This is a genomic window from Bradyrhizobium sp. WSM1743 (assembly GCF_000473065.1).
Classification (GTDB): domain Bacteria; phylum Pseudomonadota; class Alphaproteobacteria; order Rhizobiales; family Xanthobacteraceae; genus Bradyrhizobium.
The window spans coordinates 57672-171604 of sequence record NZ_AXAZ01000010.1; the positions used below are offsets into that span (position 1 = coordinate 57672).

Consider the following 113933-nt stretch of genomic DNA (forward strand, 5'->3'; position numbering starts at 1 on the left):
CTCGATCAGCGCGCGGGAGGTGGGGCTGCCGATCTCCTCGTCGGAGGTGAACAGATGCGTGATGCCGAGCGGCGAGCGATCGCCGGTGGCGCAGAGCGCGCGAAAGGCGTGATGGGCGATGTAAGCGCCGCCCTTCATGTCGTAGATGCCGGGACCGAACGCGACGTCGCCTTCGACCTTGAACGGCAGGCGCTCGATGAATCCGATGGGATGAACGGTATCGAGGTGGCTCAGCACCAGGATGCCTGGCCGATCCTGCCCCCAATTCGCGCGCGCCACGAGATGATCGCCGCAGCCATCCACGCCGGCGATGCGCTCAAGCGTGACAGGCAGGTCGCGATATTGCTCCGCGACTACGGAGACCAGCTTGTTGACCTGTTCAGGCGCTTCCGTCGGTGTCTCGATCTCCACCCAGCGGCGGATGCCATCGAGAATAGTTTGCGAATCGAACCAATTGGAGTCAGTCATGGACGTATCTGTGCCTTTGAATCGCATCATCGAAGCGGACGCGCATCAAAGCGCGGTCATAAATGACGACATAGGCCAGATTTGACGCAGTCTCAAATCGCCATGGAGATGGCGCTTCAGCGCTTGTCGGGGCCTTCGCGGGCCGCAATCTGCTCGACGAGATCGACGATCGAACGGCGCATCTTCGAATCGGTGATTCGCGTGAAGGCCTTGGTCAAGGCGAGCCCTTCGGAGGTCGCGAGAAAATCCGAGACGTAAGAGGGCGAGGCGCCTTCGCTGAAGCCTTCCGGTCCCGGCACGCCGCTCGGACCGCCCTCGAACAGGAATGAGACCGGCACCTGCAGAATCTCGGCGATCTGCTGGATGCGGCTCGCGCCGACCCGGTTGGTGCCCTTCTCGTATTTCTGGATCTGCTGGAAAGTCAGGCCCAAAGCTTCACCGAGCTTTTCCTGGCTCATGCCCAACATGATGCGGCGCATGCGCACGCGACTGCCGACATATTTGTCAACAGGGTTGGGCGCTTTCGACATTTCCTCAGCCCTCCAAACATCACCTTCGGCGCAATCATCAGGCATGCCTCGGGTGCAAACGCGTCAAAATCGAACCCTGTTATTGGGAAACATTGCGGAGAAATTTAGCAACGCACCGCTGTCTTTCGCAGCCGGTGCAGAATGGGGAGCCCGCCTGCAGTCTGTCAACTGTGGGACTACGGTTGTCAAAGGATTCTGGCCGCTTCGGCGGCGGCGCGATCAGGGCTAACGCTTGGCGACGCGTCGACGGACCGCCAGGAGCACGGCCACCGCGACGAGCATGGCTGCGGGCGCATCACCCACCCGTGCATAGACGGTCGGTGGGATCGCGGCCGGCAGGTTTGCATCCAAAATGCCTTCGATGCCGAGACCGAGGCTCGCGACCGTGCGCCCGACCGGATCGATCACCGCGGAGATGCCGGTATTGGCGGAGCGGACCAGCGGCAATCCGAGCTCGATCGCGCGCATCCGCGACTGCTCCAGATGCTGATAGGGGCCGGTCGAGATGCCGAACCAGCCGTCATTGGTGAGGTTCACGATCCAGCCCGGACGTTCGTTGCGTCCACCCACTTCGCCGGGAAAGATGGCCTCGTAGCAGATCAGCGGCAGCGCGGGCGGTGCACTGGGTACCGGCAGCGCATGCCGCACGGTGCCGGGAATGAAGCCGCCGCGCACACGCGTCAGTTGCTCGAAGCCGAGCTTCTCCATCAGCGCCTGGTAGGGGAGAAATTCTCCGAACGGTACCAGATGCAGCTTGTCGTACACTGCGAGCACGCTGCCGTCGTGGTCGATCACGTAGATCGAGTTGTAGGCGCGCGTGATCGGCGTGCCCCGCGGCAGGTCGGGCGCACGGACCGACCCCGTGATCAGCACGGTGCCCTTCGGCAGGAGGTCCGCGATTTGCGCCATCGCGTCGGCTTCGCGGGTCAGGAAGAACGGAAAGGCGGATTCCGGCCAGATCAGGATGGTGGCATCGCGCACGCCGGTCGATTGCGGGCCGGAGGAGCGGTCCGACAGCGCGAGATAGGTCTTCATCACCTCCGCCTTGGCGGCGTAGTTGAATTTCGCGTCCTGCTGCAGGTTCGGCTGCATCAAGCGCAGCTTGGCGCCTGATACCATGGTGGTCGGATACAGCGACAGGCGGATTGCGCCGAAGATGTCCATGGCAATCAAGAGCGCGACGGCGGCGGCCGGCGCGCGCCATTGCAGGAGGCGGTCGGGCGTGCGGTCGATCAGCGTCGCGGGGCTTGCGAAGATCGCAACCGTCAGGAACGTCATGCCCCACAGGCCGATCAGCGAGGCCGTCTGCGCCAGCGGCAGTGGCTCGGAGAGCGCATAGCCGAACGCGTTCCAGGGAAAGCCGGTCAGTGCATGACCGCGCAGCCATTCGCTGATGGTGAGGCTCGCCGCGAGCGCCAGCACGCGCGTGGCGTTCTTGGTCCAGAGCAGGCGCGCCAGCGCAAAACCGATCGCCGTGAAGATCGACAAATAGGCCGGCAGGCCCAGCACGGCGAACGGCGTCAGCCAGGCGAACATGTCGGCGTCGACGAAGAAGGCGTAGCCGATCCAGTAGAGGCCGGGGACGAAATAGCCGAGCCCGAACCAGTAGCCGGTCAGTGCCGCGGCAGGAACGCCGCCAAAGCGTCCGCCGCCGGCGCCGTCGATCAGCCAGACCAGCACCGGGAAGGTGACGAACAGCACCGGGAACAGATTGAACGGCGCCAGCGCCAGCACCGACAACGCCCCCGCCGCCATGGCGATAACGGCGCGCTGCCATCCCCAGGTGAGGATGATGGCAAGCGCAATCTGCCGAAGTCGCTGCGATGGACTCACTGCGGGCCGGCCCCGTCGCTCGGCGGCGGCGTGGGCGTGTCGCTGGCCGGCGGTTGTCCGCTCTCCGGCGTGGCCTCGCGGCGCCGGCTCTCGCGCTGGCTGCGCGGCGCCGGACGCTCCTTCCGCGTCGCGATGCGCAGCCGCTTGACGCGGCGCGGATCGGCATCGAGCACCTCGACCTCGTAGGTGCCCGGCCCGGAGATCACCTCGCCGCGCACCGGCAGACGCCCGACGAAGCTGACGAGATAGCCGCCCAGCGTCTCTACCTCCTCGCCGGCCTCGCCGGTGACGAAGTCTTCGCCGATCACCGAGCGGACGTCGTCGAGGCTGGCCCGGGCGTCGGCGATGAAGGCATTGTCGGGCAGGCGCACGATCGAGGGCGGCTCGTCGCTGTCGTGCTCGTCGTCGATCTCGCCGACGATCTGCTCGACGATGTCCTCGATCGAGACCAGCCCGTCGCTGCCGCCATATTCGTCGACCACCAGCGCCAGGTGGATGCGCGAGGCCTGCATCTGCGCGAGCAGGTCGATCGCCCGCATCGACGGCGGCACGTAGAGCAGCTTGCGGATGATGTGCGCGTCATGAAGCGGCAGCGCGAGATCGACCGCGCGCAGGTCGAGCCCGGCCGGCAGCGGCTTCTTGCGCTTGGTCTTGGTGGCTTCCGACACGCGGGCGCGTGAGGTCATGAAAGCGAGCAGGTCGCGGATGTGGACGATGCCGACGGGATCGTCGAGCGTCTCGTTGAAGACCACGAGGCGGGAATGGCCCGCGCTCTCGAAGCGGTCCATCAATTCCCCGAGGGGGATATCGCGTTTCACCGCGACGATGTCGGCGCGATGCACCATGACGTCGGCGATACGGCGCTCGTGCAGGCTGAGGATGTTGCGCAGCATGGTGCGCTCGACCGCCGAGAAGCCGGTGTCGTCGGGTGTCGTCGCATCCAGCACGACCTGCAGGTCGTCGCGGACCGATCCCGCCTTCCAGCCGAACAGCGTCCGGATGGCGCGCAGCAGCCAATTGTCCGCGGTCGGGCGCATCACCTCGCCTTGTGTCACCACGGCCGGCAGATTGGCCGTGCTGCGCGGATTATCTTGGATCGGATCGGAATCCGGCATCTCAATGCGTCCCCGGGCGGTCTGCATAGGGATCGGGTATGCCGAGATGAGCCAGGATCTCACGTTCGAGCGCTTCCATCTCCTCGGCGTCGCCGTCGTTCTCGTGGTCGTAACCGATCAGGTGCAGGAACCCATGCACGGCGAGATGGCTCAAATGGTGGTCGAACGGCTTTTGTTCCTCGTCCGCCTCGCGCCGCATGGTCTCATAGGCGATCGCGATATCCCCGAGCATGCGCGGCGCATCGCCCGGTTTCCATTCGCCTTCCGGCTGCAGCGCGGGGAACGAGAGCACGTTGGTCGGCTTGTCGATACCGCGCCAGTTGTTGTTGAGGGCACGGATGCCGGCGTCATCGGTCAGCATCACAGCCACTTCCGCGTCGGCAACGTCTTCATCGACGCTCTCGGCGGCGGCCGCCACGGCGCGCTGGATCACGGATTCGGAATTCGGCTCGCGCTGCCAGCAATCGGCGACGACGAGGACCTCGGTCATGGGAAGGTTGGGATGGGACATTGTGTTGTCTGGGACGAAGGGCGCCGTGTTCGCGCCCTCTGGGTCCGGTGTTGCCTCGTCAGGATTGACCGGTGGCCGGCCGCTGCGGCGGCCCTTCGTAGGCGGCGACGATCCGCGCCACGAGTTCGTGGCGGATCACGTCCTCGGCCTTGAAATGAACCTGGGCAATGCCCTCGACACCGTTCAAAAGGCGGGTCGCCTCGGCCAAGCCCGAGGTTTGGCCGTGCGGCAGGTCGATCTGCGAGGGATCGCCTGTCACGATCATGCGGCTGTTCTCGCCGAGACGCGTCAGGAACATCTTCATCTGCATCGAGGTGGTGTTCTGGGCTTCGTCCAGGATGATGGCGGCGTTGGTGAGCGTGCGGCCGCGCATGAACGCGAGCGGCGCGATCTCGATCTCGCCGGTCTGGAGCGCACGCTCGACGATGCGCGCATCCATGAGGTCGTAGAGCGCATCATAGATCGGCCGCAGATAAGGATCGACCTTTTCGCGGAGATCGCCGGGCAGGAAGCCGAGCCGCTCGCCGGCTTCCACCGCCGGGCGCGACAGGATGATGCGATCGACCTCCTTGCGCTCGAACAGCTGCGCGGCATGGGCGACGGCGAGCCAGGTCTTGCCGGTGCCGGCGGGGCCGATGCCGAACACCAGCTCGTGCCGCTTCAGCGCGCGGATGTAGGAGTCCTGCGCGGCCGTGCGCGCGCGCACGGGGCGTTTGCGCAAATTGATGCTGTCGAAGGTCGATTTGGCCGTTTTCGCGTCGAACTCGAACAGCGAGCCCTGCGCGATCACGGCGCGGATCGCGCCTTCCACCTCGCCCTGGTCGAGATCCTGGCCCTTCACGGCCTGCGAGTAGAGCATCTCCAGTACGCGGCGCGCGGCGTCGCAGCCGTCGCGGGTGCCGCCGATGGTGATGTGGTTGCCCTTGGAATCGACGACCACGCCGAGCCGCCGTTCGATCTGCGCCAGATGCTGGCCGTACGGGCCGACCAGCGCGGAAGCGGCGCGGTTGTCGTCGAAGTCGATGACGACCTGGGTCTCGGGCGGAACTTGCATGTCGCGGTCAAATTTGCGGCTGGGAGCGAACGAAGACGAATCCGATGCGCTTTTTGGCAAGGGTTCAGGCTCCAGTGGCTTGCGATAAAGCGGGCTCGCGCGCGCCACGCGGCGTCACGAGCTCGCCGAGAAAACTGTAGCGCTCGAGGCTGTCGATGCGGACCGGCAGGATCTGTCCGATGATGTCGGGCGAAGCCATCACATGGGCGGGCTGGAGGTAGGCGGTGCGGCCCACGATCTGGCCCTCCTTGCGCTCCGGACGCTCGAACAGCACGTCGACCGTTGAGCCAATCGCGGCCTGGTTGAAGGCCGATTGCTGGCTGTCGATCAGTTCCTGGAGCCGCTCCAATCGCTGGTCCATCTCGGCGGGGGACACCGTCTCCTGCATGTCCGCGGCCGGCGTTCCCGGCCGGGCGGAGTATTTGAACGAATAGGCCGCAGCGTAGCCGATTTGCGTGACAAGCGCGAGGGTGGCGAGAAAATCTTGCTCGCTTTCGCCGGGGAAGCCGACGATAAAATCTGATGAAAAAGCAATGTCCTGGCGTGCGGTACGGAAACGGTCGATGACACGCCGGTAATCATCGGCGGTATGTTTGCGGTTCATGGCCGCGAGAATCCGGTCCGAGCCCGATTGCACCGGCAGGTGCACGAACGGCATCAGGGCACCGAGATCGCGATGGGCCGCAATCAGGCTGTCATCGACGTCGCGGGGGTGGCTGGTCGAATAGCGCAGCCGCGCGATCCCCGGAATTGTCGCCAGATGTTCGAGCAACCGGCCGAGCGGCCAGATTTTTCCGTCCGGCCCGTCGCCGTGATAGGCGTTGACGTTTTGCCCGATCAGCGTGAGCTCGCGCACGCCGTTGTCGGCAAGCCGCTTCACGTCATCGACGATCTTCGTCACGGGACGCGAGACTTCGGCGCCGCGCGTGTACGGCACCACGCAGAAGGTGCAGAACTTGTCGCAGCCTTCCTGCACCGTGACGAAGGCGGAAATGCCGCGCGCGCGGATCGCAGCGGGCTTCGGCTGGGCCAGGAAGCCGAACTTGTCGGCCGCGGGAAACTCGGTCTCAATCGCACGGCCCTCGTCGCCGGCGCGTTTCAATAGTTCCGGCAGATGATGATAGCTCTGCGGTCCCACCACGACGCCGACCACCGGTGCCCGGCGCACGATCTCCTCGCCCTCGGCCTGCGCCACGCAGCCCGCGACCGCAATTTGCATCGCGCGGCCCGCGCGCGCCGCCTCGTCCTTGGCAAGCCGCAGCCGGCCGAGCTCGGAATAGACCTTCTCGGAGGCCTTCTCGCGGATATGGCAGGTGTTGAGGATGACGAGGTCGGCATCCTCTGCGCTCGCCGTCTCCACGAATCCTTCCGGCGCCAGCGTATCCACCATGCGCTGGGCATCGTAGACGTTCATCTGGCAGCCATATGATTTGATGTGCAGCTTGCGCGGCGGCGTCATGGAACCCGAAATGGAGGTGGAAGACGCCCCTCAGATATAGGCTGGAGGGGCGAAAATCCAGCGAATGGGGTATTTGTAGCCGTCATTCCGGGGGCGACGCGGTCGCGAACCCGGAATCCAGAGGTTTTGGCGCGAGATTCTCAGGTGCGCAAGGGCGCACCAGAATTCGCCTCTTCGAGGCGCCCCGGAATGACGGCAACAATCAGCCCGCCAGGGCGTCCGTCTCGACCCGCCGGACCAGCTCCGGCAGTTGATGCATGTCGGCAAAGAGCAGGTCGGCGCCAGCCTGGCGCAGCGTTTCGGCATAGCCGTCGTGGCAATGGCTGCCGCCGTAAAAGCCGAACACGGTCATGCCGGCGGCGCGGGCGCCGGCAATCCCGGCCAGGCTGTCCTCGACCACGACGCAGCGCTCGGGCGGTACGCCCATTTCGTTCGCGGCGAACAGGAACAGGTCCGGCGCCGGTTTGCCTTTCTTGACCTGCGAGGCCGAGAAGATATTTGGCGCGAGGCGCTCGTAGAGCCCCGTGCTTCCAAGGCTCACGCGCATGCGCTGGTGCGAGCCGCTCGAGGCGACGCAGACGCGCTGGGTGACGACATCGAGCACATCATGGATGCCGCGGATCGCTTCGAGGTCGGCCTCGAACGATCGGAACAGCTCGTCCTGGAGATCGCCGTGATAGGCCTCGGGCAGCTTGCGGCCGAGCTCGGTCTCGATCTCCAGATTGGCCTGCCGCGTCGAGCGGCCGAGGAAGCGCTCGAACACCTGATCCGACGTGATCGGGTAGCCGTGGCGCGTCAGCACATCGGCATGCGCGCGACAGGAGATCACCTCGCTGTCCACGAGCACGCCGTCGCAGTCGAAGATGATGAGATCGATGGGCACTAAATCAATTCGTCGGCTTGTCGTCGTCGAGCGGGACGCAATAGAGCTCGAGCCGGTGATCGACCAGCTTGTAGCCGAGCTTGCGGGCGATCTCCGCCTGGAGCTTCTCGATCTCGTCGGAGGTGAACTCGATCACCTTACCGTCGCGCAGATTGATGAGGTGGTCGTGATGGCTATCGCGCATCTGCTCGTAGCGCGCGCGGCCCTCGCGGAAATCGTGGCGTTCGATGATACCGGCATCCTCGAACAGCTTCACGGTGCGATAGACGGTCGAGATCGAGATCTTGTCGTCGACTGCAACGCAGCGCCGGTACAGTTCCTCGACATCGGGATGATCGATCGCTTCCGCGAGCACGCGAGCGATGACGCGGCGTTGCTCGGTCATGCGCATGCCCGTGGCGGCACAGCGCGACTCGATATCGGACGCCTTGGATGCAGAGGAAGATTTTAGTGTGGTCATAGCGTTGTCTGCCTGGCGGGCGCTTTCTGCCACCAATGTTACGACAAGTCACGTCGCATCAGAAGGGCGTTCAATTGTTCCCCGTCGGGCTGCTTATAGTAGCGATCGCGGCGTCCGACCACCACGAATCCGCTCCCGAGGTAGAGCTGCCGCGCCGGCTGGTTATTTTCCTCCACCTCGAGAAATATCGTGCGCACCCCGCGCCCGGCAAGGTGGCCGAGATGGGTCATCAGCAGCGTGCGGGACAGGCCGCGGCCGCGATAAGCCCCGTCCACCGCAATCGAGAGAATTTCCGCTTCGTCCGCGCCGATCCGCGACACCGCAAAGCCGATCGTCTTGCGGCCGAGACGCAAGCGATGCACCAGCGTGTTGCGCTCGCTCATCATGCTCTCGAACTCGCCTTCGCCCCAGCCGCGCGCAAAGGAGGCGCCGTGCAGCTGCGCCAGCCGTGCGGCGTCGCGCACGGAAGCCGGCTCGACGACGGCCGTGCCGCCGCGCCACCATTCCGACAGCCACTTCATCATGAGGTTGCGGCTTGTGCGAGCGGCGGAGTTGCGGCCGGCTTTGCGTCGGGCGCCTTCAGATAGAACGGCCGCGCTGGGTTCGTTTCGGGATCGGCTGCGGCTCCGAGCCAGGCGACCCAGCCAATGTCGGGCGCGGGCTGCGCGTCGACCGCGACCGGCTGCGGTCCGTCCTTCGGCCAGCGCTCGGCGAGGATGTTAGCGGCATTACCAACCAGATGCGGCGCGCCGAATTGCGAGGCCGCGATCGCCTCGTCGATGGGGGCGACACCCGGCCGCACCAGCTGGCTGCCGTCGCCGGCGACGATCTGGAAATAGACGTGATCATGCCGCGCATCGATCGCAGAGATCACCGGCGCCGTTCCGCTCTGGCCGATGACAGCAGCGGCATAGGCCGACAACGTCGTCAGGCCGACCGCCGGCCGTTTCGCTGCAAGCGCAAGGCCGCGCGCCGCCGAGATGCCGACGCGCAGGCCGGTGAAACTGCCGGGGCCGACGGTGACGGCGATGCGGTCGAGCGAGCTGAAAGCGAGATCGGCGGATTGCATCACGCGCGCGATCATCGGCATCAGCGCCTCGGCATGGCCGCGCTTCATGAGCTGCGATTCCTGGGCAAGAAACTCGCCAGCGTCGGTGTCCAGCACGGCCGCCGCGCAGGCCTCGAGCGCAGTATCGATGGCAAGGATCAGCATGAAAAAGCGAATGGCGAGTGGCGAATAGCGAATAGTCTAGCCGATCGGAATGCCATTCGCCATTCGCTACTCGCCATTCGCGGATCGATCACATCGGCCGGACTTCGACCACATCCGGCACGAAGTGCCTGAGCAGGTTCTGGATACCGTGCTGGAGCGTCGCGGTCGAGGACGGGCAGCCGGAGCAGGCGCCCTTCATGTTGAGATAGACGATGCCGTCCTTGAAGCCGCGGAAGGTGATGTCGCCGCCGTCATTGGCGACCGCCGGCCGCACCCGGGTCTCGATCAGGTCCTTGATCATGTCGACCGTCTCGGCGTCGGCCTCATCGAAGAACTCGTGCTGGTCGTCGAGATCGGCATCGCTGTGCGCTTCGCCTCCGGCAAGCAGCGGCGCGCCGGACATGTAGTGCTCCATGATGGCGCCGAGGATCGCAGGCTTGAGCTGCTGCCATTCACCGCTCGCCTTGGTCACGGTGATGAAGTCCGATCCGTAGAACACGCCGGTGACGCCGGGCACGTCGAACAGCTTTTCGGCGAGCGGCGAACGGCCAGCGGCTTCGCGGCTCGAAAACTCCACCGGGCTGCCGTCGACCACGACGCGGCCGGGAATGAATTTCAGCGTGGCGGGATTGGGGGTGGCTTCGGTTTGAATGAACATGGTTTTCTCCAGACGTCGCCGGTTCAAGGCCGGCGCGTGCGCTCTCCACTAGCAGATGGCGATGGGGAACGCACGGTCAAGGGGAGGTGGCAATTTCGCCTATAAATTTCAGTGAGTTAGGGCGCTGCTTACCCTCCCCTGGAGGGGAGGGTCGGCGCGAAGCGCCAGGGTGGGGTGATCTCTCCACGCGGGCACTGTTGGATGAGGAAATACCGTCACCCCACCCCGCTCGCGCTTCGCGCGATCGACCCTCCCCCTCCAGGGGAGGGTAAGAAACCACCTACGACAGCGAATCCACACTCTGATCGCTGAGCGCGCCCGAGATGATCGTTACCGGCACCGGGAACGTGCCCAGCGCGTGCGCCAGCAGCGTGACCAAGGGCCCAGGACCCTCCGCGCCGGGATTGGCGGCCAGCACCAGCATGGCGATATCAGGGTCCTCGTCGATGACAGCGAGCAGCTGTTCCATTGCAGCGCCTTCGCGGATCACCCGCTCCGGCGTGATCGCGGCGATGCCGTTGGCTCTACCGGCGGCGCGGTCGAGCGCAGCCTCCGCCGCCTCCTGCGCTTCGGCGCGCATGATGTCGGCGACGCCCAACCATTCCTGGGTCTGCTCCTCGGGCTCGATGATGCGCAGCATCACCACGCCACCGCCGGCACGGATCGCCCAGCGGCTGGCGTAATAGACCGCGCGATCCCATTCGGCGGTATCGTCGACGATGACGAGGCATTTGGGCTTGTGACCCGGCTCGAAGCAAAGTCGCTTGCTGGTCATGCATGTCCCGGAATGTGCATGGGAGCATGCTGCCACGCGGCAGCCGCTTTCGACAAGCCGCGTCGCCTAGGTCGAACGATCCCAGGGGATCGGCACCGGCGCCTTCGCGGCTGCAACACTTTCTGCATCGCCGGGCTGCACCGCAATGATGTGCCGGTATTCGAACGGAAGCTCAGTTCCGTGCCAGAACTCATCATTCTCGGCCACGGAATGGGGTTGATTGGCGAGCATGCCGACATAGCCATCCGGCGTGCGCTCGCGGATGATGACCCACATCCGCTCGACAGCCGGATACTCGTCGCCTTCCACGGTGATCTCGAAGATCAGCTTGGCGTAGTCGCCCACCCGGAGCATCTTGCGGAGGGCAAGGTCCGGAATGTGGAAGGTCGCGGGAGCTTCGCGATGACGCTGCTCGCCGTCGTCGAGGCGCCAGCCGTCTTGATGAAGGTCCGGCGCTCTCATCGATGTGTTCCCTCTAGCGCCGGCGGATGAAGCCGACGATGTCCTTGGAGAGCTTCATGGTCTCGTTGGCGATCGCGCGCGCCCGGTCGGACCCCTCGTTCAGGATCGCGTCGATATGGCCGGGGTCCGCGACGAGGCGCTTCATCTCGCCGGCGATCGGCGCGAGCTTGGTGACGCACAGCTCAGCCAGCGCGTTCTTGAAGCTGGAGAACTGGCCGCCGCCGAAATCCCTGAGCACGTCGGCCTTGGAGCGGCCGGACAGCGCGGCGAAGATGCCGACCAGATTGTCGGCTTCGGGGCGCGCTTCCAGGCCTTTCTCTTCGGTCGGCAGCGGCTCCGGATCGGTCTTCGCCTTGCGGATCTTCTGCGCGATGGTGTCGGCGTCGTCGGTGAGATTGATGCGCGAATTGTCGGAGGCGTCCGACTTCGACATCTTCTTGGTGCCGTCGCGCAAGCTCATCACGCGCGTCGCCGGGCCCGTGATCAAGGGTTCCGGCAGCGGGAAGAACAGGCCGTCATTGTGACCCTGCGCGCGGATGGAATCGCCGAAATCGTTGTTGAACTTCTGCGCGATGTCGCGCGAGAGCTCGAGATGCTGCTTCTGGTCCTCGCCGACCGGCACATGCGTGGCGCGGTAGAGCAGGATGTCCGCCGCCATCAGCACGGGATAGTCGAACAGCCCGACGGAGGCATTCTCGCGGTCCTTGCCAGCCTTCTCCTTGAACTGGGTCATGCGGCCGAGCCAGCCCATGCGCGCGACGCAATTGAAGATCCAGGCGAGCTCGGCATGGCCGGAGACCTGGCTCTGGTTGAACACGATGTGCTTCTTGGGGTCGATGCCAGCCGCGATGAACGCGGCGGTCACCTCGCGGGTGTTGCGCGCGAGCTCGACCGGCCCGCCCCAGACGTCCACCCCTTGCGTGATCGCGTGCATGTCGACGACGCAATAGATGCAGTTGTGGGTTTCCTGCATCTTCACGAAGTTGACGATCGCGCCGAGATAATTGCCGAGGTGCAGATTGCCCGTCGGCTGGACGCCCGAAAAGACCCGTTCAACGAATGGCATGGTCAGCTTTCCTGGAAGATACGGCCGTCGTTTCCAACAGCGGCGCTGCCCCGTCAAGGGCAATTCCACCTCTCCCATGGGGAGAGGTGAAGACCGGCCGGCGAGCGTTCTAACGAGCAGGTCGTTTCAGCGCGTTAACCGCCTCACGCCAGGAGGCGGCACCGAGGATTTGCAGCAGCAGGCCGTAGACGGCGATTCCGGCCGCGATCTGCACGCCCAGCGCGACGAATTTGATGAAGCCATGGCTCTCGACAGGCACCAGACCCGTGGTCAGCCAGAGCAGGGCGCCCATGGCGATCGCGGCCAGCACGATCCGCGGCAATCGCGTGCGGGCGGCCACATCGACCGAGAAGCCGAACTCGCTCGTGCCTTTCCGGAGCAGCGCGAGCGCGCTGCTCCAGGCGCCGGCCGCGATGCTCGCCGCGATCCCGCTCGCGCCGAAGAAATGGCCGAGCAGAACCGCGAGCACGACCGCGACCACAAAGCCTTGGGCGGTCGCCAGCAGCGGCGTCATCGTGTCGCTGCGGGCATAGAACGCCGGCGATAGCGCCTTGATCAGCACATGCGCCGGCAGGCCCAGCGCCAGCCACATCAACGCGCGCGCGGTGGCCGTGCTGTCCTCTGCGCCGAACGCGCCATGCTCGAACAACAGCCGCACGATCGGCTCGGCCAATACGATCAGGCCGAGAGTTGCCGGCAGCGCCAGCCCGGTCGCAAGCTCCAGCGCGCGGGATTCGGCATGCGCCACCGCATCGCGATCGCCACTACTCACGGCGCGCGTCAGCTCCGGCACCAGCACCGTGCCCATGGCGACGCCGACGATGCCGAGCGGCAGCTCGATCAGGCGGTTGGCGAAATAGAGCCAGGACACGGCTGATGGCGTCGCCGAGGCGATGATCGCGCCCGCAACCATCAGCCATTGCGGGCCTGAGCTTGCGATCATGCCGGGGATCGCCTTGGCGAAGAAGCCGCGCATCTCCTTGTCGAAACCGGCGCGCAGCGGCGTCGCAAGACGCGCGCTTCGCTGCGACAGCAGCATCAGGAGCTGCAGCAGGCCGGCGAGGCCGACGGTAGCCGCCAAGATCCACGCAGCGGAGCTGGCGTCGGCATGCCAAACCAGCAACACCGCGATCGCGGCGATCAGCGCGATGTTGAACAATAGAGGCGAGAACGCCGTCAGCGCGAAGCGGCCCTGCGCATTGAGCAGTCCCATCAGCACGGTGACGGGACCGGCGAAGGCGAGATAAGGCAGCATCAGCCGCGCGTTCTCAACCGCGCGATCGAGCGTGCCGCTGCCAACGAATCCCGGCGCGATGACCGTGATGATCAGCGGCATCGACACTGCGATCAGGATCGAGATTGCGATCAGGGCCGCGCTGACCGTGCCGAGCACGCGTCCGGCAAATGCTGCCGCGGCCGTCGCCCCGTCGCGGTCCCGGGCGCGCAGCCAGGCCGGGATCAGCGCCGCGTTCAGCGCGCCCTCGCTGAGCAGCCGGCGTACCACGTTGACGAGCTGAAACGCCGCCAGAAACGCGTCCGCCACGGCGCCGGTGCCGAGCAGCGCCGCAATCAGGGAATCGCGGGCAAAACCCAGCAGCCGCGAGGCCAGCGTTCCCGTCGAGACGGTCAGGAAGGAGCGGATCATCGGCCCTTTGTCATACCGTTGCTTGCCCGCGCTGGCCCGGTCGTGATAGGCCGCGAGCTTGGATTTCAGGCCGACAGGAAGCGGATTTTCGCAGGGATCGCAATCCGCCAAACAGGATCAAGGTGAATGGCTGACGTGAAATATGACGTTCTCGGCATCGGCAACGCGTTGTTCGACGTGCTGGTCAGGACCGACGAGGCCTTTCTGGCCAAGCACGGCATGGCCAAGGGCAGCATGTCGCTGATCGACGAGGCGCGCGCGGCGGCCATTTACAAGGACATGGGCCCGGCCACGGAAGTCTCTGGCGGCTCTGCCGCCAACACCATCGTCGGCATCAGCAGCCTGGGGGCACGCGCCGCCTATGTCGGCAAGGTCAAGGACGACCAGATCGGCAAGCTCTACATCCATGACATCCGCGCAGCCGGCGTCGCCTTCAACACGCCTGCGGCCAAGGACGGCCCCGCCACCGGTTGCTCCTACATCCTGGTCACCGGCGACGGCGAGCGCACCATGAACACCTATCTCGGTGCGGCGCAGGACCTGTCGCCCGCCGACATCGATCCGGCCGAGATCGCCGGCGCTGCTATCGTCTATCTCGAAGGCTATCTCTGGGACCCCAAGAACGCCAAGGACGCCTTCGTCAAGGCGGCCAAGAGCGCCCATGATGCTAAGCGCAAGGTGGCGCTGACGCTGTCGGATTCCTTCTGCGTCGACCGCTATCGCGACGAGTTTCTCTCGTTGATGCGCAACGGCACCGTCGACATCGTCTTCGCCAATGAATCCGAGCTGCATTCGCTCTACATGACCTCGGACTTCGACACCGCGCTGAAGCAGCTGCGCAACGACGTCAATCTCGGCGTCGTCACCCGCAGCGAGAAGGGCTGCATGGTGGTCTCGGTGGAAGACGCCGTCGCAGCTCCAGCCTTCCCGGTCGACAAGGTGGTCGACACCACCGGCGCCGGCGATCTGTTCGCAGCAGGCTTCCTCTACGGCCTCGCGCGCAACTTCGGCTACAAGCAGTGCGGCGAGCTCGGCGCGCTCGCGGCCGCCGAAGTGATCCAGCACATCGGCGCCCGTCCGCTTGTGTCGCTGAAGGAGCTGGCGCAGCAGCGCGGGCTGACGGTTTAAGGGTCGTCTCTATTCCCGTCATTGCGAGAAGCATAGAGACTAAGCAATCCAGAGTCCCTCCGCAGAGGCAGACTGGATTGCTTCGCTCCGCTCGCAATGACGATCTTGATAGACGCTCGCGCCTCACTCTCTGCTGTCATCGCCCGGCTTGACCGGGCGATCCAGTACGTCGAGACGTCAGTGGTTCATCGAGAAGCCGCGGCGTACTGGATCCCCCGCTTTCGCGGGGGATGACAGTCGTGTGTGGTGAGAGCCGTGCGCGAAGTCGTCTCTCACGCCGCCTTCTGCCCGCTTCCAGCAGCATCCAGCCCGGCATAGACCCCGCGCTCGAATCCCGCGAACGCCTCCAGGCATTTCGCATCGGCGAACGGCAACAGCTGCATCAGGATCACGCCGGTGACGTCGCGTGCCGGATCGATCCAGTAATAGGTGTTGGCGAGGCCTGCCCAGGCGAGGCTGCCCGCGCTGCGACCTTCGCCCGTCTTGGCGGTGTTGATCATGAAGCTGAGGCCCCACTTCTTCACCTGCTCCGGATAGAGATCGACATCGTTGGTGTACATCGGCGCCGCCGTGGTCATCTTGCCCATGGCGAGGTCGCCGATGTGGTTCTGCCCCATCGTTGCGACCGTCTCGGCCTTCAGCACCTGGTTGCCATTGCCGCGGCCCTTGTTGAGAATCATCTGGGTGAACTTGATGTAGTCGGCCGCGGTCGAATAGAGGCCGCCGCCGCCCATGTGGAATTCCGGATTCTGCTCGAGCTCGAACGGGATCGATGCGAGCTGGCCGTCCTCGCCGCGCGCATGCATGCCAACGAGGCGTTTGCGCATGTCGTCGGTGATCTTGAACGCGGTGTCGCGCATGCCGAGCGGGGTGAACAGATTGTCGTGCAGATAGGTATCGAGCCGCTTGCCGCTGACGGCTTCCACCGCCTTGCCGACGAAATCGATGTTGGTGCCGTATTCCCAGCGCGTGCCGGGGTCGGTCATAATAGGCGTCTTCAGTGCCGCATTCTGGCAGGTGGTGATGGCGGGAATGCCGTTCTTGTCCAGATAGACCGCGAGATCGCCGTTCCACATATTGTAGCAGAAGCCGGCGGTGTGGGTCATGAGCTGGCGCAACGTGATCGGCCCCTTGCCCGGACGTAACTTAGCCTCGCCCTTGGCATCAAAACCTTCGAGCACCTGCGGATTGGCGAGATCGGGCAGCACATCGCCGATCGGCGCATCCAGCGACAGCTTGCCCTGCTCGACCAGCTGCATCGCGCCCGCCGATGTCACCGCCTTCGTCATCGACGCGATCCAGAACACGCTGTCGATTGTCATCGCATCAGGCTTGGACAGGTCGCGCTTGCCGAATGCGCCCTGATACAGCACGTCGTTTCCGCTGGCCGCGATGGCGACGACGCCCGGAATCTCCTTGGTCTCGCTCTTCTGACGCAGAATCTCATCGATCTGTGCTTGGCTTTGCATGGGGTTTCCTCAGGTTTGATTATTGTTGGAAGTGATCGATTGTCCTCCCGCATGCCCGGCGCGGCAAGCGCATCCATGGACCTGCGCTGGTCGCGATGTCGTGACTTGACGGTTTTGGTCCCACGCAGGACGACAACGGGACTGAACGGTGACGCCCTCTCACAATCTGTGGTGGATAGCCGGACTTCGCCCTCACCTGAGACGGGCTCCAGGCGATATGTTTCGTGAGTTTTCGGACACCTGAAACATTTCGTGAGCTGCCACGTTCAGCACCCGGTCCGATCCATGGGCCGATTAAGACTTGATGCAAATGTTGCCGGCCATGGATGGGCGGCGAGGGGGACCTCAGATGATTTCGACCTGGAGCGAATGGAAGCGCTATCCCCGTCCGGGACGCGGCGAGAACCTGGAGGCGCCGATTTCGCCCGGCATTTACGAGGTCCGCGTCGCCGGCACCGGCGCACTCTATTCCTTCGGCGCCGTCGACAATCTGGCGCAGGCGCTGGCGCTGCTGCCGGTCGGCTCAAAATCCTGGTTCGGCCGTCGCGACACCTCTCATGTCCCTGATCTCGAATATCGGACGTGCGCGACATCCACCAAGGCGGACGCCAAGGCCGCGGCCGAGCGTATGATCGGCCGCCGCGAGACCTATATGAGCGGCGCGGCCTGACCAAACTTAAGATCGCGCAGAGCTGCTTCCGCGCTCACGGTGCCGACCTCTCCCTGCTGGGGAGAGGTGAAGAACGGGCCGCTCCCGACCTTGGCTATCAGCAGATGTGCGTTGCGGGGCGGTGCATTGCGCGCCGTCTGTCCCTATATTCCGGCCCGATCCGATCGCCCAGGGAGAAATGCCATGACCCAGACCGCCGCCGCCCGCGCCACGCAAGCCACCGCCACCCTGCGCGACCGGTTGAAGGACCCTTCGCTCTTGAAGGAGGCCTGCTACATCGACGGCGCCTGGGTCGGCACGCCGGTCTTTGCCGTCAACAATCCCGCCACCGGCGTCGAGCTCGCAAAGGTCCCGCAGCTTGGTGCGGATGATACCACCAAGGCGGTTGAAGCCGCCGAGCGCGCCTTTCCGGCCTGGGCCAAGCATACCGCCAAGCAGCGCTCCAACATCTTGCGCAAATGGTTCGAGCTGATCGTCGCCAACCGCGAGGATCTCGCGCTGATCCTCACCTCCGAGCAGGGCAAGCCGCTCACCGAGGCACTCGGCGAGGTCGATATCGGCGCCGCCTATATCGAGTTCTTCGCCGAGGAAGCGAGGCGCGTCTATGGCGAGACCATCCCGACGCAGCGGCCCGATGCGCGCCTGCTCGCGATCAAGCAGCCGATCGGCGTCTGCGGCGCGATCACGCCGTGGAATTTCCCGAACTCGATGATCACGCGAAAGGTTTCGCCGGCACTCGCAGCCGGCTGCACCGTGGTGCTCAAGCCCGCCAACGAGACGCCGCTGTCGGCGCTGGCGCTCGCCGTGCTCGCCGAGAAGGCCGGCATCCCCAAGGGCGTACTCAACATCATCACCGGTGACGCGCCGCCGATCGGCAAGGTGCTGTGCGAGCATCCGGCCGTTCGCTTCGTCGGCTTCACCGGCTCGACCGCCGTCGGCAAGATCCTCTATCAGCAGGCCTCGGTCGGCGTGAAGCGGCTCGGCCTGGAGCTCGGCGGCAACGCACCGTTCATCGTGTTCGACGACGCCGACATCGATGCGGCGGTCGAAGGCGCGATCGTCTCCAAGTATCGCAACATGGGCCAGACCTGCGTCTGCGCCAACCGCATCTATGCCCAGGACAAGATCTACGACGAGTTCGTGCAGAAGCTGTCCAAGAAGGTCGCGGCGATGAAGATCGGCGACGGCACCGAGAGCGGCGTCACGCAAGGGCCCCTGATCAACATGAAGGCGGTCGACAAGGTCGAACGTCACATCGCCGACGCCGTCAAGCGCGGCGCCAAGGTCGTCACCGGCGGCAAGCGCAGCGAGCTCGGCCGCTCGTTCTTCGAGCCGACGGTGCTCGCCGACGTCAAGCCGGACTCGCTGGTGTCGCAAGAAGAAACCTTCGGCCCGCTCGCGCCGGTGATCCGCTTCAAGGACGAGGCTGACGTCATCGCGATGTGCAACGCCTCGCCGTTCGGCCTCGCCTCCTATTTCTATTCCCGCGACCTCGGCCGCGTGTGGCGCGTCGCCGAAGCGCTGGAATCAGGCATGGTCGGCGTCAACACCGGCCTGATCACCACCGAAGTCGCGCCCTTCGGCGGCGTCAAGGAAAGCGGCCTCGGCCGCGAAGGCTCGCATCACGGCATGGAAGAATATGTCGAGATCAAATACGTGATGATGGCGGGGGTGTGAGGGCGCCGCAGGTACCACCGCGAATGTGAGCTAGGCGGGAATGCTGGAGAGGCACACTTGGCCTCTCCACGTCATTGCGAGCGCAGCGAAGCATCCCTCGCGGAAAGACTCTGGATTGCTTCGCTGCGCTCGCAATGGCGGAGCGCGCGGTGGCAGCGAGGCCTAAATCTTCAGCTTTTTCCCCGTCACGCGCCGATACGCTTCCAGATACCGCTTGCTGGTTGCATCGACCACGCTCGCGGGCAGTGGCGGCGGTGGAGCATCGCCGTTCCAGCGGCCGGCGCGGCGTTCGACGTCGAGATAGTCGCGCAAGGGTTGCTTGTCGAAGCTCGCCTGCGGCTGGCCGGGCTTGTAGGCATCCACCGCCCAGAAGCGCGAACTATCAGGCGTCATCACCTCATCGATGAGGATGATGCGGCCGTGCTTGTCGCGGCCGAACTCGAACTTGGTGTCGGCGATGATGATGCCCTGCTCGCGGGCGAGCTCCTCGCCGAGCGTGTAGATCGCGCGCGTCATGCTCTCCAGCGTGTAGGCGACCTCGTCGCCGACCACCTCGCGCATCTTCGCGATCGTGATGTTCTCGTCATGGCCGCTCTCGGCCTTGGTCGCCGGGCTGAAGATGGCGGGCTCCAGCTTCTCGCTCTCGACGAGGCCTGCCTTCAGCTTCTCGCCGGCCAGCGTGCCGCTCGCGGCATATTCCTTCCAGGCGGAGCCCGAGAGATAGCCGCGGATCACGCACTCGATCGGGAACACGGTGGTCCGCTTGCACAGCATGGCGCGGCCGAGGATCTCGGCGCGGTGCGGTTTCAACGCCGGCACGGCCGCAACGATCTCGTCGGTGTCGGCGCTGATCATGTGATGCGGCACCACGCCTTCGAGCTCGTTGAACCAGAACGCGCTGATCTGCGTCAGCACCGCGCCCTTCATCGGGATGGTCTCGCCCATCACGACGTCGAAGGCGCTGATGCGGTCGGTGGTGACGAGCAGCAGGCGGTCATCGTCGACGGCATAGATGTCGCGCACCTTGCCGCGTCCGATCTTGGGCAGGGGCAGGTCGCTGGAGAGCATGGTGGTCATCGGCAGATCTTTCGCAGGACGTCGGGCGGCGCCCGATGGCGCAGCCGGCACCGGATTAGCCTATTCCGGCAGCGGAATGAACTCGTGTTCCTGCGGAACTGCGGCGAAGCGGCCGGTTTTCCAGTCCTGCTTGGCCTGCTCGATCCGCTCCTTGCTGGAGGAGACGAAATTCCACCAGATGTGGCGCGGGCCTTCCAGCGCATCGCCGCCGAGAAACATCATCCGTGTCGCCTTCAGCGCCTTCACGGTGATGCGGTCGCCGGGTCGGAAGATCAGCAGCCGCGGCCCCTCGTAACGTTCGTTCGCGATCTCGACCTCGCCGTCAACCAGGTAAATCGCGCGCTCCTCATGATCGGGATCGAGCGGCACGGTCGCGCCCGCGACCGCCGTGACCTCGGTGTAGAACCAGGGCGACACCATCGACACGGGCGAGGCGATGCCGAAGGACGAGCCCGCGATCACGCGTGCGGTAAAATCGCGCTCGGAGATCATCGGCAAGTCGCCCGCCGCATAATGCTGGAACGACGGCGCGATCTCTTCCGATCCGGCCGGCAGTGCGATCCAGCTTTGCAGTCCCAGCATCTTCTGGCCCGAGGCGCGCTGCGCATCCGGCGTGCGCTCGGAATGGGCGATGCCGCGCCCCGCCGTCATCAGGTTCATCGCGCCCGGCGCGATCTCCTGGACATTGCCCTCGCTGTCGCGATGCATGATCATGCCGTCGAAAAGGTAAGTGACGGTGGCAAGCCCGATATGCGGATGCGGCCGCACGTCCATGCCCTTGCCGGAGACGAACTGCACCGGTCCGAAATGATCGAAGAAGATGAAGGGCCCGACCATCTGCCGCTTGCCATGCGGCAACGCGCGGCGCACCGCGAATCCGTCGCCGAGATCGCGCGTGCGAGGCACGATGACGAGATCGAGCGCATCACAGGACATGGGATCGCCGAGCACGGGATCGTTGGAGGGCTGCCAGCTCATGGGTGGACTCCTTTTTGGCTTTCTTGGACAGGAGCCTAGCAGGATTTGGCGCCGTCGTCGCGGCAAGGGCCGCTCCTCAAACTCCACTGTCATGCCCCGGCCTAACCGGGGCATCTGGTGCGCGACGTGGTGGCCGCCACGCGCGAGAAGGGGAAGCTGGCGGGGGCGAATTGAGCGGAGCGCCGTCCTCTTCTTCCTTCTCCCCTTGTGGGAGAAGGTGGCATAGGCGGCCTTTAGGCCGCCGTTCTTAAGAACGCCGAAGCGTAGCTTCGGCTATGCCGCCGGATGAGGGGCCTCTCTCCGCAAATGCAACTGCGAGATGCTCTGGCCGAGAGAGACCCCTCACCCGGCTGCGCTTCGCGCATCCACCCTCTCCCACAAGGGGAGAGGGTGCAGCATGCGTGTGGCCAGCCTATTGCCTCCCCAATTCCGTCGCCTTGGCCACGCGATCGAACCGCTCCAGCGTCATGATCGCATCGGCAAACTTTTCCGCGCGCGCGTTCAGCACGGGGCGGGCCAGCGTCAGGAACTTCTGCTGCATCGCCTGCGTGTCCGGGAACGAGGTCGGCTCTCCGGACGGATCGGCATAGAGCCGCTCATGCACACCATCGTCCGTGGTGATGCTCACGCGCGCGCCAAAGGGATGGGTGCGGCCGATCTCGAGGCGGTCGTCCTGCACCACGTCGAACTTGTCGGCGAGCGCGTCGATGGCGGCATCGCCGAGGCGGTTGTAATCGTCCCAGCCGAACGAGCCCTGGTCGAGCGCGAGCGCGCCGGTGAAGAACATCGAGAACTGGCCGCCGACGATCGAGCGCGGATGCCGCTTGGTCGCGGCATCGCCGGTCAGCGTGATGCCGTTGCGATGCAGGCCGATCTCGACACGCTTGACCTGGTCGGGCGTCAGATTGTGCTCGCGCCGCATCGCGATCAGCGCGTCGATCGCGGCGTGGGTGTAGCGGCAGCTCGGATAAGGCTTTACGCCGATCTTCATCGTCTCATAGCTCTTGCCGAGCTCGGCGACCGCCTTGTCCGGATGCGCGTCGTCGGTGTAGCCGGCGAGCAGGCCGTGCTTGCCCTCGACCGACTCGGTCGCGCCGACGAAATCGTTGCGCGCCAGCGTCGCGGCGATCACGCCGTTCATCGCGGCGGCACCGACCTGGTAGCGCTTGTTCCAGGCGCCATTGACCAAAAACTGCAGCGAACCCGCGGCCTGGCTGCCGGAGACGCCGAACGCAGCGATCAGCTGCTTCTCGGACAGGCCAAGCAGCTTGCCGGCCGCCGCAGCCGCGCCATAGGTGCCGGCGGTCGCGGTCGGGTGGAAGCCGCGCGCGTAATGCGAGGTCGGATCGAGCGCGTTGCCGAGCCGGCAGCAGACCTCGTAGCCGGCAACGATCGCCGTCAGCACCTCGCGGCCCGATGCGCCGACCATCTCGCCGACCGCGAAGGCGGCCGGAACCACCGGCGCGCTCGGATGCAGCGAGGAATCGGCGTGGGTATCGTCGAAATCGAGGGAATGGCCGAGCGCGCCGTTGAGCAGCGCGGCAATTGCCGGTGTCCAGGTCTTGCTGTCGCCGAACACGGTGGACTCGCCCCTGGTGTCGAGCGCCAGCGCCTCCAGCATCTTCAGCATCGACGGGGTCGATTCCGCCTCGCGCCTCGCTCGGATCGCGCTGCCGAGGAAGTCCAGCGTCAGCACTTTTGCGCGCTCCAGCACCTCCGCCGGAATATCCTGGTATTTCAGGTTGAAGACGTAGGCAGCGAGCGTTGCGGTTTCGTGGGCCATCGTGTTTCCTCGTTTTGGCCGGCAAGTTAGGCGGGCTGATTTGGCCTTTCAAGCGGCCTTGCGGCCGCGGGCATCAGCTATGCTTTTGCCTTCGTATGAGGATCGGACCGGGATAGTCAGGCATGGCATTCGCAGGGAAGGTGTTCGAGCGGATCCGGTCGCGGCGCACGCAACTGGGGCTCGCGATCCGGGTCACGGTGGCCGCGACTGCGGCCTATGCCATCGCCACCGCGCTGCATCTCCTGTTGCCGCTCTGGGCGGTGCTGACCTCGCTGATCGTGACCCAGATGAGCGTTGGCCGCTCGCTGAAGGCGACGCGCGACTACATGCTCGGCACCATCGGCGGCGCTGTGTATGGCGGCGCCATTGCGATCCTGATCCCCTATTCCAGCGAAGCCGGCCTTCTCGGCCTGCTCGTGCTCTCGGTCGCCCCGCTCGCCTTCGTCGCCGCGATCAATCCGAGCCTGAGCGCGGCCACGGTTACCGCCGTGATCGTGCTCCTGGTTCCGACCATGCATCACTCCGATCCCATGACCTCGGCGATCGATCGGGTCAGCGAGGTCGCGGTCGGCGCCGTCACGGGACTGCTGGTCTCGTTCCTGGTGCTGCCCTCGCGCGCGGTGCGACAGATCCGCGCCAGCGCGGCGACGCTGCTCGAGCTAATCGCGGATGCCTTCACCGAGCTGCTCGCGGGTCTCACGCGCGGCCGCGACAACGACGCGCTGCACCGGATCCAGGACGGCATCGGCACGGCCATGGTCAGCCTCAATGCGATCGGCTCCGAAGCCGAGCGCGAGCGCGCCGCGCGCCTGTCGAGCGGACCGGATACCGGCCCGTTGTTGCGAACGATCCTGCGGCTGCGTCATGACGTCGTGATGATCGGCCGGGCGACCGTCGTGCCGCTGCCGATCGAGGTGCAGACGCGACTATCTGGCCCGCTGACGGAGGTCTCGATCGTGATCGCGCGCTTCCTGCGCTCGGCCGCCGCGGCCCTGCGCGAGGGCGCCGGCGCGCCGCCGATCCATCCCGTCCATGTCGCGCTCCAGCATTACGCCGAGGCGGTTGCCGCCGTCCGCCAGGACGGCCTGATCCGCGGCCAGCCCGGCGACACCGCCGAGCGGTTCTTCGCGATTGGCTTCTCTCTGGAGCAGATGCACCAGAACCTCTGCGATCTCGACCGCGTCGTCGGCGAATGGTCGGAAGCAGCGGCCGACAAGTCGGTGCGTGTGGCGGAGTGAGCTAGCGCATGTCCTCGTGCCCGCAGGACAGGTCGACGAACTTGAGATGAGGAAAGGAGAGAGCATGTTAGGCAACGCAACGGTAGCAACCCGGCTTCCGGCCAAAGACCTGAACCGCGCGCGGGCATTCTACTCCGAGAAACTCGGGCTCGAGCCGATTGAAGAGCGTGTGGGCGGGCTCCGCTATGTCTGCGCGGGAGGCGAGTTTGCGATATTCCTCTCCGCTGGAACGCAATCCGGCACGCACACGCAGATGGGCTGGGAAGTTGAGGATATCGAGGCAACCGTACGCGAGCTTCGCGCGCGCGGAGTGGAATTCGAGGAGTACGACCTGCCCGGCCTGAAGACGGTCGATGGCATAGCGGAGATTACCGGGAATTATCCCAGTAAGGGCATCGGCGAGCGGGGCGCATGGTTTCGCGACAGCGAGGGTAACTTGCTGGGGATCGGGCAGCCGGTGCGAACGTGACGGGCTGCGTCGCCTGGGCGTGAACAGACGTCCTACCGCCGCGCCAGCCCCTTGCCCTGCATGCGCCAGACCAAGAGGTCGATGCGGTCCTGGCCGAAGAATGGCTCGTTTTCGAACACGAAGGTCGGCACGCCCCAATGGCCTGACGCGGCATGGTCCTTCTCGTTCTCCGCGATCACCTGCTCGTAGCGATCCGGGTCAGCGGTGATCGCTTCATCCATCGCGGCGAGATCGAAGCCGACTTTCGCCGCCGCGCGCGCGAGATGATCGCCCTCGTTCCACCCCGACACCGAACCGTCCCACAGCATGCGCGCGATCGTATATGTAAATTCGAGCGAGCGTCCCTCGAGCTGCGCCATGGCGCCCAGCCGGGTCAGGCGATGGATGTAGGGCTGCTCGGCCGCGACCTCGAGCGTGGTCAGGTCCTGCACGACCGGATTGGGCCTGGGGAAGCGGAACGGGATGCCCTCGTGCTCCGCCACTCGCGTGCTGTCGAGCACTACATAGCGGATGAATTGCGGATTGGTCTTCTTGAAGAACCCGGGCACGCGGATCGCCAGCGGATAGACCGGTCGCAAATTCACTGCGAGATCATACTTTTCGACCAGCTTCAGCGTCTTGGGCAGCGCCAGATAGCTGTAAGGGCTGCGGAATGAGTAGAAGAGGTCGACGGACAGCGTCATCGGGCCGGCTCCACGATCCGTCCCATCATGCCGCGGACCACGAGCTTGTGGAAGGGCATGATCAGCGCGAGATAGATGCGGCCGAGCAGATTGTGCGTGCGCACCAGCGTGGTCGAGGTCACCCGGCGGCTCGCGCCATCGCCTGCCACGTCGACGACGAGGCGGAAGTCGAGGTGAGCATCATTGAAGCCCGCGACCAGCCGCTCCGGCGTCTCGCTCACCACCGGAAACAGGCCGATCAGGCCGTACGGGGCCCGTGCGCCTTCGCCCGATGTCTTCAGGCCGAACGGCGTCACCAGAATGTTGCGCAGGCGCAGCAGCACGTCGATCCAGCGCGGTCCGTGCAACACCATCCGGACGCAGGCCTCGCGCGCATCGACCGTCACCGCGCCGATCTCCACGCGAAACGCATCGATGAACTGCGCGCCTGCCAGCACCGCGTCGGCGTCGACGTTGGGGGTGACTTCGCGGACCTTTGCGATCATCCCGCCAGTTTGCGCGCCAGCATCCGGAAGCGCAAGATCAACAGGGCGGCATAGACGAACGAGCCGATCGAGAACCCGATCCAGACGCCGACCGCGCCCAGTCCCGCATGGAAGGCAAGCACCCAGGCGACGGGAAAGGCGACGCACCAATAGCCGATCGCCGCGAACACCAGCGTCATTCGGGTGTCATTGATGCCGCGCAGCGCGCCACCCATGATGGTCTGGAGGCCGTCGGCGATGAAGAAGCTGGCGCCGACCAGCAGCAGCGTTGCCGTCAGTTCGACCGTTGCTGCGCTGGCCTCGCTGCGACCGAAGAACAGCCGTCCGATCTCGTACCGGCCGAGAATGATCGCGACGGTCAGGGCGGAGACGAACGCGATCCCCAGCACCGCTGCGACCAGGCCCGCGCGCCTCAACCCGACCATGTCGTTCCGGCCGAAGGCATGACCGACCCGCACCGTCGCCGCCATGCCGATGCCGAGCGGCACCATGAACAGCACGGCGGTGACCTGGAGCGCGATCTGATGCGCGGCAATCGCGGCGGTCGAGATCAAGCCCATCAGCAGCGCCGCCGAGGAGAACAGGCCGTATTCCAGCAACAGGGAAAACGAGATCGGCGCGCCGACCGCGACGAGCTGACGCATCAAGGGCCAGTCGATCCGCCAGAGACGGGCGAGCGGATGATAGTCCGCGAACGGCTTTCGCCATGCGGCAATCGCGAGTGCGGCGATGAAAGTGCCGAGATTGACCAGCGTGGTCGCAAGCCCCGCGCCGAACAGGCCGAGCTCCGGCAGACCGAACAGGCCGTGGATCAGGGCGTAGACCAACGCGGCATTCACCGGGATCGCCACCACTGTGATCCACAGCGGCGCCTGCGGCCGGTTCACCGCGCTCATCATGCCGCGCAGCGCGATGAAGCCGAGCGCCGGCGCGATGCCCCAGGCAAGGCCGTTCAGATAGTGCTGCGCCAGCGCGGCCGATTGCGGCATTTGACCGAGCGCCAGCAGGATCTGCTCGCCATAGAGCGGCGAGGCCATCATCGGCAGCGAGATCAGGAGCGCGGCCCATAGCCCGACGCGCAAGGAGCGGCGGATCAGCCTGACATCGCCGGCGCCGAACGCCTGCGCCGCCAGCGGCGCCACTGCGGACGTCAATCCGAGCCCGAAGGTGAAGCTGACGAAATAGACCGTATGGGCCAGCGCCGCCGCGGCCACCGCATCTTCGCCGAGCCGCCCGATCATCGCGAGATCGGTTGTGATCATCGCGATCTGCCCGAGCTGGGTCAGCATCATCGGCACGGCGAGGCGCAGCGTCTCGACGAACTCTTCGGCAAGATGATTTGGCGGCACGCCGGCTTGCGGCTGCGCATGATGTTGGACGGTGTCGAGCATGGCCGGTCATTAGCACAGCCACACGTCGAAAACATGGCCCGCTTTCTTCCCCTCTCCCCTTGTGGGAGAGGGTGGATCGCCGCATAGCGGCGAGACGGGAGAGGGATCTCTATCCGCGAGTCCAACTCTCAATGAGACGAGCGGATAGAAACCGCTCATCCGGCGCTTCGCGCCACCTTCTCCCACAAGGGGAGAAGGAAAGAACAGTGCGCCGCAGCTTTTCTCCCTCGCGCCGCTCCCGCATCCGCCTTCGCTAAAGCTTCGGCGGACAAGCGCGGGGAGAGGCGAAGATCAGCTCTTCCGCTCCGGCACGCGCTTGATCTTCGCGCCCAGTGCGTTCAGCCGTTCCTCGATGCGCTCATAGCCGCGCTCGATCTGGTCGGCATTGTTGATGGTGGAGGTGCCCTCGGCGCAGACGGCGGCGAGCAGCATCGCCATGCCGGCGCGGATGTCGGGCGAGGTCATCGGCGCGCCGCGCAGGCGGCTGGGGCCGGCGATGATGGCGCGGTGCGGGTCGCACAGCACGATGCGCGCGCCCATCGCGATCAGCTTGTCGACGAAGAACATCCGCGATTCGAACATCTTCTCGAACATCAGGATCACGCCCTCGCATTGCGTGGCCGTGACGATCGCAATCGACATCAGGTCGGCCGGGAAGGCCGGCCAGGGCTGGTCCTCCAGCTTCGGCACATGGCCGCCGAAATCGTCCTGGATCTTCAATGTTTGATTGGAGGGCACGATGAGATCATCGCCCTCGATTCGGCAGACGATGCCGAGCCGCTCGAAACCCATGCGGATCGAGCGCAGATGCTCGACGCCGGCGCGGGTGATGCGCAGCGGCGAGCGCGTCACGGCGGCAAGTCCGATCAGCGAGCCGACCTCGATGTGGTCGGGCTGGATCCGGTAGCTCGCCTCCCCCAGCGTCGCCGCGCCATGGATGACCATGGTGTTGGTGCCGATGCCCTCGATCTTGGCGCCGAGCGCGACAAGGAAATTGGCGAGGTCCTGCACATGCGGTTCCGAGGCTGCGTTGCGCAAGTAAGTGACGCCCTCGGCGGCGACCGCTGCAACGAGAGCGTTCTCGGTCGCGGTGACGCTCGGCTCGTCCAGAAACACGTCGGCCCCGGCGAGCTTTGGCGCGCGGAATTCGAGCCGGTCGGTCGCGGTGACCTTGGCCCCCAGCTGCTCCAGCGCCAGCACATGCGTGTCCAGACGGCGGCGGCCGATGACATCGCCGCCCGGTGGCGGCAGCATCACCTCGCCGCAGCGCGCGAGCAGCGGCCCCGCGAGCAGGATCGAGGCGCGGATGCGCACGCACAATTCAGGATCGAGATCGGCGGCGCGGATGCTCTTGGCATGGATGTGAAGCGTATTGCGGGCAGTCCATTCCGCCGACGCACCGACCGAGCGGATCAGCTCGACCAGCGTTTCGGTGTCGCGGATCCGTGGCACGTTCTCCAGCGTCACCGGATGCTCGGTGAGCAGCGCGGCGGCGATGATCGGCAGCGCCGAGTTCTTGTTGCCGGACGGCTCGATCGAGCCCGAGAGCCGGTGACCGCCCTCGACGATGTATTGGATGGGCGCCAAATGGATTCTCGCTGTCCTGATGGGGTGGGGAGGGCTGTTTCGGGCGGAAACTACAGAGATTTGAGCGCGGGAGCAATTGCGCTGGCAGCCGCTCGGGGGGGGGCCGTCGGTCGTCCTCGGCGGGCTTCAGAACAGCCCGATGATATTCCCGATCACATAGAGGATCGCAATCAGGACCAGCGCCCCGATCATGAAGAAGGAGATTTCGATCGCGATGGCGCCGGTGCCGAGCGTGGCGGCGACGGCAGCAAGCAGCCGTTCCTCCCGGAAGATCAGCGAGAGCACTGAAAGCAGGATGGCAAGCAGGCCGAGAGAGATCGCTGTGACTGACGCGGTTTCGCTCCAGCTTCGCCCCGCGGATTTCTCGACCTTTGGCGCCTGATATTCCACGCCCTTCACCTTCGCGACGATGCGGTCCTTGATGCGATGGCCGGTGTCGACGATTACCTTGTCCGCCGGCGGCGGCGGAAACACGATCGGCACCACCCAATGCGGCAGCACCGCCGTCATCAGCGCCAGCACGCCGACAATGCTGCCGATGATGCCGAGACGGCGTGAGGGCGCGGCGGAACTGGGCGTTGCAGAGGCGATCATGGCGTGAGGCTTCCCGGCCGGAATTGGCCAACGGGTTCATGCCACTTCGTCGCGATCGCCGGGTGTAAGGTTCAGGGCGGTTTCGCCATGACGGTGGTGCGCTCCCTCCCCCGCTTGCGGGGAGGGCGGGGGAGAGGGTATCGCCGCATAGGGACACTCCCCCAGAGGAAAGAGCCCTCACCCGACGCTTCGCGTCGACCTCTCCCGCAAGCGGGAGAGGTTACAGCGAGTGCTTGGCTAGGAGATCAAACCCAAAGCCATTGGGCCTCAGATATCGATCGTCGCGCTCAGCGAATGTTCCTGAATAAAATCGCGGCGCGGCTCGACCACATCGCCCATCAGCTTGGTGAAGATGTCGTCGGCCTCGTCGACCTCCTTGACCTTCACCTGGAGCAGCGAGCGTGCGTCGGTATCGAGCGTGGTCTCCCAGAGCTGCTCGGGGTTCATCTCGCCGAGGCCTTTGTAGCGCTGCAGCGTGATGCCCTTGCGGCCCGCGTCGGTCACGGCCTCGAACAGGTCGACCGGACCGTGGACCACGTGCTCGTTGTCCTTGCGCCGCAGCTTGCCGGAGCGGGCGTAAACGTCCTGAAGCTTGGTTGTGTATTCGTCGAGCTTGCGCGCCTCGGCCGAGCCGAGCAGCGCATCGTCGATCACAGAAGCTTCCTTGACGCCGCGCACGGTGCGCTCGAACAGGAATCCCTGGCCCTCGACGAATTGCCCGATCCAGCCGCGCTCGACCTCCTCGGCCTGGTTGTCGAGCCGGCTCGCGATGTATTGCGCGGCCGCAGCGGCCTTCTCGGGATCGCCGTAGATTTCCTTGTTCAGCACGCCGGTGATGGCGGCCTGCTCGACCACCTTGCGGTTATAGCGGCTGTGCAGATTGCGCAGGATGCTGCGGACGACGCGAGCGTCGTCGACCAGCGCGCGCAAATCGCGTCCGGAGCGGTCGCCGCCGGTGCCGGGGATGTACACGCAGTCATCCAGCCCGGCATCGATCAGATAGTCTTCCAGCGCCCGCTCGTCCTTCAGGTACTGTTCGGACTTGCCGCGTGAGACCTTATAGAGCGGCGGCTGGGCGATATAGAGATAGCCGCCGTCGATGATGTCGCGCATCTGCCGGTAGAAGAAGGTGAGCAGCAGCGTACGGATGTGAGCGCCGTCGACGTCGGCGTCCGTCATCACGATGATCTTGTGGTAGCGCAGCTTCTCGACCGAGAACTCGTCGCTGATGCCGGTGCCGAGTGCGGTGATCAGCGTGCCGATCTGCTCGCTCGACAGCATCTTGTCGGGACGGACGCGTTCGACGTTGAGAATCTTGCCGCGCAGCGGCAGCACCGCCTGGAACTCGCGGTTGCGGCCCTGCTTGGCGCTGCCGCCTGCCGAGTCGCCCTCGACGATGAAGAGCTCGGATTTGGCCGGATCCTTTTCCTGGCAGTCGGCGAGCTTGCCGGGCAGCGAGGAGACCGAGAGCGGGCTCTTGCGCGTCAGCTCGCGCGCCTTTCGCGCAGCTTCACGGGCCGCGGCGGCCTGAATCACCTTGCCGACGATCATCTTGGCCTCAGACGGGTGCTCCTCGAACCAGGCCTGGAGCGCCTCGTTGAGGACGTTCTCGACCACGGGGCGCACTTCCGAGGACACCAGCTTGTCCTTGGTCTGCGACGAGAATTTCGGATCTGGCACTTTCACCGACAAAACGGCGGTGAGGCCCTCGCGGCAGTCGTCGCCGGTCAGCGCGATCTTTTCCTTTTTCGCATTGGCCTCGGCGTAGCCGTTGACCTGGCGCGTCAGCGCGCCGCGGAAGCCGGCGAGATGGGTGCCGCCGTCGCGTTGCGGGATGTTGTTGGTGAAGCACAGCACGTTCTCGTGGTAGCTGTCGTTCCACCACAGCGCGGCCTCGACGCCGATGCCGTTGGCTTCCGAGCGCACCATGATCGGCGCGGGCACCAGCGCCTTCTTGTTGCGGTCGAGATATTTGACGAATTCCTCGACGCCGCCGGAATAATACATCTCCTCGCGCTTCTCGACCGCGTGGCGCATGTCGGAGAGGGCGATGTGAACGCCGGAATTGAGGAAGGCGAGCTCGCGCAGGCGATGCTCGAGGGTCGCGAAGTCGTACTCGATATTCTTGAAGGTCTCGGTCGAGGCGAGGAACGTCACCTCGGTGCCGCGCTTGCCCGGGGCGTCGCCGACCACCTTGAGCGGCGCGACGGCATCGCCGTGGGCGAACTCGATATAGTGCTCCTTGTTGTCGCGCCAGATGCGAAGCATCAGCTTGCTCGACAGCGCGTTGACGACGGAGACGCCGACGCCGTGCAGGCCGCCGGAGACCTTGTAGGAGTTCTGGTCGAACTTTCCGCCGGCGTGCAGCTGGGTCATGATGACCTCGGCCGCCGAGATGCCTTCGCCCTTGTGGATGTCGACGGGAATGCCGCGGCCGTCGTCGCGCACGGTGACGGAATTGTCGGCGTTGAGGATGACGTCGACGCGCGTGGCATGGCCCGCGAGCGCCTCGTCGATCGCGTTGTCGACGACCTCGTAGACCATGTGATGCAGGCCCGAGCCATCGTCGGTGTCGCCGATATACATGCCCGGGCGCTTGCGGACGGCATCGAGACCCTTGAGCACGCGGATCGATTCCGCGCCGTATTCGCTCGCGGTGGAGGGCTCGTTTTCGGCAGCATGCTGCCGAGCAGGTTCTGTCATGAGAGGCCTTCGAGATGTCGCCCGAATCAGCGGCGCAAAAGGCGCTGATTTGCGGGGCTATTTGTGCCACGAAAGACCGCTTGCGCCTAGCGCAAAGTATCTCCCGGCAACCCTTTGAGTAGATGGGGTTTTTTGGCCGATTTTCAAGGCTTTTGGAAGGCGATTTCGGGCGCTGCAAAAAGTGCGATTCGAGGGGCCGTTTTGGGTCTCGAAAGGCGTGGATTTTGCGGGGTCGAGATGGGTGTTCAGGGGCGCGTTCACACAGGTGCCGTCATGCCCGGGCTTGACCCGGGCATCCACGTCTTTGTGCGGAACGCAGAACCTGAAGGGCCGGGACGAGTCCGGCCATGACGATCAACCTCAATACATCTGCAACGGCAGCACGTCGCCGCTCGGGCCCACCATCAGACCCCAGGCCTCGCCGGCGGCAACGGTCAGGGTCTCGGTGCGAGCCGGCCGCCCGGGCAGGCGCAGCGCGTACTGGTACTTGCCGGGCGGCAGGTCGAGCATCGGGCCCTTCGGCGATTGCGGGCCGCCGGCGCCGGCCGCGATCTTCATGGTCTGATTGTTGATCGTGAGCGAGGCTTCCTTCGGGCCGATATTGCCGAGCATGAGCCTCGCCTGTCCTGCCTTCGGCATGATGTCGGCCTTGACCGCGGCATCCGAATTCTTCTGCACCAGATTGACCGTGGTCTCGCCCTTGGCGCGGCCGAGCTTGAGCACGGCGGGGCCTTGTGGCGAGGTAAAGTCGATCTGCGCGCGTTCTGCGGACACAGTCGCGCCGTCGGCCTTTTCCTGCCAGCCGAGCTTGGACAGCTCCGCACGGTAGAAGGCGAGGACCTCGGCGAGCGAAGCGGGGATGCTGGCCTCCAGCTCGCGGCGGAACGGCGTCTCGCTGCCCGGCATCTTTGTGGTGGCGAGCGACTTCGACGAACGCTGCGTCGGCACCGGCAGCTGGGATTCGGGATCGGGCTTGAGCGGCTCGGAGGATTTGGCCTGCACCTCAGGGCTGGCAGCGGGCTTGGCCGCTTCCATCACGAGGCCCGATCCGTCGGCGCGGACATTCACCTTCGGGCCCATTTGCATCACCGTCATCGAGATCGACTTGCCGCCTTTCGAGAACGCCATCACCGCCATGTTGGGCTGGTTGATGACGGAGGGCTGCTCCTTCCAGCCCGCATTCTTCAGTGTGGTGCGGTAGAACGTGCTGAGCGCCTTCACGCTCGACGTGGACGTGAATTCGAGCCTGCCGTCGCCGCCTTCGAAGGTCACGTCTTGCGCGGTCTCGGGCAGTGGCACCGGCGTCTTGCTGTCGGCGAGCGCATTGAGCGGCGCATCGGACAGGGAGGCGGCCTGCGTCTTGCGCCTGGCCTCATCAGCGGCGATGAGCTGCTGAGCCGCGCCTAACGCATCGCCGAGGAATTTCTCGTCGGCCTCCTTCTTCGCCTTGGCGCGGGCGGCGAGCGCTGATTCCTTCACCTGCGCAGTCAGGCTGATCATGGTGAAATCATATTTGCGGCCGAGCCGCAGCACGCCGGTTTCCTCCGCCGAGGAAATCTTGATCGCGACGTCGTCGCCGGGCGCGAGCGGTGCGCTGCCATCCTCCTGCCAGCCGCGCGCGGCGAGCTCGCGATGATAGAAGGCGCGCACGGCAGGCAGCTCGGCCATCGCGGCGGCCGAGATCTCGCGCTTGTTGGAGCTTGCGCTGCCAAGGCTCCGCGCAGATTTGGTCGGCTTGGGCCGCGGCAGGCCGGCCATATCATCGTCGGCCTCGAGCACCTCCGGCAGCGCGAACGGCGCCACCCGGATCTCGACATTGGTGCGGCCGTCGTCACGGCGCGTCAGCGTCAGCATCACCGGCTTCTGCTTGTAGAAGCCGGTCTCCTGGCTGTCAGGGTGCTCGTAATAGGCGCGCAGACCGTTGGGGACGGTCTCGTCCAGGCTGCTGGTCCAGCGCGCGGCGGTCTCCGGTGTGAGCTTTTGCCAGCCGATCGCAGCCATCTCGCGGCCAAAGAAATCCGACGTCGCATCGAGCGCGGTCGGCGCGATGCAGCCGAGATAAGGCCTTGTGCCATCGAACATGATATCGGTCGCGCCGTCAGGGAACGGCACGTTGCCGTAGATCCGGTCGGAGGAGTAGGTGACCACGGATTGATCGGGGCGGCCGAGGCGTTGCGTGAAATGAACCGACAGGCCCTGACGTCCCTTCTTGAAATTCAGCGTGGTGCTCTTTTCGTCCAGCGGCCGCAGATAGGTCACCCAGCCGTCGGCGCCGAGGAGCTTTTTCAGCGCCGGCGCCGTCACGGCTTCCGCCGTCGGCATGCGATATTCGAGACGCCAGGATTCGGGACGCGAAGTGTCCTCCACCGCGCCCTCGAGCTTCGGCAGCGCGTGGACATCGACGACACCCCCGTCGGCGGCCGCCGCGACCGAGCAGCTCGCCACCAGGACAAGGCCGCAGGCCAGCAGCCGCCATCGTGCCGGGACTTGCGCCCCGCGCCGGATCATCGGCATCGTCGAAACTCCCGGATCTTGGCGCGTCGTGATGCCCGCGCAATTGCAGGCTGCGACCCCATCGGCGCGGCCTCAGACGAGAAGTCGCGGCAGGAACCGGCCAGGTTCAACAGGCGGCGCAGTGGACGAACAGCCGACAGGCTCAATACAACTGGAGCGGTGGCCACGCCTCTCCGTCGCGCCCGACCGTGAGCTCCCAGGTATCGCCGGCTGCGACGGTGAGCATGTTCGCGGTGGCCGGACGGCCCGGCACGCTCAGTCCGTAGGCGTATTTGCCGGGCACGAGGTCCAGCGCGACGGCGTTCGCGCCGGCGGGGCGTGGGATGGTCCGCCCGTTGATCGTGAGCACGGCTTCGTTCTCGCCGATATTGCTGAACACCAGCTTGGCCTGGCCCGGCTCAGGCAGGACGTTCGCCCGCCTCGCGACATCCGAATTCTTCTGCACGAGATGCACCGAGGTGCTGCCGCCATTGCGGTCGAGCTCGAGTGCTGCCGGCCCGATCGGCGAGACGAAGGCGAGGCGCGCGTGATCGGCGCTGACCACCGCGTCATCCTGCTGTTCCTGCCAACCGAGCTTTCGAAGCTCAGTACGATAGAACGCGAGGACGTCGCTGAGCGCTGCGGGCACGCGGGCTTCGAGCCTGGTCCGGAGCGGAGCCTCAACGCCGGGCATCACGGTGGTGTGGATCCCTCGATAGCTGTAGCGGGTCGGTGCGGGCAGCTTGGCATCTGGATCCAGCGTCAGCGCGGCCGACAACAGCGGCGGCAGGGTCGACACGAAGGCGCCGGCGCTCGCCGCGAGCAGGCAGCTTGCGAGGAGAGCGAGGCCACACGCAACAAGTTGCCATCGTGCCGGAGCTTGCGCCCCACGCCCTACCGTCGCCATGCTCATGCTCCAAGGATATCGCGAAGGATATCGCGCCTGTCTGAAATCCTGCGCGATGGCCGCTTCTTGCAGCCACAAGCAGCTAGTCGCGACCGCAAACAAGCGGGTTCAACGCGGCGGCCTAGCTTCGGGCCGAGATTCGTCCGCTCTCGACGTCAAAGACTTCGCCCCCTGCGCCGATCTCGGCGAAGGCGGCAGGATCCGCGCCGGTCAGCCACACCTGCGCGCCGAGCTTCTTCAGCTCCTCGAACAGCGCCGCGCGGCGGTTCGGGTCGAGATGCGCAACCACCTCGTCGAGCAGCAGCAGCGGCACGATGCCGGTCATCTCGGCGACCAGCGTCGCATGCGCGAGCACGAGGCCGATCAGAAGCGCCTTCTGCTCGCCGGTCGAGGCATCACGCGCCGGCATGTTCTTGGGCGCATAGACGACCTGCAGGTCGGTGAGATGCGGGCCGTCGGTGGTGCGGCCGGCAATCGCATCGCGCGGGCGATTGTCGCGCAGGATCTGGCGGTAGCGGTCCTCGACCGAGGTTGCGGTCTCCTGGAGCAGCGCGTTCTCCATCCAGCCGTCGAGCGCGATTTGCGCCGAGGGGAAGGCGGATTCTTGCGCGCGGGCGTTGAGCATGCCGGTCAGCCTTGCCGCGGTCTGACCGCGCGTGGCCGCGACCGCGACCGCAAGCTCCGCCGTCTCGCGCTCGATCGCGTCGCACCAATTGTCGTCGTAATTGCGCGTCTCCAGCAGGCGGTTGCGCGAACGCAAGGAGCGCTCGAGTGCGTTGATCCGGCTCGAATGCTCGCTGTCGATGGCGAGCACCAGGCGGTCGAAGAAGCGCCGCCGCTCGGACGCAGCTCCCATGAACAGCCCGTCCATCGCCGGCGTCAGCCACACCATGCGGATGTGGTCGCCGAAGGCGCTGGCCGAACCCACCGGCTCGCGGTCGATGCGGCAGCGCCGGCTGACCGGGCTATCGGCGCGCGGCGCGTCGATGCCGGTGCCGAGCGTGGCGAGCCCCAGCGCGCCCTCGACCTGCGCCGACACCGCCCAGGAGCCGTCGCCCTGGTTATCGGCGACGTCCTCCAGCGTCGCGCGGCGCAGGCCGCGGCCCGGCGACAGGAACGAGATCGCCTCGATGCAATTGGTCTTCCCCGCCCCGTTCGGCCCGACCAGCGCCACCATGTCAGCCGCCGTCTCGAGCCCCGCCGCCCGATAATTGCGAAAATGCGTCAGCGTCAGACGATGAATGCGGGAGGGGGTCATGAGTTGTTCGTCGTGGACGTGGCTCTTCCCCTCCCCCCTTGTGGGGGAGGGTGGCGCCTCACGAAGTGAGGCGACGGGTGAGGGGTATCTTACCGCCCGGCAAGCTTTGCAAGAACGTCTTCCAATACGGCCTCGGATTGCTGCAAAACGTCGTTGTTCCAATAGCGCGCTATAGCAAAGCCCTCAGCGGAGAGAGCCGCGTCGCGCGCTGCGTCGCGTTGCGATTCTGCGTGCTGGCTCCCGTCGATCTCGATCACAAGGCGCTTCTCGAAACAGACGAAATCGAGAATGTAATTCTTGAACGGAACTTGCCGGCGAAACTTGTATGTCGATAGCCGGCGATCCCTCAGCAAGCGCCACATCACAGCTTCAGCATCCGTCGGCTCGTGCCGCATGCTCTTCGCGAATTGGCGGAGATGTTTGGAAACTGGCCGATGGGACGGATCCTGCGGCACTAACCCCTCACCCGACCGAGTCTATATCCTCCAGCGGAGATGCCCTCTCCCACAGGGGGAGAGGGCACAGCAATGCGCACCGCGCGTTTGGCGCAGAACAAAGGCGCTGCTTCACCCTCTCCCCTTGTGGGAGAGGGTGGCTTCGCGGAGCGAAGCCGGGTGAGGGGTTGTCTCCGCATAGGAAGTGCCGAGAGAGCGTCCTCACACCCGCATCGGCATCAGCACGTATAGCGCGCTCTTGTCGTCGCGGTCTTGCACCAGGGTGGGCGAGCCGGGGTCGGCGAGGCGGAGCGTTGCGACGTCGCCTTCGATCTGGGCGGCGATGTCGAGCAAATAGCGGGAGTTGAAGCCGATATCGAGGGCGTCGGAGGCGTATTCGACCTCCAGCTCTTCGGTCGCGCTGCCGGAATCCGGATTGGTCACCGACAGCACCAGCTTGCCCGCCGACAGCGACAGCTTCACCGCCCGCCCGCGCTCGCTCGAAATCGTCGAGACGCGGTCGACCGCGTTCTCGAAATCCTTCTTGTCGACGACGAGCTCCTTGTCGTTGTTCTGCGGGATGACGCGGCCGTAATCGGGGAAGGTGCCGTCGATCAGCTTCGAGGTCAGCACGACGTTGCCGATCGTAAAGCGGATCTTGGCCTGCGACAGCTCGATCGTCATCTCGGCCTCGGTGTCCTCGATCAGGCGCTGCACCTCGCCGACCGTCTTGCGCGGCACGATCACGCCGGGCATGCCCTCGGCGCCCTTGGGCTGGACGAGGTCGAGCTGGGCGAGGCGGTGGCCGTCGGTGGCGACGCCGCGCAGGGTGGCGGTCTTGGCCGTGCCGGCGGCGTGCAGATAGATGCCGTTGAGGTAGTAGCGCGTTTCCTCGGTCGAGATCGCGAACTGGGTGCGGTCGATCAGCCGCTTGACGTCCTTGGCCGCGAGCGAGAACGAGTGCGACATGTCGCCGGCGGCCAGATCCGGAAAATCATTCTCCGGCAGCGTCTGCAGCGTGAAGCGCGAGCGGCCGGCGCGGATTGCGAGCACGGCGCGGTCGCCGTCGGCTTCCAGCACGATCTGCGAGCCATCGGGCAGCTTGCGCACGATGTCGTAGAACATGTGCGCCGGCACGGTGGTGGAGCCCGCGGTCGCGGTTTCCGCCGGCAGCGTCTCCGTCACCTCGAGGTCGAGGTCGGTCGCCTTCAGCGACAATTTGGCGTTCTCGGCGCGGACCAGCACGTTGCCGAGGATCGGGATCGTATTGCGGCGCTCGACCACGCGGTGGACATGGCCCAGCGATTTCAGGAGTTGCGCGCGTTCGACCGTAACCTTCATTGCACTACTCGCCCGATCCCCTAGGAAAACACAGCATTGAGAAGGCCGGGCGGCGGGACGCGCGCCACGGCACCGAAGACCCCGGAAAGCCGGATCATCCAGCCGATATGACCAAAGCCGACAGGGTCGCGCAAGGTGGCGCGGAAAACCATCCGTTTCAAGGGATTGCCGGGCAGTTCCCCACGATTTACCGCCTGAAATGAACGCCGCCGCCCAGGCGTAGGTGCGCTCCCTCGCCCCGTTCTTACGGTGCCGGGACGAGCTTCGCTCGCCCTGAGAGGGGTGGGGTGAGGGGCCTCTCTCCGTGCGTGAGCCTGCCGATGGACCTGTACCCCCTCACCCGGAATCCGCGCTGCGCGCGCATTCCGACCTCTCCCCGCATCCGCCTTCGCCAAGGCTTCGGCGGACATGAGCGGGGAGAGGTGAAGAGAAATAGGCCTTTATTCCTGAAGCTGGCGCTTCAGCGACTCGACTTCCTCGGACAGCGCGGTGTCCTTGGAGACCAGCGCCTCGATCTTGCGCACCGCGTGCAGCACGGTGGTGTGGTCGCGCCCGCCGAAGCGGCGGCCGATCTCGGGCAGCGAGCGCAGGGTCAGGGTCTTGGCGAGGTACATCGCGACCTGGCGCGGGCGGACCACGTTGGCGGTGCGGCGCGAGGACAGCAGGTCTGAGCGGCTGACGTTATACTGCCGCGCCACCACGCGCTGGATGTCCTCGATCTTGATCCGCTTGGGCTCCTGCGGCCGCACCAGGTCGCGCACCTCGTGCTCCGCCATCTCCAGCGTCACCGGCCGGTTGTTGAGCTTGGAATGCGCGAGCAGGCGGTTGATCGCGCCTTCGAGATCGCGGCCGTTATGGGTGATGGTGCGCGCCAGATAATGCAGCACCTCCTCAGGCACCTCGAACGTCGCATGATGGGCGCGGGCCGCGGCGACGCGCGACTTCAGGATGCCGTGGCGCAGCTCCTCGCCGAGCGAGCCCATCTCGACCACGAGCCCGCCGGCGAGCCGCGAGCGCACGCGGTCATCGAGGCTTTCCAGATCGGACGGCGGACGGTCGGCCGCGATCACGACCTGGCGGCCGGCGTCGATCAGCGCGTTCAGCGTGTGACAGAACTCGGCCTGGGTCGACTTGCCCTGCAGGAATTGGAGATCGTCGATCACGAGCACGTCGATGCCGCGCAGCGCTTCCTTGAAGGCCAGCGCCGTCTGCGTCTTCAGCGCAGCGACGAAGCCGTACATGAATTTTTCCGCCGTGAGATACAGCACCTTGCGCTCGTTGCCGGAATTGCCGGCCCAGGTCACCGCCTGCAAGAGATGCGTCTTGCCGAGGCCGACGCCGGCATGGATGTAGAGCGGGTTGAACATGACGGGATCGCCGCGACGCCCTTCCGCGACTTGGCGCGCGGCGGCATGCGCCAGTGTGTTGGAACGGCCGACGACGAAGCTCGCGAAGGTCAGGCGCGGATCCAGCGGCGAGCCGCCGAGCGCGTCGTGATTGGCCGAGACCGGCGCGGTCGCGGTCGAGCGCAGCTCCGGTGTCGGCGCGCGGCGCGCCTCGACCGGCGCGGGCGCTTCCTTCGGCTGCGCCACCGGGCGCACGGCGGAGCGGACCGTGAGATCGATGCGATGCACTTCCGGCATCTCGGCCTGCCAGCACGACAGCACGCGCTCGGCATAATGGGCCTGGATCCAGCTCTTCAGGAACCGCGTCGGCACCGAGAGGCGCACGCTCTCGTCCTGCACGCCTTCCAGATCCATGCGTGCAAACCAGCTCGTGTAGACGTCCTCGCCAACGCTCGAGCGCAGCCGACCCTTCACGCGTGACCAGCGATCCTGTTCCATTGTCATCGTCAGAAAACTTCTCTTGAGAGATATAGTTGCGTTGTGAGCGCCATGCAGGGTTCCTGCCACGGTCCCTGCAGTGGCGCGACCTCAAGCGAGTCCATCGTCAGGCATGGCTCGACCGTCAGGCGCGAACGCCGCAGGTCAGATCAGCGATGTCAGAGATGGAGGGGTCGCGAGGTCAGCGCGTACTCGGCGCTCCGTCACACGCGGGGGCCTGGAGGTCCGACGGAGCAGGAACGGCATCGCTGGAATAGGAAACGTGCTTCAATACCGCGTTGAGTCCGTAAGACATGATACCTCCCCGTCCTGCCGTGATAACTCACGACAAGGTCCTGCGTGTCCTGAAGACAACCGCGCCGTACTCCTGTCGCGGATGCCTGCCCAATGTACTGGTCGTCCGCTCGACTTCGCCCACCTTGCGTGCCGGGGTCGCTCTGCGATGTCTCTCATGCTTGGCGCGAGCGGGAAGATCCCGCTGGAGACATTCAGGCAAAAAGCTACCATTCCCATATTGCTATGGGTTTTGAACCGACATCGCTTGTTGAAGCGTCGCCTACGTGCACATCGCCGCCGATTTGCACGCTCGCCCCGTTTCCTAAACCGCGCTGGTCTGAAGATCGTGGGCGCCGCTGACCACTTAAGGAATACACTAAGCGGAAAGACTCGCAACGAAATTGATTCACACTTGAGGCACCAAAAAACTTGACCTCGGTTAACGCCGCGCGCGACTTGTTCACAGGCTGCGAAGCAAGTTTTTGAATCCGTGCACAGAATCGAGAATGCCGCAGCTCATGTGACAATTCTCAGCCACCGCCAAAATTTTTTAACAAATTCGTCACGCGCTCGACGTGCGGGCGAATTTTCCAAATGCTTGTCGCTGCTATGTTGATAAGTGATTATCGAGTCATCGTTTTTCGAGACTCGTTTTGCAGGGTAACTCCACCGTGACACACATTCCGGTGAATCTTACGGTGTGCTGAACTCGCGTCGGCGCCAATTCAATTCGAACCCGCAGCACAGGGGTTTTTTGCAACGCGGTGAAGTTTCCGCTGTTGCAGAAAACGGCCGGTAGAACTACGGGACGAGGAATAGCGCCGACGATGCAAATCGTCCAAGCGAAGATCGAGCGTCGTCTGACTGCTTGCGCGAATATGACAGTCAACAAAAAAGCCCGGCGCGATGCCGGGCTTTTGACGCGCTGACCGGATCGACCGATCAGATGATGCTGCGAGATGACGTCGCGAGCTTACTTCGCAAGATTACTTGGTGAGCTTACTTGGCGAGCTTGGCGATCTGCGCGGTGAGGCGCGAGACTTTGCGGCTGGCGTTGTTCTTGTGAATGATGTTGCGCTGGGCGGCGCGCATCAAGGCGGGCTCGGCGGTCGCGAGAGCCTTCACGGCTGCGGCGCGGTCGCCGCTCTTGATGGCTTCCTCGACAGTGCGCACGGCGCCGCGCATCTGGGTGCGGCGCGACTTGTTGACGGCGGTGCGGCGGGCGATCTTGCGCGTCGCTTTCTTGGCGGAAGTGGTATTGGCCATGGTCTCAATGTCCTTTGCGGGTACCGGTCGCGTCTTGGTCGGGTAGCGCCGGCTTGCTTGACCGCGTAATCGACGCTCGGATTTAGGGTGTTCGGTTGCTGGGCCGTTCCCGGAACATGAGCGACGGCCTTGCGGCTGTCTCTGAGGCTCCAAGGAGTCTTCAAGCTCAAGAGAGTCTTGAAGCTCAAGGTGCCTGCAACTGCTCAAAGAACAGCGGCGGCGGGATTGCGCCCACCGCCAATTGCCGCCCTTATAGAGAGGGTCTTTAGCACCGTCAACGCTTTCGGAGCTGGAAATCCGGCCTTTGGCGGCCTGGACGGGCACCGTAACGCCCTGAAGAGGTTGAATTTCTGCCGTCGCCCGGCTATTGGCTGGCAACGTTCCAAGAGGTCGTCCGATCAGACGACCATCGCAGGTGAAGCATGATCCGCGGCTTTTTCCGACTGATTGGGCTGTTGCTGCTCGCCGGCGGGTTCATCTTCATGGTCTATGACGGCGCCCGCTGGGTGGCCGATCAGAACCTCAAATTCACCCGGTTCGGCCAGTTCTGGAACGACATCAATCAGGCCAGCCAGTCGGCCTTCCGCACCTGGGTCGAGGCCAAGGCGCCCTGGCTCTGGACCTCGGTGATCCGCCTGGTGCTGGAGCAGCCGGTCTTCGCCGTCCTCGGCATTCTCGGCATCCTCCTGATGATCCTGTTCCGCCCGCGCAAGCCCTTGATCGGCTATTCCCGGGATTGATCTTCAATTCCCGCCGCGACTGAGCCTGGAGCTGCGGCCGCGCAACACGGCTGGGGGCACCGGCATGTCCTGCCCGATCGGGGTTGGTGTGAGCGTTAGTTGTACGTCGCGGAAGCCTGCTCCGGGCTCGCTGCACCTCCCCCGCTTGCGGGGGAGGTCGCATTGCATCGTGAGATGCAATGCGGGAGAGGGCTCTGTCCTCTTGGGGAGTCTCTGCGTGGAGACACCCTCTCCCCAGCCCTCTCCCGCAAGCAAGCGGGAGAGGGAGCGCACCGTCTGAGTAGCAGGCATAGTCGCCTCACCCCCACTCAACGCTTTATTAACCATAACCGGTGCATCACTGGAGCTGTCTCGTTTCGAGGGATGGGTCCGGTGCCGGTTGCACGCGCGTTTCGATGGTCAATCTTGGCAGCGTCCTTGGCAGCGTCCGCCGCGCTCGCCCTGGGTGGCTGCATGCAGACCGCGAGCCCGGTCGCGATGGTGCAGCCCCGTCCCGACCTCGATGCGATGGCCTATGGGCAGCCCTATAGCGCGCCGCAGCCGGTTGTCGTCGCCGACGGCGGCGGCGCCATCGGCGCCCTGCGCAACTCCTTTGCCTCCTCGCCCGCACCGATGCCGGTCGGCTACGCCGCGCCGATGGCGGCGCCGATGCGCAATGGCGCCTCCTACCATCTCGACGCCGGTGACAAGCTTCGCGTGGTGGTCTACGGCCAGGAAGGTCTCACCAACAGCTACGCCATCGACGCCGGCGGCTCCATCACCATGCCGCTGATCGGTGCAGTGCCGGCGCGCGGCCGCACCACGGCGGGCCTTGCCGGTGAGATCGCCGCACGTCTGCGCAATGGCTACATCCGCGAGCCGTCGGTGGCGGTCGAGATCGAAACCTATCGCCCGTTCTTCATCCTCGGCGAGGTCCTCGCGCCCGGCCAATATCCTTACGTGCCGAACATGACGGTCGAGAGCGCGGTCGCCATCGCCGGCGGCTTCTCGCCGCGCGCCAAGCGCGACATGGTCACCGTCACCCACACCGAGAACGGCGGCGCTATGCGCGCCGTGGTGCCGCTCGGCACGCCGCTGGCACCGGGCGACACCGTGTTCGTCGGCGAGCGCTGGTTCTAGCTCCCGTCATTCCGGGGCGATGCGTCAGCATCGAACTCTGGTGCGCAATTGCGCACCTGAGAATCTCGAGATTCCGGGTTCGCGACTTCGTCGCGCCCGGGAATGCGCCTGCGGCGTCACTTCAAATGCTTCGCGAAGAACGCCATGCTGCGCGGCCAGGCGATGTCGGCGCTGGTCTTGTCGTAGCTGGCGCGCTCGTCGCAATGGAAGCCGTGCTGGGCGCCCGGATAGATGAAGACCTCGACATCCGGCCGCTTCGACTTGATGGTCTCGACGTCGGTCAGCGGGATGCCGGCATCCTTCTCGCCGAAATGCAGCTGCGTCGGCACCTTCGGCGTCTCGTCGGCAAAGCGCACCACCGCGCCGCCGTAATAGCCGACCGCAGCCTTCAGCCCCGACAGCCGCGTCGCCGCGACGAAGGCGATGCTGCCGCCTAAGCAAAAGCCGATGATGCCCACGGGCCCGACGCTCTTCACCGCGTCGATCGCCGCCTGAGTGTCGCGCAGCATCGCGGCCCAGTCCGGATTTGCCACGAACTTGCGCGCCTCCGCGATCTCATCGGGCGAATAGCCCGACTGGAAGTTCGGCGAGGTCCGGTCGAAGATCGACGGCGCGATCGCGACATAGCCTTCCTTGGCCAGACGATCGCAGACCGAGCGGATGTGGTGATTGACCCCAAAAATCTCCTGGATCACCACCACCGCGCCCTTCGGCGTGCCCGAGGGATCAGCGCGATAAGCGCCGAGCTGGAAATTGTCGGAGGCCGTCAGCTTGATGTCCTGTCCCACGCGGGTCGTCCTTCTTGGCTGTTACGAACTCAATCTCTCTCCTCATCCTGAGGAGCGCGCCCTTCGCGCGCATCTCGAAGGATGCAAGGCCGAGATACGAGAGCCGGGCCATTCATCCTTCGAGACGCTTGCTGCGCACGCTCCTCAGGATGAGGGCAGCACCTACTCCCACATCCAGTTCTCGCCGTAATCCTCCTTCCATCCTGCCAGCCGTCCGTGGCGGAATTGCAGGAACAGGCGGTGACGGTGGGGGATCAGGCCGCTGCCGCCGATGTTGCGCAAAGCGAGATAGATTTCGTTGCCCGGACGTCCGCGTACATATTGCAGCGGCTGGCCGAGGGCGCGCGCGGTTTCTTCGGCATCCATGCCGAAGGCGAGCGGCGTGTTGTTCGACAAGGTCGCGACGAAGGGCTGGCGCGGCGGCATGGCGCCGAACGGCTCGGCCTGCGCCGATATCGACAGCAACATCGTGCCCGCAGCCAGCATCATGAGCTTCATCGCCTACGTCCTTGCTTGATCGGCCTATGCCGGCAAGTTCTTCAGGAAAGGCGCGACCGCGTCAACAAAAGCCTGGGGTTGATCGATATTGACGGCGTGTCCGGCCGCGGGGATCACGACCTTTTGTGCGCCGGGGATCTTGGCCGCCATGTAGTCGGACGCCGCGAGGAACGGCGTGTCGTCGGCGCCGACCACGATCAGCGATGGCGCCTTGATGTCGGGCAGCAGCTCCATCACGCGCGCATCGCGCTGGGTCAGCATGCCGCGCGCGGCAAGCGCCAGCCCCTGGCGTTACGATGGCTCGCGGTGGCGCGCTCGCGCGTCGCTGATTTCAGCATGTCGAGGCCTTCGCGGTCGAGCCTGTCGGCGGTGGCAAGCGCCCGCGCGTTCCAGGTCTCGCGCGCATCGTCCTTCCTAAAGCCCGGTCCGGTGTCGATGATCAACAGCGCGCGGGCTCGCTCCGGGTGCGTGCGATAGAACGCGAGCGACATGTAGCCGCCGAGTGAGAGACCGCCGATGATCGCGCGCTTCGCGCCGGCGTAGGGCGAGCGCGATTGCCGAATGAGATGATCCGCCGGAGGTCAACCTCCGGCGGATTTGTTTTGGGAGCTCCACACTCTCGCTGTCATGCCCCGGCTTGGCCGGGGCATCCAGTACGCCGCGGCTGCTCGGTTCCAGCCGTGCCGTCTCGGGGTACTGGATCGCCCGGTCAAGCCGGGCGATGACAGCCGGGGGAGGGGAAGACGGAAGCGTCAGAAAAATCCCCATTGTTATCAATGTCATGTCTACTGTGCATGGGGTTGTTTTTCGCCCTTTGATGGGGGAGCCATCGCCACCAGGGAATTCCCTAAAATTGCTTCCAATTCCGCAAAGTTCCATTGAGCACGCCTCTTAAGGCCCGGGGAACCTGATCCGGCTTAGGCTGACGCCAAATCCAGTCCCGTGCTTTGGGGAAGTCATGAACGCCTCAGCCAAACCCGCCGCCAAACGTCGGCTTCTGCTCGCCTCCGACCGGAGCGACGGGAGCACCGAGCTTGCCAGCATCCTGAAGGCGGTCGGCGAGGTCGCGACGGTGTCGACGCAGGACATCCCCGAGCAGCCCTCGCGCGATCTCTCCGGCCTCGTGGTCGACATCAACCTGCGCTCGCCCGATAGCGTGCAGCGGGTGCGCAACAAGCTGCGCGGCGATGCCTATCGTTCGATGCCGCGCCTGTTCGTGCTCGCGGACGCCCTGCACCACGGCACCATGCAGGCCTGGGCGCTAGGGGCCACCGACACCATCTCACGGCCGCTCCAGGCGGACGCCATCCTTCAGCGCATCCGCGCCGCCTTCCCGGACACGGCCGCCTATGATGCGACCGATCGCGGCAAGACGCTCAACCGCGGCGTCGAGGCGGCGCATGCGGTGCTGACCAAGATGTTCGAGAAGCTGCCGCTCGGCGTGCCCCTGACCTTCGACGACGTCATCGCGGCCGAGAGCAAGATCCTGAAGGCGATTAAGCATTCCTCGCTGCGCGAATGGCTCACCACGGTCGGCTGCCATCATGTCGGCAGCTATCGCCACTGCCTGTTCGTCACCGGCTTCGCGGTCGCCTTCGCCCAGCATCTCGGCATGCGCGAGGACGACCAGCGCCGCCTGACCCGCGCCGCGCTGCTGCACGACGTCGGCAAGGCCTTCGTTCCGGCCTGGCTGCTCGATAAGCCCGGTAAGCTCACCGACGAGGAGATGGCCGAGGTCCGCCAGCATCCGCGCCGCGGCTATGACGCGCTCGCCGCCCAAGGCGGCTTCCCGCCGGAGATGCTGGATGTCGTGCTGCATCATCATGAATTCCTCGACGGCTCCGGCTATCCGAACGGCCTGTCGTCAAACCAGATCAGCGATATCGTGCGGCTGACGACGATCGTCGACATCTACGCCGCCCTGGTGGAGAAGCGCGCCTACCGCATGCCCTTCACCCATTCCCGCGCCTTCACGATGATGGAAGGCATGGGCGGCAAGCTGGATCAGCAATTGCTGCAGGCGTTCCGCCCGGTGGCGCTGGGGTCGTTCTAGCAATCTAGCCCGTCATTCCGGGGCAACGCGTAGCATCGAACCCGGAATCTCGAGATTCTCAGGTGCGCAATTGCGCACCATAGTTCGATGCTTCGCATCGCCCCGGAATGACATTCTGTCACCCCACCATCTTCCGCAGCTCAGCCTTCGCCACCTTCTCCAGCGTCGAACGCGGCATGTCATCGACGAGCCTGATCTCGCGCGGCAGCTTGAAGTCGGCGAGGCCCTTGCGGCAGGCTGCCATCACGCGATCATGCAGGTCGGGCGCAGCACCCGCGACGCCGCTCTGCGGGATGATGAAGACGACCGGCACCTCGTCCAGCATCGGATGCTTCTTCGCCACCACCGCGGCCTCGCGCACGCCCTGAACGAGCGCGATCACCTGCTCGATCTCGGAGGCCGCGACGTTCTCGCCGCCGACCTTCAGCATATCCTTGGCGCGGTCGCCGAACTTGATGAAGCCGTTCGCAAGCCGCTCGACGCGGTCGCCGGTGAGGAAGAAGCCGTGCTCGTCAAAGCTCTCGCGCGTCGCCTTCTCGTTGTGCAGGTACTCGGCGAACAGCGACAGGCCCGGGATGCCCTTGATCGCGAGATTGCCGGTGCCGCCGACTTCCGTCGGCCGGCCGTCGTCGTCGGTGATGCGGATCTGATACTCGGGAGCAGCGCGCCCGATCGACATCGGGATGTTGGGCTGATCGACCTCGCCGACGATGCCGTGGGTGATGGTCTCGGTCATGCCCCACCAGCCGATCATCTTGACGCCGAAGGCGGCGAAGGCCGGCGGCTCGTTGATCGCAGTGCCCCACAGGCGGAATTTATGGTCCTTCGGGATCTCCTGCTCGAGCAGCGCCTTCATGCAGAACGGAATCGTCGAGGTCCAGGTCGCGCCGTGCTCGCGCGCGACACCCCAGAACCGGCTTGCGGAGAAGCGCGGCTGGATCACGCAAGTCGCCCCGACCCACAGCGTCGCTAGCATGGAATAGGCCAGCGCGTTGGTGTGGAACAACGGCAGATAGGCCTGGTGCACATCGCCGGCGTGAAGGTCCTCATGTGCGGCGTTGATCTTGGCGCCCCACAGCGCGTTGGAATGGGTCCACAGCACCGCCTTCGGCCGCGATGTCGTGCCAGACGTGTACTGCACGCTGCATGGCGCGAGCGGATCGGTCGCGCGCCTGGGACGATCGGCGCTGTCGGCGAACAGGGATTCAAAACGGTCGCCGCGCGAAACCGCCTGCGCAGGCGCTGCGCCGGCGTCATGCGAGGTCACCGCCATCCAGCGAATGTTGCGGCAGTTCTGCGCGACGATTTCCGCATAGGCCGGCTGCGTGATCGCGGCGACCGCGCCGCAATGATCGGCGAAATATTCGATCTCAGCCGGCGCCGAGCGCGTGTTGGTGGTGACTGCGACGGCTCCCAGCTCGACACAGGCAAACCAGGCCAACATCGCCTCGATGCAATTGTCCAGGTGAATGAGCACATATTCGCCGGGCTTCACGCCGCGCTTGGCGAGCCCGGCCGCCAGCGCGCCGACACGCTCGTTAAACTCGCCGTAGCTCCAGCGCCGCGCCGGCGCGTCGAACGGCGCCCAGATCAGGAACGGATGATCACGCCGGACCTCGGCGCACATCCGCAAGAGCCAGGGCACGTCAAGCCCGTCGAACGGGCCCACGATTCCGGTGCCGGTTTGTTGAAGTGGCATGTGTCCTCCCGTGCAGCCTGCATCTTGCTGGCGGCCGCTTTTCGATTATTGCGTCTTCCTGCCACCGGATGGCGCGGGAAGCAATTCGGAGAGGACGTCTGCTCTCTCCTTCGTCATTGCGAGGAGCCCTTGCGACGAAGCAATCCAGACTGCCGCCGCGGAGGCAGTCTGGATTGCTTCGCTTCGCTCGCAATGACGGTGTCTGGGGCGAGCGGCGAGCCCCTCGTGGCCTCAATCCTCGTACGACGAAATCTCGATCAGGCTGCCGTCCGGATCCCGGCAATAGACCGAGCGCAGCGTGCCGCGGGCGCCTTGCCGCGGGCCCGGGCCTTCCTCGATCGCGACGCCATGCGCCCGCAAATGCGCCACCACCTCGTCCGGCGTGGCGGAGGTGAGAAAGCACAGGTCTTCGCCGCCCGCCGTAGGATGGTCCGCGGTGAACCACTCCACCTTGTCAGCATCGCGTTGCCTGACGTTGATCCTCTGGTTACCGAATTCAAGGAAAGTCCGCGGCGCTTTGCCGCCGCCCGGATCGAACAGCTTGACTTCCATGCCGAGAATTTTGCCGTACCACGCGGCGGACGCCGCGACGTCGCTGACATTGATCACGAGATGATCCAGGGCATGAACCTTGACCGGCATGTCTCATCCTTTCGTCGTGATGCGCCCCGCGCACTTTCCGCCTGCGGCAAGCTTTGTTACAACCGCGCCGCCGCGACTTTCAAGCTATCCGACTTTGAAGAACAACACTGGGAGAACCCTTGAGATGATCACTCGACGTACCGCGCTGGGCCTGCTCGCCGCCAGTCCGCTGGCAGCCACCCCGCTGTCGAAGGCCCTTGCCGCCGATTATCCGGCCCGTCCGGTGAAATGGGTGGTCGGCTATCCGCCGGGCGGAGCCACCGACATCCTGGCGCGGCTGATCGGCCAGCGGCTCTCGGAAAAGCTCGGCCAGCAATTCGTGATCGAGAACAAGCCGGGCGCCGGGAACAATATCGCGACCGAATCGGTCATCAATGCCGAGCCCGACGGCTACACGCTGCAGCTGGTCAATCCGGCCAACTACATCAACGCCTCGCTCTACGCCAATCTGAAGTTCAACTTCGTGCGCGACATGGCGCCGGTCGCTTCCTTCCAGCGCGTGCCGAACGTGATGACCGTCAACAAGGACGTGCCGGCCAAGAACGTCGCCGAGTTCATCGAATATGTGAAGGCCAATCCCGGCAAGGTGAACATGGCCTCGTCCGGCAACGGCACCTCGGTGCATCTGTCCGGCGAGATGTTCATGGCCATGACCGGCTGCAAGATGCAGCACGTGCCCTATCGCGGCGCTGCGCCCGCGATCACCGACATGCTCGGCGGCCAGGTGCAGGTGATCTTCGACAACATGCCCTCGATCATCCAGCACATCCGCTCCGGCTCGCTGCGCGCGATCGGCGTCACCACGACGGAGCGCTCGCCGCAATTGCCGGACGTGCAGGCGATCGCCGAGACCGTCAAGGGCTATGAGGCGAGCGCGCTGTTCGGCATGGGTGCGCCGAAGAACACGCCCAAGGAGATCATCGCCAAGCTCAACAGCGAGATCAACACGCTGATGAAGGAGCCCGACATGACCAAGCGCCTGGTCGAGCTTGGCGGCGAGCCTCGCGTGCAGACGCCCGAGGCGTTCGGCGAGGAGATCAAGGCCGAGACCGAGAAGTGGAAGAAGGTCGTCGAGTTCGCTGGCCTGAAGGTCGAGTAGCGATCTTGTGATGACTGGAAAGGGAGCCCTGCCGTTCGGCAGGGCTTTTTTCTTGGGTGCGTTGTTTCGTTGATCTGGAATAAAACGCCGCGGCGAGACCAGATGATGGATGGCGCGTATCTCGCGCCGCGAGCAAAGGAGTTGGGATCATGCGCAAGACGCAATTGGCACTGCTGACGCTGTGCGCGACGGTCCTTGCAGGCTTCGTCACCATCACGCCGGCGGCGGCGCGCGATTATCCCTGGTGCGCGCAGGGCGGCGAGTACGACTATCCCGGCGAATGCGCCTACAGCACCTATGAGCAATGCCAGGCCAGCGTGTCCGGGCGGCTGCTGTATTGCGATCGCAATCCTCGCTTCGCCTATGGCCAGCAACAAATCCGGCAGCCGCACCGGCGCGCGCGGCCTGTCGCGCCCTACTGATCGCAACCTGATCACGCAGTCGTGCGAACCCGCGTCCGCGGGTTCCGGCTTGACGCTGTCCCGCTTGCTTCTATACTAAACCACATGGTTAAGTATAAGGACGAGGCACTGGACCGGACCTTTGCGGCGCTCTCCGACCCGACGCGGCGTGCATTGCTGGCCCGCCTCGGCGAGCAGGACGGCCTGTCGGTGAGCGAGCTGGCCGCGCCGTTTCCGGTCTCGCTTCCGGCGATCATGAAGCATCTCGACGTGCTCACGGATGCCGGCCTGATCGTGCGGGAGAAGACCGGGCGCACGGTGGCCTGCAGGCTTACTGCACGGCCGATGGAGCAGGCGATGGACTGGCTCAATCGCTATGCGCAGTTCTGGTCCCACAATCTCGATCGCCTCACCGCCTTCGTGGAGCAAGAGACATGGCCAACGCAGCCGCCAACGCCGCCGAACGCCCAGCAGAGCGTCCAAGCCTCACGCTCACGCGCCGGCTCCGCGCGCCGCCCGAAAGGGTCTACGCCGCCTGGACGCAAGCCGCGCAACTAGTGCAGTGGTTCGGGCCGCCGAGCATGAAGCCGGCGACGCTTCAAGCCGAGCTCGACGTTCGCGTCGGCGGCAGCTTTCGCATCAGCTTCACCCGCGACGATGGCGAATATTTCGAGGCTGGCGGCCTTTATCGCGAGGTGGTGCCGAACGAGCTTCTCGTCTTCACCTGGGCCTGGCACTCGACGCCGGAACGTGAATCGCTGGTGACGATCTCGCTGAAGCCGGACGGTGCCGGCAGCTTGATGATCTTCCATCACGCCCAGTTCTTCGACGAGGCCGCACGCGACAACCACCAGCGCGGCTGGAGCTCGTTCCTCGACAAGCTCGATGCCTTCGTCGCTTGAGTTCCAAAGGAGAATGTCATGCAGCAACATCAGATCATTTCGCGCGAGCAATGGATTGCGGCGCGCAAGGCCCTTCTGGCCCATGAGAAGGAGTTGACGCAGGCCCGCGAACGGGTTGCCGAGGAGCGCCGCCAGCTCCCCTGGGTGAAGGTCGACAAGACCTACGTCTTCACCGGGTCGAACGGCAAGGTCACGCTTGCCGACCTGTTCAAGGGTCGCCCGCAGCTCGTCGTCCAGCACGTGATGTTCGCGCCCGATTGGGACGCGGCCTGCAAGAGCTGCTCGTTCTGGGCCGACGGATTCGAGCGCATGGTGCCGCATCTGGCCGCGCGCGACACGTCCATGGTCGCGGTCTCGCTGGCGTCAAGCGCAAAGCTTGAGGCGTTCAAGAAGCGGATGGGCTGGACCTTCGACTGGGTCTCCTCGGGCGACAACGATTTCAACCGCGATTACGGCGTGACGTTCTCGCGGGAAGAGATCGAGACCGGAAAGCCGATGTACAATTTCGGCACCACGCCAATCTACGGCCCCGAGCTGCCCGGCATCAGCGTGTTCTACCGCAACGAGGCCGGCGAGATCTTCCACACCTATTCCTGCTTCGCCCGCGGCCTCGACATGATGAACGCCGCCTATCAATATCTCGATCTCACCCCGCTCGGTCGTCACGAGGAAGGCCTGCCCTATCCGATGGACTGGGTCCGCCTGCGCGACCAGTACGAGCCGCAGCCGGCGAAGGCGGCGTGCTGTCACGGGTGAGGGGAGCGGGCACGCCGGCTCCCCATCAAAGGTGTCATCGCCCGGCTGGACCGGGCGATCCAGTACGCCGAGACGGCAGTGCTTGAACCGATAAGCCGCGGCGTACTGGATTCCCCGCCTTCGCGGGGAATGACAGCGGAGAGTGAAGCGCAGCTCAAACTACCGCTTCGTGTCCGCCTGCTCCGTCGCATTGCACGAGATCAGCATCGTATAGGGCCGGGCGTTGGCCGCGATGTCGGTGGTCTTGAGCTCGCTTTTCGGTTCGGCCGTCTGATAGGACACCACGGAATTGTCGAGGAAGTCGCGCAGCACGCCGGTCTTGATGGCGAAGTTGATGTTCTCGGGAATGTTGCCTGTCGCCACGGCGATGCGCAATGCCGGGATCTTGCTTGTGACCACGCCCACGACCTGACCTGTGCTATCGAACAGTGGCCCGCCGCTATTGCCGGGCTGCACGGGTGCGCTGATCTGCAGGAAACGTGAGTCGTTACGCATGCCGCTGAGCGAGCTCACGATGCCGGTCGTCACGGTAAAGTCCGAGGTCAGGATGCCGTGATAGGGAAAGCCGATCGCGACCACGGAATCGCCGGAGCGGATCGAGCGGTCGCGGATCCGGGCAAAGTCCTTGAATGTCGTCGTCGATGGTGCCTGCAACAGGGCGAGATCGTTGTTGGCATCGCTCGACACGACGCGCAGCGCCATTGCGGCCTCGCCGGTGAGGTTGCCCTTGATGTCGCCAGCGCAGCCGTCGATCACGTGGTGGTTGGTGACGATGTGTCCGCTCGTGCTCACCACGAAGCCGGTACCGCTCTTGGCTCTGGCGGGTTTGCCGCCGGCCGCCGGTGCCGCCTGCTTGTCCGGCGTGGCCTGCGGCTTGGCGGTCATCTTGGTGAAATCGCCGACCTTGTCCAGCCCGTCGGCCTTGACGCGGGTCACACAATTGCTGACGGCTGCAAGCAGAGGGGCAGTCGATGTCAGGCTGAATTGGAAAGGCGTGCCTCTCGCCACTGCCACCATCAGGCTCGCCTTCTGGAAAGCACGAGCGACGTTCGTAGGCAGAACTGCCGAGACCATGACCTCGGAAAAGGCAGTCGCAAAGAGCCTCACCTCGGCCTGACCGTCGAAGGTCACGTCGATCGTCAGGTTCTCGCCCTTCTTGAACCGAAACGCTGGATTGGCAAAACCGAGCAGCCAGGCGTTGTTCGAATCCTGGCCGACAAGCAAAGTCATGCCGTTGGCGTAAGGCGTGCTTGCAGCGCAGTGAGAGAACGCGCCGGTCGAGTCATTGGTGAAAGCGCCACCGTTCCAGTTGCCGACGTGGATGGTGCCGAAAGGCCCCGCAGCATGAACGAGCCCGGCGAGCATCATCTGCAAAACAAACGCAACGACAAACGACCTCAGCCACATACCAGCCCCCGGGAGCGCTTTTGGATCCATCTTATCCGTGAGGGGCGGTGACGTGCAACCGTCAGTTGTCGGTTCGAGCTGCCGCAACATTCGGGCTTGCATTTACTTTGCGCTGCCATATACTTTGCAATACAAAGTAACGGGCCTGCAGTCCCGGAATGCCCGGGTGGAACGAGGTTTTGGCGTTGCCGATGCGCGATCTCGACAAGGCGCTGGCCGACATCGTGGCGATCCGCAGCCAGATCGCGGCAGGCACCGCCTTCCGCGGCTACGGCCCGGCGACCATGGCGGCGACCGGCGCGGTCGCGCTCATCACCGCGGTTCTGCAATTCTGGCTGCTGGGTGATCCCACCGGCGAGCCGCTCGGCTTCTTCATCGGCTGGTTCATTGCCGCCGCCCTCTCGGGGCTGATCATCGGGATCGAGATGCGCGCGCGCTCGCAACGCCATCATTCCGGTCTTGCCGATGCCATGATCCATCAAGCGGTCGAGCAGTTTCTGCCCGCCGGCGTTGCCGGTGTGCTGCTCGCGGTGGTGATGTGGAAGTTCGCGAGCGAGACGCTGTGGCTGCTGCCGGGGCTGTGGCAGATCCTGGTGTCGCTCGGCATCTTCGCCTCGGTCCGCTCGCTGCCGCGCACCGTCGCGCTGGCCGGCGCCTGGTACTTCGTGTCCGGCTTCGCGGTCGTGGTCCTCGCGAGCCGAACCCACACGCTGTCGCCATGGACCATGGGGGTCCCCTTCGTGATCGGGCAATCGGTGATGGCAGCCATTCTGCATTTCGCGTCCGGAGAGAACGATGTCGAAGACTGAGAGCGCGCCCTTCTCTTATGAGGGACTCGACCGCGTGATCCACGAGAAGGCGAGGCTCGGGCTTCTGACCTCGCTGACGGCGCATCCCAAGGGGCTGGCATTCGGCGATCTCAAGCAGCTCTGCGGCCTCACCGACGGCAATCTCAGCCGGCACCTTGCCGTGCTCCAGGAAGCCGGCCTCGTCGAGGTGACCAAGGGCTACGAGGGTAACCGCCCGCACACCACCTGCCGCTTGACCAAGGCCGGCCGCCGCCGTTTCCTCGACTATCTCGCCGTGCTCGAGCGGCTGGTGCGCGACGCAGCGAAAGCCGCCGGCCGCGAGGCGCCGCCGCTCGGCCGCCTCGGTATCGCCTCGACCTGATCCTCCCATTTTTGACCGGAGACTTTGCAATGCAAAGTGAAATCACGTCCCGCAACGAGAAGCTTCATGTCGGCATCATCATGGACGGCAACGGCAGATGGGCGACACGGCGCGGCCTGTCGCGCGTGCGCGGCCACGAGGCCGGCGTCGAGATCATTCGCCGTATCGTCGAGGCCGCGCCCAAGCAGGGCATCGGCACGCTGACGCTTTACGCCTTCTCAACCGACAATTGGCGGCGGCCGAGGGCCGAGGTCGCCGCACTGATGACCTTGTTGCGCTTCTATCTCACGAGCGAGGTGCAGAGCCTGGTCAGGAACGGTGTGCGCCTCTCCGTCATCGGCCGCCGCGATCGCCTGCCCGAAGGCATCGCCACCGCGATCTCGCGCGCCGAAGGGGCCACCGCCGATGGCAGCGCGCTGCATCTGCGCATCGCCGTCGATTATTCCGCGCGCGACGCTATCCTCAATGCTGCGGCGAAGGCGGCCGCGCTGACCAGCCTCACCCGCGAAGCCTTCTCGCAGCTCGTCACCGGCGAGGCTGGCCTCCGCGACGTCGATCTCATCATTCGCACGTCCGGTGAGAAGCGGCTGTCGGACTTCCTGCTCTGGGAGGGCGCCTATGCCGAGCTGCACTTTACGGAGCGGATGTGGCCCGAATTCGATGCGAGCGATCTTGCCGAGGCGCTGGCTGCCTTCCACGGCCGCGAACGACGTTTCGGCGGCCTTCAGGCGATCATGCCCGAGGAGGTGCCGTCACTCTCCCGTGTGTGATCTCGCGACAGCCGCGGCCGCGTTGATTTGCCGCCTGGCACGGATCATGCTCTAGTCTCCTGCGATGGGTGTCCGCAGCGATGGGAGCATTCTGCGATGCGCGCGGTCCTGGACTATTGCACCGGCGGAACCGAGCGGCAGCTTGCCGCCGGCACGACCCTCGTCACCGAGGGTGGCACCACCGGCCATCTCTACGTGCTGATGCAAGGCAAGCTCGAGGTGCTCAAGGGCGATATGGTGGTCGCCACCGTCTCCGAGCCCGGCGCAGTGCTGGGTGAAATGTCCGTGCTGCTGGGCCAGCCGCACACCGCAACCGTGCGGGCCTGCTCCGACGCGGTTGTCTACGAATTCGAGGACGCGGCCTCGTTCCTCGAGAAGGAGCCGGGCGTGGCCTTGCTGATTGCAAAAATGCTGGCGCAGCGGCTCAATGTCGCCAACACTTACCTCGCCGATCTCAAACGGCAATATGCCGGCCACGGCACGCATCTGGCCATGGTCGGCGAGGTGCTCCAGAGCATGATCAACCTGCCGCCGCTTGAGGTCTCGCCAGGCTCGGATCGGCGATCCGATCCAAGAATGTGAGCCAGTCGGGCGCCGCCTCGATGGCAGCGGCGGGGCGCTTCAGCGGTGCATTGAGGTCGATCCACTGGGCCTCGCTGGCCGCAAGCCAGAACGCCTTGCCCGCGTCGAGGTCGAGCACGATGTAGGTCGGGGGACGGCCGGGTTGCAGGCCGGTGTTGAAGACCCAGGTCTGGCCCAGCCGATCGAACCACGATCCATTGGTGATGAAGGGCGATTGATGCACATGGCCCGAGATCACCATCGACGGCTGGTACTGCGTGATCCACTGCACCAGCTCGACGTCGCCGAAGAAACGCTTGCCGCCCCAGCTCGTCGGTGAATCTGCCGGCGGTGCGTGATGGGCCCAGATCCAGCGCTGCGGCCTGCTGGCCGCGGCATCGCGCAACTGGTCGACGAGGCGTTGCTTGACCAGCGGGCCGTCCCACCACGGGCACACCGTGAACATTGTATCGCCGATGCTAAGGCTGTCGCCGTCGCAGACAATGCCGAGCTCGCGCACCTCCGAGATCCAGCGCGAAATCTTCTCGCCCTGCGCATTGCGCTCGTCGAGGTCGTGATTGCCGGAGCAGAGGATCACGCGGGTCTGCGCGGCCAGCAGCGCGAGGTACTTCTTCACCACCACGATCTGGGCGCGAAAATCCACCATCGAGCCGATGTCGAGCGCATCGCCGGCGAAGATCACGAGGTCGAATTGCGGCGCCGCGCTGACCAGCCAGTCGAGCTGAGGCAGCGAGTAGTGCAGGTCGGCCACGACCAGGCAGCGCATTGGAGAACCGTCCGCGAGAGATCGACAATGTCTGGGAATTCCAGGCGTCATGAAGCAAGAAGCGGACCAGCATGGTCGTTCTTTCGCGTCATCATCGCAGGGCTGGACCGGTTCATTGAATTCTGATGTCGTGGCGCACCCTCAATGCGGATGTCAGTATGACCCCGTTCAAGACCATTCGTGCCCGCGCCGAGAAGCGCAAGGGCGGGCCTAAGGCGCTGGAAAAATTGATGCCGGCCAAGCCGGACCTCACGCGGCTGGCCAGGCTCAGCGACGACCGTATTCTCGCCGAAATGACCAAACGGGTGTTCTGCGCCGGCTTTGCCTGGAGCGTGATCGATTCGAAATGGGACGGCTTTGAAGACGCCTTCCTGCATTTCCAGCCCGCCAAGCTCATCTTCCAGCCCGAAGATTATTGGGAGGGCCTGCTGCGCGACGCGCGCATCGTGCGCAACGGCGCCAAGATCATGTCGGTGCGGGACAACGCCGCCTTCGTGCAGGAGATCGCGAAGGAGCACGGCGGCTTCGGCAAGTTTCTGGCGAAATGGCCGTCGTCCGATGAGATCGGCCTGCTCGATCTCCTCGCCAAGCGCGGCAGCCGGTTAGGGGGCAACACCGGCCAGATGCTGCTGCGCTTCGTCGGCTGGGACGGTTTCGTGACGTCCAAGGACGTGGTGACTTGCCTGCGCGGTGCCGGTCTCGACATCGCCGAAGAGGTCAAGTCGAAGGGCGATCTCGCCAAGGTGCAGGCGCAGTTCAACGCCTGGGCCGAGGAAACCGGCCTGCCCTATACCTATCTGTCGCGCATCTGTGCGCTCTCGGTCGGCGAGAACGGCGAATAGCGCGAGAGCGCGGCCCACCGCCAGATCGTGTGCATCCTGTGGCGATCTTGTGCCGCGAGCGCGGCGGACGGCGCGCGCGATCACGAAATACATTTTTGCAGGAACATTTGTCCGCAGCGCCTGTTCGGGACATTGAGCCAGGCGGACAAGGGCGCAGGGAACGCATGCTCCCGCCTGGGTCAAGGAAACCGGATACAGAAACGGAGCAGCTCATGAAGCTCACATCTGAACAGGTGAAGCAGACCGTCAACCAGCTCGGCGCTCAGGTGCTGCCCGACGAACATCCCGCGATGCCGCAGCTCAACAGCATGTTCGGCGAGCACACCTTCTTCGTCGACGAGATGGGCCTGAAGGTCCTCGAGCCCACGGGATCGCTTGGTACCGACCGCCAGAGCGGCGAAGTCGTCAGTCTCGCCGATTGGGGCGATTCCGACCTGACGCGCCTGATGGCGCATGAGCCCGAACCCACCGGCGTGATCGTGGTGTTCGAGCATATGAAGCATTGAGCGGCCCCCGAGCGGGACGTCTTGAGACACGTGCGTCACGGTCGGCGAAGTGCGGATCGCTCCCGTGACGCACAGCGTTACCATGCCTGGTCGCTTCGTTGTCTTCCAACGAGCTTCGTGCCGGTCGTGCTATCCGCCACGGATGCGTGCGTAGCGCCACATTTCTCCGCGACAGGCCGGAAACAGCGCGACGATCGTGAGCGAGGCCGCATATGAAAGGCAGAAGCAGGCTGCCAAATCGGGGATACCTCCGATCGAACGCGCGAGCAGCCAGCGATGCAGCAGATGCACCGTCACGACGGAAGCGAAGGCTCCGGCGAGATGAGGCCCGACCACTTTCATGAGGTCGCGATGACGTACCGGGCCGCGTCGCCCAATCAGCCACCACAGGATGGGCGTGCGCACGCACTCGCTGATCGAATATGCGCTGGCGACGCCGACTGGTCCGAACGGCAGCCCGCATATGAAGGCGAGAATCGATGTTGAAACATTGAACAGGCCCCAGCGCATGTATTCCTTGGTACGGCCCTGGCTGAGGAAGAGCCAGTTGGCGGGGCTGTTGCTGGTCTGCAGCAGACCAGCGATGCTGAGGGCGACGAAGATCGGCGCAGCCTCGCTCCATTGGCCGCCGAGCAGAGTTTCGACAAGCGTGTCGGCGGACGCGATCATGAAGGCGACGCCCGGCAACACGAGAAGGAGCGCCGGCAGCACCGCGCGACGGAACGAATCCCGATAGCGCTCCGGCTCCTTCAGCAGGCCCGACAGCGTCGGCAGCATGATTCGCACCATCGGATTGCTGACTTGCTGAAGCGGAAACAGCAGCAGCCGGTAGGCGCGGTTATACGCGCCAAGCGAGGCAGCCCCCCAGACCTTGCCGATCAGCACCCCGTCGGTGTTGCGGGATAGGAATTCGGCAAGGTTGTAGCCGGTCACGCCGAGCCCGAAGCTCAGCATGTCGCGTGCAGCCCTGATCGAGCCGGGCCTCGACGGCAGCCATCCCGAACTCAGCCACGCGCCGCCCGCGAGCACCAGACCTGATGTCAGGCTGCCGGCGAGGATGGCCCAATAGCTATGATAGACGTACGCGACCATGGCCGAGGTCAGTAACCCAGTCAGCGCGGCCGCGGATTCCAGGCCCGCCAGCGTCCAGAATCTCATCTGGCGCGTCAGCAACGACAGATGCTGAACGTCGGCGCCGCTGAGCAACAACGTGACGCTCATACCGGATGTCAGTGGGGCGAGATTCGGCACGCTGTAGAACCTGGCGACAAGTGGTGACAGCGCCACCTGGGTGACCGCCAGCAGCGCGCCGACCGAGAGGTTCACCCAGAACAACGCACTCAGTTCGTTGTGCGTCAACTCGTCCTTCTGCACGGTCGCGTGTCCAAGACCGAGATCCTGGAATAGCACCGCGAAGGCGAGCACCGGCGAAGCCATCGCATAAGTACCAAAGTCGACTGGCGTCAGCAGCCGTGAGAGCAGGATCACAGATCCGGTCTGTGTCGCAACACGCACGACCTGAGTGACGATCGCAGCGAGCGCACCTTTCCGTACGTTCCGGGACTGTTCGTCCTCGGACAAGCGCATGTTGAATTGAGTCACGATCAGCTCCTCGAGCGGCGAACAACGAAACTTCAGGCGCGGTTCGAAAGCGAGACGGTGAATCAAACGACACTTTATTTTTTCGATTTCATGCGATGCGCGCTTGATTCATGTGCGATCAACCGGACGCCCTCATGCGCGGATCACCGCGCGAGAGGGACATCGAGGCTATCGCGCGTGAGCAGCGTCGCGAAACGCCGACGACTATCCGTCAGTACGTGTCAATTGAATGGCGCGACCAAATTGCGTTCGCAAAAAAACTTTGCGTCGATCGCGCTCGAACGAACAGCAATGGAATGCATCTTGCTCAAAGCAGTGCGTCGAAATTGAAAAGAGGCTGGTCTGTCAGCTTCACGTCAGACAGTGCCTCGAAGATCGACACAGAGCCGCTCGCAATAGTGTCAAACTTCATGACTTCGCGGTTCTCTTGCAACGTGTTCTTCAACGGGAATCTCGATGGCGATTTGAGTTCCCGGACCCGCCTTGCTCTCGAGTCGCAAGCGCCCGTTGAGCGATGAGGCAACCAAGTTGAACGCGATGTGGAGCCCCAGCCCGGCGTTGCCACGCTCCCGACTGGTCGTCACGAACGGATCGAAGATGTGAGCCTGCAATGGCCCGGGGATTCCGACGCCTTCATCGGCGCAGACCAGGCGGACCGATTTCGGGTCCGGTTGGCTCACCGTGATGACAAACCGGCCGCCTCTCTTATTAGGATACGCATGCGCTGCAGTGTTGAGGGCGAGATTGCTGATCACCTGAGCAAGCGCTCCGGGGTAGCTGTTGAGCTCGATTCCCGCCGGGCAGTGGACCTCGACCGTCAGGGCATGATGCGCCAGCAATGGCCCGAGCTTGGACATCAACTCCGACAGCCAATCCCTGAGCTCGAAACTGCGCCGGTCCTCATCGGCTTGATGAACGGCGACCTGCCTGAAGCTGTGCACCATCTCGGATGCGCGGTGCAAATTGTCGAAGGTCAGGCTGAGCCCCTGCTTGAGCCGGTCAATGCTCTTGGTCAGATCGGAGCGCCGCACCGATGCTCCGCCCAATGCGTCAGCCATTGTTTGCAAGTCAGCCTGCATGGCCGTCGAGGTCGTCAAGGCGAGGCCGAGCGGGGTGCTGACCTCGTGAGCGACACCTGCCACCAATTGCCCGAGCGAGGCGAGCTTTTCCGCCTGCACGAGGTGCTCCTGGGTCGCGCGTAGATCGCGCAGCGATTTCTCCGAGCGTTCTTTCTCCCGCTGCAGCGCCTCGGATGTCCGGAATTGTTTTCGCGCCCGGTATTCGCGCGCAGCCACGGCGTAGAGCGATAATGCGTAGGCGTTGCCGACGAGCGAATGGTTGATGAACCTGAGACCCGTCGGCATCGTCGGCGCGAACGACTCGGCGATCAGCAGCGCCACCCACGAGAGCAGGCAGAAGATCGCCAGCGAGCCGATCCGCAACGGCAGCATGGTCGAGACGAACAGGATGATCATCATCATGCCGGGCGCGGCAAAGGTGAAGCCCGACGGCAGCACGAGATAGATGCTCGGCAGGATGCAGCCGGGGATGACGCAATAGACGAGGAAGATCGTCTCCGCCCATGGCTTCATCCAGCGACGTGACAGCAGCGCCGTCAGGGGAAGCAGGATAAACACGGCGGTGCCACCACGGATTGCGAGTGTGGTCGGCAGGACTTCGGGGTAGAGCACCCAGTCCCAGAGCGTGTAGCCGGCATAGGTGGCCGCGCCGAGCAGCATCGCGATCTGCGTCCAGCCGAGACTGCCCCGGACATATTGATCGACAAACCGGCGCTCTTCGATGCGGTCTTCGAAGCGCAGTCCGAGGCGTATCAACAAGGCAAGCATTCCAACTCAATCGCGAAAAACCGTGTCTTGCTGTCTCTACGACAGGTTTGAAGCCGCGTCGCGGATAAAAGATGCCGCGTCAGCTAAAGCGGCCTCCAACCCCGTTCAGATGCCCAACGTCAGCTGCGGCTCCGCATCGTCCCCCACCTGGAGTGACGACAGCGAGACCCCCAGCAGCCGGACGCGCTTGGGCAGCGGCATCTCGGCTTCGAGCAGGCCGCAGGCCAGCCGCTCCAGCTCGTCCCGGCCCGCAACGGCCGCTGCGATGGACCTGCTGCGTGTGATGATCTCAAAGTCGGCGAACTTGATCTTCAGCGTAACGGTGCGGCCTCGGTTGCCGGTCGCCTCGCAATGGCGCCAGACCTTGTCGACGAGAGGTTTGAGCTCGGCGACCAGCGCGTCGAATGCGTCGAGGTCGATCGAGAACGTATTCGCCGCGCCGATCGACTTGCGGATCCGGTTGGCCCGCACCGGCCGCTCGTCCACACCGCGTGATATCCAATAGTAATAGGCGCCCGACTTGCCGAACGTCGCATTCATGAACTCGAGCGTCTGGTTACGGATGTCGCGGCCGGTGAACAGGCCGAGCGCATTCATCTTCGCAGCTGTGGCCGGACCGATGCCATGGAACTTGCCGACGGGCAGCGTCTCGACGAAAGCCGGTCCCATCTCCGGCGAGATTACGAATTGACCATTGGGCTTGCGATGATCGGAAGCGAGCTTGGCCAGAAACTTGTTGTAGGAGATGCCCGCCGACGCGTTGAGGCCCGTTTCTGCCTTGATCTTCTCGCGGATCTTCAGCGCGATGTCCCGCGCCAGCGGAATGCCTTGCAGGTTCTCCGTCACGTCGAGATAGGCCTCGTCGAGTGACAGCGGCTCGATGATCGCCGTGTGCTCGGCGAAGATGTCGCGAATCTGCCTACTGATCGCCTTATAGACCTCGAACCGCGGCTTGACGAAGATCAGATCGGGGCACTGCCGCTTCGCGGTCACGGACGGCATCGCCGAGCGAACGCCGAACTTGCGGGCCTCATAGCTGGCCGCGGCGACGACACCACGTTCCGCGGAGCCTCCGACCGCGACCGGCTTGCCGCGCAGCTCCGGATTGTCGCGTTGCTCCACCGACGCATAGAAGGCATCCATGTCGATATGGATGATCTTGCGCACCGGTCGGGCTGCGTCAGGCACCGTGTCGGATTCGCTCATGGCAAGATGATACAATCGCGCAAGCAGAAGTGCGAGGTGATGGACCGGGCAGTTATCAAAAGCGCAATCTCAGGCTTGTGAGTGGCAAGCAGGGGCCCGCAATCTAATATGAGCCTACGGAGGACAGGCCATGCAATACAGCTCGGAGCTCATTCAGACGATGCGCCAGGCACTGGAGACCGTGATGGCGAGCGTGCCGGCCGATCAGCCGGTGTTCGGTCTGAAAGCGGCCGTCGCCGAATGCATCCTGAAGGCTGCCGCGCACGGCCAGACGTCATATGACGGACTGGTGGCGTCCGCCTCTGATCAGGTCCAGGCGATCATTTCGATGCTGACGTAGACGCCGGTGCGCATACGGCGGAACAACATTGCGAGGCCGCTCGATCCAATGCGACGCCAGGGCTAGGGATGTAAGTGCAGGCGCTTCACATTGGCTGCAGCGAAGCTGATGAACCTTTTGACGCGCGATGCCACGAACTTCTGGGCAGGATAGGCGAAAAAGAGCCCGGTCAGCGGCGAGCGAAGAGCTGGCAGGACGCGCACCAGCCGCAACTGGTCTGCGAAGAAGGCCGGCACAAATCCGATCCCAAGCCCCATGGCGACAAAGGTTCTGACCGTCAGCAGATCGTCGCAAGTCAGGTCGCCAGACAAATCGACGCTGACCTTCCGCGTTCCCATCAGCATGGGTAAAGGATGAGCTCCAAGGCTTGCCGAATCCAATCAGGTCGTGATGCTTTAGATCATCGATGTGAGTGGGGACGCCGCGTCGGTCGAGATAGTGCTGGCTGGCGAACAGTCCCGATGGGCCCGTTACGAAAGACCTCGTCACCAGACTTGAATCTCGTAACGGACCGACGCGGATGGCGAGATCGACGCCTTCTGCAATCATGTCGACAACCCGGTCGGTGACGATCAGTTCTATGCGCACCGTCGGGAATGCCTCGCGAAACCCGCTGATGATAGGCGGCAGCAGGCTTTGCGCGATATCGACGGCCGCCGTGAGCCGAAGCGACCCGGTCAGACCTCCAGCCTCTGCCGAAATCGCAGCTTCGGCGGCCTCGATCTCGAGAAGCCCAACGCGGCACCGTTCAAAATAGGTCTGACCCGCCGGCGTGATGCGGAGCTTGCGGGTTGTACGCCGCACGGCCGGAGCGTCATTCGCCAGGAGAGGCGCTCGTCAGTTCCGTTCCGTCGAGATGGCTTCGGCTCGGCCGCGATTGCTTGGATGAGGCGGAGCCCCTTCTTGGCCGCGGATGAACTCAAGGAGCTGGTTTGAGGCTCCGTCGCCAACTCGCTGCGCACCTGCGACGGTGAGGTGATTGACGTCCCAATAGAGCCAGAGCCCGCCCACAGCGGTCGGACACTCGGCTTCTCCGCATAAATAGTGTTCCGGATAGAGGATAAAGAGCTGGCTCGGATAGCGACTCCGGATGTCCTCGAGCATGGCATAGAACTCGCGATTGTCGCCATGCACGCGATCGAGGGGCACAGAAGGACAGGCCTTGCTTGGTGCATGCCAGAGCGGCCCCGGTGCGAAGCGGGACATCAAGCTGCGGCAGCCCGGCTCGACCCCGGGCGCGATGATCAGGATGCGCCGTCCGTTGCCGCCCAGGTCATGGATCGTGTTCTCGATGCCGGCTCGCCAGATCTGCAGCGCCGGAGCTTTGACGTCCGGCGCGAGCTCGTTATGGATCGACTCACCGTAAGTCATCCAGGATTGACTGAGCACAATCGGGCTCTGGCTCTGCCTGATCGCGGCCAGGTAGGAGTCTCGCTGGCGTTTGCAGTCCTGCGAGCCGTCGAAATCGGTCCGCACGAGGCCGACGAGCAGCGGGCAACCTTCGGCCGTATAGGCCTCTCCCCGGACAGCCGCGCGCTTTGCCACGGGGTCCAGCGCCGCGACATAATGCTCGGCAAATGAGTCGCCGAGCAGTTGCAAGCCGACGGGATCGCTCAAGGAACCGAAAGCACACTTCGATTGTGCGCTCCTGGCGCACGGCCAGAATCCGAACCGCTGCAGCTCGGCGAGCTCGCGAGCCTGTGCGCGAAGCCGCCATGGCCAACCATCCTGACGATTGGCCACAAAAGCAATGGCGGCGAGCGAGATGATCGTCGCGGCCGCAGGGCCGGCAACCCGCAGCAATGACGAGCGGCCCGCGCGATACGGCTTTTCGATCCGCTGATACATGAGCTCGGCAAGTGTCATCGCGAGGGCGACGGTGAGCACTTTCGCCACAGCCGACTTGGCGTCATCGCCCATGATGTAGCTTGCGTAGACGATCAGCGGCCAGTGCACGAGGTAGAGCGAGTAGGAGATTAGCCCAATCCTTGCAGTCAGCGGATTGGCCAGGAGAGGCGAGAGGGCGTGACGGTCGCCCGCCAAAATCACGCAGGCTGCACCCAGGCATGGGAAGAGGGCATTCGCGCCAGGGAAGGGGGTCGCACTATCGAAGCTGATGACCGCGTAACCGATCAGCGCGAGTCCGGCGGCAGCTAGCAGCGAGCGCTCCCCGGCCGAGAGGTTCAGCCTCTGCTCCGCAAAGATGACCAGCGATCCAATCGCAAATTCGAAGGCGCGGCAGGTCGGCAGGTAAAAAGCACCCGAGCTGTCGGTTGCGAGTGTCGCCTGCGCTACGCCAAACGAAAGAACTGCACTGCCAAGAATGAGCAAGGGCAGCGCGCGGCCGAGCAATCTGCGTCCTAGCAGGATGAACACGGGCCATAAGAGATAGAATTGCTCCTCGACGGCCAGCGACCAGAAATGCAGCACGGGGCTCGGGTCGGCCGAGCTCGCAAAATATGCGTGGCTGCCCCGCCAGAAATAGAAGTTCGAGACCGAGCCCAGCGTTGCCACGATGTCTTGCGTCAGGCCCTTGAAAAGCCCGGGAGAGAACCAGAGGGCGCCGATGGCCAGGGTGCCGATGATTGTGGCGATCGCTGCGGGAAAGAGGCGCCGGATGCGGCGCTCGTAAAATCGCTGGATCGAAAATTCGCCGCGGTCAGCCTCGCTGAGAATGATCCGCGAGATCAGATAGCCCGACACGACGAAGAACAGGTCGACCCCGACAAAGCCGCCGCCGAACGGCGGAACGTCCAAGTGGTAGAAGAATACGCTCAAGACGGCGACCGCCCGGAGCCCGTCAATGTCGCGTCGATGGGATAGCTTTGTGACCAAGTGCATGCTGATTCCGTTGGCGCTGGATCGTTCGACGGCAGATCCGCGCGCGCCCCGCTCGCCTTTAGCGTGCCGGGATGCGTTCCTCAACCACAGAACGGGCTGAGCTCTCCCGACGTCCGATTGCGCTCGTCCCTGGTCAGGCCATGCCCGATAAGAAGGGCAACCCATCCGACGCTGCTGCGGCGCCGGCCTTCGATCTTTCGCTACGCTTATCGGCGGAGAATACGGGAGCAGAAGCACGAAACCGCGGTGCTTGTGTTTGACGATCCGCTCCACGCGTCAAGACCGGACCCACACCCGGACGCCGACCGCTGGCACACTATCGGGCTCGTTGGGCCGGTGTTGCTGCTGGTCGTCCATACGTGGCCCGGGGGAAACCGGAGGCGAGCAGGTCGGTCGCATCATCAGTGCGCGCAAGGCCACAGCACACGAAAGGAGAGCCTATGAAGAAAGGAACTTCTAAGCGGTTGACGGCCGAGCAGCGAGCCGAACTGAAGTTGCTCGCGGCACTCCCCGATGATGCCATCGATACATCAGACGCGCCGGAGCTCGGCGACTGGTCCGGGGCCCAAGCGCGGCCTTTCTTATCGACCCGTCAAACAGCAACTAACTCTTCGACTCGATGCCGATGTCGTTGCCTGGTTCAAGAGCCACACGGCATCCAATGAGGGTTATCAGACGCGGATCAATCGAGCGCTGCGCGAATACGTGCAGGGGCAGGCAAGACGAACTCGGCGATCCAGAGCTTAGTTCGCATCGTGAAGCCGCATTCTTGCACGAACGTGTGACGATCGGCCTTGTTCGTATGGTCGACGCCGGCGAAATCGCACTGCATCGTGCAAAATCATAAAATGGCGCACCCGACACGATTCGAACGTGTGACCTTTGCCTTCGGAGGGCAACGCTCTATCCAGCTGAGCTACGGGTGCTAGTCGAGGTTCATTTAGCCGATTGGCGCGGAGCGGGCAACCGCTTCTCGCGGCATCGAGCTTAAGCTGATTTGCGCCGAAAAGGAGCCGGAACCGCTGCGGCTTCCCGGCCAAGGGCGGCGAATTCGGCCAATACGCGCTCGGCACAGATGACGCGATTGCGGCCGAGCCGTTTGGCGACATAGAGCGCCTCGTCGGCCGCACCCAGCAGCCGGTCGGGGCTGCCATCGGCGCCACTGGGAATCTGGCTTGCGACGCCGACGCTGAGGGTGACGTGGTCGCCGGCACCCGTGGCGCCATGGGCGATCTGCAAGGCCATGACGGCGCTACGGATCTCCTCGGCGACGATGCAGGCGGTGTCGCAATCCATGTCCGGCAGGATCAGCGCGAACTCCTCGCCGCCATAGCGGCTGGCGAGGTCGAGTGGGCGCACGGCATGCCGGCTGACGGCGGCAGCGACCGCGCGCAGGCATTCGTCGCCGCTCTGATGGCCGTGGCGGTCGTTGAACAGCTTGAAATGGTCGACGTCGACGAACAGCAGCGCCAGCGGCTTCTGTGTGCGCTGGGCGCGGGCCCATTCGCTCATCAGCATCTGGTCGAAGGCGCGGCGGTTCGACAGGCCGGTCAGACCGTCCTTGGTGGCAAGCTCCTTCAGCGCCATCTCGGCGCGCTTCTGGTCGGTGAGGTCGCGCAGCGTCTCCACCACCGCGATCAGCTGGCCGGCCTCGTCATGGATCGGGCCGGCGTCGATGGCGAGATAGAGCTGGTTGCCGAGCTTCGGCATCACGCACCAGTTCTCTGCGGAAAAACCGAGGCCGTTATGGCCGCGCGCGGCATATTCCGAATAGTATTCCGGCAGTTGCTCCGGCCGGTCGAGCGCGACGAGGTCGGCAAGGCATGGGCGCTTGGTCTCGTAGAAGGCCTGCCAGTGGTTGCTGGTGCCGATCACCTCGGAGGCGGCGACGCCGGTCAGCCGCTCGCAGGCCCTGTTCCAGATCACGACGCGGCGCTTCGGGTCGATCACGAAGGTCGGCACCACCAGGTGCTGCATCAGCCGCACCGCGTAGGAATCCGCGACATCGACGCTCTTGCGCGACTTCGCCATCAGGCCACCGCCGCCACGGGCAAGGTCCCGGGCAAGCCATCGTCGGAACCGAACAGCTTTCGCACTTCGCTGGCCGGCTTCGGCGCGCTGAACAGATAGCCCTGCATCTGCGTGCAGCCGAGCGCGCGCAGCATGTCGCGCTGCGCCTCGGTCTCGACGCCCTCGGCGACCGTGGTCATGTTGCTGGCGGCGGCGATGTTCACCACCGCCTGCACGATGACAGGCGCGCCGCTCGCCTCTGCGATGTCGGCGACAAAGCAGCGGTCGATCTTGATCTTGTCGAACGGGAAGCGCTTCAGATAGCTCAGCGAGGAGTAGCCGGTGCCGAAATCGTCGAGCGCGATGCGCACACCGATCGAGCGCAGCTGATGCAGGATCGAGAGCGCCGCCTCGTCGTCGCGGATCAGCACGGCCTCGGTGATCTCGAGCTCGAGCCGGCGCGGGTCCAGCCCGGAGGCGGCGAGCGCGCCCGCAATCCGCAGCGCCAGCGTGTCGCATTTGAGTTGCACCGGCGAGACGTTGACCGCGACACGGACATGCGCCGGCCAGGTCGCGGCCTCGTTGCAGGCCATGCGCAGCACCCAATCGCCGAGCTCGGTGATCAAGCCGGTGTCCTCGGCGACCGGAATGAACTCCGTCGGCGACACCATGCCGCGCTCGGGATGCCGCCAGCGCAGCAGCGCCTCGCAGCCCGACACTTCACTGGTGCGCAGGTCGACCAGCGGCTGATAGTGAATCTCGAAGCCGCCATTCACCAGGGCCTGCCGCAGATCCAGCTCCATGCTCAGGCGTGCCTTGGCGCTCGCATCCATTTCCGGCTCGAAGAAGCGGTGGGTGCGGCGCCCCTCGGCCTTGGCGCCGTACATCGCGAGGTCGGCGTTCTTGATCAGCTGGTCGAGATCGGTGCCGTCCTGCGGCGCCAGCGCGATCCCGATGCTGGCATCGGTCGAGAGCTGATGGCCGAGGCAATGATAGGGTTGTCGTATCGCCTGGTAGATCCGCGTCACGAAGGACAGCACGTCGGCGGACGATCCGATCCCGGTCTGGATCACCGCAAACTCGTCGCCGCCGAGCCGCGCGATCAGGTCGCCCTGCTTGAGGCAGCCGCGCAAGCGGCCCGCAATCGCTTTCAGCAGCTCGTCGCCGACATGGTGGCCGAGCGAATCGTTGATGCCCTTGAATTCGTCGACGTCGATGTAGAGCAGGGCGAACTGGCAGCCGTCGGCGACCTTCGCCAGCTCGCGTTCGATCTGCTCGCGGAACAGGGTCCGGTTCGGCAGGTCGGTCAGCGCATCGTAATGCGCCATATGCGCGATCTTCTCGTCGGCGCGACGCCGCTCGGTGACGTCGTCGATGACATGGATGAGATAACGCGGCTCGCCGGCTTCATCGCGGATGCCGATCCGGGTCGAGGTGATGTAGCGCAGCCCCATGCCCGGCATGTGCCAGGCGTGCTCGTCCTTGAACAATCCCTTGGCCGATTTCAGCGCGCTGCTGTCGTCCTCGGTGATGTGGGCGGCGGGCCCTTCGGGGAAGATGTCGAAAGCAGTCTTGCCGACGACATCCTGACGAGACTGGCCGAACAGCTGCTCGGCGACGACGTTGAGCAGCAGATATTCCCGCGTACGCGCGTCCTTCACGGTGATCTGCGAGGGGATATGATCGATGATCTCGCGGAGGAAGGTGTGGTTGCGATCGCGCTCCTGCTCCAAGTCGCGGCGCTCAGTGATGTCTTCGATCGTGGCGACCCAGCCGCCCTGCGCCAGCGGGGTGTTGATGACATGGAAGGCGCGACCGTTGGCCAGCTGATGAGTTCTCGTGGAGACCGTGCCCTCGGCGACGATCCGCATGACCTCCGCGCAAAATTCCTCGACGTTGCCGTCGAACGCGCCACGCTCCTTGCGATGGTACATCGCCTCGTGAATGTGGCAGCCGGGCTTGATGACGTCGTGGGACAGACCGAACATGTCGGCGTAGCGGCGATTGCAAATGACGATGTATCCGGCGGCATCGTACAGGATCAGCCCCTGGGACATGTTGTTGAGGGCGGTGTCCAGCCGCTGCCGCTCCAATTCGATTCGCTCCTGGGCCTCGCGGTTCTGCCGGTTGATCTGCCGAATGATGAGATAGAGGATCAGCGCGACCACGGCTGCCGAGAAGCCTGCCGTTGCGACCAGGACGCCGGTCTGCTGCCGCCAGTCCGCGAGCGCAGCCGACATCGTATTGGTCGCGACGATGATCAGGGGAAAATGATTCAGGGACGCGGCCGAGCCCAGCCGGTCCTCGCCGTCGATCGGGCTCTTGACGCGAAGCGTCTGCTGACCGCCCCTGGTCAGCACCTTTTGCATCAGCGGGGCGTGCTTGAAACTGCGTCCGATCAATTCTTCGACGTGCGGATAGCGGGCCAGCATCTTGCCCTCGCGATCGAACAGCGAGATCGCCGTACCCTCGGCAAGCGCGACGGATGCGAAATACTGGCGGTAGCTGTCCGGGTCGATGCGCCGGACCATCGCACCGAGGAAGGTGCCATCGGCGCCGGTCAGCCGGCGTGCGACGATCGTGGTCCATTTGTCGATGATGAAGCTGCGGACCGATTCCAGGATGACCGGCTCGGCCGTTGGATTCGATTTGAACGTCTGGAAATAAGCGCGCGAGGAGACGCTGATCTTGGGCAGGGGTTGGGCCCGCGACCAGTTGATCAGCTCGCCGTCGGCATCATAGATCGCGATGTCACCGAGATAGGACACGGAGCCGATCCTGCTGCGCAGCATCTGGTTCATCGCAGGTCCGGACATGCGTTCGCGGAACATTGCGGGCGAGGTGATGTCAGGCAGGTTCATCTGCCCGATCACATCGGCGGCGACGATGTCGGAATCCTGGAATTGCTGATCGAAGTGCCGCGCGATCAGCTGCACCGTATTTTCCAGCTCGCGTTCGCGGTTGACGAGGGCCCGCTCGCGAAACTCGCCGACGGCCACGGCCGTGACGATGAAAATGCCCGCGACCAGCAACACGCCGCACAGGGTCAGCCACAGCACAGGACCACGCCGCGCTAAGACCTCCCAGCCGTTCCTCGCGGCTAAAGATATTCCGGCTGCAACCGTGGAATAGACCTGGCGCATTCCCCCTCCCTGGTGGAACAGGAATACATCGCAGAAATGGCGCAAACCTTAGGAAAACCAGTTACCTAAGCATTAACCCGGTCGCGTGGTCGCGTCCGTAGGCCGCGAAGCGGGAATCTCGTTGCGGTTGCGCGGCGCGCGCAATCGCTGCTCTGCATCATGAATGCCGGCTTAGTGCGTGCCGCCCGCACTCTTGCCGCCGCCGGCCTTCCGCAGTCGTCCGACCACGCCGGTCGGGAAGAAGTAGACGCTGGCGATGAAGAGCAGCCCGAGCCACAGCAGCCAGCGGTCGGGATGCAACAGCCCCGGCAGCAGCGGCAGGCCGGATTCGCCCGCCGCCTGGGAGGCGACACCCATCAGCGACTGCAAATAGTTCTGGGCGAGGATGAAGATGGTGGCGCCGATGATCGCGCCGTAGATCGTGCCCATGCCGCCGATCACGACCATCAGCAGGATGTCCAGCATGATCGAGAAGCTGAGCGAGGTGTCCGGACCGGCATAGCGCAGCCACAGCGCGTTCAAAATGCCGGCGCTCGCGGCGACGAGCGCAGCAAGGCAGTTGGCGTAGGTCAGGTGGAAAACGGTGCGGAAACCGAGCGCCTCGGCGCGAAACCGGTTCTCGCGGATCGCCTGCAGCACGCGCCCGAACGGCGAGTTCACGACGCGCAGCAAAGCGAGGATCATCAGGGCCGAGATGGCGAGCACCAGGTAGTAGGTGAAGATGCGGCCGTTGACCTCGAAGCCGAACAGGCTCTTGGAGATCAGCACCGTGCCGGGGCGCAGCAGCTCCGGCAGCTGAAAGCTGCGACCGTCCTCGCCGCCGGTCAGCCAGGACAGCTGCGAGGCCAGCACCTGGAACGCTGACGCCACGGCCAGCGTGATCATGGCAAAGAAGATCGCGGCAACCCTCAGCGAGAACAGCCCGATCGCGAGCGCAAGCAGCGCGGCGAGCGGCAGGCCGGTGACGATAGCGGTGGCGACCGCGGCCCAGTTCGGGCCCATCCCGTACAGCGCGATCGCGATGGCGTAGCTGCCGATGCCGTAGAACATGGTGTGGGCGAACGACACCGAGCCGGTGTAGCCGAGCAGCAGGTCGTAGGAGGCGACCAGCGCGGCAAAGACGCAGATCTTGGCCGCGACGTTCAGCGCCTTGGCACCCGGAAACAGGAACGGCGTTGCCGCCAGTGCCAGGATGATGACGACGAGAAGAAGCGTGAGCACGCGGCTCTTCGGCGGATCGCCTGAGAGGATCATCATCGGCTGGTCACCGCATAGAGGCCGCGCGGCCGCCACATCAGAACGGCGACCATCAGCAGGATGTTGGAGACGAGGGCGAGTTTTGGCACCAGGAAGCCGCCGTAATTGGCGACCATGGCGACGAGAATCGCGCCGATGAAGCAGCCGCCGATCGATCCCAGGCCGCCGATGATGACGACGATGAAGATCAGGACGGTGAGGTCGTCGCTCATGGAGGCGTGCACCTGCTCGCGATAGAGCGCCCACATCACGCCGCCGAGGCCGGCCAGCGCCGATCCCGTCATGAACACGCCGAGGAACAGGCGGCGGATGCGGTAGCCGAGCGCTTCCACCATCTCGCGGTTCTCGACACCGGCGCGGATGAGGAGGCCGAGCTTGGTGCGGTTGAGCACGAGCTGGATCGCGATGAAGACGGCGAGCCCGATCAGCATCGCCAGTACGCGGTATTTGGCGATCGCGACGTCGCCGAGAATGAAGGAGCCGCGTAGCGAGGTCGGCAACGGCATCGGGATGATCTGCGGTCCCCACAGCGCATAGAGCGTCTGCTCGGCGACGATCAGGCCGCCGGTCGTCATCAGGATCTGCTTCAGATGCTGGCCGTAGACCGGCAGAATCAGCACCCGCTCGACGACGAGGCCGAGCGCGCCCGAGACCGCCATCGACAGCAGCGCGGCCGGGCCCAGCACGGCGAGGTTCATCCACAGCGAGTCCGCCTGGATGGACGCCGCAAACGGCGCCAGCACCAAGGTGGCGACATAGGCGCCGACGGCGATGAAGGCGCCGTGGCCGAAATTGAGCACGTCCATCAGGCCGAACACCAGCGTGAGGCCCGAGGCCATGATGAAGATCATCATGCCCATGGCAAGGCTCGCGGCGGTCAGCGTCAGCCAGGATGAGGTCGATCCGATCAACGGGATCATCAGAAGGGCGAGGGCGACCGGCAGCAGGATCGGCGCGAGATCGCGCTTCGGCTTCGGCAGCGGATCGGTTGCGGCAAGGTCTGTCACTGATGCGCCTCCAGGCTCAGGCCGAGCAGCCGCTCCTGCAGCGGCACGTCGGCGGCGAGCGCCGCCATCTCGCCGCGATGAACGATGGTGCCGTTGTCCATGACGAGTACGGTGTCGCCGAGCTCGCGGGCGGCAAAGAAGTTCTGTTCGACCAGCAGGATCGTTGCGCCCTTGCGCTTGATCTCCTTCAGGCACTCGATCAGCGCCATCACGATGGCGGGCGCGAGGCCCTTGGTCGGCTCGTCGATCAAGAGCAGCTTGCGCGGCTCGATGATGGCGCGCGCAATCGACAGCATCTGCTTCTGCCCGCCCGACAGGCTTCCCGCGCGCGACAGCCAGAAGCGGCGCAGCGCCGGAAAGAAGCCGAAGATCCAGTCGAGCTGGGTGTCGTCGAGCGGCCCGTCGCGGGCTGCGAGCACCAGGTTTTCCTTGACTGTCAGATCGGAGAACACCGCCATGCTCTCCGGCACGTAACCGACGCCGCGCCTTGCGATGTCGGGCGTCGCAAGGCTCTCGATGCGCTCGCCGGCGAGGGTGATCTCGCCCTTCGAGGCCTGCCATAGGCCCATGATGGTGCGCAGCGTCGTGGTCTTGCCGGCGCCGTTGCGGCCGAGCAGCATCGTCACCTGCCCTTGTGGGACGGCGAGATCGATGCCCTGGAGGATGTGATAGCGCCCGATATGGGTGTGCACGCCGGAGAGTTTCAAGAGATCGGTCATGCGGCACTCTTCGGTGCGACGCCGAGATAGGCTTCCTGCACGATCGGCGAGGCGATCACCTCGGCCGGCGGTCCATCTGCAACAAGTTGTCCGTTGTGCAGCACGATGATGCGGTCGGCGAGCGAGCGCACCACGTCCATCTTGTGCTCGACCAGCAGGATGATCTTGCTCCTGTCCTGCTTGAGCTGCGCGATGAGGTTCAGAACGACCGGCACCTCGTCGATGCTCATGCCGGCGGTGGGCTCGTCGAACATGAAGACTTTTGGCTCCAGCGCGATCATCAGCGCCACCTCGAGCTTGCGCTGGTCGCCATGGGACAGCGCGGTGGCGGCGACGCCGCGGCGATTGCCGAGCGCGACCTGGTCGAGGATGGCGTCGGCGCGCGCGATCAGGTCGCGGCGCACCATCCAGGGCCGCAGCATGTCGTAATGGGTGCCGCTGGCGGCCTGCACCGCGAGGCGGACGTTTTCTTCCACGGTGAGATTCGGGAACAGGTTGGTGAGCTGGAAGGCGCGCCCGAGGCCTGCGCGCGTGCGCAGCGGCGCGGAATGCTGGGTGATGTCGGTGCCGTCAAACAGGATGCTGCCGTGTGAGGCGCGCAGCTGGCCCGAGATCAAATTGAAATAGGTGGTCTTGCCGGCGCCGTTCGGCCCGACGATGGCGGTGAGCTCGCCCGGGCGAAACGTGCAGGAGACGTTGTTGACCGCGATATGACCGCCGAAGCGGATGGTGAGGTCGCGGGTTTCGAGGGTGAGGGGCATGAGAAATTTCGATCGGATTTGGATGAAGATCTATCCACGATCACAGTGGGCTCCCTCCCCCGCTTGCGGGGGAGGGGTGGGGAGAGGGTGTCACCGCAGGCGAGAGCCCCCAAGAGGAAAGAGCCCTCTCCCGGCCTCTCCCGCAAGCGGGGGAGGTGAAGCAAGAAAGATCACCGCTTGTTCTTGACGGGAACGTCCATGTCCTCGATCTTCAGCTCGCGCACCGGCTCGAGCACGGCCCAGGCGACGTTCGGATCGACCTTGACCTTGAAGTGATACATGCTCTGCAGCGCCTGATGGTCTTCTTTCCGGAACACCATCTTGCCCTTCGGCGTGTCGAACTCCAGGCCCTCCATCGCCGTGATCAGCTTCTCGGTGTCGGTCGACTTCGCCTTGGTGACGGCGGCGACGACGGACATCGCGGCGGCAAAGCCGCCCGCGGTGAAGAAGTCCGGCGGCGCGTTGAAGCGCTTCTGATGCTCGGCGACCAGCCAGTCGTTCACCGGGTTCTTCGGGATCTCATAGAAGTAATAGGTCGCGCCTTCCATGCCGGGCAGGCCCTTATAGGCGGCGAGCGCCGGCAGGATGTTGCCGCCGGTGGAGAGCTCGATGCCGTAGCGCTTCGGATCCATGTCCTGGAGCTTGGCCAGCGGATTGCCGGCGCCGGCCCAGATCACCCAGATCACCTTGCGGCCCGGCTTGTCCTTCAGCGCGTCGAACAGGCGCTGGCCGACTGCGGTGAAGTCGGTGGTCGAGGTCGGGGCATATTCTTCGGCCGCGAGCGTCGCGCCGGTCTTGGCGAGTGCCTCCTTGAAGGCGGCGACGCCGTCGCGGCCGAAGGCATAGTCCTGCGCCAGCGTCGCCACGGTGACGCCCTGCTTGCCGATCGCGACCGCGTTGGAGATCGCGTCCTGCGAGGAATTGCGCGCAGTGCGGAAGATGTAGCGATTCCACTTCTCGCCGGTAATCTGGTCCGCGACCGCGGGCTCGACGATCAGGATCTTCTTGTTCTCCTCGGCGACCGGAAGAATGGCGAGCGCAGCGGCCGACGAGGTCGTGCCGATCGCGATATCGGCCTTGTCGTCCTGATAGGCTTCGGCGAGTGCAGCCTTGGCAAGGTCCGGCTTGCCCTGGTCGTCCTTGGTGATGACGACGATCTTGCGGCCATCGAGCGTCATCGTGCCCTTGGTGGCGTATTCAAAACCCATCTTCAGGCCGGTCTCGGTCTGCTTCGCGTAGGCCTCGAGCGGGCCGGTCTTGCCGTAGATCAGCGCGACCTTGAGATCGTCGGCCCGTGCGGAGGTGCTCGCGGCGAGCGCGAGAATGGTTGTTGTTATGATGAGTGATCGACGCACGATGGTCCCTCCTGATTCAAAGTTTCTCGGCAACAGCGATTTGCACAAGCTTGCGAACATTGCAATTGAACCTTCCGCCTGAACATGTCGGCCTTTCGAACATGCATCATTTTTGAGCTGGCCGCGCAGCGCCGGCTCCCTCGGCCTGACGCCGATCCGACTGCGCTTCCTCCGCACTCTCGAAGATGTGCGGCGCGACGCCGCGCTTCTCCAGCGCCTCGCCGAGCTTGATGCGCAGGAAGCCCGACGTGGTGTAGCGCGACACGCCGGAATAGAAGCGGTCGACGAGGCTGCGGACCATCGCGGAATAGTCGTCCATCAGCTCCGGCAGGATGGAAAAATTGTCATAATTGACGATGGCGTAGACCCGGCGTCCGAGCGGCGCGAGCTTCGCCTCGACGATGGCAGCGATGGTGTCGATCTCCGCCTTGCTGCGCAGCGGATAGCGCTCGAGATTGACGAAGAACAGGTTCTGCTGCTCGTCCAGCGTGAAGCGCTGGTCGAGCGGGATGGTGAGCAGGCGCTCGCGCAGCTCCATGAGCCCGTCGCCGAAGATGCGCGCGTCCATCAGGGTGGGGTCGCGCGGGATCAACGGCTTGAAATCCATCAGGCGCAGGATGTCGCGCTCGATGTCGATGCCGGGCGCGATTTCGGTGAGCTCGAGCCCGTCGGGCCGGAGCTCGAACACGCAACGCTCGGTGACGTACAGCGTGCGCTGCTTGCGTGCGGCGGCAAACGGGCCGCTGAAGGTGACGTGCTCGACGCTCTCGACGAATTTGCGCGACTTGGCTTCGTCGAGGATGACGAGTTTCCCGTCGCGCACCGCGACGCGCTGCTTGCCCGCACCGAACGTGCCGACGAACACGACTTCCTTGGCATTCTGGCTGATGTTGATGAAGCCGCCGGCCCCGGCGAGCTTCGGTCCGAACTTGCTGACATTGAGGTTGCCGGCGCGGTCGACCTGGGCGAGGCCGAGGAAGGCGGCGTCCAAACCGCCGCCGTCGTAGAAGTCGAACTGATAGGGCTGGTCGATCACCGCCTGCGTGTTGATCGCAGCGCCAAAGTCGATGCCGCTCGCCGGGATGCCGCCGATCACGCCGGGCTCTGCCGTCAGCGTGATGAGGTCGATGATGCGCTCTTCGTTGGCGACCGAGGCGATGCCCTCCGGCATGCCGATGCCGAGATTGACGACGCTGTTGGCCTTCAGCTCCAGGGCGGCGCGCCGCGCGATGATCTTGCGCTCGCTGATCGGCATCACCGGCAGCGAAGCCGCGCGGACGCGGATCTCGCTCGAGAAAGCCGGATTGTATTGCGTGCCAAAAGTCTGCCAGTGGTTCTCGGGCCTCGCCACGACGACGCAGTCGACGAGAATGCCGGGAATCTTGACCTCGCGCGGATTGAGGCTGCCGGCTTCGGCGACGCGCTCGACCTGGGCGATGACGATGCCGCCGGAATTATGCGCCGCCATGGCGATGGCCAGCGCCTCGAGCGTCAGCGCCTCCTTCTCCATGGTGAGATTGCCGTCGGGATCGCCGGTGGTGGCGCGGATGATCCCGACATCGATCGGGAACGTCTTGTAGAGCAGGCACTCCTCGCCGCGGAGCGTGATCAGCTCCACCATGTCCTCGGTGGTGCGTGCGTTCAGCTTGCCGCCGCCGTGCCGGGGGTCGACGAAGGTGCCCATGCCGACGCGGGTGATGTGGCCGGGCCGGTGCGCGGCGATGTCGCGGAACAGATGCGTGATGACGCCTTGCGGCAGGTTGTAGGCCTCGATCTGGTTCGCGATCGCGAGCTGCTGCAGTTTCGGCGCAAGGCCCCAATGCCCGCCGATCACGCGCCGCACCAGCCCTTCATGCGCGAAATGATTGAGGCCGCGCTGCTTGCCGTCGCCTTGCCCGGCCGCATAGACCAGCGTCAGATTGCGCGGCTTGCCCTGCGTGTAGGGTGCATCGCCCTCGTGGGACAGATAGAGCTCCTCCAACGCGATCGCGATCTCCTCGGCAAAGCCGATGCCGACGAAGCCGCCCGTCGCCACCGTGTCGCCGTCGCGGATCAGCATGACCGCCTCGGCCGCCGAGACGACCTTGCCCTTCTCGGAATTGCGCAAATAGGGCAGAGCTGGATGGTGGCTCACGGCGTTCCTCCCGATCCCTTTCGACCGCATGCCGTTATTGTTTTGCGTTGATCTTATCGCGGGAAGCAGCCCTGGAATAGCTTGCTCCCGCGAGGAAGACAGCAAAGAGCAAGGTCCGCGCCAGATCCCGCTGGTTCGCGGAAAGCGGCCAAAGCTACGGCAATTTCCGCATGTCCCCGGCCGAAGAGTAACCGGGCACCGTGTCCGGAATCCGAGACTCCGGACGGTCCCGTGTCTCGAAACTCAGACGGGCGCCGATCCCGAGGCGAGGCCGAACTTGGCGAGCTTCTTGTAGAAGGTCGCGCGCGAGATCCGCAGCATCCTCGCGGCCTTGGTGATCTGGCCGTTGCTGGCGGCGAGTGCCTGCTCGAGCGTGTGCTTCTCGAACTCGGCCTCGGCTTCGGCATAGGGCACCACCGTTCCGGCCGGGCGCTCGGGCGGTGCAAGCCTGACCTCGGTGCCGACGGGGAGAATGCGGGCGACATCCTCGCCGGTCAGCCGCCCGGAATCGCTGAGGATCAGCGCGCGCTCGAGGATGTTGCGGAGCTCGCGGACATTGCCCGGCCAATCATAGCGGGCGAGCGCGGCGAGCGCGCTCGGCGTGATCTTCGCCTTGACGTAGTCGCCCGACGCGCTGATGTCGTCGAGCAGCCGGGCGCAGATGTCGGGGAGATCGTCGAGGCAGTGACGCAGCGGCGGCAGGTCGACCGAGAGCACGTTGAGACGGTAGTAAAGATCGGCGCGAAATGCGCCGTCGCTGACGCGCTTGCGCAGGTCGACATTGGTCGCGGCGATGACGCGGACGTCGACCCTGGTGATCTTGTCAGACCCGAGCGGCTCGATCTCGCGCTCCTGGAGCACCCGCAGGAGCTTTGCCTGGAGCTGCAGCGGCATCTCGCCGATCTCGTCGAGGAACAGCGTGCCGCCGTCGGCAATGCGGAATTTGCCCTCGCGCCCCCTGCGGTCGGCGCCGGTATAGGCGCCCGGCGCTGTGCCGAAGAACTCCGACTCGATCAGCGTGTCCGGGATCGCAGCGACGTTGACGCTGACGAACGGCTTCTCCGCGCGCGAGGAGGCGTTGTGGATCGCCTGCGCCAGCATCTCCTTGCCCGTTCCGGTCTCGCCGGTGAGCAGCACCGTGACGCTCTGTCGCGCCGCACGGCTTGCCAGCTCCTTGGCCCGCGCGATTCCCGGCGTCGTGCCGACGAAATCGGCGAAGGTGAAACGCGCCGCGCGCGCGTTGGACAGTTGCCGCCGCGCCAGCCGCAGATCGCTCTCGAGCTGGGCGACGCGGGCGAGCAGCGGCTTCAGGCTTTCGAGATGATCATAGAGCACGAAGCCGATCGCACCGATCACCGTCCCGTTCTCGTCCTCGATCGGCATGCGGGTGACGACGAGCTGCTCGCCGCCGAGCTCCATGATGTCGAGCAGGATCGGCTCGCCGGTCTCGGCCACCTTCCGCATCAGGCTGTTCGGGATGACCTCCTCGATCGACCGGCCGATCGCCTCGGTGGTATGGTTGAGACCGAGCGCGGCGAGATATTTCTCGTTGACGTAGACCACGCGTCCGCCGCGATCGATCGCAATCGCACCCTCGCAGAGCTTTTCCAGCCGCTCGAACAGCGTCTCCATCGCGCGCGCACGGAGATAGGCGGGATCGCTGATGGAGGAGGCGGGCATGACGTACCTCGCGGGAAGTCTGGCTGCTTATTAGCAAAAGGCCAGCAATTTCAAAGGGGGAATTGATTGAAGGGCCGCCCGCGCCACTGTCATGCCCCGGCTTGACCGGGGCATCCAGTACGCCGCGGCCCATCGACTTAACCACAATCGTCTCGGCGTACTGGGTCGCCCGGTCAAGCCGGGCGACGACACCGAGATTGCAGCGGCTGCCGTCGGCTTACCTTCGATACCCGCTCGCGCGCGAATAGCCTTGGCGATTCTGTTGCATCGGGCGGCTCGCCACGCTGACCCGCGCCTCGCTGGAGACGGGCGTTGCGAGCTTCAGCTCCTCCAGGAAGATCGGCCGCGAGAAGTAATAGCCCTGTGCGTAGCGGATCTTGGTCGCGGCCTGCAGATAAGCCAGCTCCTCGTAGGATTCGAGGCCTTCGGCAATCACCGTCATGCCGAGCGCCTCGCTCAAGGATTCGATCGCGCGCAGGATGCCCTGGCTGCGCGGGCGCTTATGGATGTCGGTGATGAAGGAGCGGTCGATCTTGATCTCGTCGGCGGTGATGTCAGCGAGCGCCGAGAGCGAGGAATAGCCGGTGCCGAAATCGTCGATGGAGATGCCGACACCGAGCTTGCGGAACATCGGCAGGATCTCGGCCTGGAAGTGATTCTTGGCGACGAAGGCGTCTTCCGTCACCTCGATCATGAAGCGATGGGGAAAGCCGGTGTCGTCCAGCGCCTGCGCAAAGCTGCGCATGAATTCGGGATTGCCGGCCTGCTTGGCGGCGACGTTGATGCTGATCGTCGCGTCCGCGCCGAACGTGTCGTTGATCAGGTCGATCGATTTGACGATCTCGGCGAGCACGAGATGGGTCAGCTCGTCGATCAGGCCGAGCTCGCCGGCGAGGTTGATGAACGAACCCGGCGCCTGGATCACGCCTTCGTCGTCGCGCAGGCGTACCAATGCCTCGATGCCCTTCACGGCCTGTGTGCGGATGTCGACCTTGGACTGGAAGGCGCAGCAGAAGCGCTTTTCCAGGATGGCGAGCCGTAGCGACTGCTCGACCTTCATCCGCGCCTGCGCCTCGCGCTCCATGCTGGAGTCGAAGAAAGCGGCCAGTCCCTTGCCGTTGTTCTTGATGCGGTACATCGCGATGTCGGCGTTCTGCCGCAGCGTCTCGAAGCTGCGTCCGTGGTCGGGATAGAGGCTGATGCCGACCGAGGTCGAGGCGAAGACTTCCGAATGGTCGATGAAGAACGGCGCGGTCAGCCGCTCCAGCGTCGATTGGATGAATTCGGCGACTTCCTCCTGGCTCTGGACCGGGGAGAGCAACAGCAGGAACTCGTCGCCGGAGATGCGCGACAGCATGTCGGAATCGCGTAAGTCGCGCCCGAGTCGCTTCGACAGCTCGACCAGCAGCGCGTCGCCCACGGCGTGGCCGTAATAGTCGTTGATGTGCTTGAAATTGTCGACGTCGAGAAAGGCCAGCGCAAAGCGCTCACTGCTGCGATCGCGCGCGAGCAGGCTGTTGGCGCGATGCTCGATCACGCGCCGCGAGGGCAGCCCGGTCAGCTCGTCGAAATAGGCCGAGCGGAACAGCTGGTCCTCGAAATTCTTCTGCTCGGTGATGTCGGAGGACGCCGAGATCAGGAGGTCGCGTCCGGCGAGGCGAACGGGACGATGGGTCGTGAGCAGCACCTGGCGCGCCGCGCCGTCGTGCAGCGCTTCCTCGGTGACGATGGCCTGGCCGGCGCTCAGCGCCTTCCGGCAGGCTTCACGACGCGGCGCCAGATCGGGCGAGGGACGGCTGCCGTCCATCCCGAGCTGGGCGGCGGCGGCATCGTTAACCAGCAGAAGCTCGCCATGCGCGTCCTGCACGGTGAGGCCGGCAGGCAGCATTCTAACGATTTCCTTGAGAAAACCGAGCTCGGCTTCAGTCGCGCCGGAATATTCATTGTCGTTCATAGAAGTCATGAATCTTGTTGTTTCAGCGCGCCTTTGCAATGGGCGCGATCTTGCGCAGTTCCCTCTTAAGTTTGGTTAAGGGGTCGGGAGAAATACGGGGGTGTTTTGGAGAATACTTGCGGCGATGCGACGCGCGCCGACGATCGTCATTAACAGAGCGTCAACGGCAATGGGAAAGCGCGCGCGACCTTCGCGCTTCTCTTTCGTTTGCTTCAGGTCCAGCGCAGGATTTGGGTTGAATTGATGGCCGCGAGGTCGGTGCACCTCTCCCGCTTGCGGGAGAGGCATAGGCCGCCCTTGGCGGCCGTTCTTAAGAACGCCGAGGCGCAGCCTCGGCTATGCCGAAGGCACGGGTGAGGGCTTTCTCCTCTTGGGGGTTCTCGATTGTGGAGACACCCTCTCCCCAACCCTCCCCGCAAGCGGCCCGCAAGCGGGAGAGGGAGCACACCTCCTACGTTGCGACGTTTGAGCCCAAACGTATCTTGGTCTAACCGCTCTTGGGGATTCGGCATTGCATGATGCAATGCAGCCCGGACTTGAGATACGAGATCTCGGTCCTGCCATCGAAGGCCGACAGTGCCGATTTCAGCAGCTTGGTGCCGAAGCCGGGCTCGGACACCTTGTCCACGCTCGGGCCCTCGGTTTCGTCCCAGATGATGGTCAGGCGGTCGTCGTTGATGGTCCAAGACACCTGCAATAGACCGCGCGGTGCGGAGAATGCGCCGTACTTGCCTGCATTGGTGGCGAGCTCGTGAAACATCAATGACAGCGTGACGGCGAGCTTTGGCGGCAGGAACAGCCGCTCACCATTGAGGGTGAAGCGGACATGGCCATAGGGCCCGAGCTCGGAGATCAAGAGGTCGCGGATATCGCAGCCCCCTTTGTCGATCCGCGAGATCAGATCGTCGGTCGCGGCCAGCGAGCGCAGCCGGGGATCGACCCGGGCCCAAACCTGCGGCTGGTCGTGCAGCACCTGGTGCAGTACGGCATGCACTGTCGACAGCTTGTTCTTCAGCCGGTGCTGGAGCTCGTCGACCAGCAGCTTGCGATAATCTTCTTCCTCGATCAGGCGTTTGGAGATCCGGCGCTGCTCCGCCAGCATGGTGCGATAGTGCTCGACACCCCAGATGGTGATCGCGCAGACGGTCCAGTAAAGCGCCAGCAGCGCAAATCGCGCGCGATCGGCAATAGCATCGCCGAAATTCAGGACGACGCCGAGCACGCCGCCGACCAGCGCCGTCACAATGCCGATCCGGAATCCGCCCAGGGCAGCGGCAAAGAACACGGCCGGGATGTACGGCGTGAAGTAGATGTCGGGGCGAACCTGAGCGAGACCCCAGCGGACCAGGGTCGAACCCAACAGGCAGATCACCGCAAACGAGATGCTCAGACCCAGCGAGGGCGGCGCCGCGCCCTGCCAGCCCTTGCGGAACTCGTCGATCAGCTTCCCCATGCGCAGCCCAGTTGCGACAGGCGTTCGAAACGCGAGCGGCCCGTGAGGATGTTACGCATGCCGCCCGCACCAGCATAGCTTGCCTTGTCGGAAGCGGGCAGGAATAGTGGCCACTGCGGCGACGGCCGACATTCGCCATTTGGCATCAAATCACTCGAAAACAGGAACATTCCATGGGCAGGCTGGACGGCAAGGTTGCGGTGATTACGGGGGCGACGAGCGGGATCGGATTGCGCACTGCGGAAGTCTTCGTTGCCGAAGGTGCCAAAATTGTGATCGCGGGTCGGCGCGTAGCGGAAGGCGAGGCGCTGGCGAAGCAGCTGGGAGAGACTTGCATCTTCCGCCAGACCGACGTGACCGTCGAAGCGCAGATGCAGGCGCTAATCGCGCTCGCGGTCGAGAAATTCGGCAGGATCGATTGCCTGTTCAACAATGCCGGCGGGCCGGCGCAGACCGGCGGCATCGAGGGCCTCGAGGTCGAGCGGTTCGATGCGGCGATGGCGACGCTGGTGCGCAGCGTCATGCTCGGCATGAAGCACGCCGCGCCCTACATGAGGAAGCAGGGGGCGGGCAGCATCATCAACAATGGCAGCATCGCCGGCCGCCTTGCCGGCTTCTCGTCGTCGATGGTCTATAGCGCGGCCAAGGCCGCGGTGATCCATCTCACCAAATGCGTGGCGATGGAGCTCGGCGAATCCAACGTCCGCGTCAACTCGATCTCGCCCGGCGCCATCGCAACCGGCATCTTCGGCAAGGCGCTGGGGCTCTCGACCGATGCAGCGGAGAAGACGCCGGCGGTGATGCGCGAGGTCTACAAGACCGCGCAGCCGATCCCGCGCGCCGGCCTTCCCGATGACATCGCCCATGCCGCGGTGTTCCTGGCCAGCGACGAATCCAGCTTCGTCAACGGCCACGACCTCGTCGTCGACGGCGCCATGACCGGCGGCCGCAACTGGAGCCAGCAGCAGCAGGGCTATGTGGCCTTGCGCAAGGCGTTCGATCAGGGGACGTAGCGACACGGCGAGGTGCCGTAGGGTGGGCAAAGGCGCGCTCTTCGCGCGCCGTGCCCACCATCGACGTTCGAGCGCGGAGAGGCGTGGTGGCCACGCTTCGCTTTGCCCACCCTACGATACTGTGCCCCGGACGCAGCGCAGCGCTTCTTCAGCGCTGCGCTGCAGAGCCGGGGCCCATTCTCCAAACTAAACGTGTCGCAAGATTCTGGGTCCCGGCTCGCGCTTTGCGCGTCCGGGCACGAGACGCTCACACCGCCTTCACCTGCACCCGCAGCCCGTCCCGCGGCTTCGGGATCGGCCACATCTGCCAGTCCGGCTTGTAGCCGGGCTCCAGCCACACCTCGATGTTCTCCAAAAAGTGCCGCGCGAAGCATTTCGCCTGCATATAGGCGAAGTGCAGGCCGATGCACATATGCGCGCCGCCGCCGAACGGCACGAAGGCGAAGCGGTGGCGGCCACGCTGGGCTTCCTCGGTGAAGCGCAGCGGATCGAAGCGATCCGGCTCCGGCCAGATCTCCTTCATGTGGTGCGTATAGAGCGGATTGATGCCGACCGCGGTGCCGGCGGGGATCGCAAAACCCTTGAAGCTGAAATCGCGCATCGCGCGGCGCGGCATCGACGGCACCGGCGGCTTGATCCGCAGCGCTTCCTTGAACGCCATCTCCGATAGCGGCATCCTTTCGAGATCATCGAAGCTGCTCGGCGCGCCGCGGGCAAGTCCGAGCGCGAGAACCTCCGCGCGCAACCTGTCCTGCCAGTCCGGATTGGCGGCGAGCTCGCCGATGAAGGAGGTCAGCGACGAGGTCAGCGTGTCGTGCGCCGCCATCATCAGGAAGCTCATATGGTCGATGATGTCCTGCTCCGAGAGCAGGGCGCCGTCCTCATGGGTGGCGCGGCAGAGCTGCGAGAATAGATCGTCACCGCCATGATTGTCGCGGCGGAGCGGAATCTGCTCCCGGAAATAGGCGACGATGCGCTTGCGCCCCTTCACCCCTCGCGCCATCTGGGTGCCGGGCAGGGGGCGGCGGACCGGCGAAACGGAGGCGGCGACCATGTCGACAAAGGCGCGGTTGATCTCGTCGACCTCAGGTCCGATATCGGCGCCGAGGAAGGACGCGGCCGCAAGGTCGAGCGTGAGCTGCTTCATCGCCGGATAGAGCTGCATCTCGCCCGGCATTGCCTTCCATTGCGCGACGCGGGCAGAAATGCCGCGGTCGAGATCGGCGAGATAGGACTTCATCGGCCCGGACTTGAATGCGACCGAGAGCGCCTTGCGATGCAGCCGGTGCTCGTCGAAATCGAGCAGCATCAGCCCGCGCGGAAACAGCAGGCCCAGAACCTTGTTCCAGCCATGCGTCGAGGAGAACAGCTTTTGCTGGTCGAACAGCACGAGCTCGTTGGCCTCGGGCCCGAGCAGGACGACATTGGTCTCGCCGAAAAAGTGCGTGCGGTAGACCAGGCCGTATTTGGCGCCGTTCGCTTCGATATGGCCCTTGGGATCGGCGAGCACCTGAAAGGTCTTCCCAATGATCGGCCAGCCTTCGTCGCCGGGGATGTGGGTCAGCTCATTGCGCTTCGGCGGAGTAAACTGAAGCGCAGGGGCGGCCACATTCTGCATCGACATGACGATTGCTCCGGTAGGCTGACCCGGACAACATAGCACATCCACACACGATGACTGCGTCCGTCCTTCGAGACGCCCGCCTTCGGCGGGCCCTCAGGATGAGGACCGAGTGCGCGGCAGCAGTTTCAACGGATACCGATGCTGCCTGGCCTCATCCTGAGGAGACCGCTGGAAGCGGTCGTCTCGAAGGACGAGGCGCTCGCTCAGACGCCGCCAAGACGTTCTGTCGAACCGGCGGCCATGCTGCCTACCGCTTCGCCGCTTCCTTCTGCAAATCGGGGGCGTTGACGGCGGGGATGGCGACGCGGCCGGGGCCGGTCACCTTCAGCGCCTCGGCGGCCTTCTCGTTCTCCATGATCTTGGCCATCACGGCCTGACCCGCACGCTCGAAGATCGCGCGGTTCTCAATGACGAATTTTTGCGACTTGCGAAGACCGTCGATATAGCCGTTGATCTCGGGCACGACGTAGCGCGCCACCATGTCCCAGCTCCGGCGGGTGGCTTCCGGATTGGCCCAGTCGTGCACGAAGCCGATGATGGCGCCGACGCCGCCCGACACCTGCATCACGTTCTTGATGGTCTTGACGAGATCGTCGGGCGTGCCGATCGTGGACGCGGCACCCTCGACGAAGGCGGTCTTGTCCACGGCTTCATCGGGCGAGGAGAACGCAGTGAGCCCCGGCCGCTGCAGCGTGCCGACATTATACTCGTTGTGCCAGCGCATCAGGCCCGCGCCGGCCTCGCGGCGGGCTTGTTCACGCGTTTCGGCGATGTGCCAGGTGAGGAGCACGCGCCAATCGGCGCGGTCGACCTTCGTGCCGTGCTTCTTGGCGGCATCCTCCGCGAACTGCCATTGCTGCTGCAGCGACATCAGTCCCTGCGTCGTCATCGAGCCCAGCGAGATGATGCCGATGCCGTATTTGCCGGCGAGCGTCATGCCGGAGGGCGAGATCTGCGAGGCCACCACGAACGGCATCTCCTCCTGCAAGGGGAGGATCTGCAGCGCGGCGTCGTTCATGGTGAACCACTCGCTCTTGGCGGTAACGCGCTCGCCGTTGAAGAGGCGGCGGATGATGCCGATCGCCTCGTCCTGGCGGTCGCGCTGGGTCATCGGATCGATGCCGAGCGTGTGCGCATCGGAGGCCAGCGCGCCCGGACCGGAGCCGAAGATGGCGCGGCCGCCGGTCATGTGGTCGAGCTGCACCATGCGCTGGGCGACGTTGAAGGGATGGTGATAGGGCAGTGACACCACGCCGGTGCCGAGCTTGATCCGCTTGGTGCGCTCGCCGGCGGCGGCCAGGAACATCTCGGGCGATGCGATCATCTCCCAGCCGGAGGAATGATGCTCGCCGCACCAGAACTCGTCATAGCCGAGCGCATCCAGCTGCTCGACCAGGTCGAGATCCCGCCGGAGCTGCAGCATCGGATGCTCCCCGATCGGGTGATGCGGGGCAAGGAAGGCTCCGAATTTCAAGCGCGCCATGGCGTTCTCTCCGGCTTTCATTTTCTGTTTGTTGAGGCGGCGAGGCTACGTGCTCGCGGAAGCGAACGCAATCGCACGATGTCCCGCATGGCGGAATGCAGGCATGCGCGTAGGCGAGATGAGATGTCTCGTCTCCCCCTCCCCATTCTTACGGGGAGAGAGCCGGGTGAGGGGCAGCCGGGTGAGGGGCTGCTTCCGCAAATACGACGATAGAGAGTGCGCGGAGAATCCCCTCACTCGGATTGCATCTCCGATGCAATCCGACCTTTCCCCGCAAGCGGGGCGAGGCGAAGCGCGCCGCCTTCGCCGGAATCCTACCTGGGAGGTAATCGCGACGCTGCATCCGATCTGAGACCATTTGGACTGCCAAGTCCGAAAGAAGCCTCCAATGCACCAGATCGTCACAAAACAAATCGATTCCTCCCGCCGTTGGTGGGTACTAACCATCGTCGTGGCCGCCCAGTTCATGTTCGGCGTCGATGCCTTCGTGGTCAATGTCGCGATTCCCACCATTGCGGTCGAGCTGAAAGCCTCGCCGGCCGAGATCGAATCCATCATCGCGATCTACCTGATCGCCTATGCCACGCTGGTCGTGACCGGCGGCCGACTCGGCGACATCCACGGCACCAAGAATGTCTTCCTCGCCGGCGTGCTCGGCTTCACCCTGACCTCGCTGTGGTGCGGTCTCGCGCAATCCGGCGTCGAGCTGATCATCGCGCGGCTGGCGCAGGGCGCGACTGCGGCGCTGATGGTGCCGCAGGTGCTGGCGACGCTGCACCTTTTGTTCACCGACGCCGAGCGCAACCGCGCATTCGCCATTTACGGCATCGTGCTCGGGCTCGCGGGGGCCGCGGGCTTCCTGCTCGGCGGCCTTCTCGTCACGGTCGATCTCGCCGGCACCGGCTGGCGCGCGGTGTTCTTCGTCAACGTGCCGTTTGGCCTTGCCATCGCGGCTGCGGCCTGGCGCATCATGCCGTCGGCGCCGCGACGGGTTGGCACAAGGCTCGACGTCAAGGGCAGCGTGGTGCTGTTCGCGGGACTGTTGTGCCTGATCGGCCCGATGCTGTTCGGTCACGATGTCGGCTGGGCGCCGTGGCTGTGGGCGGTGATGGGAAGCGGAGCCGTGATTCTCGCCGCCTTCCTGAAGCTGGAGCAGGCGGTCGCACGCGCCGGCGGCATGCCGCTGATCGATCTCACGCTGCTGGCGGACGCCGCCTTCCTGCGTGGCCTCGGCGCGGCGTTCTTCTTCTTCGTCGCCAATCTCTCGTTCTATCTGGTGATGACGCTGTTCATGCAGCGCGGCCTGAATATCCCACCGCTCGTGGCCGGCCTCGCCTTCATTCCGCTTGCGCTCGCCTTCGTCGTGGCATCGCGCCACAGCGGCGTTCGGGCGCGCCAGCGCGGCACCAAGGTGTTGACTGAAGGTTGCGCGATTCAGATTGCTGGCCTCGCTGCGCTCGCGCTTGTTGCGGGCTATGTCGATGCGCCGTCGCCGCTCCTGCTTGCGCTGACCATGATCATCTTCGGCTACGGTCAAGGATTGGTGATGGCGCCGCTCTCTGGCGCGGTGCTCTCGAGCGTGAAGCCGGTAGCCGCAGGCTCGGCCTCCGGCATCTACGGCACGACGGCGCAGATCGGAAATGCGGCCGGAGTGGCCGCAATCGGCGCGGCGTTCTTCGCGATCGAATCGTTGCAATCAGCGCGCGCAGGATTTCTCGCCTCGCTCGTGCTGTTTGTGACGTTAATCATGGCCTGCACCGCATTTCTGACGCGGATGCGCCGCGCATCTGCATGAAGTTGAGGCATTGCGGTTAACACAAGCAGATTTCCGCGGGATTTCCCGCGATTTTCGCGGGATCGACAGCACACGGTCTTTTTATTTCGCAATGCAGCAACTATCTGGTGGTGCTTAACGTTGAAAGTCGCCCACCAGGAAATTGCCGTGTCGTTAGCCCGAAATGTCGATCTGTTGAGACGTCTGCCCAAGCTGGACGGTCTGCGCTTTGCCGAGCTCGGCCGCAGCGCGGATTCATCCAGCCCGCTGGAGGAGGTCACGGGCTTCGGTGACAATCCGGGGGCCTTGCGCATGTTCGCGTTCGTGCCGGCGCAGCTCCAGAAGCCGCGCGCGCTCGTCGTCGTGCTGCATGGCTGCGGCCAGACCGCGGCCGGTTACGATCTCGGCGCGGGCTGGTCGACGCTGGCGAAGCATTACGGCTTTGCGCTGCTGATGCCCGAGCAGCAGCGCATCAACAACGCCAACACCTGCTTCAACTGGTTCAATCCGGAGGACACCGCACGGGACAGCGGCGAAGCGCATTCGATCCGCGAGATGATCGCGCATATGACGGACGCGCACCGCATCGATCCCAGGCGCGTCTTCATCACCGGCCTGTCGGCCGGCGGCGGCATGACGTCGGTGATGCTCGCGACCTATCCGGAGGTCTTCGCGGCCGGTGCGATCATCGCCGGACTGCCCTACGGCATCGCCTCGAATCTGCGCGAGGCGCTGGACGGCATGTTTCATTCCCCAGCGCGTCCCGCGCGCGAGCTCGGCGATCTCGTGCGCAGCGCCTCTGATCATCGTGGCCCCTGGCCAAAGGTCTCCGTGTGGCACGGCAGCGCCGACCGCACCGTCAATCCCGGCAACGCCAACGAAATCGTCAAGCAGTGGCTCGATCTGCACGATCTGCCCGAAGTGCCGATGGCGGAGACCAATGTCGATGGCTATCCGCGCCAGGCCTGGTGGAACAAGGACGGCGAGACGCTGGTCGAGTCCTACGCCATCACCGACATGGCGCATGGCACGCCGCTTGGGCTAGCCGACAATGACCAGCGCTACGGCGTCGAAGGTGCGTTCCTGATCGAGGCCGGCATTTCCTCGTCCTATCACATCGCAAAGTTCTTCGGCCTGACAGGTTGGATTGCAGAGGCGAAGAAAAAGGCTGAGGCAAAGCCGGCCCTGACGCCCGCGCCGCATCTCGCTCGCTCGATCCGCGCCGCGGTTGCCGAGCAACCGGCCGAGCCGCAGCGCGAGCAGGCCCGCGGTTTCGATCTCGGCCAGATCATCACGCGCGCGCTCACGGCCGCGGGGCTCATGAAGTAGCTCCGCTCCCACTGTCGTCCCGGACAAGCGCGCCTTAAAGCGCGCCGATCCGGGACCTATAACCACAGGCGAACGTGGTTGCGGGACTCGCAGTTATCAGGCCGCCCCAAACTCCTCACTTAGTCATGAGTCCCCGATCTGCGCTTGCGCTTGTCCGGGACGACAGTTGAGTTTGGGCGACGCCGTCGCTTCATTACGACGCCGTCTGATCGATCCACTCGATCGGCGTCACCGTCACCTCGCCGCCGGCGACCTTTCGCGTCATCTCCTGATAAGCCCTAAAGAAGTCGCGCGATTGCAGAGTTTTTTGCGCGGCTTCGTCGGTGACGCTGGCAAGGTGGAAATAGCTGCCGTCGTCTCTAGCCTTCAGGACGCGATAGCCGATCTGTCCCTTCAGTTCCGGATCGCCGTCGATCGCCTTGATGAACCGGGCGATCTCCCGGTGCCATTCCTCCGTCGTGCCGTTCTTGAACTGGTATCTGATCATGAAGTGCTTCATGTGACGCTCCTGACTTCGTCTTGTGCGCCATCATCTGCGCCTTGCGCACGATCCTGCAAGTATGGACAAAATTGATAGTATGGACTTTTTCGCCGCCGCTCCTATCCTCCTCGCTTGCTGGATGCTCGTGGAGGAGACGACATGGCCAAGGCACTGGCGAAGGCAAGAGCGACCCCGGCGCGCGCCTGTCCGGTTGCTGCGTTTCAGAAGATGATCAGCGGCAAGTACAAGCTGCGCATCGTCTGGGATCTCAAGGACGGCCCGCGCCGCTATGGCGAGATCAGGAGCGGTCTGCTGCGCGGCACCGAGGGCAGCGCCGAGATTACCCCGCGCGTCCTCAGCCGCGAATTGAAGGCGCTGACCGAGAGCGGCCTGATCGACCGCAAGGATTTCGGCGAGGTGCCGCCGAAGGTCGAGTATCGCCTCACGCGCAAGGGCAAGAGTTTCGTGCCCGTCGTCGCCGCCATTCGTGAATGGGGCGAGCGCAATCTCGGTGAAGCAGCGGCGCTCTTGGACGCCGCCGAATAGAACTTACATCTCGCCCGTAATGAACGGATTGGTCATCCGCTCCTGGCCGATGCTCGAGCCGGCGCCATGGCCGCAGATGAAGCCGACATCGTCGCCGAGCGGCAGCAGTTTTGTCAGAATCGAGTTGATCAGCGTGGCGTGACTGCCGCCGGGCAGATCGGTGCGGCCGACCGAGCCCGCGAACAGGACGTCGCCGACATGGGCAAAACGCAGATCCTTGTTGAAGAACACCACGCTGCCGGGCGAATGACCCGGGCAGTGCAGGATGTCGAACCGCAAACCGCCAATCGACACGCTGTCGCCTTCGTCGAGCCAGCGGTCAGGCGTGAAATCGCGTCCTCCGGTCATGCCGAAGCGCGCGCCGCTTGCGACGACATTGTCGAGCAGGAACTTGTCCGCGACATGCGGGCCCTCGATCGGCACCTTCAGCGCATCGCGCAAGTCCGCCGCGCCGCCGACATGGTCGATATGGCCGTGGGTCAGCCAGATCTTCTCCACGGTGACGCCGGTCTGCTTGATCGCATCCAGGATCTTCGGCACGTCGCCGCCGGGATCGATCACCACCGCCCTCTTGGAAGGCTCGTCCCAGATGATGGTGCAGTTCTGCTCGAACAGCGTCACGGGAACGATGATCGCGCCCGCCTTGGCTTTGGTGTCGTTTTGCTCGCTCATGAGCTCACAATGCCGATTTTTGCCAAGCCGCCAAGCAAAAGATTCGGGCCAGCCGGAACGAGCCCGGGAACAACCGTCACACGGCCGTCCCATTTGGCCTGCCAATTTGAACGGGGGCGTTGCTGTCGCGTTCTCCCGCGCAAGGCGGCAGATTTTGGGTGGTCTTCGGCATGGCTCACGGCAACGAGAATTGGTGGCGCGACGGCATCTTCTATCAGATCTATCCGCGCTCGTTTCAGGACTCGAACGGCGACGGCGTCGGCGATCTCGCCGGCATCGTGCGGCGGCTGCCTTACGTCAAGTCGCTCGGCGTCGACGCGATCTGGCTGTCGCCGATCTTTCCCTCGCCGATGGCCGATTTCGGCTACGACATCTCGGATTATGTCGGCATCGAGCCGCTGTTCGGCACGATGGCGGATTTCGACGCGTTGCTCGCGACCGCCCATGACAGTGGCCTGAAGCTGATCCTCGACCTCGTGCCGAACCACACCTCGGACCAGCATCCCTGGTTCATCGAGAGCCGCGCCTCGCGCGACAATCCCAAGCGCGACTGGTACATCTGGCGCGATCCGGCACCCGGCGGCGGCGTGCCGAACAACTGGCTGTCCGAGTTCGGCGGCAGCGCGTGGCAGTTCGACGAAACCACGGGCCAATATTACTACCACGCCTTCCTCGCCCAGCAGCCGGATCTGAACTGGCGCAATCCGGACGTCCGCGCCGCGATCTACGACGTGATGCGGTTCTGGCTGGACAAGGGCGTCGACGGCTTTCGCGTCGACGTGATCTGGCATCTGATCAAGGACGCCGAATTCCGCCACAACCCATCCAACCCGCATTATGTCGAGGGCCGGCCGCCGAATGAGAAGATCCTGACGCAATACTCGACCGACCAGCCGGAGGTGCATGACGTGATCGCCGAGATGCGGCGCGTCACCGATTCCTATGGTGCGCGCGTCCTGATCGGCGAGATCTATCTGCCGCTGCACCGCCTCATGGCCTATTACGGCAACGATCTCACCGGTGCGCAGATGCCGTTCAATTTCGCGCTGCTTTCAACCTTCTGGAGCGCGCGCTCGATCGAGAAAATTATCGAGGACTACGAGAAGGCGCTGCCGCGCGGTGCCTGGCCGAACTGGGTGCTCGGCAATCATGATCGCCCGCGCGTCGCGAGCCGGGTCGGGCCGGAGCAGGCCCGCGTCGCGGCCATGCTGCTGCTGACGCTGCGCGGCACGCCGACGCTCTATTACGGCGACGAGATCGGCATGCACCAGCTCGCGATCGCGCCGGAGGACGTACAAGATCCCTTCGAGAAGAACGTGCCCGGCATCGGTGTCGGCCGCGACGGCTGCCGCACGCCGATGCAATGGGATTCGTCGAACTTCGCCGGTTTTTCGCAAGTGAGGCCGTGGCTGCCGCTGCCGGAGGATCATATCCGCGAGAATGTCGCCAATCTCGAAGCCGATCCGCGCTCGATCCTCAATCTCTACAAGCGTCTGATCGGCTTGCGGAAGAGCTGTTCCCCGCTGATCGCAGGCGATTATCATCCGATCGCCGCGCAAGGCGATCTCCTGATCTACCGCCGCGAGGCCGGCGGCAAGGCCGTGATCGTGGCGCTCAATCTCGGTCCCGATCCGGTCGCGGTGACCACCAGCGCGATCCGATTCGGCAGCAGGATATTGCTGTCGACGTTTCTGGGCCGCGAAGGTGAGGGCATCGAGGGCGTGCTGGATTTGCGCGGCAATGAGGGCGTGGTGGTGGCGCCGCCGTAAACTGTCGTCCCGGACAAGCGCGCTCCAAGCGCGCACCGATTCGGGACCCATAGCCACAGGGAGCCGTTTTGCGACGATGCGGAGTTGCCAGCTCGCCCCACACTTCATCCTGTGGTTATGGGTCCCGGATCTACGCGCGCTTTAGGCGCGCTTGTCCGGGACGACAGCGGTGAGTGTGGGGACAGCGTGGTGCGGCTCACCCCGGATGCTTCTTCCCCCGCCTCGTAGCGTCGTCGATGTCGCTCCGCTTCAACAGATAATCCAGTCCGCCGACGCGGTACCAGCGATATCCGTACGGCTCGAGCACGACCCGGTGCTGGCCGCGCTTGTCGGCCTGACTGTGGTCCTCCGCGAGCAGGTTGATCAGCAGCTTTCCGGCATCGCCGCGCAGCCCGGCCGAGAACGCGATCTCGCGCGGCTTCTCGTCGAGATTGTGCACGAACAGCACCGAATTGTTGCGCCAATCATAGCGCATGATGAACACCGCAGGATCGCGCACAGGAATGATCGCGAAATCGCCCCAGCCGACCTCCGGCACCTCCTTGCGCATGCGCACGATGCGTTCGGTCCAGTTCAGCATGGAGTTCGGATCGCGCCGCTGTTTTGCGACGTTGACGTGCGGAAAGCCGTAAGGCCCCGCGTCGATGACGGGACAGGCCGGCTTGTCGCTCTTGGTGAAGCCGCCATGCGGCTCGGTCGACCATTGCATCGGCGTGCGCGCGCAATCGCGTTCGGGCAGCGAGAGATCGTCGCCCATCGCGATCTCGTCGCCATAGCGGATGACGGGCGTCCCCGGCAGCGTGCACATCAGGCTGTAGGCGAGCTCGAGCCGCCTGCGGTCGCCGCCCAGCATCGGCGCGAGGCGCCGGCGGATGCCGCGGTCGTAGAGCTGCATGTCCTTGTCGGGCCCGAAGCATTTGAAAACGGTGTCGCGCTGCGCCTCGGTCAACCGCCCGAGATCGAGCTCGTCGTGATTGCGCAGGAACAGGCCCCATTGCGCCGTTGCCGGTCGCGGCTTGGTCGCCTTCAGCGCCTTCGCCAGGGGACGCGAGTCGGCCGAGGCCAGCGCGTAGAACAGATGCTGGTTGACCTGGAAGTTGAACATCATGTGCATGCGGTCGGCGTCGCGACCGAAATACTCCATGTCCGTCTTCGGCAGCACATTGGCCTCCGCGAGGATGATGGCATCGCCCTGGCGCCATTGCAGGAATTCGCGGAACGCGCGCAGCATGTCGTACTGCTCGACTGGCTTCTTCACCTTCGCGCCCTTGGTCGCGATCACGAACGGCACCGCGTCCATGCGGAAGCCGGAGACGCCGAGCTGGATCCAGAAGCCCATGATCTTGAGGATCTCGGCCTGCACGTGCGGGTTCGACGTGTTGAGGTCCGGCTGGAAATCGTAGAAGCGGTGGAAGTACCACGCACCGGCCTCCTTATCGCGCGTCCAGGTCGATTTCTGCACGCCGGGAAACACCATGCCCTTGTCGGCGCCGGCCGGCTTCTTGTCGGACCACACATACCAATCGCGATACGGCGAGTCCTTGTTGCGCCGCGCTTCCTTGAACCAATGATGCTGGTCCGAAGTGTGGTTGACGACGAGATCGATGATGATGCGGATGCCGCGCTGCTTGCAGCCGTGGGTGAATTCGACGAAATCGCCGAGCGTGCCGTAGCGGGGATCGACGCTGTAATAATCGGCGATGTCGTAGCCGTCGTCGCGGCCGGGCGACGTCTGGAACGGCATCAGCCAGATCGTGGTGATGCCGAGCCCGTGCAGATAATCGAGCCGGCGGAGCAGTCCCTTGAAGTCGCCGACACCGTCGCCGTTGGCGTCCATATAGGAGCCGACGGAGAGGCAATAGATCACGCCGTTCTTGTACCAGAGATCGTCGATCATGCGCGAGCAGCCCCGTGGTCCGCCGAAGTGCGGCGGCTCCGTGATAAGTGTCAAGGGGCAGGGCGGTTCCGCGGTCTCGCTGTCGTCCCGGGGCGCGACGAAGTCGCGAGCCCGGGACCCATAACCACAGGGAGTAGTTTTGCGAAGATTCGGAGTTGCCGCCTTCGCTCTACAACCGCTTCCTGTGGTTATGGATTCCGGGCTCGCGCTGCGCGCGCCCCGGAATGACGGGCGAAAAGGAATCGGCTATCCTCCCGCCATGGACAACACCGCCCGCATCACCCTCGTGCCGCCGCCGGATCGCCGCCAGTCGGAGACGGCGCTCGCGATCGCGCGCGGCACGGCGCGGCTGTTACGCTCGCTCGGCTTCTCCTGCATCGGCGAATTGCCGCTGCCGTCGGGCCGGCGCGCCGATCTCGTGGCGCTGAACGAGCGCGGCGAAATCTGGATCGTCGAGATCAAGTCGTCGGTGGAGGATCTGCGCGCCGACCAGAAATGGCACGAATACCGCGCCCATTGCGACCGGCTGTTCTTCGCCTTCACGCAGGATCTGCCGTGCGAGATCTTCCCTGATGACACCGGCCTGATCATCGCCGATGCCTATGGCGCGCACCTGCATTGCGAGGCGCCCGAGCACAAGCTGGCTGCCGCCACCCGCAAGCAGATGACGGTGCGTTTCGCGATGGCGGCGGCCTTGCGGATCAACCGCCTGGTCGATCCGCAGGGGCACGCGGATTTTTGGGAATGAATGCGTAGGGTGGGTTAGCCCTGCAGATGCGCGAAGCGCATCTGCTCGGCGTAACAACTTCGTTCGGCAAACGTTGATGCATGGTGGGTTACGCCAGCGGGCTGCGCTTCGCGCATCCGCATGCTCCCACCCTACGACACCATTACCGCGGCGCGCGCTTGGCCAAAATCCGCTGCAAGGTGCGGCGGTGCATGTTGAGCCGGCGCGCCGTTTCCGAGACGTTGCGATTGCACATCTCGTAGATGCGCTGGATGTGCTCCCAGCGGACGCGGTCGGCCGACATCGGGTTGGTCGGCAGCTCGGATTTCTCCGCGCTGGTCGAGAGCAGTGCCGCGACGACGTCGTCGGCGTCCGCCGGCTTGGAGAGATAATCGATCGCGCCCATCTTCACCGCGGTGACGGCGGTGGCGATGTTGCCATAGCCGGTCAGCACGATCGCGCGCGCATCCGGGCGCTTCTTCTTCAGCGCCGAGACCACGTCGAGGCCGTTGCCGTTGCCGAGACGCAAATCCACCACCGCGAAGGCCGGCGCCGACTTGCCGATCTGCGCAAGTCCGTCGGAGACGGTGTCGCATGATGTCACGTCGAAGCCCCGTGTCTCCATGGCGCGCGACAGCCGCTCCAGAAACGGCTTGTCGTCTTCCACGATGAGAAGCGAGCGGTCGGTCTGTTCGTTCAGTTCGGCGATGGCGTTCAAGGTGTTGTCCTCTCTCCAGCGCATTGACATATGGCGTCGCAATCGCGCGGTGCCAAGGCGGCAATTGGTCGGTCCGCCCCGTTGTGCGACGCAAGGTCGCGGCTATCCTATTGTTTCTTCGAGCGTCTCGATAGCCTCAAAACGCTGTCTCGGCCATGTGATCTGAACCACCGCGCCGTGTTCCGGAAAGATCCGGTTGGTAAACGAGACCTTGGCGCCGGTGCGTTCGAGCAAGGTGCGCGCGATGAACACGCCGAGGCCCAGGCCACGCCGTTCGCCGCCGCCGTCGTCCTGGGTGCGCCGCCGCGACAGATAGGGCTCGCCGATCCGGTTGAGGATATCGGGCGGAATGCCGGGTCCGTCGTCGGAGATCACGAGCTCGATATTGTCCTTGTTCCACCAGGCGTTCACCTCGACGGTGCTGCGGGCGAAATCGACCGCGTTCTCGACAATGTTGCCGATGCCGTAAAGGATCGCCGGGTTGCGCGAGCCGACCGGCTCGGCCGCCGCGGCCACCGCGATCCGCACCTTGATCTCCACGCCGAAATCGCGGTGCGGCGCCACCACCTCCTCGATCAGCTCCGACAGCTTCATGCGGTCGAACGGTGCGCCGGTGGAGGAGAGTTGGGTGATCTTGCTCAGGATGTCGCGGCAGCGCTGGGTCTGCTCGCGCAAGGTCTTCAGGTCCGCGGCAAAGCTCGGGTCCTTCACCGTCTTTTCCAGCTCGCGCGAGATCAGGAAGATGGTTGCGAGCGGCGTGCCGAGCTCGTGCGCGGCCGCGGCAGCAAGGCCGTCGAGCTGGGTCAGATGCTGCTCGCGCGTCAGCACCAGCTCGGTCGCAGCCAGCGCATCGGCAAGCTTGCGCGCCTCCTCAGTCACCTGGAAGGAGTAGAGGCTGGTGACGCCGATCGCGAGTGCGATCGAGAGCCAGACGCCGACGAGATAGATCGGCGGCAGCACCAAGGGATCGTCGGAATCCCACGGCAGCGGAAAATGGAAGAAGAACAGCACCGAGGCGCAGGCAACCGCGAGCAGGCCGAGGCCGAAGGTGAAACGGGCCGGCAGCGCGGTGGCCGAGATCAGCACGGGCGCGAGGAACAGGAACGAGAACGGGTTCTGCAGTCCGCCGGTGAAGAACAACAGACCTGCCAGCTCCACGATGTTCAGCGCAAGAAGGCCGGCCGCCTGCATCGGCTCCAGCCGTTGCATTGGATTGGCCGCGGTCTGGAGCGCCAGATTGAGCGCCGCCGACAGGGCGATGATGCTGACACAGGGGACGATCTCGACGTTGAACTCCAGCCCCTGCGCTACGATGAAGATCGCGGCGAGCTGCCCCAGCACCGCAAGCCAGCGCAGCCGCAGGATCGTGTCCAGCCGGATATGCCGCTGCGCGTGGCGGAAGTCGGAATCGGCAATTTCGGTCATATCGGCCAATGTGGCGGTGCCTTCTAAGGTCACGAACGATGGGCTGACGGAACCACCGGATGACAAGCCCTTACATCAAGCCTTGCGCTCCCCGATGCAATAGCGGAAGAACGGCCAGCATGACCGAGAATGACAAGGCTTCAAGTCGGCCGACTGTCGCGGATCGAACTTTGTCCGCGGCAATCGCGGTCGATCACCTCGTCAAGGTCTACAAGCAGACCCGCGCCGTCGACGACATCTCCTTTTCGCTTCCGCGCGGCAGCATCACCGGGCTTCTCGGCGGCAACGGCGCCGGCAAGACCACGACCATCGCAATGATCATGGGCCTGGTGCTGCCGACCTCCGGCCGCGTCCAGGTGCTGGGGCATCGGATGCCCGAGGACAGCGCATCCGTGCTGGGCCGGATGAATTTCGAGAGCCCTTATGTCGACATGCCGATGCGGCTCACGGTGCGGCAGAACCTCACTGTGTTCGGCAAGCTCTATGCGGTGAAGAATCTCGCTGATCGCATCGCTGAGCTCGCCGAGGATCTCGACCTCGGCGATTTCATCGACCGCGCCAACGGCAAGCTCTCCGCCGGGCAGAAGACCCGCGTTGCGCTGGCGAAAGCGCTGATCAACCAGCCCGAGCTGCTGCTCTTGGACGAGCCGACCGCCTCGCTCGACCCCGATACCGCCGACTGGGTGCGCGCGCATCTGGAGCGGTACCGCCGGGACAACAACGCCACCATCCTCCTGGCCTCGCACAACATGTTCGAGGTCGAGCGGCTCTGCGACCGCGTCATCATCATGAAGCGCGGCCGCATCGAGGACGACGATACGCCGGAGGCGATCATGGCCCGCTACAACCGTGCCACGCTGGAGGAGGTGTTTCTGGATGTCGCGCGCGGCCGGGTGAACGGCGCGAAGGAGGTGGCGCGGTGAACTGTAATCGTAGCCCGGATGGAGCGAAGCGTAATCCGGGACCCCTGTCCCTTGTGGCACGATTCCCGGATTGCGCTGCGCTCCATCCGGGCTACCGACTGCGCTCGGGCTACGGGGTGCTGCAATGACCGACATCTCCCTCCACCGCGGCATCTCCGTCCATCGCATCGGCGCGATGATCCTGCGCTACTGGTACCTGCTCATGTCGTCCTGGCCGCGGCTGCTCGAGCTGTTGTACTGGCCGGCGCTGCAGGTCATCACCTGGGGCTTCCTCCAGCTCTACATCGCCGAGAACGCCAATTTCTTCGCGCGCGCCGGCGGCACGCTGATCGGCGCCGTCATCCTCTGGGACATCCTGTTCCGCGGCCAGCTCGGCTTCTCCATCTCGTTCCTGGAGGAGATGTGGGCGCGCAACATCGGCAACCTCATGATGAGTCCGCTGAAGCCGATCGAGTTTCTGCTGTCGCTGATGGTCATGAGCCTGATCCGGCTTGCCATCGGGATCATCCCGATGACCCTGCTGGCGCTGGTCATGTTTCACTTCAACGTCTATGCCCTCGGCCTGCCGCTGATCGCCTTCTTCTGCAATCTGATCTTCACGAGCTGGTCGGTCGGCATCTTCGTCTCGGGCCTGGTGCTGCGAAACGGCCTCGGCGCCGAGAGCATCGTCTGGACCTTGATGTTCGCAATCCTGCCGCTGGCCTGCGTCTATTATCCCGTCAGCGTGCTGCCTACCTGGCTGCAATACGTCGCCTGGGCGTTGCCGCCGACCTATGCCTTCGAGGGAATGCGCGCGCTGCTGATCGAGCGCACCTTCAGGACCGATCTGATGCTGGAGGCTTTGGCCATCAACGCGGTGCTGCTGTTTGCATCTTTTGGGGCATTCCTTGCCCTGTTGCGCAGCGCCAGAAAGCACGGCTCTCTGCTCTCGAGCGGCGAATAATGTCACTTTCCCGTGGATTGAGGCTGATTTGCCCGCTCCGGATGCGTAGATGTACGGAACCATGCATTGACGCAATATTGCGCATTCGGCAGTATGTTGCGATGCGAAGAGGAATATAGCGATGCCCATTGGTGAGTTCGGCGGCGCGCCGCCCCTGGCGGTGGAAGGCAGTCCGGTCCTGACGACGCCGATGTACTGGGTGTATGAGATGGCGCATGCCGCTCTCAATCCGGCCCGTGCGGTCACTGACGCGACCAAGCTGCTGTTTCAGAATCCCCTCAATCCCTGGTCGCGCACCGACGTCGGCAAGTCGCTCGCCGCGGCCTGCGAATTGTTCGAGCGCACCACGCGCCGCTACGGCAAGCCGGAATGGGGTATCGACGACACCGAGGTCAACGGCATCCGCGTCCCCGTCGAAGTCCGTTCGGTCTGGGAAAAGCCGTTCTGCAAGCTGCTCTACTTCGATCGCAAGTTCGCCCGCCCGCTGCGCAGCCCGCAGCCGCGCGTGCTGATCGTGGCCCCGATGTCCGGCCATTATGCGACGCTGCTGCGCGGCACGGTCGAGGCCTTCCTGCCGGCGCATGAAGTCTACATTACCGACTGGGCCGATGCCCGCATGGTCCCCTTGAGCGAAGGCCGCTTCGATCTGGACGATTACATCGACTATGTCATCGAGATGCTGCACGTCCTCGGCGGCAACACCCATGTGATGGCGGTGTGCCAGCCCTCCGTGCCGGTCGTCGCCGCCGTCTCGATCATGGAAGCGCGGCGCGATCCGTTCGTGCCGACCTCGATGACGCTGATGGGCGGCCCGATCGACACCCGCCGCAATCCGACCGCGGTGAACAATCTCGCCCAGCAGCGCGGTATCGACTGGTTCCGCAACCACGTCATCACCAAGGTGCCGTTCCCGCATCCGGGCATGATGCGCGACGTCTATCCGGGATTCCTGCAGCTCAACGGCTTCATCAGCATGAATCTCGACCGGCATATGGATGCCCACAAGCAGCTGTTCGCCAATCTGGTGAAGGGCGACGGCGACCTCGTCGACAAGCATCGCGACTTCTATGACGAATATCTCGCGGTGATGGATCTCCCGGCGGAGTATTACCTGCAGACCGTCGACACCGTCTTCGTGAAGCACTCGCTGCCGAAGGGCGAGATGACCCATCGCGGAACCCGCGTCGATCCTTCCAAGATCAAGCGCGTCGCGTTGATGACGGTCGAAGGCGAGAACGACGACATCTCCGGTCTCGGTCAGACCGAAGCTACGCACGCATTGTGCAGCGCGATTCCCGATCATCGCCGCGTTCATTACGTCCAGAAGGGCGTCGGACATTACGGCGTGTTCAACGGATCGCGTTTCAAGTCGGAGATCGTGCCGCGGATTCACGACTTCATGGTTTCGGCTTCGAATCCGAGCTCGTTGCAGGCCCGCGCCGCCGAATAGAGCGTTTTCGAGCGAAGTGGTGGCCGGTTCGCGTAAAGAAAGCGCGTCAGAATAAGAATCGAGAGCTGTTCCGATTTCCATCGGAACGGCTCTAGTCGCGGATTTCGGCTTTCCCGTCGAAATTTCAGCCCTGCCGAGGCCTTCCAGCAAGGGCAAGTTCCCGCTGGATTCGCGGTATTTAGGTAGTTTTGTAGGAGTGAGTCTCTCCTCACCCCTTGGGGGTGTCGCATGCATCCAGCGGGGGCGAAAAAAGCCGGTTCCAACCCCAGTCTGTAGGGTCTCCCGGACGCCTGACCGCTGTATATTGGGCAAATGATTTGTTTTTGCGCCGAGCGCTTTCCTTGGCGGCGGTTATGGCAGAATCCGGGCGCTCTCCTGCCCCCCGGACTGACAGACATGGCCACTCGCGCACTCCTTTATCGTCGGCCCCACGAACCGAAGACCCTTGTCATCACCCACGGATCGCAATTTTTTGCCATCCGATTGCGCCGGCACAGACGCGCGCGCCGCTACACGCTCAGGATTCATCCGAGCGATCGCGAAGCCATCCTCACCATGCCGCCGCGCGGCACACTCGTGGAGGCCAAAGATTTCGCCCAGCGTCACGGTGCGTGGATCGCCGCACGTCTCGGCCGCTTGCCGAAGGCCGCGCCCTTCCAGCCAGGCACGGTGATACCGCTGCGCGGTACGCCCCATCGCATTGTTCATCGCGCCGGCCAGCGCGGCACGGTGTGGACCGAGATGCGCGACAGCGGTGAGCGCATTCTCTGCGTCGCTGGCGGCGTCGAGCATGTCGACCGCCGCGTCCACGATTTCCTCAAGCGCGAGGCGCGGCGCGACCTGCAGCGCTCGGCGGAAGCCTACGCCGCCGAGCTCGGTGTCAGGGTCAAGCGGCTCTCGATCCGCGACCAGTCCAGCCGCTGGGGCTCCTGCACCTCGGCCGGCTCGCTGTCCTTCTCCTGGCGCCTGATCCTCGCGCCACCCTTCGTGCTCGACTACCTCGCCGCCCACGAAGTCGCCCATCTCGTCGAGATGAATCACTCGGCCCGGTTCTGGCGCGTGTGCGGAAAAGTCTGCCCGTCGATGGAACGCGCCAAGAAGTGGCTCGATACTTACGGCAATGACCTGCACCGGTATGGGGCCGAGGATTAGGGCTCACGCGTAGCCAAACACGCGCTGTCGTCGCCCGGCTTGACCGGGCGACCCAGTATTCCAGAGGCGGCTGTTGTCGGCCGAGAAGCCGCGGCGTACTGGATTGCCCGCTTTCGCGGGCAATGACAGCCGGGTTGATGGCGGCGGTTTCAATGCGCCCTGCCGCATCTGCAAGCTGTTGATTTTGCTATCCTCGGCTACTGTGCATGGGGTTGTTTTCGCAGTTTTTGTTTTGAGGCCCCGTGGCCCGAGCGCCAGAGCTATCGATTGCCGCCAAACAGCCGGTCCATCAGCCAGCCATCGAGCCCAGCCGCCGCCTCGGGGCGCACATTGGCGCGCGTGGGAGGCGGCGGGCGATAGCCGCCTGCGTTCGCGGGTGGCGGTGCCGCCGGCGTGGGCGGCGACACCTGCGAGGCTGCCTGGGCGAGGTTCGACAGGCCCAAGCCGCCCGGTGAGCTCGGCAAGTTCGCCACCGGCACGCCCTCGTGCGCAGTGCGCATGAATCGCGTCCAGACTTCCACCGGCAGGCCGCCGCCGGTCGCCTTCTTGGTCGGCGAGTTGTCGTCGTTGCCGAGCCAGACACCGGTGACGAGGCTCGCGGTGTAGCCGATGAACCAGGCGTCGCGGTAATCCTGGCTGGTGCCGGTCTTGCCGGCCGCCGGCCAGCCAGGGATCTCGGCCTTCTTGGCGGTGCCTGATACCAGCGTTTCCCGCATCATCGCATTCATCATGCCGACATAGCGGGGGTCGATGACCTGATTGCGCTCGTCCGCCTGGCGCATGTAGAGCAGCTTGCCGCTGAGCGTCCTGATCCTCGTGACGACATGCGGCGCCACCGCGAGGCCGCCATTGGCGAAGGGCGCATAGGCGCCGACCAGCTCGACCATCGAGACTTCCGACGTGCCGAGCGCGATCGAGGCGTTGGGCTCGAGCTTGGAGGAGATGCCGAGCCGGTGCGCGGTGCGGACCACGTTCTTCGGCCCGACCTCGAGGCCGAGGCGGATCGCGACCGTGTTGAGCGACATTGCCAGCGCCTGCGTCAGCGTCACTGCGCCAAAGTATTCGTGGGTGTAGTTCTCAGGTCGCCAGCCCTTGACCTCGATCGGCGCGTCCTGGCGCACGGTATCAGGCGTCAGCCCCTGCTCGAGCGCGGTGAGGTAGACGAACGGCTTGAACGAGGAGCCCGGCTGGCGTTTTGCCGTGACCGCGCGGTTGTACTGGCTCTCGGAATAGTTCCGTCCACCCACCATCGCGCGCACCGCGCCATCGGGCGTCATCGCCACCAGCGCGCCCTGGCTGACATTGAACTTCACGCTCTTGGCCGCGAGCTCGTCGATGATGGCGGCTTCCGCCACGCTCTGCAGCTTCGGATCGATCGTGGTCTCGACCTTGATGCTCTCGTCGATCTGGCCAACCAGGTCGTCCAGCACCTCGCCGATCCAGTCCGCGACGTAGTTCACCGTGCCGGCGCCGGCCGGCTTCACGTTGTAGGAGGGATGGCCGATCGAGGCCTGCGCCTGCGCGTCGGTGATGAACTTCGCATCCGCCATCGCCGCGAGCACGATCTGCGCGCGCGCTTCGGCGCCTTCGGGATTACGGTTCGGCGCAAGGCGCGAGGGCGACTTGACGAGTCCGGCGAGCATCGCGGCCTCGGCAATCGTGACGTTCCTGGCCGACTTGCCGAAATATTTTTGCGCGGCAGCTTCGACGCCGTAGGCACCCGAGCCGAAATAGACGCGGTTGAGATAGAGCTCCAAAATCTCGTCCTTGGAGTGCTTGCGCTCGAGCCAGATCGCGAGCTCCGCCTCCTGCAGCTTGCGCTGCATGGTGCGCTCCTGGGTCAGGAACAGGTTCTTGGCGAGCTGCTGCGTCAGCGTCGAGCCGCCCTGCGAGACGCCGCGATGGAGCACGTTGGTGACCAGGGCGCGCAGGATGCCGACGGGATCGATGCCGAAATGCGAATAGAAGCGGCGGTCCTCGATGGCGATGAAGGCCTTGGGCAGATACGGCGGCAGATCCTTCAGCGCGACATTGGCGCCGGCCATCTCGCCGCGCTGTGCCAGCATGCTGCCGTCGATGCCGACGATCTGGATCGTCGGCGGGCGCTTGGGGATTTCCAGCGACTGGATCGGCGGCAGATGAGCGCCGACATAGATCACGACGCCGATCACGGCGATGACGCCCCACAGGCCGAGCACCGCGCCCCAATAGACCAGGCGGCCGAGACTGAAGCCTCCCCGCGACTTCGCGCGCCGCTTGGCGCCGCTGCGGCCGGCTGGCGCTTTCCGCTCGCGCGGCGGCTCCTGGCCGGCATCCTCGCTCTTGCGCTTGGCGGATGATTTCGCAGACTTCTTCGGCTTGTCGTCGCCGCCGGGAATGCGGTCCGCCGGGGTAAGGCGCAGATCGGCGAGCGCCGCGGGCAAGCCGAACAGCGGCTCCTTCCGCGCACCCTTCTTCTTTCCCCACGCCATACGCAAAACGCCCGGTCAGCCCGCCCCGCCGCACGCTAGCGGTCGCTGTTTAAAGCCCGGTTACCCAGACCTTAACGCGCAATTAGGAGGTGCGGCATTCGCCCGCCGCAGTTCCGGTTCGAGGGTGCCGGAGCTAGGATCGGATGGATCAAGAAAGAGGGAACTCGCATGGGCCATATCGATCCAACCAAGGAGATCTTCGCGCAATTCCGGGAGAACGACCGCCCGGGCCCGATCCACATGCTCAATCTGGTGCGCCTGCGCAAACAGGCGGCCTATCCCGATGGCCGCAAGGCCAGCGGCGCGGAAGCCTATGCAGCCTATGGCCGCGAGAGCGGCCCGGTGTTCGAACGTCTCGGCGGCCGCATCGTCTGGCAGGGCAAATTCGAGCTGATGCTGATCGGCCCGCAGGAGGAGCGCTGGGACCATTGCTTCATCGCCGAGTATCCAAGCGTTGCCGCCTTTGTCGAGATGATCCGCGACCCCGTCTATCGCGAGGCGGTGAAACACCGCCAGGCCGCGGTGGAGGATTCGCGGCTGATCCGTCACGCGGTGCTGCCGGTGGGGAAGAATTTTGGGGAGATACCGACGTAGGATAAACGCGGACCCCTCACCCCGTCATCCTGAGGCGCGAGCCCTTGCGAGCCTCGAAGGATGAACGGCCCGGATGTTTCCGCGCGGCGACCAGCGGGGGCCGTCGCCCTTCGAGGGCCCCCGAAGGGGCGGCGACCTCAGGGTGACGGTGATGGAGTTGAGTAGCGAGAAGAGATCGGCGGCCAGAAGGCCGCCGATGCCGTTCGGAGTTTGAACAACCACTAACCCGCCGGGCCCGCATCCTCCAGGATCGGGCCGAACAGCTCCCAGCGCTCGCCGTTGAACCTCATCATCTGAAGCTGCTTGTTCACGCGGTAGTCCGTCGGCGAGGTGTTGGCCTTGATGCCGGGCAGGGCGGTGTCACCGACCACGTCCTTCAGCGAGGCGGCCTGCTTCATGACGTTCTCGCGCGTCAGGTTGTCACCGCACTGCTGCAGCACGTGGGCGAGCAGCTGGGCGGTACCATAGCCATAGACGTTGAAGTTCGAATCCTTGTCGCCGTCGGGATAGTACTTCGCCATGAAGTCGAAATATTTCTTCATGCCGGGATCATCCTTCCAGGTCGGATCGAGCGGGTCCTTGCCGTAGTTGACGCTGATCACGCCCTTGGCTGCGTCGAGTCCCGCTGGCTTCATCACCGCACCGACCGAGGTGGCGTTGATGTCGACGATCTGCACCGGGTGCCAGCCGATCTCGGCGATCTTCTTGATGGCCTGGGCGGCCTGCTTCGGCGTCGTCGCGCTGAAGAACAGGTCGGCGCCGGCATCCTTGATCTTGAGGATCTGCGAATCGATGGTCGGGTCGGAGACTTCGTATGAGGCTTCGGTCACGATCATCTTGGCCGCCTTGTCGCCGAGGCCGGCCTTGAGGCCGTTCAGATAGTCCTTGCCGAGGTCGTCATTCTGATAGAGCACGCCGATCTTGGCGTTCGGGTGCTCCTTCAGAATGTACTGGCCGTAGATGCGCCCCTCGACGAAGTAGTTCGGGTTGTAGCCCATGGTCCACGGGAAGTTCTTGGGATCGGTGAACTTCGAGGCGCCGGTGGCCGCGAACAGCTGCGGGACCTTCTTGGAATTGAGGTATTTCTGCACGGCCGCGTTCGACGGGGTGCCGATGATCTGGAAGGTCAAGAGAACCTCGTCGCTCTCGACCAGCTTGCGCACCTGCTCCACTGCTTTCGGCGGCGAATAGGCGTCGTCATATTGGATCAGATTGATCTTGCGGCCGTTGATGCCGCCCTGATCGTTGATCATCTTGAAATAGGCGGCCTGCGTCTTGCCAATGGTCGCATAGGCCGACGCCGGTCCCGAGAACGGCACGGTCTGTCCCACCTTGATCTCGGTGTCGCTGGCGCCCGGATCATATTTTTTTTGGGCATTGGCCGCAGGGACCGAGAGCGCCAGGGTCAGCACGGCTGCCGTGGCCAGATGCAGCATTCCATTCCTCATTCGCAATTTCCTCAGTTTGTTATTGCCGATGATCTGACCGGCGCGCGCGTCGGACGTCATCGCTGAGGGCGAGTGTGAGGGAGGCGTTGCAGCGATGCAAGGTCGGTGTTCGTAGGGTGGGTTAGACGGCGTCTGCGCGTAGCGCAGGCGCTGGCGTAACCCACCATTGTTCATCTCCGCGGGACGCAAGAGAGGTGGGTTACGCCCGGCGGCTCGCGCTTCGCGCAACCGCCAAGCTAACCCACCCTGTAGTCCCTAACCCGACGGGCCCGTGTCCTCGATGATCGGCCCGAACAACTCCCAGCGTTCGCCGTTGAACCTCATCATCTGCATCTGCTTGTTGACACGGAAGTCGTTCGGTCCGGTGTTGATCTTGATGCCGGGCAACGCAAAGCTCGGGGTGAAGTCCTTGATGTTGGCGACCTGTCTCATGACGTTCTCACGCGTCAGGTCGTCGCCGCATTGCTTGAGCACCTGCACCAGCAGCTCCGCCACCGAATAGGCGTAGGTGTTGACGGTGTTGAGCTTGTCGCCCTCAGGAAAATACTTGTCCATGAACGCGAAGAAGGCCTTCACGCCGGGATCGTCCTTCCACTGGGGATCGCTGGGCTCCTTGCCATATTGCGTCGAGATGATGCCCTTGGAGATGTCGAGGCCGGCCGGCTTTAGTGTGGCCGAGATCGGGCTCGCATTGATGTCGAGGATATGCACCGGCGTCCAGCCGAGGTCGGCGAGCTTCTTGATCGCCTGTGCCGCAAACTTCGGGGTCGATGCATCGAAGAACACGTCAACGCCCATCGACTTCAGCTTGACCACCTGTGAGTCCACCGTGGGATCGGTGACCTCGTAGGAGACCTCGCCGACGATCATGCTGGCAGCCTTGTCGCCAAGACCGCTCTTGAGGCCGGCGAGATAGTCGCGGCCCATGTCGTCGTTCTGGTAAAGCACGCCGATCTTGGCGTTGGGATGCTCCTTGAGAATGTATTTGGCGTAGATACGTCCCTCGGACACGTAGTTCGGATTATAAGCAATGGTCCAGGGATAGTTCTGCGGATCGTTGAAACGCGCCGCACCGGTGGAAGCCAGAAGCTGCGGCACCTTCTTGCCGTTGAGATATTTCTGCACGGCCGCGTTCGCCGCAGTGCCGATCAGCTGGAACGTGAACAGCACCTCGTCGCCTTCGACCAGCTTGCGCACCTGCTCCACCGTCTTCGGCGGCGAATAGGCGTCGTCGTACTGAATCAAATTGATCTTGCGGCCGTTGATGCCGCCCTGGTCGTTGATCATCTTGAAGTAAGCGGCCTGCGTCTTGCCGATATTGGCGTAGACGGAATAGGGCCCGGAGAACGGCACGGTCTGGCCGATCTTGATCTCGGTGTCGCTCGCGCCGGTGTCGTATCTCTTCTGGGCGAGGGCTTGGCTGGCGGAAAACGCGAAGGCGAGCGCTGCCGTGGCAGCTAGGAAGGCTCTGCGATTGCTCATGTTGGGTTGTTCCTCCTGACGGAATTTTCGACCGATGGTCTTTTTCCGTTGTTGCAACGGTCGCCATCGCTGCCTGAGATTGTGGAGGAAGGTTCGCCGCCGCGCAAGGATCGCGGCGCTGCGCCGTAGCGTCTCAGGCGAGAAACAGTGCAATCAGCGCGATGGCCGCCGGCAGCGCCTGCACCATCAGGATCCGCGTGCTGACGGTCGCTGCGCCATAGGCGCCGGCCACGATCACGCAGAGCAGGAAGAACAGCTTGATCTGGAACGCGAAGGCCGGGTTGCTATGGAGCAGACCCCAGACCAGGCCGGCAGCGAGGAAGCCATTATAGAGGCCCTAATTGGCGGCCAGCACCTTCGTGATCGCGACCTTGTCAGGCGTATTGCGAAACACTTTCAAGCCTTGCGGCTTGTCCCAGAGGAACATTTCCAGGATCAGGAAGCAGGCGTGCAGTGCGGCGACCAGCGCCACCAGGACATTGGCGATCAGGACCAAGTTGAGCTCCCCCAAAGGCGTCAGCTTTCGGGTGGACGTTAGCATGGCCGTCATGGCAAGTGCGATGGATGTGTTTCGAGTGCCTGGTGCCGCAATGCCCTTTCGATCAACCAAGACGCCTGAACGCTTCGGCCTCGATCGCATGACGACGCCGATCGGGATTGCGCTGCTCGTCACCGATGCTGATGGTGTCTTGCGCGCGCTCGACTGGGAGGACTACGAGCACCGCATGCGCGAGCTGTTGCGCCTGCATTATGGCGCTGTTGATTTATCGGATCAGCCGGCGCCGGCAGAGATCCGAACTGCGCTATCGGGTTATTTCGAAGGCGATCTCGACCAAACCTCGAGGATCGCATGGCGCATTGCCGGCACGCCGTTCCAGCAGGAGGTCTGGACCGCGCTTGCACAAATCCCTGCCGGCACCACGATGAGCTACGGCGCGCTCGCGGCAAGGATCGACAGACCCAAAGCGATTCGCGCCGTCGGCCACGCCAACGGCTCCAACCCGATCAGCGTCGTGCTGCCCTGCCATCGCCTGATCGGCGCGGACGGCTCGCTGGTGAAGTACGGCGGCGGGCTGGAGCGGAAGAAATGGCTGCTGCGACATGAGGGGGTACAAGTTTAGCTGCCCTGTCATTCCGGGGCGCGCGTAGCGCGAACCCGGAATCCATTTATCCGCGTCACTAGTGGCTCGATGGATTCCGGGTTCGCCGCTGCGCGGCGCCCCGGAATGACGAGTGGAGAGAGACGCGCGATCGCCCTTAGGCCGCCGGCTGCACCGCCTTGTCGCCGGCCATCACATGGGTCAGTGCGCTCTTGATCGCAGCCTGCCGCGTCGGCGCGTTGATCTGCGCGCCCAGGAGGTCGGTGACGTAGAACACGTCGCGCGCGCGCTCGCCGAAGGTCGCGACATGGGCCGAGGCGATGTTAAGATTGAGCTTGGAGATTGCCGTGGTCAGCTCGTAGAGCAGGCCGGGCCGGTCGAGGCCGGAGACCTCGATCACGGTATAGCGGTCGGACCACTGGTTGTTGATGGTCACTTCCGGCTCGATCACGAAGGGCTTCGCCTTGCTGCGTACGGTGCGTCGCGCCACGGCTTCGGGCAGGCGCAGCTTGCCCTCCAGCACGTCCTCGATCATCTCGCCGATGCGCGTGGCGCGCCTGCCCTCGTCCTCGTCGCGGTCGTATTCCCGCGAGATCGAGATCGTGTCGAGCGCGCGGCCGTCGGTCGTGGTGTAGATCTGGGCGTCCACGATGTTGGCGCCGGCCGAGGCGCAGGCGCCCGCGATGATCGACAGCAGCCAGGGATGGTCGGCCGCGAAGATCGTGAGCTCGGTGACGCCGCGCACCTCGTCGAAGCCGACATTGATCGCCAGCTTGTGGCCGGCCTGCTCGCTGGAACGCACGAAGCGGGCGTGGCGGATCTTGCGCGGCAGCTCGACCTTGAGCCAGTAGGCCGGATAGTGCCGGCCGATATAGGCATCGAGTTCGTCCTTCGGCCATTCGGCAAAGGCCATGCGGAATTCGGCGTGCGCGGCCGCAAGGCGCTTTCCGCGATCGACCTCCGAGAAGCCGCCCGTGAGCACCGGCTCGGTCTCGTAATAGAGCGAGCGCAGAAGCTGCGCCTTCCAGCCGTTCCAGACGCCGGGACCGACGCCGCGGATGTCGGCCGTGGTCAGGATGGTCAAGAGCTTCATCTGCTCGACCGACTGCACCACGGCGGCGAAATTCTCGATGGTCTTGCGATCGGACAAGTCGCGTGACTGCGCGACCGTGGACATCGTCAGATGCTCCTCGATCAGCCATGCCACCAGCTCGGTGTCGGCCGGGCTGAAGCCGAGCCGCGGACAGAGCCGGCGGGCCACCTTGGCGCCGGCGATGGAGTGATCCTCGGGCCGGCCCTTGGCGACGTCGTGCAGCAGCGTGGCGATATAGATCACCGCGCGGTGCTCGGGCCGGGTCTTGCGCATGAGGTCGCTGGCAAGCGCGAACTCCTCGATGCCGCCACGCTCGATGTCCTGGAGGAAGCCGATGCAGCGGATCAGGTGCTCGTCGACGGTGTAGTGATGATACATGTTGAACTGCATCATCGAGACGATCTTGCCGAAGGCGCGGATGAAATGGCCGAGCACGCCGGTCTCGTTCATTCGCCGCAGCACGATCTCCGCGTTGTCGGAGGTCAGGATCTCCATGAACAGCCGGTTGGCCTCGGGATTTTCGCGCAAGCCCGCGTTGATCAGGCCGAGTGAGCGCGTCACGTCGCGCATCGCGTCCGGGTGGAAGGCGAGGTTGTTCTTCTGCGCGAGGCGGAAGATGCGGATCAGATTGACCGGATCGTGCCTGAAGACGTCCGGTGCGGCGATGTTGATGCGGTTGTTGTCGACGATGAAGTCGTCGCTGTCAGGGACACGCCGCTTCGCCGCGGTCGGTCGCAACCGCGCCATCATTCGGCTCAGCACCGGGGCTGGCTTGGCCTGCTGGTCCTCGAGCTTGGCGCAGAGGATGGCGGTGAGGTTGCCCACTTCCTTGGCGACCAGGAAGTAGTGCTTCATGAAGCGCTCGACGTCCTGCATGCCGGGATGCGAGGTGTAGCCGAGCCGTATCGCGATCTCGCGCTGGAGGTCGAAAGAGAGGCGCTCTTCGGCGCGGTTGCAGTAGAAGTGCAGATTGCAGCGGACCGACCAGAGAAAATCGGCGCAGCGGCGGAAGCTGCGATATTCCTGTGCGTCGAACACGCCGCGCCCGACCAGCTCGTGAGTATCGCGCACGCGATAGACGTATTTGGCGATCCAGAACAGCGTGTGCAGGTCGCGCAAGGCCCCCTTGCCGTCCTTGACGTTGGGCTCGACCAGATAGCGCGACTGGCCGCCGCGGCGGTGCCGCTCCTCGCGCTCGGCGAGCTTTGCGGTGACGAATTCCGACGCGGTGCCCTGAACCACTTCCTTGTCGAAGCGCTCGACCAGCTCGTCATAGAGCGGCTTGTCGCCGGTGAGGAAGCGCGTCTCCAGGATCGCAGTGCGGATCGTCATGTCGCCGCGCGCCTGCCGGATCGATTCGTCGACCGAGCGGGTGGCATGACCGACCTTCAGCCCCATGTCCCAGAGGCAATAGAGGATTGCTTCGGCGACCTGCTCACCCCAGGCGGTCTGCTTGTACGGCAGGATGAAGAGCAGATCGATGTCGGATTCCGGCGCCATCAGGCCGCGGCCGTAGCCGCCGGTCGCCACCACCGCCATGCGCTCGGCGCCGCTCGGGATCGGCGAGCGGTAGAGATGACGGGTCGCAGCCGAATACAGGATGCGAATGATCTCGTCCTGCACGTGGCACAGCCGTTCGGCGCAGCGGCGGCCGTGACGATCCTTCAGCAGGATGGCCTGCGCCGCGGCGCGCGACGCGATCAGCTCGGCCTTGAGCAATTGCGCCATCGCCGTGCGGAACGCGTCCTCGCGCCCCTCGTGCTTCTCGGCAAGGGCATCGACCGCGGCGGTGATCCGCGCGGTATCGAAGCGGTCATCCGTTTCTGGCTTCTTCTCAATCGCGACGCTGTCCATGTCTCACCGGATATAAGAGGCGAGAGGCGCTGT

General features: G+C 64.5%; 99 protein-coding genes, 1 tRNA gene and 3 pseudogenes (1 of these 103 only partly in view). 33 read left to right on the top strand and 70 right to left on the bottom strand.

What is annotated here, in order from left to right; translation table 11 throughout:
* The 16 genes from YU9_RS0108285 to murJ all read right to left on the bottom strand — a co-directional run.
* Positions 1-498 carry the beginning of a M20 family metallopeptidase gene (locus tag YU9_RS0108285; RefSeq protein WP_036017171.1) on the bottom strand. It extends 660 nt beyond the left edge of the window, so only the first 498 of its 1158 coding nucleotides appear in the window; the start codon lies at positions 496-498; its stop codon lies beyond the left edge, outside the window.
* Between the two features lie 86 nt (positions 499-584).
* Positions 585-998, bottom strand: coding sequence for a helix-turn-helix domain-containing protein (locus YU9_RS0108290; RefSeq protein WP_024338547.1), 414 nt, complete (start codon positions 996-998; stop codon positions 585-587).
* Positions 999-1223: 225 nt separating this feature from the next.
* Entirely contained in the window at positions 1224-2831 is a 1608-nt protein-coding gene (gene lnt, locus YU9_RS0108295) for an apolipoprotein N-acyltransferase (protein ID WP_027572381.1), read from the bottom strand.
* A complete protein-coding gene (locus YU9_RS0108300) occupies positions 2828-3946 on the bottom strand; it encodes a hemolysin family protein (protein WP_027572382.1) in 1119 nt (372 codons plus the stop codon). The genes lnt and YU9_RS0108300 overlap by 4 nt, the downstream gene beginning before the upstream one ends.
* Position 3947: 1 nt before the next feature.
* Positions 3948-4457 (bottom strand): rRNA maturation RNase YbeY, encoded by a 510-nt coding sequence (ybeY, locus tag YU9_RS0108305; RefSeq protein ID WP_027572383.1) that lies wholly within the window; start codon positions 4455-4457, stop codon positions 3948-3950.
* A gap of 58 nt (positions 4458-4515) precedes the next feature.
* A complete protein-coding gene (locus YU9_RS0108310; protein WP_027572384.1) occupies positions 4516-5511 on the bottom strand; it encodes a PhoH family protein in 996 nt (331 codons plus the stop codon).
* 64 nt (positions 5512-5575) lie between these two features.
* Positions 5576-6970, bottom strand: a complete 1395-nt coding sequence (miaB, locus tag YU9_RS0108315; RefSeq protein ID WP_027572385.1) for a tRNA (N6-isopentenyl adenosine(37)-C2)-methylthiotransferase MiaB — start codon at positions 6968-6970, stop codon at positions 5576-5578.
* 202 nt (positions 6971-7172) lie between these two features.
* Positions 7173-7853, bottom strand: coding sequence for an HAD family hydrolase (locus tag YU9_RS0108320; RefSeq protein WP_027572386.1), 681 nt, complete (start codon positions 7851-7853; stop codon positions 7173-7175).
* 4 nt (positions 7854-7857) lie between these two features.
* Positions 7858-8313, bottom strand: coding sequence for a Fur family transcriptional regulator (locus YU9_RS0108325; RefSeq protein WP_027572387.1), 456 nt, complete (start codon positions 8311-8313; stop codon positions 7858-7860).
* A 38-nt stretch (positions 8314-8351) separates the two neighbouring features.
* Positions 8352-8837, bottom strand: coding sequence for a ribosomal protein S18-alanine N-acetyltransferase (gene rimI, locus YU9_RS0108330; protein ID WP_027572388.1), 486 nt, complete (start codon positions 8835-8837; stop codon positions 8352-8354).
* Positions 8834-9526, bottom strand: a complete 693-nt coding sequence (gene tsaB, locus YU9_RS0108335; RefSeq protein WP_027572389.1) for a tRNA (adenosine(37)-N6)-threonylcarbamoyltransferase complex dimerization subunit type 1 TsaB — start codon at positions 9524-9526, stop codon at positions 8834-8836. Before tsaB ends, rimI begins: the two co-directional genes overlap by 4 nt.
* 88 nt (positions 9527-9614) lie before the next feature.
* On the bottom strand, positions 9615-10184 hold the full coding sequence (locus YU9_RS0108340) for a NifU family protein (RefSeq protein WP_027572390.1): 570 nt from the start codon (positions 10182-10184) through the stop codon (positions 9615-9617).
* 280 nt (positions 10185-10464) lie between these two features.
* Positions 10465-10959, bottom strand: coding sequence for a universal stress protein (locus YU9_RS0108345; protein ID WP_027572391.1), 495 nt, complete (start codon positions 10957-10959; stop codon positions 10465-10467).
* 66 nt (positions 10960-11025) lie between these two features.
* Positions 11026-11421 carry a hypothetical protein gene (locus YU9_RS41150; protein ID WP_051380364.1) on the bottom strand — a complete coding sequence of 132 codons (396 nt, stop codon included), beginning with the start codon at positions 11419-11421 and terminating at the stop codon, positions 11026-11028.
* A 13-nt stretch (positions 11422-11434) separates the two neighbouring features.
* Positions 11435-12487: a tryptophan--tRNA ligase gene (gene trpS, locus YU9_RS0108355; RefSeq protein ID WP_027572392.1), complete on the bottom strand. Its 1053-nt coding sequence runs from the start codon at positions 12485-12487 to the stop codon at positions 11435-11437.
* Positions 12488-12596: 109 nt separating this feature from the next.
* A complete protein-coding gene (murJ, locus tag YU9_RS0108360) occupies positions 12597-14132 on the bottom strand; it encodes a murein biosynthesis integral membrane protein MurJ (RefSeq protein ID WP_027572393.1) in 1536 nt (511 codons plus the stop codon).
* A 126-nt stretch (positions 14133-14258) separates the two neighbouring features.
* Between murJ and YU9_RS0108365 the strand changes: the two genes are divergently transcribed.
* On the top strand, positions 14259-15260 hold the full coding sequence (locus tag YU9_RS0108365) for an adenosine kinase (RefSeq protein WP_027572394.1): 1002 nt from the start codon (positions 14259-14261) through the stop codon (positions 15258-15260).
* Positions 15261-15532: 272 nt separating this feature from the next.
* Here YU9_RS0108365 and YU9_RS0108375 read toward each other — a convergent pair whose 3' ends face one another.
* Positions 15533-16729, bottom strand: coding sequence for a serine hydrolase (locus YU9_RS0108375; protein ID WP_027572395.1), 1197 nt, complete (start codon positions 16727-16729; stop codon positions 15533-15535).
* Positions 16730-17078: 349 nt separating this feature from the next.
* Here YU9_RS0108375 and YU9_RS0108380 point away from each other — a divergent pair, with 349 nt between their 5' ends.
* Together YU9_RS0108380 and YU9_RS0108385 are read left to right on the top strand one after the other, a co-directional pair.
* Positions 17079-17399, top strand: coding sequence for a hypothetical protein (locus YU9_RS0108380; RefSeq protein WP_027572396.1), 321 nt, complete (start codon positions 17079-17081; stop codon positions 17397-17399).
* 183 nt (positions 17400-17582) lie between these two features.
* A complete protein-coding gene (locus YU9_RS0108385) occupies positions 17583-19076 on the top strand; it encodes an NAD-dependent succinate-semialdehyde dehydrogenase (RefSeq protein WP_027572397.1) in 1494 nt (497 codons plus the stop codon).
* Positions 19077-19238: 162 nt separating this feature from the next.
* Here YU9_RS0108385 and YU9_RS0108390 read toward each other — a convergent pair whose 3' ends face one another.
* The 3 genes from YU9_RS0108390 to YU9_RS0108400 form a co-directional block, all read right to left on the bottom strand.
* Entirely contained in the window at positions 19239-20153 is a 915-nt protein-coding gene (locus YU9_RS0108390; protein WP_027572398.1) for a phosphoribosylaminoimidazolesuccinocarboxamide synthase, read from the bottom strand.
* Positions 20154-20213: 60 nt separating this feature from the next.
* On the bottom strand, positions 20214-21131 hold the full coding sequence (locus YU9_RS0108395) for a pirin family protein (protein ID WP_027572399.1): 918 nt from the start codon (positions 21129-21131) through the stop codon (positions 20214-20216).
* 412 nt (positions 21132-21543) lie between these two features.
* Complete coding sequence (locus tag YU9_RS0108400; protein WP_027572400.1) at positions 21544-22914, bottom strand: MmgE/PrpD family protein; 1371 nt, start codon at positions 22912-22914, stop codon at positions 21544-21546.
* Positions 22915-23036: 122 nt separating this feature from the next.
* Here YU9_RS0108400 and YU9_RS0108405 point away from each other — a divergent pair, with 122 nt between their 5' ends.
* Both YU9_RS0108405 and YU9_RS0108410 read left to right on the top strand, forming a co-directional pair.
* A complete protein-coding gene (locus YU9_RS0108405; RefSeq protein WP_027572401.1) occupies positions 23037-24152 on the top strand; it encodes an aromatic acid exporter family protein in 1116 nt (371 codons plus the stop codon).
* 64 nt (positions 24153-24216) lie between these two features.
* Positions 24217-24621 (top strand): VOC family protein, encoded by a 405-nt coding sequence (locus tag YU9_RS0108410; protein WP_027572402.1) that lies wholly within the window; start codon positions 24217-24219, stop codon positions 24619-24621.
* Between the two features lie 32 nt (positions 24622-24653).
* On the opposite strand, the gene YU9_RS0108415 is transcribed toward YU9_RS0108410, so the two are convergent.
* From YU9_RS0108415 to rpsT, 13 genes are all read right to left on the bottom strand, one after another.
* Positions 24654-25304: a 2-hydroxychromene-2-carboxylate isomerase gene (locus YU9_RS0108415; RefSeq protein ID WP_027572403.1), complete on the bottom strand. Its 651-nt coding sequence runs from the start codon at positions 25302-25304 to the stop codon at positions 24654-24656.
* The gene (locus tag YU9_RS0108420; protein WP_027572404.1) at positions 25301-25789 is read right to left on the bottom strand and encodes a DUF2867 domain-containing protein; all 489 of its coding nucleotides are present in this window, start codon (positions 25787-25789) and stop codon (positions 25301-25303) included. The genes YU9_RS0108415 and YU9_RS0108420 overlap by 4 nt, the downstream gene beginning before the upstream one ends.
* A complete protein-coding gene (locus YU9_RS0108425; protein ID WP_027572405.1) occupies positions 25786-27180 on the bottom strand; it encodes an MATE family efflux transporter in 1395 nt (464 codons plus the stop codon). The genes YU9_RS0108420 and YU9_RS0108425 overlap by 4 nt, the downstream gene beginning before the upstream one ends.
* 291 nt (positions 27181-27471) lie before the next feature.
* Positions 27472-28767 (bottom strand): UDP-N-acetylglucosamine 1-carboxyvinyltransferase, encoded by a 1296-nt coding sequence (murA, locus tag YU9_RS0108430; protein WP_027572406.1) that lies wholly within the window; start codon positions 28765-28767, stop codon positions 27472-27474.
* A gap of 126 nt (positions 28768-28893) precedes the next feature.
* Positions 28894-29361 carry a hypothetical protein gene (locus YU9_RS0108435; RefSeq protein ID WP_027572407.1) on the bottom strand — a complete coding sequence of 156 codons (468 nt, stop codon included), beginning with the start codon at positions 29359-29361 and terminating at the stop codon, positions 28894-28896.
* A gap of 267 nt (positions 29362-29628) precedes the next feature.
* Positions 29629-32064, bottom strand: a complete 2436-nt coding sequence (gyrB, locus tag YU9_RS0108440; protein WP_027572408.1) for a DNA topoisomerase (ATP-hydrolyzing) subunit B — start codon at positions 32062-32064, stop codon at positions 29629-29631.
* Positions 32065-32424: 360 nt separating this feature from the next.
* Positions 32425-34578, bottom strand: coding sequence for a hypothetical protein (locus YU9_RS0108445; RefSeq protein WP_027572409.1), 2154 nt, complete (start codon positions 34576-34578; stop codon positions 32425-32427).
* 142 nt (positions 34579-34720) lie between these two features.
* Positions 34721-35464, bottom strand: a complete 744-nt coding sequence (locus YU9_RS0108450; protein WP_027572410.1) for a hypothetical protein — start codon at positions 35462-35464, stop codon at positions 34721-34723.
* Positions 35465-35585: 121 nt separating this feature from the next.
* A complete protein-coding gene (recF, locus tag YU9_RS0108455) occupies positions 35586-36722 on the bottom strand; it encodes a DNA replication/repair protein RecF (RefSeq protein ID WP_027572411.1) in 1137 nt (378 codons plus the stop codon).
* Positions 36723-36811: 89 nt separating this feature from the next.
* Positions 36812-37177, bottom strand: a complete 366-nt coding sequence (locus YU9_RS0108460) for an endonuclease domain-containing protein (RefSeq protein ID WP_027572412.1) — start codon at positions 37175-37177, stop codon at positions 36812-36814.
* A gap of 201 nt (positions 37178-37378) precedes the next feature.
* Positions 37379-38497, bottom strand: a complete 1119-nt coding sequence (gene dnaN / locus YU9_RS0108465; RefSeq protein WP_027572413.1) for a DNA polymerase III subunit beta — start codon at positions 38495-38497, stop codon at positions 37379-37381.
* Positions 38498-38937: 440 nt separating this feature from the next.
* Positions 38938-40347 carry a chromosomal replication initiator protein DnaA gene (gene dnaA / locus YU9_RS0108475; RefSeq protein WP_027572414.1) on the bottom strand — a complete coding sequence of 470 codons (1410 nt, stop codon included), beginning with the start codon at positions 40345-40347 and terminating at the stop codon, positions 38938-38940.
* Between the two features lie 1269 nt (positions 40348-41616).
* Positions 41617-41883, bottom strand: coding sequence for a 30S ribosomal protein S20 (gene rpsT / locus YU9_RS0108480; RefSeq protein WP_024338506.1), 267 nt, complete (start codon positions 41881-41883; stop codon positions 41617-41619).
* A gap of 422 nt (positions 41884-42305) precedes the next feature.
* Between rpsT and YU9_RS0108485 the strand changes: the two genes are divergently transcribed.
* Positions 42306-42623: a hypothetical protein gene (locus tag YU9_RS0108485; RefSeq protein WP_027572415.1), complete on the top strand. Its 318-nt coding sequence runs from the start codon at positions 42306-42308 to the stop codon at positions 42621-42623.
* A 372-nt stretch (positions 42624-42995) separates the two neighbouring features.
* Complete coding sequence (locus tag YU9_RS0108490; protein ID WP_027572416.1) at positions 42996-43742, top strand: polysaccharide biosynthesis/export family protein; 747 nt, start codon at positions 42996-42998, stop codon at positions 43740-43742.
* 116 nt (positions 43743-43858) lie between these two features.
* Here YU9_RS0108490 and YU9_RS0108495 read toward each other — a convergent pair whose 3' ends face one another.
* The 3 genes and pseudogenes from YU9_RS0108495 to YU9_RS41155 form a co-directional block, all read right to left on the bottom strand.
* Positions 43859-44530: a dienelactone hydrolase family protein gene (locus tag YU9_RS0108495; protein WP_027572417.1), complete on the bottom strand. Its 672-nt coding sequence runs from the start codon at positions 44528-44530 to the stop codon at positions 43859-43861.
* A gap of 162 nt (positions 44531-44692) precedes the next feature.
* Positions 44693-45028 (bottom strand): hypothetical protein, encoded by a 336-nt coding sequence (locus YU9_RS0108500; protein WP_027572418.1) that lies wholly within the window; start codon positions 45026-45028, stop codon positions 44693-44695.
* 24 nt (positions 45029-45052) lie between these two features.
* Positions 45053-45564: pseudogene (locus YU9_RS41155) on the bottom strand (alpha/beta fold hydrolase); the annotation flags it as partial.
* A 422-nt stretch (positions 45565-45986) separates the two neighbouring features.
* On the opposite strand from YU9_RS41155, the gene YU9_RS0108515 reads away from it, so the two are divergent.
* The gene (locus YU9_RS0108515) at positions 45987-47081 is read left to right on the top strand and encodes an HD-GYP domain-containing protein (protein WP_027572421.1); all 1095 of its coding nucleotides are present in this window, start codon (positions 45987-45989) and stop codon (positions 47079-47081) included.
* 118 nt (positions 47082-47199) lie between these two features.
* Here YU9_RS0108515 and YU9_RS0108520 read toward each other — a convergent pair whose 3' ends face one another.
* Together YU9_RS0108520 and YU9_RS0108525 are read right to left on the bottom strand one after the other, a co-directional pair.
* Positions 47200-48780: an AMP-binding protein gene (locus tag YU9_RS0108520; protein ID WP_027572422.1), complete on the bottom strand. Its 1581-nt coding sequence runs from the start codon at positions 48778-48780 to the stop codon at positions 47200-47202.
* A gap of 231 nt (positions 48781-49011) precedes the next feature.
* Entirely contained in the window at positions 49012-49422 is a 411-nt protein-coding gene (locus YU9_RS0108525; protein ID WP_027572423.1) for a VOC family protein, read from the bottom strand.
* Positions 49423-49546: 124 nt separating this feature from the next.
* Here YU9_RS0108525 and YU9_RS0108530 point away from each other — a divergent pair, with 124 nt between their 5' ends.
* The 5 genes from YU9_RS0108530 to YU9_RS0108550 all read left to right on the top strand — a co-directional run bounded on the left by YU9_RS0108530 (position 49547) and on the right by YU9_RS0108550 (position 52580).
* Complete coding sequence (locus tag YU9_RS0108530; RefSeq protein WP_027572424.1) at positions 49547-50521, top strand: tripartite tricarboxylate transporter substrate binding protein; 975 nt, start codon at positions 49547-49549, stop codon at positions 50519-50521.
* A gap of 149 nt (positions 50522-50670) precedes the next feature.
* A complete protein-coding gene (locus YU9_RS0108535; RefSeq protein WP_027572425.1) occupies positions 50671-50943 on the top strand; it encodes a DUF3551 domain-containing protein in 273 nt (90 codons plus the stop codon).
* Positions 50944-51027: 84 nt separating this feature from the next.
* The gene (locus tag YU9_RS0108540) at positions 51028-51480 is read left to right on the top strand and encodes a helix-turn-helix transcriptional regulator (protein ID WP_036017173.1); all 453 of its coding nucleotides are present in this window, start codon (positions 51028-51030) and stop codon (positions 51478-51480) included.
* The gene (locus YU9_RS0108545) at positions 51480-51824 is read left to right on the top strand and encodes an SRPBCC domain-containing protein (RefSeq protein ID WP_245266328.1); all 345 of its coding nucleotides are present in this window, start codon (positions 51480-51482) and stop codon (positions 51822-51824) included. Before YU9_RS0108540 ends, YU9_RS0108545 begins: the two co-directional genes overlap by 1 nt.
* 18 nt (positions 51825-51842) lie before the next feature.
* Positions 51843-52580 (top strand): thioredoxin family protein, encoded by a 738-nt coding sequence (locus YU9_RS0108550; RefSeq protein ID WP_027572428.1) that lies wholly within the window; start codon positions 51843-51845, stop codon positions 52578-52580.
* Between the two features lie 159 nt (positions 52581-52739).
* Here the strand turns inward: YU9_RS0108550 and YU9_RS0108555 are convergent, their stop codons facing one another.
* Positions 52740-53987 carry a serine protease gene (locus tag YU9_RS0108555; protein ID WP_027572429.1) on the bottom strand — a complete coding sequence of 416 codons (1248 nt, stop codon included), beginning with the start codon at positions 53985-53987 and terminating at the stop codon, positions 52740-52742.
* A 191-nt stretch (positions 53988-54178) separates the two neighbouring features.
* On the opposite strand from YU9_RS0108555, the gene YU9_RS0108560 reads away from it, so the two are divergent.
* The 4 genes from YU9_RS0108560 to YU9_RS0108575 all read left to right on the top strand — a co-directional run bounded on the left by YU9_RS0108560 (position 54179) and on the right by YU9_RS0108575 (position 56509).
* Positions 54179-54796 (top strand): hypothetical protein, encoded by a 618-nt coding sequence (locus YU9_RS0108560; protein ID WP_027572430.1) that lies wholly within the window; start codon positions 54179-54181, stop codon positions 54794-54796.
* Complete coding sequence (locus YU9_RS0108565; protein ID WP_027572431.1) at positions 54783-55157, top strand: transcriptional regulator; 375 nt, start codon at positions 54783-54785, stop codon at positions 55155-55157. The genes YU9_RS0108560 and YU9_RS0108565 overlap by 14 nt, the downstream gene beginning before the upstream one ends.
* A gap of 29 nt (positions 55158-55186) precedes the next feature.
* Entirely contained in the window at positions 55187-55927 is a 741-nt protein-coding gene (locus YU9_RS0108570) for a di-trans,poly-cis-decaprenylcistransferase (RefSeq protein WP_027572432.1), read from the top strand.
* Between the two features lie 96 nt (positions 55928-56023).
* Positions 56024-56509, top strand: coding sequence for a Crp/Fnr family transcriptional regulator (locus tag YU9_RS0108575; protein WP_027572433.1), 486 nt, complete (start codon positions 56024-56026; stop codon positions 56507-56509).
* Here YU9_RS0108575 and YU9_RS0108580 read toward each other — a convergent pair.
* The gene (locus YU9_RS0108580) at positions 56448-57275 is read right to left on the bottom strand and encodes a metallophosphoesterase (RefSeq protein ID WP_027572434.1); all 828 of its coding nucleotides are present in this window, start codon (positions 57273-57275) and stop codon (positions 56448-56450) included. The genes YU9_RS0108575 and YU9_RS0108580 overlap by 62 nt on opposite strands.
* Before the next feature lie 158 nt (positions 57276-57433).
* Between YU9_RS0108580 and YU9_RS0108585 the strand changes: the two genes are divergently transcribed.
* Positions 57434-58117, top strand: a complete 684-nt coding sequence (locus YU9_RS0108585; RefSeq protein WP_027572435.1) for a DNA-3-methyladenine glycosylase I — start codon at positions 57434-57436, stop codon at positions 58115-58117.
* Positions 58118-58329: 212 nt separating this feature from the next.
* A complete protein-coding gene (locus tag YU9_RS0108590; protein WP_027572492.1) occupies positions 58330-58623 on the top strand; it encodes a hypothetical protein in 294 nt (97 codons plus the stop codon).
* A gap of 129 nt (positions 58624-58752) precedes the next feature.
* Here YU9_RS0108590 and YU9_RS41160 read toward each other — a convergent pair whose 3' ends face one another.
* From YU9_RS41160 to dinB, 3 genes are all read right to left on the bottom strand, one after another.
* On the bottom strand, positions 58753-60210 hold the full coding sequence (locus YU9_RS41160) for a lipopolysaccharide biosynthesis protein (RefSeq protein WP_051380366.1): 1458 nt from the start codon (positions 60208-60210) through the stop codon (positions 58753-58755).
* 416 nt (positions 60211-60626) lie between these two features.
* Complete coding sequence (locus YU9_RS41165; protein WP_051380365.1) at positions 60627-62072, bottom strand: sensor histidine kinase; 1446 nt, start codon at positions 62070-62072, stop codon at positions 60627-60629.
* 105 nt (positions 62073-62177) lie between these two features.
* Complete coding sequence (dinB, locus tag YU9_RS0108610; protein WP_027572436.1) at positions 62178-63278, bottom strand: DNA polymerase IV; 1101 nt, start codon at positions 63276-63278, stop codon at positions 62178-62180.
* A gap of 130 nt (positions 63279-63408) precedes the next feature.
* On the opposite strand from dinB, the gene YU9_RS0108615 reads away from it, so the two are divergent.
* A complete protein-coding gene (locus tag YU9_RS0108615) occupies positions 63409-63618 on the top strand; it encodes a hypothetical protein (RefSeq protein WP_027572437.1) in 210 nt (69 codons plus the stop codon).
* Positions 63619-63680: 62 nt separating this feature from the next.
* Here YU9_RS0108615 and YU9_RS51020 read toward each other — a convergent pair.
* Both YU9_RS51020 and YU9_RS0108625 read right to left on the bottom strand, forming a co-directional pair.
* Positions 63681-64422: pseudogene (locus tag YU9_RS51020) on the bottom strand (substrate binding domain-containing protein).
* Positions 64423-64455: 33 nt separating this feature from the next.
* Positions 64456-66624: an acyltransferase family protein gene (locus YU9_RS0108625; RefSeq protein WP_084298929.1), complete on the bottom strand. Its 2169-nt coding sequence runs from the start codon at positions 66622-66624 to the stop codon at positions 64456-64458.
* Positions 66625-66975: 351 nt separating this feature from the next.
* Between YU9_RS0108625 and YU9_RS45555 the strand changes: the two genes are divergently transcribed.
* A complete protein-coding gene (locus YU9_RS45555) occupies positions 66976-67206 on the top strand; it encodes a BrnA antitoxin family protein (RefSeq protein WP_245266330.1) in 231 nt (76 codons plus the stop codon).
* On the opposite strand, the gene YU9_RS48915 is transcribed toward YU9_RS45555, so the two are convergent.
* From YU9_RS48915 to YU9_RS0108690, 13 genes are all read right to left on the bottom strand, one after another.
* The gene (locus YU9_RS48915) at positions 67142-67291 is read right to left on the bottom strand and encodes a hypothetical protein (protein ID WP_198028218.1); all 150 of its coding nucleotides are present in this window, start codon (positions 67289-67291) and stop codon (positions 67142-67144) included. The two genes, YU9_RS45555 and YU9_RS48915, sit on opposite strands and share 65 nt — an antisense overlap.
* A 17-nt stretch (positions 67292-67308) precedes the next feature.
* Positions 67309-67385, bottom strand: a tRNA-Arg gene (locus YU9_RS0108635).
* Between the two features lie 61 nt (positions 67386-67446).
* A complete protein-coding gene (locus YU9_RS0108640; protein ID WP_027572440.1) occupies positions 67447-68490 on the bottom strand; it encodes a diguanylate cyclase in 1044 nt (347 codons plus the stop codon).
* Complete coding sequence (locus tag YU9_RS0108645; protein WP_027572441.1) at positions 68490-71612, bottom strand: EAL domain-containing protein; 3123 nt, start codon at positions 71610-71612, stop codon at positions 68490-68492. Before YU9_RS0108645 ends, YU9_RS0108640 begins: the two co-directional genes overlap by 1 nt.
* A gap of 171 nt (positions 71613-71783) precedes the next feature.
* A complete protein-coding gene (locus YU9_RS0108650) occupies positions 71784-72869 on the bottom strand; it encodes a branched-chain amino acid ABC transporter permease (protein WP_198028216.1) in 1086 nt (361 codons plus the stop codon).
* A complete protein-coding gene (locus YU9_RS0108655; RefSeq protein WP_027572443.1) occupies positions 72866-73876 on the bottom strand; it encodes a branched-chain amino acid ABC transporter permease in 1011 nt (336 codons plus the stop codon). Before YU9_RS0108655 ends, YU9_RS0108650 begins: the two co-directional genes overlap by 4 nt.
* Complete coding sequence (locus YU9_RS0108660; protein WP_027572444.1) at positions 73873-74595, bottom strand: ABC transporter ATP-binding protein; 723 nt, start codon at positions 74593-74595, stop codon at positions 73873-73875. The genes YU9_RS0108655 and YU9_RS0108660 overlap by 4 nt, the downstream gene beginning before the upstream one ends.
* Positions 74592-75356 (bottom strand): ABC transporter ATP-binding protein, encoded by a 765-nt coding sequence (locus YU9_RS0108665; protein WP_027572445.1) that lies wholly within the window; start codon positions 75354-75356, stop codon positions 74592-74594. Before YU9_RS0108665 ends, YU9_RS0108660 begins: the two co-directional genes overlap by 4 nt.
* A gap of 170 nt (positions 75357-75526) precedes the next feature.
* Positions 75527-76711: a substrate-binding domain-containing protein gene (locus YU9_RS0108670; protein ID WP_027572446.1), complete on the bottom strand. Its 1185-nt coding sequence runs from the start codon at positions 76709-76711 to the stop codon at positions 75527-75529.
* Between the two features lie 106 nt (positions 76712-76817).
* Positions 76818-78845, bottom strand: a complete 2028-nt coding sequence (locus tag YU9_RS0108675; protein WP_027572447.1) for an acyl CoA:acetate/3-ketoacid CoA transferase — start codon at positions 78843-78845, stop codon at positions 76818-76820.
* A 243-nt stretch (positions 78846-79088) separates the two neighbouring features.
* The gene (locus tag YU9_RS0108680) at positions 79089-80525 is read right to left on the bottom strand and encodes a sigma-54-dependent Fis family transcriptional regulator (protein WP_027572448.1); all 1437 of its coding nucleotides are present in this window, start codon (positions 80523-80525) and stop codon (positions 79089-79091) included.
* A 217-nt stretch (positions 80526-80742) separates the two neighbouring features.
* Entirely contained in the window at positions 80743-82479 is a 1737-nt protein-coding gene (locus tag YU9_RS0108685) for a bifunctional diguanylate cyclase/phosphodiesterase (RefSeq protein WP_027572449.1), read from the bottom strand.
* Positions 82480-82966: 487 nt separating this feature from the next.
* Positions 82967-83932 (bottom strand): sensor histidine kinase, encoded by a 966-nt coding sequence (locus YU9_RS0108690; RefSeq protein ID WP_027572450.1) that lies wholly within the window; start codon positions 83930-83932, stop codon positions 82967-82969.
* Positions 83933-84105: 173 nt separating this feature from the next.
* Here YU9_RS0108690 and YU9_RS0108695 point away from each other — a divergent pair, with 173 nt between their 5' ends.
* A complete protein-coding gene (locus YU9_RS0108695) occupies positions 84106-84945 on the top strand; it encodes an SDR family NAD(P)-dependent oxidoreductase (protein ID WP_027572451.1) in 840 nt (279 codons plus the stop codon).
* Between the two features lie 247 nt (positions 84946-85192).
* Here YU9_RS0108695 and YU9_RS0108700 read toward each other — a convergent pair whose 3' ends face one another.
* Together YU9_RS0108700 and YU9_RS0108705 are read right to left on the bottom strand one after the other, a co-directional pair.
* Positions 85193-86569 (bottom strand): cytochrome P450, encoded by a 1377-nt coding sequence (locus YU9_RS0108700; protein ID WP_027572452.1) that lies wholly within the window; start codon positions 86567-86569, stop codon positions 85193-85195.
* A gap of 247 nt (positions 86570-86816) precedes the next feature.
* Entirely contained in the window at positions 86817-88052 is a 1236-nt protein-coding gene (locus YU9_RS0108705; RefSeq protein WP_027572453.1) for an LLM class flavin-dependent oxidoreductase, read from the bottom strand.
* 388 nt (positions 88053-88440) lie between these two features.
* Here YU9_RS0108705 and YU9_RS0108710 point away from each other — a divergent pair, with 388 nt between their 5' ends.
* Positions 88441-89847: an MFS transporter gene (locus YU9_RS0108710; protein WP_027572454.1), complete on the top strand. Its 1407-nt coding sequence runs from the start codon at positions 88441-88443 to the stop codon at positions 89845-89847.
* 147 nt (positions 89848-89994) lie between these two features.
* The gene (locus YU9_RS0108715; protein WP_027572455.1) at positions 89995-91155 is read left to right on the top strand and encodes a PHB depolymerase family esterase; all 1161 of its coding nucleotides are present in this window, start codon (positions 89995-89997) and stop codon (positions 91153-91155) included.
* Positions 91156-91348: 193 nt separating this feature from the next.
* Here YU9_RS0108715 and YU9_RS0108720 read toward each other — a convergent pair whose 3' ends face one another.
* On the bottom strand, positions 91349-91654 hold the full coding sequence (locus YU9_RS0108720; protein WP_027572456.1) for a hypothetical protein: 306 nt from the start codon (positions 91652-91654) through the stop codon (positions 91349-91351).
* Between the two features lie 141 nt (positions 91655-91795).
* On the opposite strand from YU9_RS0108720, the gene YU9_RS0108725 reads away from it, so the two are divergent.
* Complete coding sequence (locus tag YU9_RS0108725) at positions 91796-92182, top strand: helix-turn-helix domain-containing protein (RefSeq protein WP_027572457.1); 387 nt, start codon at positions 91796-91798, stop codon at positions 92180-92182.
* A 3-nt stretch (positions 92183-92185) separates the two neighbouring features.
* Here YU9_RS0108725 and YU9_RS0108730 read toward each other — a convergent pair whose 3' ends face one another.
* On the bottom strand, positions 92186-92854 hold the full coding sequence (locus tag YU9_RS0108730; RefSeq protein ID WP_027572458.1) for an MBL fold metallo-hydrolase: 669 nt from the start codon (positions 92852-92854) through the stop codon (positions 92186-92188).
* A 170-nt stretch (positions 92855-93024) separates the two neighbouring features.
* Between YU9_RS0108730 and YU9_RS0108735 the strand changes: the two genes are divergently transcribed.
* A complete protein-coding gene (locus tag YU9_RS0108735) occupies positions 93025-94623 on the top strand; it encodes an alpha-amylase family glycosyl hydrolase (RefSeq protein WP_027572459.1) in 1599 nt (532 codons plus the stop codon).
* 196 nt (positions 94624-94819) lie between these two features.
* Here the strand turns inward: YU9_RS0108735 and YU9_RS0108740 are convergent, their stop codons facing one another.
* Positions 94820-96520 (bottom strand): alpha-amylase family protein, encoded by a 1701-nt coding sequence (locus YU9_RS0108740; protein WP_027572460.1) that lies wholly within the window; start codon positions 96518-96520, stop codon positions 94820-94822.
* A gap of 259 nt (positions 96521-96779) precedes the next feature.
* On the opposite strand from YU9_RS0108740, the gene YU9_RS0108745 reads away from it, so the two are divergent.
* Positions 96780-97268, top strand: a complete 489-nt coding sequence (locus YU9_RS0108745) for an MmcB family DNA repair protein (RefSeq protein ID WP_027572461.1) — start codon at positions 96780-96782, stop codon at positions 97266-97268.
* A gap of 142 nt (positions 97269-97410) precedes the next feature.
* On the opposite strand, the gene YU9_RS0108750 is transcribed toward YU9_RS0108745, so the two are convergent.
* Positions 97411-97965, bottom strand: coding sequence for an ActR/PrrA/RegA family redox response regulator transcription factor (locus YU9_RS0108750; RefSeq protein ID WP_027572462.1), 555 nt, complete (start codon positions 97963-97965; stop codon positions 97411-97413).
* A 102-nt stretch (positions 97966-98067) separates the two neighbouring features.
* On the bottom strand, positions 98068-99390 hold the full coding sequence (locus YU9_RS0108755; protein WP_027572463.1) for an ActS/PrrB/RegB family redox-sensitive histidine kinase: 1323 nt from the start codon (positions 99388-99390) through the stop codon (positions 98068-98070).
* Positions 99391-99509: 119 nt separating this feature from the next.
* Between YU9_RS0108755 and YU9_RS0108760 the strand changes: the two genes are divergently transcribed.
* From YU9_RS0108760 to YU9_RS0108775, 4 genes are all read left to right on the top strand, one after another.
* A complete protein-coding gene (locus YU9_RS0108760; protein WP_027572464.1) occupies positions 99510-100313 on the top strand; it encodes an ABC transporter ATP-binding protein in 804 nt (267 codons plus the stop codon).
* Positions 100314-100437: 124 nt separating this feature from the next.
* Positions 100438-101256 carry an ABC transporter permease gene (locus YU9_RS0108765; protein ID WP_027572465.1) on the top strand — a complete coding sequence of 273 codons (819 nt, stop codon included), beginning with the start codon at positions 100438-100440 and terminating at the stop codon, positions 101254-101256.
* Between the two features lie 121 nt (positions 101257-101377).
* The gene (locus YU9_RS0108770; protein ID WP_027572466.1) at positions 101378-102706 is read left to right on the top strand and encodes a polyhydroxyalkanoate depolymerase; all 1329 of its coding nucleotides are present in this window, start codon (positions 101378-101380) and stop codon (positions 102704-102706) included.
* A 312-nt stretch (positions 102707-103018) separates the two neighbouring features.
* On the top strand, positions 103019-103858 hold the full coding sequence (locus tag YU9_RS0108775; RefSeq protein ID WP_027572467.1) for a M48 family metallopeptidase: 840 nt from the start codon (positions 103019-103021) through the stop codon (positions 103856-103858).
* 260 nt (positions 103859-104118) lie between these two features.
* Here YU9_RS0108775 and YU9_RS0108780 read toward each other — a convergent pair whose 3' ends face one another.
* Positions 104119-106329 carry a transglycosylase domain-containing protein gene (locus tag YU9_RS0108780; protein WP_027572468.1) on the bottom strand — a complete coding sequence of 737 codons (2211 nt, stop codon included), beginning with the start codon at positions 106327-106329 and terminating at the stop codon, positions 104119-104121.
* A gap of 168 nt (positions 106330-106497) precedes the next feature.
* Here YU9_RS0108780 and YU9_RS0108785 point away from each other — a divergent pair, with 168 nt between their 5' ends.
* Positions 106498-106923 carry a DUF1330 domain-containing protein gene (locus tag YU9_RS0108785; RefSeq protein ID WP_027572469.1) on the top strand — a complete coding sequence of 142 codons (426 nt, stop codon included), beginning with the start codon at positions 106498-106500 and terminating at the stop codon, positions 106921-106923.
* A gap of 221 nt (positions 106924-107144) precedes the next feature.
* Here the strand turns inward: YU9_RS0108785 and YU9_RS0108790 are convergent, their stop codons facing one another.
* The 3 genes and pseudogenes from YU9_RS0108790 to YU9_RS41170 form a co-directional block, all read right to left on the bottom strand.
* Entirely contained in the window at positions 107145-108371 is a 1227-nt protein-coding gene (locus YU9_RS0108790) for an ABC transporter substrate-binding protein (protein ID WP_027572470.1), read from the bottom strand.
* A gap of 255 nt (positions 108372-108626) precedes the next feature.
* Entirely contained in the window at positions 108627-109853 is a 1227-nt protein-coding gene (locus YU9_RS0108795; RefSeq protein WP_027572471.1) for an ABC transporter substrate-binding protein, read from the bottom strand.
* A gap of 133 nt (positions 109854-109986) precedes the next feature.
* Positions 109987-110394: pseudogene (locus YU9_RS41170) on the bottom strand (DUF1304 domain-containing protein).
* Positions 110395-110443: 49 nt separating this feature from the next.
* Between YU9_RS41170 and YU9_RS0108810 the strand changes: the two are divergent.
* Positions 110444-110974, top strand: a complete 531-nt coding sequence (locus YU9_RS0108810) for a methylated-DNA--[protein]-cysteine S-methyltransferase (protein WP_027572472.1) — start codon at positions 110444-110446, stop codon at positions 110972-110974.
* Between the two features lie 136 nt (positions 110975-111110).
* Here the strand turns inward: YU9_RS0108810 and YU9_RS0108815 are convergent, their stop codons facing one another.
* Positions 111111-113900, bottom strand: a complete 2790-nt coding sequence (locus YU9_RS0108815) for a [protein-PII] uridylyltransferase (protein ID WP_027572473.1) — start codon at positions 113898-113900, stop codon at positions 111111-111113.
* Between the last annotated feature and the right edge of the window lie 33 nt (positions 113901-113933).

What these genes read in the sequence shown, in the direction of transcription:
- YU9_RS0108290 (WP_024338547.1), bottom strand. Translation starts at nt 998, where the DNA reads ATGTCGAAAGCGCCCAACCCTGTTGACAAATATGTCGGCAGTCGCGTG.
- YU9_RS0108300 (WP_027572382.1), bottom strand. Translation starts at nt 3,946, where the DNA reads ATGCCGGATTCCGATCCGATCCAAGATAATCCGCGCAGCACGGCCAAT.
- ybeY (WP_027572383.1), bottom strand. Translation starts at nt 4,457, where the DNA reads ATGTCCCATCCCAACCTTCCCATGACCGAGGTCCTCGTCGTCGCCGAT.
- YU9_RS0108310 (WP_027572384.1), bottom strand. Translation starts at nt 5,511, where the DNA reads ATGCAAGTTCCGCCCGAGACCCAGGTCGTCATCGACTTCGACGACAAC.
- miaB (WP_027572385.1), bottom strand. Translation starts at nt 6,970, where the DNA reads ATGACGCCGCCGCGCAAGCTGCACATCAAATCATATGGCTGCCAGATG.
- YU9_RS0108325 (WP_027572387.1), bottom strand. Translation starts at nt 8,313, where the DNA reads ATGACCACACTAAAATCTTCCTCTGCATCCAAGGCGTCCGATATCGAG.
- rimI (WP_027572388.1), bottom strand. Translation starts at nt 8,837, where the DNA reads ATGATGAAGTGGCTGTCGGAATGGTGGCGCGGCGGCACGGCCGTCGTC.
- tsaB (WP_027572389.1), bottom strand. Translation starts at nt 9,526, where the DNA reads ATGCTGATCCTTGCCATCGATACTGCGCTCGAGGCCTGCGCGGCGGCC.
- YU9_RS0108340 (WP_027572390.1), bottom strand. Translation starts at nt 10,184, where the DNA reads ATGTTCATTCAAACCGAAGCCACCCCCAATCCCGCCACGCTGAAATTC.
- YU9_RS0108345 (WP_027572391.1), bottom strand. Translation starts at nt 10,959, where the DNA reads ATGACCAGCAAGCGACTTTGCTTCGAGCCGGGTCACAAGCCCAAATGC.
- YU9_RS41150 (WP_051380364.1), bottom strand. Translation starts at nt 11,421, where the DNA reads ATGAGAGCGCCGGACCTTCATCAAGACGGCTGGCGCCTCGACGACGGC.
- trpS (WP_027572392.1), bottom strand. Translation starts at nt 12,487, where the DNA reads ATGCCATTCGTTGAACGGGTCTTTTCGGGCGTCCAGCCGACGGGCAAT.
- murJ (WP_027572393.1), bottom strand. Translation starts at nt 14,132, where the DNA reads ATGATCCGCTCCTTCCTGACCGTCTCGACGGGAACGCTGGCCTCGCGG.
- YU9_RS0108365 (WP_027572394.1), top strand. Translation starts at nt 14,259, where the DNA reads ATGGCTGACGTGAAATATGACGTTCTCGGCATCGGCAACGCGTTGTTC.
- YU9_RS0108375 (WP_027572395.1), bottom strand. Translation starts at nt 16,729, where the DNA reads ATGCAAAGCCAAGCACAGATCGATGAGATTCTGCGTCAGAAGAGCGAG.
- YU9_RS0108380 (WP_027572396.1), top strand. Translation starts at nt 17,079, where the DNA reads ATGATTTCGACCTGGAGCGAATGGAAGCGCTATCCCCGTCCGGGACGC.
- YU9_RS0108385 (WP_027572397.1), top strand. Translation starts at nt 17,583, where the DNA reads ATGACCCAGACCGCCGCCGCCCGCGCCACGCAAGCCACCGCCACCCTG.
- YU9_RS0108390 (WP_027572398.1), bottom strand. Translation starts at nt 20,153, where the DNA reads ATGACCACCATGCTCTCCAGCGACCTGCCCCTGCCCAAGATCGGACGC.
- YU9_RS0108395 (WP_027572399.1), bottom strand. Translation starts at nt 21,131, where the DNA reads ATGAGCTGGCAGCCCTCCAACGATCCCGTGCTCGGCGATCCCATGTCC.
- YU9_RS0108400 (WP_027572400.1), bottom strand. Translation starts at nt 22,914, where the DNA reads ATGGCCCACGAAACCGCAACGCTCGCTGCCTACGTCTTCAACCTGAAA.
- YU9_RS0108405 (WP_027572401.1), top strand. Translation starts at nt 23,037, where the DNA reads ATGGCATTCGCAGGGAAGGTGTTCGAGCGGATCCGGTCGCGGCGCACG.
- YU9_RS0108410 (WP_027572402.1), top strand. Translation starts at nt 24,217, where the DNA reads ATGTTAGGCAACGCAACGGTAGCAACCCGGCTTCCGGCCAAAGACCTG.
- YU9_RS0108415 (WP_027572403.1), bottom strand. Translation starts at nt 25,304, where the DNA reads ATGACGCTGTCCGTCGACCTCTTCTACTCATTCCGCAGCCCTTACAGC.
- YU9_RS0108420 (WP_027572404.1), bottom strand. Translation starts at nt 25,789, where the DNA reads ATGATCGCAAAGGTCCGCGAAGTCACCCCCAACGTCGACGCCGACGCG.
- YU9_RS0108425 (WP_027572405.1), bottom strand. Translation starts at nt 27,180, where the DNA reads ATGCTCGACACCGTCCAACATCATGCGCAGCCGCAAGCCGGCGTGCCG.
- YU9_RS0108435 (WP_027572407.1), bottom strand. Translation starts at nt 29,361, where the DNA reads ATGATCGCCTCTGCAACGCCCAGTTCCGCCGCGCCCTCACGCCGTCTC.
- gyrB (WP_027572408.1), bottom strand. Translation starts at nt 32,064, where the DNA reads ATGACAGAACCTGCTCGGCAGCATGCTGCCGAAAACGAGCCCTCCACC.
- YU9_RS0108445 (WP_027572409.1), bottom strand. Translation starts at nt 34,578, where the DNA reads ATGCCGATGATCCGGCGCGGGGCGCAAGTCCCGGCACGATGGCGGCTG.
- YU9_RS0108450 (WP_027572410.1), bottom strand. Translation starts at nt 35,464, where the DNA reads ATGGCGACGGTAGGGCGTGGGGCGCAAGCTCCGGCACGATGGCAACTT.
- recF (WP_027572411.1), bottom strand. Translation starts at nt 36,722, where the DNA reads ATGACCCCCTCCCGCATTCATCGTCTGACGCTGACGCATTTTCGCAAT.
- dnaN (WP_027572413.1), bottom strand. Translation starts at nt 38,497, where the DNA reads ATGAAGGTTACGGTCGAACGCGCGCAACTCCTGAAATCGCTGGGCCAT.
- dnaA (WP_027572414.1), bottom strand. Translation starts at nt 40,347, where the DNA reads ATGACAATGGAACAGGATCGCTGGTCACGCGTGAAGGGTCGGCTGCGC.
- rpsT (WP_024338506.1), bottom strand. Translation starts at nt 41,883, where the DNA reads ATGGCCAATACCACTTCCGCCAAGAAAGCGACGCGCAAGATCGCCCGC.
- YU9_RS0108485 (WP_027572415.1), top strand. Translation starts at nt 42,306, where the DNA reads ATGATCCGCGGCTTTTTCCGACTGATTGGGCTGTTGCTGCTCGCCGGC.
- YU9_RS0108500 (WP_027572418.1), bottom strand. Translation starts at nt 45,028, where the DNA reads ATGAAGCTCATGATGCTGGCTGCGGGCACGATGTTGCTGTCGATATCG.
- YU9_RS0108515 (WP_027572421.1), top strand. Translation starts at nt 45,987, where the DNA reads ATGAACGCCTCAGCCAAACCCGCCGCCAAACGTCGGCTTCTGCTCGCC.
- YU9_RS0108520 (WP_027572422.1), bottom strand. Translation starts at nt 48,780, where the DNA reads ATGCCACTTCAACAAACCGGCACCGGAATCGTGGGCCCGTTCGACGGG.
- YU9_RS0108525 (WP_027572423.1), bottom strand. Translation starts at nt 49,422, where the DNA reads ATGCCGGTCAAGGTTCATGCCCTGGATCATCTCGTGATCAATGTCAGC.
- YU9_RS0108530 (WP_027572424.1), top strand. Translation starts at nt 49,547, where the DNA reads ATGATCACTCGACGTACCGCGCTGGGCCTGCTCGCCGCCAGTCCGCTG.
- YU9_RS0108535 (WP_027572425.1), top strand. Translation starts at nt 50,671, where the DNA reads ATGCGCAAGACGCAATTGGCACTGCTGACGCTGTGCGCGACGGTCCTT.
- YU9_RS0108540 (WP_036017173.1), top strand. Translation starts at nt 51,028, where the DNA reads ATGGTTAAGTATAAGGACGAGGCACTGGACCGGACCTTTGCGGCGCTC.
- YU9_RS0108550 (WP_027572428.1), top strand. Translation starts at nt 51,843, where the DNA reads ATGCAGCAACATCAGATCATTTCGCGCGAGCAATGGATTGCGGCGCGC.
- YU9_RS0108555 (WP_027572429.1), bottom strand. Translation starts at nt 53,987, where the DNA reads ATGTGGCTGAGGTCGTTTGTCGTTGCGTTTGTTTTGCAGATGATGCTC.
- YU9_RS0108560 (WP_027572430.1), top strand. Translation starts at nt 54,179, where the DNA reads ATGCGCGATCTCGACAAGGCGCTGGCCGACATCGTGGCGATCCGCAGC.
- YU9_RS0108565 (WP_027572431.1), top strand. Translation starts at nt 54,783, where the DNA reads ATGTCGAAGACTGAGAGCGCGCCCTTCTCTTATGAGGGACTCGACCGC.
- YU9_RS0108570 (WP_027572432.1), top strand. Translation starts at nt 55,187, where the DNA reads ATGCAAAGTGAAATCACGTCCCGCAACGAGAAGCTTCATGTCGGCATC.
- YU9_RS0108575 (WP_027572433.1), top strand. Translation starts at nt 56,024, where the DNA reads ATGCGCGCGGTCCTGGACTATTGCACCGGCGGAACCGAGCGGCAGCTT.
- YU9_RS0108580 (WP_027572434.1), bottom strand. Translation starts at nt 57,275, where the DNA reads ATGCGCTGCCTGGTCGTGGCCGACCTGCACTACTCGCTGCCTCAGCTC.
- YU9_RS0108585 (WP_027572435.1), top strand. Translation starts at nt 57,434, where the DNA reads ATGACCCCGTTCAAGACCATTCGTGCCCGCGCCGAGAAGCGCAAGGGC.
- YU9_RS0108590 (WP_027572492.1), top strand. Translation starts at nt 58,330, where the DNA reads ATGAAGCTCACATCTGAACAGGTGAAGCAGACCGTCAACCAGCTCGGC.
- YU9_RS41160 (WP_051380366.1), bottom strand. Translation starts at nt 60,210, where the DNA reads ATGCGCTTGTCCGAGGACGAACAGTCCCGGAACGTACGGAAAGGTGCG.
- YU9_RS41165 (WP_051380365.1), bottom strand. Translation starts at nt 62,072, where the DNA reads ATGCTTGCCTTGTTGATACGCCTCGGACTGCGCTTCGAAGACCGCATC.
- dinB (WP_027572436.1), bottom strand. Translation starts at nt 63,278, where the DNA reads ATGAGCGAATCCGACACGGTGCCTGACGCAGCCCGACCGGTGCGCAAG.
- YU9_RS0108615 (WP_027572437.1), top strand. Translation starts at nt 63,409, where the DNA reads ATGCAATACAGCTCGGAGCTCATTCAGACGATGCGCCAGGCACTGGAG.
- YU9_RS0108625 (WP_084298929.1), bottom strand. Translation starts at nt 66,624, where the DNA reads ATGGGTTGCCCTTCTTATCGGGCATGGCCTGACCAGGGACGAGCGCAA.
- YU9_RS45555 (WP_245266330.1), top strand. Translation starts at nt 66,976, where the DNA reads ATGCCATCGATACATCAGACGCGCCGGAGCTCGGCGACTGGTCCGGGG.
- YU9_RS48915 (WP_198028218.1), bottom strand. Translation starts at nt 67,291, where the DNA reads ATGCAGTGCGATTTCGCCGGCGTCGACCATACGAACAAGGCCGATCGT.
- YU9_RS0108640 (WP_027572440.1), bottom strand. Translation starts at nt 68,490, where the DNA reads ATGGCGAAGTCGCGCAAGAGCGTCGATGTCGCGGATTCCTACGCGGTG.
- YU9_RS0108645 (WP_027572441.1), bottom strand. Translation starts at nt 71,612, where the DNA reads ATGCGCCAGGTCTATTCCACGGTTGCAGCCGGAATATCTTTAGCCGCG.
- YU9_RS0108650 (WP_198028216.1), bottom strand. Translation starts at nt 72,869, where the DNA reads ATGATGATCCTCTCAGGCGATCCGCCGAAGAGCCGCGTGCTCACGCTT.
- YU9_RS0108660 (WP_027572444.1), bottom strand. Translation starts at nt 74,595, where the DNA reads ATGACCGATCTCTTGAAACTCTCCGGCGTGCACACCCATATCGGGCGC.
- YU9_RS0108665 (WP_027572445.1), bottom strand. Translation starts at nt 75,356, where the DNA reads ATGCCCCTCACCCTCGAAACCCGCGACCTCACCATCCGCTTCGGCGGT.
- YU9_RS0108680 (WP_027572448.1), bottom strand. Translation starts at nt 80,525, where the DNA reads ATGCCCGCCTCCTCCATCAGCGATCCCGCCTATCTCCGTGCGCGCGCG.
- YU9_RS0108685 (WP_027572449.1), bottom strand. Translation starts at nt 82,479, where the DNA reads ATGAACGACAATGAATATTCCGGCGCGACTGAAGCCGAGCTCGGTTTT.
- YU9_RS0108690 (WP_027572450.1), bottom strand. Translation starts at nt 83,932, where the DNA reads ATGGGGAAGCTGATCGACGAGTTCCGCAAGGGCTGGCAGGGCGCGGCG.
- YU9_RS0108695 (WP_027572451.1), top strand. Translation starts at nt 84,106, where the DNA reads ATGGGCAGGCTGGACGGCAAGGTTGCGGTGATTACGGGGGCGACGAGC.
- YU9_RS0108700 (WP_027572452.1), bottom strand. Translation starts at nt 86,569, where the DNA reads ATGTCGATGCAGAATGTGGCCGCCCCTGCGCTTCAGTTTACTCCGCCG.
- YU9_RS0108705 (WP_027572453.1), bottom strand. Translation starts at nt 88,052, where the DNA reads ATGGCGCGCTTGAAATTCGGAGCCTTCCTTGCCCCGCATCACCCGATC.
- YU9_RS0108710 (WP_027572454.1), top strand. Translation starts at nt 88,441, where the DNA reads ATGCACCAGATCGTCACAAAACAAATCGATTCCTCCCGCCGTTGGTGG.
- YU9_RS0108720 (WP_027572456.1), bottom strand. Translation starts at nt 91,654, where the DNA reads ATGAAGCACTTCATGATCAGATACCAGTTCAAGAACGGCACGACGGAG.
- YU9_RS0108725 (WP_027572457.1), top strand. Translation starts at nt 91,796, where the DNA reads ATGGCCAAGGCACTGGCGAAGGCAAGAGCGACCCCGGCGCGCGCCTGT.
- YU9_RS0108730 (WP_027572458.1), bottom strand. Translation starts at nt 92,854, where the DNA reads ATGAGCGAGCAAAACGACACCAAAGCCAAGGCGGGCGCGATCATCGTT.
- YU9_RS0108735 (WP_027572459.1), top strand. Translation starts at nt 93,025, where the DNA reads ATGGCTCACGGCAACGAGAATTGGTGGCGCGACGGCATCTTCTATCAG.
- YU9_RS0108740 (WP_027572460.1), bottom strand. Translation starts at nt 96,520, where the DNA reads ATGATCGACGATCTCTGGTACAAGAACGGCGTGATCTATTGCCTCTCC.
- YU9_RS0108745 (WP_027572461.1), top strand. Translation starts at nt 96,780, where the DNA reads ATGGACAACACCGCCCGCATCACCCTCGTGCCGCCGCCGGATCGCCGC.
- YU9_RS0108755 (WP_027572463.1), bottom strand. Translation starts at nt 99,390, where the DNA reads ATGACCGAAATTGCCGATTCCGACTTCCGCCACGCGCAGCGGCATATC.
- YU9_RS0108760 (WP_027572464.1), top strand. Translation starts at nt 99,510, where the DNA reads ATGACCGAGAATGACAAGGCTTCAAGTCGGCCGACTGTCGCGGATCGA.
- YU9_RS0108765 (WP_027572465.1), top strand. Translation starts at nt 100,438, where the DNA reads ATGACCGACATCTCCCTCCACCGCGGCATCTCCGTCCATCGCATCGGC.
- YU9_RS0108770 (WP_027572466.1), top strand. Translation starts at nt 101,378, where the DNA reads ATGCCCATTGGTGAGTTCGGCGGCGCGCCGCCCCTGGCGGTGGAAGGC.
- YU9_RS0108775 (WP_027572467.1), top strand. Translation starts at nt 103,019, where the DNA reads ATGATTTGTTTTTGCGCCGAGCGCTTTCCTTGGCGGCGGTTATGGCAG.
- YU9_RS0108780 (WP_027572468.1), bottom strand. Translation starts at nt 106,329, where the DNA reads ATGGCGTGGGGAAAGAAGAAGGGTGCGCGGAAGGAGCCGCTGTTCGGC.
- YU9_RS0108785 (WP_027572469.1), top strand. Translation starts at nt 106,498, where the DNA reads ATGGGCCATATCGATCCAACCAAGGAGATCTTCGCGCAATTCCGGGAG.
- YU9_RS0108790 (WP_027572470.1), bottom strand. Translation starts at nt 108,371, where the DNA reads ATGAGGAATGGAATGCTGCATCTGGCCACGGCAGCCGTGCTGACCCTG.
- YU9_RS0108795 (WP_027572471.1), bottom strand. Translation starts at nt 109,853, where the DNA reads ATGAGCAATCGCAGAGCCTTCCTAGCTGCCACGGCAGCGCTCGCCTTC.
- YU9_RS0108810 (WP_027572472.1), top strand. Translation starts at nt 110,444, where the DNA reads ATGCCCTTTCGATCAACCAAGACGCCTGAACGCTTCGGCCTCGATCGC.
- YU9_RS0108815 (WP_027572473.1), bottom strand. Translation starts at nt 113,900, where the DNA reads ATGGACAGCGTCGCGATTGAGAAGAAGCCAGAAACGGATGACCGCTTC.